This window comes from Streptomyces sp. NPDC057253, from assembly GCF_042669125.1.
In the GTDB taxonomy this organism is placed as follows: Bacteria; Actinomycetota; Actinomycetes; order Streptomycetales; family Streptomycetaceae; genus Streptomyces.
In genome coordinates this window covers 1-95,292 of record NZ_JBHUXV010000030.1, presented here as the reverse complement: position 1 = coordinate 95,292, position 95,292 = coordinate 1, and the positions used below count along the sequence as shown (strand labels likewise).

Below are 95,292 nucleotides of genomic sequence, written 5' to 3'. Positions count from 1 at the left end.
GCCGTCGTCCCCAGTGCCTGTTGACACCGCGACGGGTGCGGTGGAGAGTCACCGCTGATGGAGATCAACAACCTGACCCCGGCCGAACTGCGGGTGTGGCGTGCCTTTTCCCGGGGTGAGGCCGTGGACTTCCGGGCGGGGGCCGACGAGGACGTGGCGGACGGTGCCGAGTGGGGTGCCGAACGCACCGTGCGGGCCTCCGTGTTGCGGGCGCTGATGCTCAACGGCCCCGTGGAGGACGGTGAGATACCCGCCCTGAAGCTGGCGGGTGCCCGGATCACCGGTGTGCTCTCGCTCCAGTACGGGACCGTCGACCACGCCGTGCGCCTCAGTCATTGCCACTTCGAGGACGTACCGCTGCTGTACGGCTGCCGGCTGCGCCAGTTGAACCTCAGCAACTCCGTGCTGCCCGGCCTCACCGCCGCCACCATGCACATCGAGGCGGTGCTGCGGCTGACGGACTGCCGGGTGAACGGCCCGGTGCGGCTCGGCGGGGCGCAGATCGCCGGGGCGCTGTTCATGGACCGTGCCGAGATCGTCGCGGACGGCGCCGGGGAACCCGCGCTCCAGCTCAACCACATGAGCATCGGCGACGACCTGTGGGCACCGGGACTGCGGGCCCACGGCGAGGTGCGGCTCAACGGCGCTTCCGTGGCCGGTTCCGTCAACCTCAACGACGCCCGGCTCAGTCACCCCGGCGACCTCGTGCTCGACGCCCAGACCCTCGGCGTGGAGGGCGACCTCCACCTGCGGCGCGTGCAGACCTTCGGCTGGATCGGGCTGCGCGGCGCCCGGGTCGCGGGCCGCCTCGACCTGTCGTACGCCCATCTGTCGAACCCCGGCGACGCGGCACTGCGGGCGAGCAGCAGCACCATCGGGGAGCTGTGGATCCGCAAGGGCCCGGCCATGGAGGGCAGCCTCACCCTGCGCCGCGCCCAGATCGACGAGCTGTTCCTGGAGCCGGAGTCGGTGCCGGACGAGGTGCAGTTCAACGGGCTCGTCTACACCTCGCTCACCCCGCAGGAACCGCCCGCCCGCCGGCTGCCGATGCTGGAGCGGGACCGGGAGGGCTATGTCCCGCAGGCCTACGAGCAGTTGACGGCCGCGTACCGCAGGATCGGGGACGACTACGCGGCCCGGCAGGTCCAGCTCGCCAAGCAGCGCCGGCGCCGCGCCACGCTCCCCTGGTACGGACGGCTGTGGGGGCACGTCCAGGACGCGGCCGTCGGCTACGGCTTCCACCCGCTGCGCGCCTGCGTCTGGCTGATCTCCCTGCTCGCCGTCGGCACCCTCGCCTACGGCCTGCACCATCCGCCGCCCCTCAAGGCCGACGAGGCCCCGCGCTTCAACGCGCTGTTCTACACCCTCGACCTGCTGCTGCCGGTGATCTCCTTCGGCCAGGAGAGCGCCTTCGCGCCACGCGGGTGGTACCAGTCGCTGTCGTACGCCCTGGTCATCGCGGGCTGGATCCTGGCGACGACGGTCTTCGCGGGCGTCACGCGGACCATCAACCGGCAGTGATCCGGGGGGACTTGCGGGTACCGCCCGGGTCTGAGGGACAGGTCTACCCGGGCGCCCCGACCACGTCCGCCAGCTCCGCGATGTCCGCCAGCATCCGCGCCGCGTCCGGCTCCCGGCCCGTGAACAGCCGGAAGGCGTCCGCCGCCTGGAAGACCGCCATGCCGCCGCCGTCGAGGGTGGCGCAGCCCAACGCGCGGGCGGTGCACAGCAGTTCGGTCTCCAGCGGGCGGTAGACCACCTCGGCGACCCAGAGCTCGGGGCGGAGCAGCTCGGCCGGGAAGGGCAGGCCGGGGTGGGCGGCCATGCCGGTGGGGGTGGCGTGCACGACGCCGTCGGCCTCGGCGAGCAGCCCGGGCAGCCGGTCCGGTCCGGCCGCGGCCGCCCGCCCCTCGCCGAAGTGCCGGTTCAGCGCGGCCGCGAGAGCGGCGGCCCGGTCGGCGAGCGCGTCCACGACCGTGACCCGCTCGGCCCCCAGGGTGAGCGTGGCGTGCGCGACGGCCGCACCCGCGCCGCCCGCGCCCAGCTGCACGACCCGTTCCAGGGGGACGTCGGGCAGCCCGCGCGCGAAGGACGCGGCGAAGCCGGTGACATCGGTGTTGTGGCCGGTCGCGCGGCCGTTCTCGAAGACCACGGTGTTGACCGCGCCGAGCGCCTCGGCCTGCGGGGCGAGCGCGTCCAGGTGTCCGAGGACCAGCTGCTTGCAGGGGTGCGTGATGTTCAGGCCGTCGAAGCCCAGGTCACGAGCGGCCCGCAGCAGGTCGCCGACCGCCTCGGGACGCACCCCGAGGACGTCGATGTCGATGCGCCGGTACAGATAGCGCAGGCCCTGCCGGTCCGCCTCCCGCTCGTGCAGCGCCGGGCTCAGCGAGGGCCCGATGCCCGCGCCGATCAGTCCGACGAGAAACGAGTCCTTGGCCACGCGGACCTCCTGAGCCGGTCGATGAAGGATCACTAATGTACGAACCAGTACGTTAGCTATATCAGCCGGACCGCCGCCGGGGAAGGGCCCGGCCGCGCCTTCTAGAATCTGCGGCACCGGCCGTACTCCCGAAGGAACCCGATGACCAGCGTCGACGAACCGGCACGACCCAACGGGCGGATCCGCGACGCGGCCCGCACCAGGACCGAGATCCTGGACGTGGCCACCCAGGAGTTCGCGCGGGCCGGCTACGACGGCGCCCGGGTCGACGAGATCGCCGCCCGCACCCGCACCACCAAGCGGATGATCTACTACTACTTCGGCGGCAAGGAACAGCTGTTCACGGCCGTCCTGGAGCGGGCGTACACCGTGATCCGCGAGGCCGAGCAGGAGCTGGACGTCGAGCACCTGGACCCGGTCGCGGCGATCCGGCGCCTGGCCGAGGTGACCTTCGACCACCACGAGCAGCACCCCGACTTCATCCGCCTGGTCAGCATCGAGAACATCCACGGGGCCGAGCACATCGCCGCCTCCGCAAAGCTCGGCAGGATCGGCTCGCCCGCGCTCGACGTGATCCGCCGCATCCTGGCCTCGGGGCAGGAGTCCGGCCTGTTCACGGCCGACGTGGACGCGGTCGACCTGCACGCGATGATCAGCTCGTTCTGCTTCTTCCGGGTGGCCAACCGGCACACCTTCGGGGCGCTGTTCGGCCGCGACCTGGTCGCCCCGGAACAGCGCGAGCACTACCGGGCGATGCTCGGGGACATGGTGATCGCGTACCTGACCGCGGACCGCGCCGGGGACTGACTCCCCCGCCGCGAACTCCGCCGCGAACCCTTGACAGGCGGGAAAGGCGGGCGCACCATCCTCGGCAACCGCTACTAACTACCCAGTGGGTTAATTAGCTGGGTAGCTCCCGGAGCCCCCGAAGGAGCACCGCCGTGTCCGTCCCCGCCGAAGCCGTCGGGCAACCGAAAAAGGCCGCCACCGCCGCCTGGATCGGCAGCGCCCTGGAGTACTACGACTTCTTCATCTACGGCAGCGCCGCAGCCCTGATCTTCCCGAAGGTGTTCTTCGACGAGTCCGACCCGGCCACCGCGACCCTGCTGTCGCTGGCCACCTTCGGTGTCGCCTACGCGGCCCGGCCGGTCGGGGCGCTCTTCATGGGGCACTTCGGCGACCGGGTGGGCCGTAAGAGGATCATGGTCTTCACGCTGATCCTGATGGGCCTGTCGACCTTCCTCATCGGCTGTCTGCCCACCCGTCACCAGGTGGGCACCCTCGCCCCGGTCCTGCTGGTGCTGTGCCGGGTCCTCCAGGGCATCTCCGCGGCCGGCGAACAGGCCAGCGCCAACTCCATGAGCCTGGAGCACGCGCCCCCGCACCGGCGGGGCTTCTTCACCAGCTTCACGCTCAGCGGCACCCAGGGCGGGCAGCTGCTCGCCACGCTTGTCTTCCTGCCGGTCGCCTCGCTGCCCGAGGACCAACTGCTGTCCTGGGGCTGGCGGGTGCCGTTCTGGCTGAGCGTCGCGGTCGCCGTGGTCGGCTTCGTGATCCGCCGCAAGCTGGACGAGACACCGGCGTTCGAGCGGCAGGCCGCCTCCGCGGGGGTCGTGAAGCTGCCGCTGGCGGTGCTGCTGCGGGAGCACTGGGCGGACGTGCTGCGGGTGATCGGCGGCGCGGTCATCGCCTCGGTCTCCACGATCTTCACGGTGTGGGCGCTGGCGTACGCGACGAGCGACGCGGTCGGGATGAGCCGTTCCTCGATGCTGTGGGTGGGCGCGCTCGCCAACCTCGTGGCGCTCGGCGCGATCCCGCTGTGGGCCACCCTGTCGGACCGCGTCGGCCGGCGACCGGTGTTCCTGATCGGCGCGGTGGGCAGCGCGGTGACGATGTTCCTGTACCTGTGGGCGATCTCCACGGGCAACTACCCGCTGACGCTGCTGCTCGGCATCGTCGCCTTCGGCGTCGTCTACAGCGCGGCGAACGGGGTGTGGCCGTCCTTCTACGGCGAGATGTTCTCCACCCGGGTCCGCTTGTCCGGCATGGCGATCGGCACGCAGATCGGTTTCGCCGTGGCCGGCTTCGCGGTGACCTTCGCGGCGCGGATCGCGGGGCCCGACGGTACGGACTGGTCTTCGGTGGCCCTGTTCACGGCGGCCCTGTGTGTCCCGCCGGTGATCGCCGCGCTGACGGCCCGCGAGACCCACAAGGTCGCCACGGAGGACCTGGGCGCACGCCCCCGCGCGGAGGCCGCCCGCAAGGAGACGGTGACGGCCTGACCCTGCCCCGGCCCACCGGCCGCCGTCCCCCGAGTCCCCGGACGCCCTCGCGGCTCCGGGGACTCGGGCGTACGGGAGGGGCTCATGGAAGGGGGCTCACGGGAGGGGCTCGAGGCGGCCGGCCGCCTCAGAAACCGTGTCCGGCCTCAGAAGCCGCGGCGACCTCAAAACCCGCGCCCGACCTCAGAACCCGCGCCCGATACCGCTCGTCGCGGCCTCCGACCGCTCCGCGGCCTGCGCCCGGTACCGCCCCGGCGTGGTGCCGAACTCCCGCTCGAAGGCGTGCGAGAGGGCGTACGGGCTGCCGTAGCCGACCCGGCCCGCGACGGTGGCCAGGGTGTCCGGGGTGTCACGGAGCAGGGTGGCGGCGAGGATCAGGCGCCACCAGGTGAGGTACGACATCGGCGGGCGGCCGACCAGGGCGGTGAACCGGCGCGCCAGGGTGGGCCGGGAGACACCGGCCTCGGCGGCCAGGCGGTCGTTGCTCCACGGGGCGGCCGGGTCGGCGTGCAGCGCGCGCAGGGCGGTGGCCGTCACCGGGTCGCCCAGGGCGCCGGGCCAGACGCCGCCGGTGGTCTCGGCCATCCAGGACCGGATCATGTAGACGAGCAACAGGTCCAGCAGGTTCGGCAGCGCGAGGGAGGAACCCGGCCGCCGCTCGTCCAGTTCACCGGCGAGCAGGTCGATGGCGGCGCGGAGTTCGGGATGGGCGCCCACCCGGTTGACGAGGTGGACGACCTCGGGGAGCTCCGCCATCAGCGGATGGATCCGGCTGCAGTCCAGCCAGTACTTGCCGCACAGCAGCTCCGCGCCGTCCGGCTCGGGCCGGGTGCGCGGGGCCGGCTCCTCGCGCCAGTGCCCGAACGGCACCGCGGTCCGCCGCGCGAGCGCCGCGTCGAGCGGGGAGTCGGCGATCACATGACCCGCACCGTGCGGCAGCAGGACCGCGTCGCCCACGCCGAGCGCCACCGGGTCGCCGCCGTCGGGGAGCAGCCAGCAACCGCCCTTCAGGACGACGTGGAAGCCGGCACCTTCGTACGCCTCCAGCCGCGCGCACCAGCTCCCGCTCGTCCGCACCCGGCGGGACAGGGGGTGGCCCAGGCGCATGACCGAGATCGCGTCGCTGACGACATCCATGCGCCCAGGATATCGATCGTCTGGGGGATGAGACGATCACGTATCTTCCTGAGCGCGCAGCGCATTGAGAGGATCGTCCGGGCTTTCTAGCGTCGAGGCATGACGAATGAACACGAGAGTGCGCGGTCGATGGTGCTGGGCGAGGTCGAGGTGATCCGGGTCGTCGAGTGGCACCAGCCGTTCATGGCCACCGACGAGATGTTCCCGGACGTCACCGCCGACGTCTGGAAGGCCAACGAGGACTGGCTGGCCCCCGACCACTGGGAGCCGGACAGCGGCCGGGCGGTGCTGGCGCTCCAGACCTGGGTGCTGCGCAGCACGGGCCGGACGGTGCTGGTCGACACCGGAGTGGGCAACGACCGGGACCGCCCGGGCATGCCCCCCTTCCATCGCCGCCAGGGCGACTTCCTCGGCCGGCTGGAGCGGGCCGGGGTCCGCCCGGAGGACGTCGACGTCGTCGTCAACACCCATCTGCACGCCGACCACGTGGGCTGGAACACCAGGGACGCGGACGGGGCGTGGGTGCCGACGTTCCCGCACGCCCAGTACCTGATCCCGGCCGCCGACGACGCCCACTTCGGCCCGGACAACGCCTCCGGGAAGGGCCTCCAGGAGGTCGACCGGCTGATCTACGAGGACAGCGTCGCTCCCGTCCACCGGGCCGGTCAGGCCGTGGTGTGGGACGGCACGCACCGCATCGACGCACACCTCACGCTGGAGTCCGCGCCCGGCCACACCCCGGGGTCCTCCGTGCTGCGGCTCGCGTCGGGCGGCGACCGGGCGGTCTTCGTCGGAGACCTGCTGCACAGCCCGGTGCAGATCCTGCACCCCGACTGCAACAGCCGCGCCTGCGCGGACCCCCGGCAGGCGGCGGCCAGCCGCACCCGGATCCTGCACCGGGCGGCGGACGAACGGGAACTGGTGGTCCCCGCGCACCTGGGCGGTACGGGCGCCGTGGAAGTCCGGCGGGAGGGCGGCGAGTTCACCCTCGGCCGGTGGGCGGGCACCAGCCGGTAGCCGTCCGGGTCCCCCACTCGACGTGGGATCTCTCTCGGCGCCGCAGCCCCCGGCCGGATTCAGGGCCGGTCGGGGTGCGCGGACTCGGCGACGCCGTCGCCCCGCGGCCCGCCGGCCTCAGCCCCGCTCGCCCCTGGCCGGGATCCCGTACGCCCGCTCCACCCGCAGGCGCAGCACCAGTCGCCGGTCGCGGACCATCGCCGCCCGGTAGTCGTCCCAGTCCGGATGCTCGCCCTGGACGTCGCGGTACAGGCGGATCAGCTCCTCGACCGTGTCGTCGTGCGGGTCCTTCGCCACCGGGGTGAGGTCGGCGGTGCCCTCGGCGACCGTGTAGGCCCAGCGGTCCGCGGTGGTGACGTGGTACGACGCCCGGGGGTCGCGGCGCAGGTTGCGGGTCTTGGCCCGGTCGTCCGTGAGGGAGACCCGGATGATCCGCTCCTCCGGGTAGTAGGCGTGGGTGACGTTCGAGAGCTGGGGCCGGCCGTCGCGCTTGAGGGTGGTCAGCACCCCGCCGTGGCCTTCCGAGAGCAGTCGGAGCAGTGCGTCCTGCGTCGCGTCCTGAGTCATACCCGGTCAACCGGCCCGTCCGGGCCCCGCATTCCCCCGGGCGGAAACCGGCAGCCCCGCAGCCCGCGGCGATTTCCTGAGCGACGATGATGTCTGAGGTGGTTCCGGACGGGTAAGACGGTTCGCACCTCGACGGACGCGACGGAGGAGAACGATGGCACGGCTGCGGCAAGAGGTCGACCCCTGTGAGGTCGGGCTGGACATGAAGGCGCTCGACCGCCTCGACCAGCATTTCGCCCACTACGTCGACGAGGGCCGGATGCCCGGCTTCCTGGTCTCCGTCTCCCGCGGCGGACGCGTCGCCCACCTCACCGCGCACGGACACCGCGACCTCGCGGCCGGGCTGCCCGTCGAGGCCGACACCCTGTGGCGGATCTACTCGATGACCAAACCGGTCACCGCGGTCGCCGCCCTTCTGCTGGTGGAGGAGGGACGGCTGTCCCTGGACGACCCGGTCGCCGACTACATCCCGGCGTTCGCCGAGCCGCGCGTGTACGTGGACGGCTCCGGTGACACCCTCACCACCCGCCCCGCCGACGGCCCCGTACTGGTCCGGCACCTCATGACCCACACCGCCGGCCTGACCTTCGCCTTCTACCACTCCCACCCGGTCGACGCGCTCTACCGCGAGGCGGGCCTGGAGTCCTCCGTGCTGCCGGGCACGACCCTCGCCGAGACGGTCGCCGTCTACGCGAGCCTGCCCCTCCAGTTCGAGCCGGGCACCCAGTGGAACTACTCGGTCGCCTCCAACGTCCTGGGCCACGTCGTCGAGATCGCCTCGGGGCAGACCCTCGACGCCTTCTGCGCCGAGCGGATCTTCGAGCCCCTCGGGATGCCCGACGCCGGCTTCTGGGTCACGGACCGGCAGGCGGAGCGACTCTCCGAGCTGTACGGCGAGAAGGACGACGGCACGATCGAGCCGGTCCCAGGGCTGCCGCTCAGGGGCCGTCCCCGCCTGCTGTCCGGAAGCGGCGGCATGGTGGCCTCCGCCTACGACGTCCACCGCTTCGCCGAGCTGCTGCGCCGCCGCGGCGAACTCGACGGCACCCGCCTGCTGTCGCCCGAGACGGTCGACCTGATGACCTCCAACCACCTTCCGGGCGGCGCCGACCTGCGCGCCTTCGGCACCAGACCGGCCCATGACGAGCCCGGCAACGACGGCCTCGGCTTCGGCCTCGGCGTCTCCGTGGTGATCGACCCCGACCGCACCCTGGCCCCTTCGGGCCTCGGCGCCTTCGGCTGGAGCGGGGCCGCCTCCACGACCTTCTGGGTGGACCCGGGCCGCGATCTGACCGTGCAGTTCTTCACGCAGGTACGGCCGAAGACGCTGAAGCTGTTCCCGGACCTCAAGCGGCTGGTGAGCGAGGCGCTCACGGACTAGTCGGGCTGGTCCACCCGCAGCGTGAAGTGCACGCCGTCCCGGGCGAGTTCACCCAGCCACTGCTGCGAGCGCGCGTCGGTCCCGGCGGCCCGGCTCAGGCCCGCCGGGAGGGAGCCGTCCAGGATGTGGCCGACGCCCAGGGCGAGCGTGCGGGAGACGCAGCGGGCCATGGCGCTCTCCTCCTCGTCGCCGACCAGGTCGAGGAGGTAGCCGCCGGACCAGGTGCGGCCGTCCTCGGCCCGCACGTCGAGAGAGACGGCGAGGACGACCCGGTCACGGTCGGCGTCCGTCGTCGGGTACCGGGCCGCCAACTCCTTGGCCAGGGCGGCGATCCGGGTGTCGTCGCCGGTCCGCAGCTCCTCGAAGACCGGTTCCCAGGCGCGCAGCCAGCCGTCCAGCCGCAGGGTGCCGCGCACGAAGGTCCGCGGGGTCCAGGCGGCCGGGAGGCCGTACTGCTCCACGAAGGGCAGGCTGTCCCGGTTGGGGTAGACCTCGAAGGTCTCGCCGTCCACGACATGGCGCCGGGTCGCCTCCCAGGGGCGTTCGGCGGTGGTGGGGGTGCCGTTGTCCACGTAACGGGCGGGCGAGCGCAGGGCGTTGAGCACGCCGAGCGGGGCCCAGCTGAAGCGGTACCGGAAGTCGTTCGGGACGGCGGGGACACCGCCGCAGTAGGAGGTCAGGGTGTACGACGCCGGTGTCGTGCCGCCGATCGCCGCGCGGGCCCGGGCGACGAGGCCGTGCGCGAAGAGATGGTCGATCCCGGGGTCGAGGCCGGCCTCGGTGAGGACGACGATCCCGGCCTTCTCCGCCTGCGGCACCTGTTCGAGGAAGGCGTCGGAGACATAGCTGGAGCAGGCGAAGTGGGCCCCCTCGCGCACGCAGGCGGCGAGGACACCGGGGTGCTCGGGTGCGGGGAGCATCGACACGACGACGTCCCCGGGGGCCAGTTCGGCGGCGAGGGCGGGCAGCGTGTAGGCGCGCGGCACGGCCCGTCCGTTGAGCCGCAGTGCTTCGAGGGCCTCTTCGGCCCGTTCCTCGGTGCGGTGCCACAGCAGCACGCGGTCGGCGGTGTCGCACAGTTCCGTCAGTCCGCTGCCGGTGGAGAGGCCTGCGCCGATCCAGTGCACGGTGCCAGTCGCGGGAACCAGGTCAGTCACCGAGGGATCCCCCTTCTGTGATGCCGAGTTCACGGCACGCCTGATGGAACCGCTCCAGACAGCGCCCCCACGGCCCACCGGTCCCGAACTCCAGCAGCAGGGGCAGCAGCGCGGCGGAGAAGTCGGTGCTGGACTCCTCCGGGAGCAGGGACGGCAGGTTGTCGATGGCGATGAGGTCGAGCGGGGGCTCCTTGTGCAGCCGGCGGACCGGGTCGTCCCACTCGGTGACGCGGTCGTAGACCGGCAGGACGTTCAGCGGTGAGCCGACGTCGCAGGTGACGTCGGAGAGGGTGCGCAGCCGGCGGGAGGGGACGTCCAGGTCCTCCTCGCGGACGAAGGGCGGGACGGGGCTGGTGGCGAGGACGCAGTTGACCAGCACGTCGTGGGCGAGCAGGGCGGGGCGGTCCAGGTTCCGCGTCTCGTCGAGGTCCCAGCAGGTCGGCTCCACCCCGGCGACCCCCAGCGCGACCCGCGCTCCCCGTCCGCTGCGGCCGAGGGCCCCGACCACCAGCGCCGTGAACTCCTCGTCCCCGGCGACCGGCCGCAGCACCTCCTCCAGTTCCTCCTGCGAGGTGGGGACGAGCGGCGCGACCAGCCTGCCGCGGTGCTGGAGCACGGCCAGGGCGGCGCCCAGATAGCCGGCCCAGTACCCGAAGGCGGCGAGCCTGCGGCCCTGGTCGTCGACCAGGTACTCCAGGTCGAGGAGCGCCCCTCCCCCGGCGGCGAACCGGCGCAGCAGTTCCGCGGCGCCGGGCTGCCGCTTGTAGGCGTGCCCGAAGAAGAGGTGACGGTGGATCAGGGCGCCCGGCTCGTCCGGGAGTTCCTTGAGACCCACGACCACCGCGTCCGGCGGCGCCCCGGTCGCCCAGGAGCCCGCCGGGGCGACCGCGCAGCCGACCGCCTCGTACTGCTCGATCGGGAAGATCCGCTGCGGGGACTCCTCGACGGTCAGCGTCACCCCGGCGTCGACCAGGCGCCGGGCGTCGGACGGCACGAGGGGCGTGCGTCGCTCGGTGGAACGGACCTCGTGGCGCAGCCACAGATGGAGCTCGGTCATACGCGGTTGGCCTCCGGGCGCGGGGCGTCGGCCGCGAACCGGCCGGCGCTGAGCGGGCTGATGTCCACGAAGGGTACGCGGCCCAGGTACAGGTCGCGGACGACCTCGCCGACGGCCGGTCCCTGGAGGAAGCCGTGGCCGGAGAAGCCGGTCGCGTACAGGAAGCGGGAGACCGAAGTCGCCTCGCCGATCAGGGCGTTGTGGTCGGGGGTGAGCTCGTAGAGGCCGGCCCAGCCGCCGGTGCGGCGCAGGTCGAGGAGGGCGGGGGCGCGGTGGGCCATCGCCTCGGCCAGACGGGGGATCCAGCGGTCGTGGGTGGCGGTGTCGAAACCGGGTCGCTCGTCGGGGTCGGACATGCCGAGGAGGAGGCCGGGGCCCTCGCCGTGGAAGTAGAGGCTGCTGGTGAAGTCGATGGTCATGGGCAGGTCGGGCGGCAGCCCCTCGACCGGTTCGGTGACCGCGATCTGCCGGCGCAGCGGCTGCACCGGCAGGTCGACACCGACCATCGCGCCGATCGCCCGCGACCAGGCGCCGGCCGCGCAGATCACCGTGTCGGTGGCGATCCGGCCCTTCGTGGTGACCACGGCGGTGATGGCGTCGCCGTGCCGTTCGATGCCGGTGACCTCGGTGTGCCGCAGGATCGTCGCGCCGTGGCGGCTGGCGTCGGCCGCGTAGCCGTGCACCACCGACTCGGGGGTGCAGTGGCCGTCCTCGGGTGAGAAGGCGGCGGCGAGCAGTCCGTCCGTGGTGATGAGCGGGGAGAGCCGCTGTGCCTCGGCCGGGTCGATCATGCGGCTGGGGACGCCGAGGGAGTTCTGGAGCTCGACGCTCGCCTCGAAGGACGCGACCTCCTCCGGCGTCGACAGCAGGAAGAGGTAGCCGACCCGGTGCAGTCCGATGTCCTGCCCGGTGTCCTGCTCGAACCGGGCGAACGCTTCCAGGCTGCGGGCCCCGAGCCGGATGTTGAGCTCGTCGGAGAACTGCGCCCGCACCCCGCCCGCCGCCTTCGAGGTGGAGCCGGAGGCGAGTTCGTCCCGCTCGATCAGGACCACGTCCGGTACGCCGGCCAGGGCCAGGTGGCGGGCGATGCTCGTGCCCATGACCCCGCCGCCGACGACGACCACGCTCATGCGTGCTCCTCCCGGGCGGCCCGCACCACGGCCCAGGCGGCGGCCGCGTCCTGGATGCCGAGGCCGACGCTGTTGTAGTACACAATGTCGCCAGGCCCCGTTCGTGCCGTGGCACGTCCCGTCAGGACGTCTCCGAGCGCCACGAGACGGATCGGCTCCCCCGCTTCGAGCGCGGCCACGACCGGTCCGGCGTGCTCCGCCGCGGTCACCGGGTCGTCGACGACGACGGCCCCCGATCGCACCGCTCGCCGCAGGACCTCCGCGTCGGCCTCCCGGCGGGTGGGTTCGAAGGAGCCCACGCTCACCACCGTGCAGCCGGGCGCGAGCCATGCCCCGTGCACGACCGGTGTGCTGCTCAGTGTGCAGGCGGCGACCAGTGAGGCCCCGCTCACGGCCTCCTCGGCGCTGCCGACCGCCTCGACGGGGAAGCCGAGGTCCGTGAGCGTGCGGGCGGCGCGGGTGCGGTGGTGCGGGGTCGGGCTCCACAGCCGTACGGACTTCAGGTCCCGTACCCGGGAGATCGCCCGTACGTGGGCCAGGGCCTGGGTGCCGGAGCCCAGGACGGCCAGGTCGGTGCTGTCCGGGCCGGCCAGGGCGTCGACGGCGACGGCGCTCGCGGCGGCCGTGCGCAGGGTGGTCACCGCGGTGCCGTCCATGACGGCGGCGAGGCGGCCGGTCTCCGGGTCGAGGACCGTCACCACGGCGTGGATCGTGGGCAGCCCGGCCGCCGCGTTGCCCGGATTGACGCTGCCGAACTTCGCGACGGCCCCGGAGTCGGCGGAGAGCCGGGAGACGTAGGCGAAGACCACGCTGTCGTCGAAGCGGCTCGGATGCATGATCTTCGCCGGCAGGTCGGCCGTCCCGGAGCCGAGCGCGGTGAAGGCCGCGCGCTGCGAGGCGATGGCCGCATCCACGTCGAGCAGGCGGGTGACCTGCTCTCCGGAGAGGAAGAGGACGTCGTCGGTCATTCCCTCTTCCTGTCCGGATTTCCCGTGCCGGAATCCGTCCGGCGGTCAGGACAGGTGGGCCACCGCGTCCAGATGGGGCAGGACGTGGTCCAGCCGCTCCCGCTTGGTGCGCAGATAGGTGATGTTGCTCTCGCACGGGGTGATCAGCAGCGGGACCGTCTCGGTGACCTTGATGCCGTGCCGCTGGAGGGCCTCGCGCTTGCGCGGGTTGTTGGACATCAGCCGCACCGAGTTCACGCCCAGGTCGTGGAAGATCCCGGCGGCGACGCCGTAGTCCCGGGAGTCCACGGGCAGGCCGAGCGCGAGGTTGGCCTCGACGGTGTCCAGGCCCTCCGCCTGGAGCGCCATGGCGCGCAGCTTGGCGAGCAGGCCTATCCCCCGGCCCTCGTGGCCGCGCAGGTAGACGACGATGCCGCTGCCCGCCTTGACCACGGCCCTGAGCGCGGCGTCGAGCTGGTCGCCGCACTCGCAGTGCTGGGAGCCGAACGCGTCACCGGTCAGGCACTCGGAATGCAGCCGGACGAGCACGTCGTCCGAGCCGATGTCACCGTGCACCAGGGCGACTTGTTCGTCACCGCGGTCGTGATCGAGGTAGCCGACCGCCTGGAATTTCCCGTACACGGTGGGCAACGGGGCATTCACCACGCGCTCCACACCCGTACGCTGTGGTGCCTTCTTGCCGAGTACGCCAACTTTGTCTGTCATGATCTGGTTCCTAAGCAGAGACGAAAGGCCGAGAAAAGATGAGTGGTTCGGAAATACGGTCGGCGGCGTACGGTCTGTTGCCGACGGACACTACGGAAGACGTACGGACGCGGGGGGCGGGCGTCTCAACACAGGTCGCGGTCCTTCCGGTGGGAAGCTTCGAACAGCACGGTGCGTATCTTCCGCTGGCGACCGACACGCTCGTCGCCTGTGCCGTCGCGCGAGAGATCGCCGCGGCGTACCCGGTGCACCTCCTCCCCCCGGTGACGATCTCCTGCTCGCACGAGCACGCGGCCTGGCCGGGCACCGTCAGCATCTCCTCCGTCACCCTTCACGCGGTGGTACGGGACATCGCGGACTCGCTGCGCCGCTCGGGCGTCGAGGCCCTGGTCGTGGTCAACGGACACGGCGGCAACTACGTGCTGGGCAACGTCGTCCAGGAGGCGTCCGCCCGCGGGGAGCGGACGGCGCTGTTCCCGGCCGCGGAGGACTGGGAGGCGGCCCGGCTGGATGCGGGAGTGGTCACCTCGCTGCTCACCGACATGCACGCGGGAGAAATCGAGACCTCCATTCTTCTGCACGCGCACCCGGAATCTCTCCGCCCCGGTTACGAGACCTCCGATTTCGTCGCAGACGACCGTCGTCATCTCCTCACCCTCGGTATGTCCGGTTACACCGATTCCGGTGTCATCGGGCGCCCTTCGCTGGGCTCTGCGGAAAAAGGGAAAGCGTTGCTGGAGAGCCTCGCGGCTTCCTTCGGACCGTATTTCTCGATGCTGACCGAATCCGGCACCGGGACCGAATCCGGCACCGAAACCGAATCCGACGCCGAGTCCGACTCCGCGTAGGACCGCGCCGGGCGCCGCAGTCCCTGGTACCAGCGGGCGACCAGGACGGCCGCGCCCGGCAGGCTCGCCACGAAGCTGAGGACGCCGTAGACGATCGCGGTCGCGAGGCCGGCCTCGGCGCCGAGGCCCGTCGCGGCGAACGCCCAGGCGGTGACGCCCTCCCGGGGGCCGAACCCGCCGATGTTGAGCGGCAGTCCCATGGCGAGCAGGGCGAGCACGGCCAGCGGCAGCAGTACGGCGACGGAGGCGCCGGAGCCCGCGATGCGGGCGGCGAGCACGAACATGCCGAGGTGACCGGCGAGGACGGCGGCCGAGGAGAGCGTGACGCCGGGCCAGTTGCGGCGGGACAGCAGGGCCTCGCGCGCCTCGGCGAGGGTCGCGCGCAGCGCCCGGCCCCGGCGCGAGGAGGGGGCCCGGTTCATGCGCAGGGCCATGACGACGGCGAGGGCGCCGAGGGCGGCGAGGCCGGCGGCAGGGGCGAGGTGGCGGGCGTCGTCCAGCACCGGGGACGGCATCGTGAGCAGGACCGCGCCGCCGACGAGGGCCAACGCGATCTGTCCGGCGGCCCGTTCGAGGACGACCGCGCGCACTCCGCGGCCCATGTCCCCGGCGCTCTGTCCGTGCCGCACCGCGCGGTGCACGTCGCCGAGGACACCGCCGGGCAGGGCCGCGTTCAGGAACAGGGCGCGGTAGTAGTCGGCGACGGCGGGGCCGAGCGGCAGCCTGATGCGCAGCCCGCGGGCCACCAACTGCCAGCGCCAGGCGCTGAACACGGTGGTCAGGACGCCGATCGCGAGCGCCGCGAGCAGGGCGACGGTGTCGATGCGGCGCAGTCCGTCCAGGAAGACGCCGGTGCCCAGACGCCACAGCAGGACGGCGAGGATGGTGACACCGGCGACCGTGCCGAAGTGGGTGCGCAGAGCGCGGGAGTCGAGGGCGGAACGCAGGGCGGTGCGCCACCGCTGGGTACCGGCGGGGCGGGGCCGCGCCTGGGTCACGATCACCCCGATGCGGTCACCGGAGACCGCTGCGGCGGCACGCAGGTCCGCCGCGGACACTCCGGCCGCTTCGAGCAGTTCGGCGCGGGCCACCAGGGCGTCGGCGCGGGCCGCGAGCACGTCGTTGCCCGTCTGGAGCACCTCGGTGCGCAGCGTGAGGGCGCGGTGGGAGACCGTGCCGCAGTCCTGGGCACCCGCCCCGGCGCGGTCGGTGCTCCGCACCGGCAGGCTCGGCCGCTCGGCCTTCGTCGCGTGCCGCTCGCCGGCCGGCCGCACCGTCTCCACGCTCATGACGCTCCGCCCGTCGGCCGGGACAGCGCCAGCAGGTCGCTGTGGTGGACGACGACCTTCAACTCGCCCGCGCGGCAGGCCTCGAGACGCTCCTGGAGGTAGCGCTCGGCGCGCTCCTTCAGCTCGGGCCGCTCCTCGACCGCCGCGCCGACCCAGCCCCGCAGCCACTGCACGGTGAGCGCGGAGTCGGCGGGGCCGAGGCGCCAGGCGCTGGGGTGCAGCCGTACCGTGGCGCCCCGTTCGGAGAACGCCTCGCAGGCGACGGTGATGGCGTCCGGGCCGAGCAGTCCGCCGCGCCGCTGGTGGGCGTTGAACGCGTCGGCGATCTCCTGGTCCAGCGGGTGGGACGGGGTGAGTTCGACCCGGCCGGCCACGGAGAGCGTGAGCAGCGCCGGGCAGCCGGCGCCGGTGCAGGCCGCGGCGAGGGTGTCGATCTCCTCGCGGGTGAGGACGTCCAGCAGCGCGGAGGCGGTCACCAGGGAGGCGCCGGCGAGGGCGTCCGGGGTGAGCAGGCCGACGTCGCCGCGGCGGGTCTCGACGGTGACCCGGCTGCCGTCGGCGGCGGAGCGCGGGGAGGCGACCGCCGCGAAGTGCAGGAGGTAGGGGTCGCGGTCGTGCAGGATCCAGTGCTGGGGGCCGTCCAGGCGGGGCGCGAGCCAGCGGCCCATCGAGCCGGTGCCGCAGCCGAGGTCGTGGATGACGAGACCGGCCTTGCCGGGCAGGTTGGCCAGCCGGATCCGCAGCGGGTCGATCAGGTCGCCGGCCCGCGCGGCCGCGTCGGGTCCTTCCCGCAGCTCCAGCCACTCGGGCGCGTAGCGGGGGGCGTCGTCGGGACCGGCGTCCCGAAGCCGTACGGTGGGCCGCTCACCGGGGCGGGCGCTGGGCCCGGCACCGGGAATGACCGATTCTGCGTCGGCAGGGACAGCGGACTTCACGGACGTCACCTCTCGGGGCCCCGGCTGGGCCGGGATCTTGCCGCTCTGCTTGGTCGCCGTCTTCCTCATGCCGCCCTCCTGGGTTCGCTCGGCAGTCGGCCGAGAACTCCGGCCAGGCTGCGGGCCGTGGTCGCCCAGCCGTCCAGGGCGGCCCGCCGGCCCCGGGCAGCCGCCTTGAGCCTGCGTCGTACGTCCGCCTCGCCGAACCAGCCGCGCAGTTCGGCGGCGAGGGCGGCGGGGTCCTCCGGCGGGACGAGGATGCCGGGCACGCCGCCGTCGGGGGCGCGACCGACCGCCTCGGCGACTCCGCCGACGTCGGTGGCCAGCACCGGGATGCCGCGCGCGAGGGCCTCGGTGACCGCCATGCCGTAGGTCTCGGCGTAGGAGGTGAGGACCATCAGGTCGGCGGCCGCGTAGCTGGCGTCGAGCTCGGCGCCGGCCTTCGGTCCCGCGAGGTGCAGGCGGTCCTGGAGGCCGTACTTCTTGATGAGCATCCGCAGGTGCGCGACGTACTCGGGATCCTGGGTGATCCCGCCGACGCACACGCAGCTCCACGGCAGGTCCTGGGCGCCGGCCAGGGCCTCGATCAGCCGGTGCTGGCCCTTGCGGGGGGTCACCGCGGCCACGCACAGCAGCCGGGAGAGCCCGTCGGTGCCGGAGGCGAGCGGGGCGATGTCGGCACCGGGGGTGGCGACGTGGACCCGCTCGGGCGCGAGGCCGTGGTGCGAGACGAGTCGCCGTACGGCCCAGTCGCTGGTCGCGATGACGGCGGGCACGGCCCGCAGCACCGCGCGCTCCTTGGCGTCGAGTTCGAGGGCGAGGCCGGGTTCGAGGCCGGTCTCGTCGCCGAGCGGCAGGTGGACGAGGACGGCGATGCTCAGCCGCTCCGCCTCCGGGACGACGATCTCCGGGACCCCGCAGGCGACCAGGCCGTCGATGAGGACGACGGTGCCGTCGGGCAGGTCCCGCAGGGTCTGGGCCAGTTCGGTGCGGGCCGCGGCTCCCGGGCGGGGCCAGCTGCCGGCCACCGCGTGCCGCTCGACCTGCCAGCCGAAGCCGGGCAGGTCCAGGCAGACCCGCCGGTCGTAGGCGTTGCCGCCGCTCGGCGCGGTGGGGTCGTCCACGCCGCCCGGCATCACGAAGTGCACGGAGCGCAGGGACATCGGGATGATCTCGGCCTTCTTGAGGGCGGAGTGCTGCACGGGGACGTAGTCCAGCGTGGCCGCCCGCCCGGTGGTCAGGTCGGTCACAGGGCACGCTCGTAACTCGCCCAGGCGACATGCGACTCGTGCAGGGTGACGGTCAGGCCCGCGAGGCCCTTGGCCCCCTCGCCGAGGGCGCCCTTCTCGATGCGCTCGGCGAGCCGGTCCGCGATGACCTTCGCCAGGAACTCCGTGGAGGTGTTGATCCCCGCGAAGTCGGGTTCGTTGTCGAGGTTTCTGTAGTTCAGCTCGCTGACGACGGCACCGAGTTCCTGGGTGGCCAGTCCGATGTCGACGACGATGTTGTCGTCGTCCAGCTGTTCGCGCCGGAACGTGGCGTCCACCAGGAACGTCGCGCCGTGCAGTCGCTGCGCGGGGCCGAAGACCTCGCCGCGGAAGCTGTGGGCGATCATGATGTGATCGCGGACGGTGATGCTGAACAACGGACGACCCTCCAGGTGCGGCGCGTCTGGTCCCCCGGCTGATCCCTGCCGGGGGATGCCGTGTAGTACGGCTCTCCGCTTCCCCGTGTTCAGCCGGATCTCACTCTTTTCTCAGGTCAGGCGCTCTTGCCGTACCTCACGAGGTGACAGAGGGCCGGAATTTCCCCACTGGCCAGCGCGGGCATCACCTCCGGCAGTTCTTCGAACGCGCTTTCCCCCGTGATGAGGGCGTCAAGCCTCGGATCGGCGAGCAGTTGCAGCGCGAGGGCCAGCCGGCCGTCGTAACCGCGATGTGCGCGGGCCGGGGAGACGGTGCCGACCTGGCTGCTGCGGACGGTCAGCCGCCGGGAGTGGAAGGCCTCGCCGAGCGGGAGGCTGACGCGGCGGTCGCCGTACCAGCTCAGCTCGACGACCGTGCCTTCGGCGGCGAGGAGTTCCAGCGCGCGGGCGAGGCCCTGTTCGGTGGCGCTGGCGTGGACGACGAGGTCGCAGTCGCCGAGGGCGTCCGCGGGGGACGCGAAGCCGACGCCGAGGGCCTCGGCGGTCGCGGCACGGGCCGGATCGGAGTCGACCAGCTGGACGCGGACGCCGGGGAAGCGGGCGAGGAGGGCGGCGACCGAGCTGCCGACCATGCCGCCGCCGACCACCGCGATCCGGTCGCCGATCAGGGGGGCCGCGTCCCACAGGGCGTTCACGGCGGTCTCGACCGTGCCGGCGAGGACGGCCCGGCGGGCGGGCACGTCGTCCGGTACGACCGTCACCGCGCTCGCGGGGACCACGTACCGCGTCTGATGCGGGTGGAGGCAGAAGACGGTCCTGCCCTTCAGCGCGGCCGGGCCCTCCTCCACCACTCCGACGCTGAGGTAGCCGTACTTCACCGGTCCCGGGAAGTCGCCCTCCTGGAACGGTGCCCGCATGGCAGCGTGCTGGCTCTCGGGCACCTGGCCGCGGAACACGAGGGTCTCCGTGCCTCTGCTGACTCCCGAGTACAGCGAGCGGACCAGCACCTCGTCCTCGCCGGGGGCCGCAAGGGTCACCTCCCGCACCTCGCCCTCACCCGGAGAGCGGAGCCAGAACGCGCGTGCGGCGGCCTTCATCGAGAACCTCCTGAACGATCGGCAACTCGGGCACGTACCTCGTCACGTAACCGAGGTGTGCACAGGCCGCGCACAGTACGCGGCCTTGATCGACTCTGTCATCTGGCCGGAGGAATCTGCGGTGGCCCTGAACAACACTTACGAAGCAAGGCTGGTCCAGCAGGAGACCGCTGTCGGAGCGGGCGTTCAGATCCTGTTGCTGGCTCTGCTCGGCACGGCGATCGGCATGGGGCCGGCGGGCTGGCTGACCGGCCTCGCCTTCGCCGTCGCCACCTGGGCCGTGCTCTCCAGGGCGCTGCACCGCACCCGGCCGCGGTCCTTCGGTCCGGCCAACCGGGTGACGCTCGGCCGGGCCACCCTGGTCGGTGGAGTGACGGCCCTGGTCGCCGACTCCTTCCAGGACTCGCCGCCGGTCACCCTCTTCGTCGGCCTGACCGCGGTGGCCCTGATCCTCGACGGCGTCGACGGCAAGGTGGCCCGTGCGACGGGCACCTCGACGCCGCTGGGTGCGCGGTTCGACATGGAGGTCGACGCGTTCCTGATCCTGGTGCTCAGCGTGTACGTGTCGATGTCGCAGGGCCCGTGGGTGCTGCTGATCGGCGCCATGCGCTACGGCTTCGTCGGCGCCGCCCGCGTCTGGAACTGGCTCAACGCCCCGCTGCCGCCGAGCATGGCCCGCAAGACGGTGGCCGCGCTCCAGGGGATCCTGCTGCTGGTGGCCGCATCCGGGTACCTGCCGTTCACGGCGACCTTCGGGGTGGTGGCCCTGGCCCTCGGGACGCTGGTCTGGTCGTTCGGCCGGGACATCCTGTGGCTGTGGCGCACGCACCGGGCGGACCAGGCGGCGGTGGAGGAGCTGCTGGAGCTGGTGCCGGCCCGGCAGGCCGTGGCCTCCTGAGCGACCCTGCCTGGGGACTCTCGGGAGGTCTGAGGGGGGCTCAGCCCTTCAGCGGAACCCGGTACACGGTCGACTCACGCTGCCGGAACCCCTGTCGTTCGTACAGCCGGTTGGCGGCCGCCCGGTCCGGGCGCGAGGTGAGGTCGACGGTCCGGGCCCCGGCCTCCCGGGCGAGCCGGATCGCCTCCCGGATCAGCAGCCCCGCGACACCCTGACCGCGGGCCGCGTGATCGACGATCACGTCCTCGATCCGGGCCCGCAGGCCCGCGGGGGCGGGGAACATGACCAGCGTGAGGGTGCCGAGGATCGATCCGGCCGACGACCTGGCGAGCAGCATGGTGTTGGCGTCGCAGGCCAGGATGCGGTCGAGCGCGGCGAGGTCGAGCGCCTCGGCGGTCGAGGACAGCTGCGGCAGCATCCGCGCGAAGGCGTCGACGAGTTCCTGGTCGGCCTCCCGGGCGACGACCACCCGGATGTCCTGAGTCTCCATGGGGTGGACCTTATCGCCGGTGAGGCGGTCGCCTCCGGCGGATCGGGGGGTGGGGGCGCCGGAGGGTGCCGGGTGAGGTTGTGGGGCGGGTGCGGGTGCGTCGGGGCTGGTCGCGCAGTTCCCCGCGCCCCTGGGGGGTTGCAGTCGACGTGTGCTGCAACAGGCCGATCGCCGCGAGCGGTACGGCGGCCAGCAGCAGCCACGGCACCGCGGACGGCAGTCCGGCGTCCAGGAGGGAGCCGGTGAGGGAGCTGCCGAGGAGGACGATCAGGCCGGAGACCGAGGACAGTGCCCCGGTGTACAGACCGAGCCGTCCCTCCTCCGCGAGGTCGGGGACCCAGGACCGGGCCACCGGCGCGACGAGCATCTGCCCGAGGGTGAGCAGGACGACGAAGCCCGCCGACGGCAGCAGTCCCCCGGCGCCGGTCCACGCGGCGGGCCGTGCCAGCGCGACGACCGCGAACCCGGCGCCGATCAGCAGCAGTCCGACCGTCATCGAACGCCGTAGCGACAGCCTGGCACCGGCCCAGCGGGTGACGGGCAGCTGCGCGGTCACCACCAGCAGCGAGGACACCGCGAACAGCCAGGCCAGCGCCGACTGCGAACCGGTCGCACGCTCCACCTCCCCGGGCAGGGCGAGGTAGAGCTGGTTGTAGGCGAGCAGGTAGGCGCCGTACGCGCAGCACAGCGCGAGGAATCCCCGGTTGCGCACCAACGTCCCGAGACCGCCCCGAAGTTGCACGCGCCGCCGCCCCGGCACGCGCTGCGGCAGCAGCCACACGTGCCCGGTGAGGACGAGCACGAAGATCCCGGCGCCCGCGAGGCACACCGCGCGGAAGTCCACCGACAGCAGCAGCGCACCGAGCAACGGCCCCACGAACGCGCCCGCCTGCCCGGCGACGGTGAACAACGCCAGCACACGCGTACGTTGGCCACCCGCCTCCTCGTGGAGAACGGCCTGCCGCGCCACCTCCGACTCGACGGCCGGCGAGAAGAGCGCGGCCGCGAACCCGATGAGCAGGACGGCCCCGATCACCGCCCCCGTCCGCTCGGCGTACCCCAGCCACCCGAACCCGGCGATCCGCAGCACGCACCCGGCGAGCACGACCGGCCGGATCCCGTACCGGTCGGCGAGTGCCCCGCCCACCACGAACAGCCCCTGCTGGCTGAAGGTCCTGAGCCCGAGCACGAAGCCGATCAGCCAGCCCGCCATCCCGACGGCCCGCCCCAGATGCTCGGCCAGGAAGGGCAGCACGGCGAAGAAGCCGACGTTGAAGGCGAGTTGGGTGAGGATGAGCAGCCGCAGCAGCGGTGTGAGCCCCACCGGCTTCCCGGTCCCGAGGGACGTGGAGGTCATCCGCTCCTCACCAACTCCCCTGCGGACAACGGCAGTTCGGACCGGATCACGGCAGCACGAGGTCGCGCGCGCCGTCGCGGCCACCGCACCCCGCCCGCCGAACTCACCGCGAGCGCGCCCAGCAGGGCCAGTACGGCGGCGGGCGCCAGGACGGCCCAGGGGGCGCGCTCGGCGTAGGGCTGGTTCTCGGCGAGGAGCAACCCCCACTCCGGGGAGGGCGGTTGGGAGCCCAGGCCGAGGAAGCCGAGGGAGGCCAGGGCCAGGGCGACACCGGGCAGGCGCAGCAGGGCGTGCCGGGTGACCGGCGGCAGGATCGCGGGCAACACCTCGCGCCGCAGGAGGTACCAGCGGCTCGCGCCCAGGCCCCGGGTGGCCGCCAGGTGCAGGGTGGCGCGTTCCTGGCGGAGCAGTGAGGAGGTGTGCGCGGCGAGCGCCGCCCAGGAGACGGTGGCGACGGCGATCGCGGGCGTGGCGGCCCCGCTTCCGGCGACGGCGGTCACCAGCAGCGCGGCGAGCACCGGCGGTACGGCGTTGACGGTGTCGACGAGTGGCCCCGACAGCCGGGGCAGCAGCCCGAGCAGGACACCGACGACCAGCGCGCCGACGCTGACGGCGAGGGCGGCCGACAGGGTGTCGAGGGCCCCGTGTCCGACCCGGGCGAGCAGGTCCCGGCCGAGCGCGTCGGTGCCGAACGGGTGTTCCGTGGACGGGAGTTGGAGGCGGGCGCCGGTGTCCAGGGCGAGCGGGTCGCGGAACAGGCCGAGCGTGACGACGGCGGTCAGGAGGCCGCCGTACACGAAGGGCAGGACGCTGCGGGCGGGCCGGCGCGGCCGGTGCAGGGAGTCCAGGGCGCCGTCGCGCAGGGCCGGGCCCGCGAGGCGGCGGACGGCGAGTGCCGCGAGGCCGGTGGCGCCGGCCGCGAGGAGCAGGAGGGCGAGGGTGCCCGCCTGGAGGACGGGCAGGTCCTGGGCGAGGGCGGCCTGGAGGGTGGTGCGGCCGAGGCCGGGGATGTCGTAGATCTGCTCGACGGCGACGGATCCCGCGGTGAGGCCCACGACGAACAGGCCGAGGTTGGGCAGCAGCGCGGGGACGCAGCGGCGCACGGCCTGGGCGGCGACGGTACGGCCCCGCAGTCCGCGTGCCTCCGCGGCCGACGCCCAGGGTTCGGCGAAGGCGCCGGGGAGCAGGTCGTCGAGGAGGCGTCCGAGCACGGCCCCGGCGGGCAGACCGAGGGCGAGGGCGGGCAGGATCGTCCACCGGGGGCCGTACCAGCCGAGGGCGGGCAGCCAGCCGAGCTGGACGCCGACGACGGTGGCGAGCACGGAGGCGGTGAGGAACTCGGGCAGCGCGGCGAGCATCGCCGAGGCGCCGCCGCCCCTCCGTCGCCCGTCGAGGCGCCGGTGCGCTCCGAGCCACAGGGTGCGGGCGCAGACCAGGGCGGCGGTGCCGGCGGCGGCCACCAGCGCCACCGTCACCAGCAGCAGGGACACCCCGAGGGCCTGTGCGACGGCGGGGGCGACCTGTGTACCGTTCAGCCACGACCGGCCGGCGTCGCCGCGGGGCAGCCCGCCGAGCCACTGACCGAGCAGGTGCAAGGGGCCCTGGTCCAGCCCGAGTTGAGCCCGGATGTCGGCCAGGACCCGGGGGTCGGGGTCCCGGTCCGCCGAGCGGGCCTTGAGCACGGTGAGCGCCGGGTCGGTGCGGGACAGCCACGGCAGCAGGCCGATCCCGCACACCAGGGCCGCCGCGAGCAGGACCCGCCACAGCAGGGTGGCGACGCGTTCGCGCATGGATCAGCGCCGCGTTCCGGTGCCGACCAGGGTCCGCTCGTACGGGTCGAGGAGGACCCCTCGGACGTCGGTGCCGACGCCGACGATGATCCCCTGGTGGGCCAGTGGGACCACGGCGTCGGTACCGAGGATCGCCGCCTCGGCGCGCATGGCCGCGTCCTGCCGCCGGGCGGTGTCGGCGACTTGGTCGGCCTCGGTGACCGCCTTGTCGACCTTCTCGTCGCACAGCCGGGCGAGGTTGTAGCCGCCGTCGCAGGTGTAGTCGCCGGCGAGGACGCCGACGGGGTCACCGGTGTCGACGAGGCTGTTGCGGGCGACGACGAACGCGTCGAACTTCCCTGCGAGGGCGTCGCTTTCGAGTCGCGCGTACTCCCGCACGACCAGGTTCACCTTGAACCCGGCCTTCTGGAGCTGCTGTTGGAGGACCTGGGCGACCTCGGGGAGTTCGGGCCGGTTGTCGTAGGTGGCGAGGGTGACGGCGGTGCCGTTCGGCCGCGCGGCGGCGGCCCGTCCGGTGGGCCGCAGCCGCTTGCCCTCGGCCCAGGCCACGGCTGGTCCGTAGATGCCGGCGCCGGGATCGGCGTACCCCTCGAAGACACCCTTGACGAGGGCCGGGACGTCGATGGCCTCGCGGGCGGCGGCGCGCAGCCCGGGATCCTTGAACGGGCCTGACTCCGTGTTGAGTTGGAGGCTGGTGGTGCGGGTGGTGGCGGTCTCCTCGATGCCGGCCGCGTCGAGGGTGGCTGCCTGGGAGACGGGTATCGCCTCGGCGATGTCGACCTGGCCGGTGCGCAGGGCGTTGGCGCGGGCGGTGCCGTCGGCGACGAAGCGGGCGTCGATGCCGGAGGCCTGGGCGCGGCCGCCCCAGTAGTCGTCGAAGCGGTCGAGGGCGGCGGCGGTGGAGCCGGTGAGCTCGGTGAGTTCGAAGGGCCCGGTGGCGGTGCCGACCGGATCCACTGTCCCCCCGGTGTAGGCCTTGGCGGCGAACACGGCCAGGTTCGGGCTGGAGAGCCGGAGCGGCAGCACGGGGTCGGCCGCCTTCGTGGTGATGCGTACGGCGTCCCCGGCCGCCTTCGCCGCCAGGGTGACGCCGGAGAGGGCGGCCGGGGCGGGCTTGGCATCGCCGGCGTGGGTGAGAGCGGCGGCGACCGCGGCCGGGGTGACCTGCGAGCCGTCCTGGAAGGTGGCCTCGCGCAGGGTGAACAGCCAACTGCGGTCGTCCTCGCGGCGCCAGGACTCGGCGAGCGCGGGGGCGGCGGCGCCGTTGGCGTCGAGCGCGGTGAGGCCCTCGGTGACGCCGAGGCGGCTGAGGAGGGTGGCGTCGGCGCCGTAGGGCGAGAGGTTCTCGGTGGGCGGGAAGGCGAGGGCGACCCGGAGGCGGGCGCCATCGCTCCCCCGGTCGGCGGAGTCGCCGCCCGTGGAGGCGAAGCAGGCGGTGAGGACGGGGGCGAGCAGCAGGGAGCCCAGCAGGTGTCGGCGTCGCATGGTGGTTCTATCGGCCCATCGGTATCTCGAAGTGGACGACGTTGCTCACGCCGCCCGTGGTCTCGCGCTCGTCGTGCACGACCTTGCCGAGCGAACGCCAGAAGGGTTCGGCGCCGGGGACGGCCGGGTCGGTGTGCAGATAGACGGAGCGGTAGCCGCCGTCGGCAGCGGCGAAGGCGAGCAGTTCGTCGACCAGACGGCGGGCGAGGCCGCGCCTGCGGTGCTCGGGGCGGACGTAGATCCGGCGCAACTGCGCGGTCTCGCCCGAGGGGTAGCGCTCGGCCAGTTCACGCGGGTTCGGCGGGTGGGCCGGGCCGCGGGAGTCCAGGGCGCCGGTGGCCACGACGGCCCGGTCGTCCGGGTCGAGGGCGACGAGGAGGGTGTGGCGGGCCGGGACCAGATAGGCGGCGGCCGGGTCGATGATGTCGCCGTGCCAGCGGGGCACGTACCCGGTCCTGAAGTCGCGGTAGACGGTGTCGAGCATCACGGCTCGCGCACCGTCGAGGTCGTCCGGGCTCGCCACCCTGATGCTGTAGTCATGCACTTGCACATCATATGCATTAAGCCTTCCTGCTTGATCACAGAGGTTCGGAGGGATTTGACAGTGATCGAATCCACGCCATAGAACCTACCGACATGACATCCATTTTCAAAAAGAGGACGCGGTAGTGCGTATCGCGTTCGTCGGCAAGGGCGGCAGCGGCAAGACCACCCTGTCGGCGCTCTTCTCCCGTCATCTGGCTCGTTCCGGCGCACCGGTGCTGGCCGTGGACGGCGACATCAACCAGCACCTGGCCGAGGCGCTGGGCCACGACGGACCCGCCGCTGTGGACGCCCCTCCCCTGGGCGCGCACGTGGCCGACATCAAGGACTTCCTGCGGGGCGGCAACCCGCGCATCGCCTCCCGCGAGGCGATGATCAAGACGACGCCGCCGGGCCGCGGTTCACGTCTGCTGCGCCTGCTGGGCGACGACGAACTCCACGCGCGCCACGTCCGGCGGGTGGGTGACGTGCCGCTGATGGTGACGGGCGAGTTCGACGAGAGCGACCTGGGGGTGGCCTGCTACCACTCCAAGCTCGGTGGTGTGGAGCTGTACCTCAACCATCTGGTGGACGGCCCCGGCGAGTACGTCGTCGTCGACATGACGGCGGGCGCGGACGCCTTCGCCTCCGGCCTGTTCACCCGCTTCGACCTGACCTTCCTGGTGGCCGAACCCACCCGCAAGGGCGTCTCGGTCTACCGCCAGTACCGGGACCACGCACGGGAGTTCGGGATCCGGATCGCCGTGGTCGGCAACAAGGTGACCGGCGAGGACGACCTGCTCTTCCTCAAGGAGCACGTCGGCGAGGACCTGTTGACCCACCTGGTCCAGTCGCCCTGGGTGCGCGCGGCCGAACAGGGCCGTGCGGAGGGCGACCTGGAGTCCCTGGAGCCCCACAACCGGCACGCCCTGACGACCCTGCGCGACACGGTCGACGCCCACCCCCGCGACTGGGCCGCCCTCCACCGCCACACGGTCGAGTTCCACCTCCGCAACGCCCGCTCCTGGGCGAACGAGGCGACCGGCCTCGACCTGACCGCCCAGGTGGACCCGGACTTCGTACCGGGCCCGGCCTCCCTCGGCTGACTCCCCCTCCGTTACACGACAACAGGACAGGAACCCCCCGCACATGTCTCTCGACGTCTCCCCGAAGCTCCTCGCCGAAGCCGAACAGGGCGCCATCCGCGAGGAGGACTTCGTGGACACCGTCCGCACGTCCCTCCCCTACGCCTACGACCTGATCGCCTCCCTCGCCGGTGAACTCAAGGGCGGCACCGCCGAGTTCACCGACAACCAGACCCCTCCCCCCTCGGAGAAGGAGCGCGGCCAACTCCTGCGCGCCCTCGCCAGCGACGCCATCCGCGGCAGCCTGGAACGCCACTTCGGCGTGGCACTCGCCTTCCAGAACTGCCACCGGGTGGCCGCGTTCCGCTCGGAGTCGACCACGGGCGAGACGTACGCCCGCTTCACCTCGGTGCGCTCGCAGGTACTGAACCAGTCGCCGGAGTTCAGGGACTGCTGAGCCCGTCCCGGTATGTGGTGTGGCCCTCCCTGCTGCGGGAGGGCCACACCGTCGCTACCGCCGGACCGCCGCCTCGGCCGGCGCCGGCGCGTACCCCGTGGGCCGGGCCGTGAAGGTGCCGCGGCCCTGGGTGCGGCTGCGCAACCTGGTCGCGTAGCCGAAGAGTTCGGCCAGCGGCACGGTTGCCGTCAGCACCGCCGAGCCGCCGCGCGCGACCGAGCCCGAGACCCGGCCGCGGCGCGCGGCGAGGTCGCCGAGCACCGCTCCGACCGCGTCCTCGGGCACGGTGACCGTGACCTCGACGACCGGCTCCAGGAGCACCATCGCGCAGGCGCGCAGGGCTTCCCTCAGGCCGAGCCGGCCCGCCGTGCGGAAGGCCGTGTCCGAGGAGTCCTTCACATGGGTCGCCCCGTCGGTGAGGGTGACGCGCAGCCCGGTCACCGGGTGCCCGCCGAGGGGTCCCTCGGCCAGGGCGTCCCGGCAGCCGGCCTCGACCGCGCGGACGTACTCCTGCGGGACGCGCCCGCCGACGACCGCCGAACGGAACGCGAAGCCCTCCTCGGCCGGTTCGACGTCGAGCACGACGTGCGCGAACTGCCCGGCCCCGCCGTCCTGTTTGACGTGCCGGAAGACCAGCCCGGACACCCCGCGCCCGACCGTCTCGCGGTGACTGACCCGCGGGCGGCCGACGGTGAGGGCGAGGCCCTGCTCACGCCTTACCTTCTCCACCGCCACCTCCAGATGCAGTTCCCCCATGCCGGACAGCAGGGTCTGGCCGGTCTCGGCGTCGGTGCGGACGACCAGCGAGGGGTCCTCCTCGGCCAGCCGGGCGAGCGCCGACGCCAACCGGTCGGTGTCGACGGACCGTTGGGGCTCGACCGCCACGGACACGACCGGTTCGGCCGCGCTCGGCGGTTCCAGTACGAGTGGGGCGTCCGGCGCGCACAGGGTCGAGCCCGCGCGGGCCGACTTCAGCCCGACGAGGGCGACGATGTCGCCGGCGACCGCCCGTTCCAGCGGGGCGTGCCGGTCGGCCCGGACCCGCAGGATCCGTCCGACGCGCTCGGTGCGCCGCGCGCCCGCGTCCCACACGGTGGCTCCCTTCTCGATCGTTCCCGAGTACACCCGGACGTACGTCAGCCGTCCCGTCGGGGTGGCGTTCACCTTGAACGCCAGTGCCGCAAGCGGTGCCGCCGGGTCGCAGGGCCGTTCCTCGCCCTGCTCACCCCGTACGGCGGGCACGTCCAGCGGGGACGGCAGGTACGCCACCACGGCGTCCAGCAGCGGCTCGATCCCGCGGTTGCGGTAGGCCGAGCCGCACAGCACGACCACGCCGTCGCCGCTGCGGGTGAGGTCCCGCAGCGCCGCCGTGAGGGTGTCGGCGGAGAGGGTCTCGCGGTCGCAGAACTCCTCCAGGGCGGCGGGGTGCCGTTCGGCGACGGCCTCCTCCAGCGTGCGGCGGCGCCTGAACGCCTCCTCGCGCAGGTCGTCGGGGACCGGGCCCTCCGTCATGGTGTCGTCGGGCCAGGTCAGCGCTCGCATCCGCAGCAGGTCGACGACTCCGGTGAAGCCGTCCTCGCGGCCGATGGGCAGCTGCACGACCAGCGGGGCCGTATGCAGTCGCCGTCGGATCGACTCCACGGCCGTGTCGAGGTCGGCGCCCGCGCGGTCCAGCTTGTTGACGAACGCGATCCTCGGCACACCGTGCCGGTCGGCCTGCCGCCACACCGACTCGCTCTGCGGCTCCACGCCGGCGACCGCGTCGAACACCGCGACCGCCCCGTCGAGCACCCTGAGCGAACGCTCCACCTCGTCGGCGAAGTCGACGTGTCCCGGGGTGTCGATCAGGTTGATCCGGTGCCCGTCCCACGCGCAGCTGACGGCGGCCGCGAAGATGGTGATCCCGCGGTCCCGCTCCTGCGGGTCGAAGTCGGTGACGGTCGTGCCGTCATGGACCTCGCCGCGCTTGTGCGTGGTCCCGGTGGCGAACAGGATCCGCTCGGTGACCGTGGTCTTGCCGGCGTCGACGTGGGCGAGGATGCCGAGATTGCGGACGGCGGCGAGCGGGTTGAGGTGGTTGGTGCGCACGGCCCGTGGCCTTTCGGTGCGGTGATGACAGGGCTGCGCGATGACCCGTACGGCATGACGGCACGTCAGAAGTGCGTGCCACGGCGGTGTTCCTGGAGCCGCTCAGACAGGCGTGACGGGTGTCCGGTGCCGGCCGCGCAGCGGGCACCGGAGAGGCGAGGACACGAGGATCACGTCGTACGACGTCCGGGGGACGGCGACAGCGGTGCGCACGCACATGGCCGTACTCCCCTCACTCGTCGTCCCTGGTGATCGTCCTGGTGATGCGAGTGTAGGGAGCGGGCCACGTCGGCGCACGGGGTTTTCTGCGGTCAGCGGAGCAGGCCCTGGAGGCCGTCGTAGGCGGCCATGACGAGGTCCAACCCCCTTGTGTCCTCGGCCGGTTCCCGCATCTGGCCGGTCGCGTACGCCACTACCATGCGGGCGTCGGGGTCGATCATGACGAGCGAGCCGCCCCAGCCGCCCCAGCCGAGGCTGCTGCCGAACAGTCCGTAGCCCAGGCCGTACCGCTGGGGCATGCCGATCACACGGTCCTCGCCGCTGAACTGCTCCTCACGGGCCCGCTCGGCGCCCGCCGCCGACAGCAGCCGTACGCCGCCGACGGTTCCTCCGCAGGCGAGCGCGGACTGGACGAGGGCGATGGAGCGGGCGTTGCCGAACCCGCTCGCGGCGGGGATCTGGGCGCGCCGCCAGGCCACGCTGTTGCCGTCCCGGACGCGCAGGGCGGTCCCGGAGGAGGGCGTCGCGTCGGGGCCGGGGGTGGCGGCACCGGCCGTGTAGTCCTCGTCCCGGCCGGGCGGCGGGACCGTGAGGGCGACCCGGTGGTCGTGCTCGGCGGGGAGCCCGATGTGGAAGTCGGCGCCGAGCGGGCCCGTCACCTCCTCGGCGAGGAACGCACCGACCGTCCGTCCGGTGATCCGGCGCAGCACCTCGCCGACCAGGAAGCCCTGGGTGGCCGAGTGGTATCCGGCGGCGGTGCCGGGCTCCCACAGGAGCGGCTGGGCGGCGAGCCGGGCGGTGGCGGCCTGCCAGTCGTAGAGCTCCTCGACCGGGCCCTCCCAGTGGGGCAGTCCCGCGGTGTGCGAGAGCAGGTGCCGTACGAGCACCTTCTCCTTGCCCGCGGCGGCGAACTCCGGCCAGTAGCGGGCGACCTGGGCGTCCAGGTCGAGCTCGCCGCGGTCGGCGACGATCAGCGCGCACAGGGCTGTCATCGTCTTGGTCGTGGAGAACACGTTGGTGATCGTGTCGCGCGTCCACGGGACGGTCCGGCCGGCGTCGGCGAAGCCGCCCCAGACGTCGACCACCGGCTCACCGTCGACGAAGACGGCCACCGAGCCGCCGGTGTCGCCTTCCTCCAGCAGCGCGGCCAGCTTGTTGGGGACCGCGGAGAAGAGATCGTCGTACGTGCCCTGGATGTCGGCCATGCCGGGTATTCAGCGCCTCACGGGCGGGCCGGGTCAAACGAATTAACCGACTCAGCGTGTGGTGCAGGTCACATGGATCTCGCCTCACGTTCCGACGGCCAGCTTGCGTCAGGTGGTCGTCCGCACGGCGGGAACGACCTACACGAAAGCGATGGCAGACCATGAAGACGACGCACTCGGCAGCGGCCCGGCAGCACGAGGTCCTGGTCCTGGGGGCCGGATACGCCGGGCTCTCCGCCGCGACACAACTCGCCGCACGGACCCGGAAGCGGGGCGATCTGCGGGTGACGCTGGTCAATCCGTACGACACGTTCACCGAGCGGCTCCGGCTGCACATGACCGCCACCGGCCAGGAGACGGCCGAGATGAGGATCCCGGAGCTGCTGGACGGCACCGGTGCCGTCTTCGTCCGCGGCTGGGTCACCGCCGTGGACGCGGCGGCGAGGACCGTGCGGATCGACGACGACCGGGTCCTGCGCTACGACACCCTGGTCTACGGCCTGGGCAGCGTCGCGGACACCGTCACCGTCCCCGGTGCGGACGAGCACGCCCACACCCTCGACGGCCCGGAGTCCGCCGCCCTCCTCGCCGACCGGCTGGAACGGCTCGACGGCGGCACGGTCCTGATCGGCGGCAGCGGACTCACCGGTGTCGAGGCCGCCGCGGAGATCGCCGAACGGCACCCCCGGCTCCGGGTGGTCCTGCTGGGCCGGCAGGAGCCCGGGGCCACGCTGCACCCGAGGGCCAAGGCCCACGTGGACGCGGCACTCGCCCGGCTCGGGGTGCGGGTGCGCGCCGGTGCCGAGGTGACCAAGGTGCTGCCGGACGGCGTCGAACTCGCGGACGGCTCCGGCGTTCCGGCGGATCTGGTGCTGTGGACCAGCGGCACCCGTGTCCCACCGCTGGCCGCCGCCGCGGGCCTGACCGTCGACGACCGCGGCCGCGTGATCACCGACGACGCGCTGCGCTCGGTCTCCCACCCGGACGTCTACGCCGTGGGCGACGCGGCGGCGGTCCGTCAGGGCTACGGCGTGCTGCACGGGACCTGCCAGAGCGGGATGCCCACGGGAGTGCACGCCGCCCTGTCGATCCTGCGGGTCCTGGCCGGGAAGCAGCCCCGGCCGTTCCGGTTCGGCCACTACCACACCCCCGTCAGCCTGGGCCGGGGCGACGCCGTCGTACAGTTCACCCGTCCCGACGACAGCCCGCGCCGGATCGTGCTGACCGGCAAGGGGGCCGTCAGGTACAAGGAGATCGTCGGCTCGGCACCGTGGGCCACCTTCGGCCGCATGAAGAAGATGCCCGCCTCGGGCGCGTTCTGGCCGCGCGGCGGCCGCCACACCCGGATCCGGAGTGTCAAGTGACCCAGGCCCACCAGACCGGCCCCGACCAGCTCGCCTTCCAGCAGTACCGCACGCTGCTCTTCTCGGTCGCCTACCGCGTCCTCGGCACGGCGGCGGACGCCGAGGACGCGGTCCAGGAGACCTGGCTGAAGTGGTCGTCGGCGGATCGCTCCCAGGTCGCCGACCCCAAGGCGTACCTGACCCGGATCGTCACCAACGTGGCCATGGAACAGCTGCGTTCGACCCGCCGCCAGCGCGAGACGTACGTCGGGCCATGGCTCCCCGAGCCGATCCTCACCGGTCCGGACACCGCCGACGACGTGGCCACGGCGGACTCGGTGTCCATGGCCCTGCTCGTCGTCCTGGAGACGCTGACCCCGCTGGAGCGTGCGGTGTTCGTGCTGAAGGAGGTCTTCGCCTTCAGCTACGTCGAGATCGCGGAGGCGGTGGAACGCTCCGAGGCGGCGGTACGGCAGGCCGCACACCGCGCCCGCGCCCACGTACGGGCGCGCCGGCCCCGGTTCGCCGCGGACCGGGCCCGTCAACGGGACGTCACCGAGCGCTTCTTCGCGGCGACGACCGGCGGTGACATCAACACCCTCATGGAGCTGCTCTCCCCGGACGTGACGCTGTGGACCGACGGCGGCGGGAAGGTCCGTCAGGCCCTCAAGCCGGTCGTCGGCGTGGAGACGGTGGCCCGTTGGTTCGCCGCGCTCGCCACAGCGACCTACCAGGGCATCGAGCCCGGACAGATGCGGGCGGAGCTGACCTCGGTCAACGGCGGCCCGGGGGTGGTCTTCCGCGGCCCGGACCGGGTGATCGCCACGCTCACCTTCGACTTCGACGCGCAGGGCCGCATCTCGGCGCTCCACAACGTGGCCAACCCGGACAAGCTGCACGCGGTCGCGGAGGGGACCCGGCACGAGCTGTGCTGAGCCGGCCGGTCCCAGGGACAAGAAAAGCGCCGCCCCTTGCCGGGGTCGGCGCTTCTTGTCTGTGGTGTCCGAGGGGGGAGTCGACCACTGACGATACGGTCGTTGTCGCCCAAGGACGACTCAAGCTGCAAGGTTCACCCGGGGCCCACCGTCTCCTCGGGAAACCGGCCGCCACCCTGATTCCCTAGTGGGCGCCAAGGAGGACAGCGCCACTGGCAGCCAACGGAAGAACCCTGTCGTGCCGCCCGTCGTTCGCAAGGACCGCAGGCGGTGGACCATGCGCTGGAAGGCGCACCTGAATCAACAGGGCCCACCACCCGGGCCCGGGTGACGGCGTGCAGCCCGGTGGCGAGTCCTTTGGGCAGAGGTAACTTGCCGCCGCCAGGCACATGTTGCTGACCTTCATGCGGCACAGGGCGCCGCCATGCGCGCCAAGAACTCCGGGGCGGACCACTGCGGCCGTTCGGCGGCGGGTCGCATCGCCGCCGACACCACAGCGGCGAGTTCCCGGCCGACCCCATGCTCGGCCAGCACCGGTCCGACCCGTTCATGGGCCCCGCTGTAGGGCGGGTCTTCGCCCGTCAGCAGCCAGTGCGCCACACCCGCCAGGGAGTAGAGGTCGGCCGCCGGCAGACGATGGGCGTTGCCGGTCCGGATCTCCGGGGCCACGTAGGGAGAGAAGCCGCACCGAAGGCACCGCAACGACGAACACCCGCCCCGGCCGGGAGCCTGAGCGGGTGCCAATGTCCCCTCTCTGGAAACCGGGCTCCGTGGGGCAAATCAGTGTCCGAAGAGCGAGTTGACCGCTGACGATACGGCTGTGGTGGCGCAAGGAAAGCAACAGGGGCTCTATCTGCTCCCACGCCGCATCCGTCAACTCGCCTCGACCTGCCACAAGATCAATTATCAGACACGCGCCAATCCGCCGGGCCGGTGCTCCACGATCGTTGCCGGAAATGACCCATCAGCTCTCAGCTGCCGCCCCGTCTCCTTCCTCCGGCGTGCCGTCCTCAGGAGTCGCTCCGATCGACGCCGTGCCGGGTTCAGCTTGCTCGGACTCCTCGTACGGCAGGGCGTACTCGACGGTTAGCGAAGCGAGGTGCAGGGCGAGCGGAAGTCCGAGGGCGTCGGTGTAGTCGTCGGCAAACCGTTGCTGATGGACGTACATGGCCCACGGTTCGGGACTGTCGCCGGACTGCAGGCCGACAACGCCGATCTCGAGCAGTTCCGGGTTCCAGGCCGCCGTGTCCGGCTTCAGCAGAGATCGTCCGCCGGCATTCCGGTGCTCCGTGAACTTGCTGATGTCGCGGGCGTGCTTGTGCTGGCTCGCCTTGTCCGAGGTGCTGTAGAAGATGCGGTTGCTGTCGTCCGCATCGCTCGGCCGCCACAAACCCTTGGCAATGCCGGCCGCCTCGTCGCCGTCCGGAGCCCACCACTGGGCGGTCTCGTCCCGGACGTTACCGGCGACCCGTACGACTCGCAGGTGGCGGCCGTGGGCGGCCAGCCTCTGAAGTGGCCCGCTGCCCAGTCGAATCCCGTCTGCCACCAGTCCTTTGTTCTGCAACCAGGGCCAGCGCTCCCGGGTGTTCTGGGCGTATGTGAGAACCAGTGTGGGTTCTCCGCGCAGCTTGTAGAGCGTCTGCTTGATGAAGAGGGCGGTGGCATCCTCCTGTTGCTGCCGGAATTTAAGGTCGTCACCACGGACCTGCCCCGTGAGGTTCTTGAGAAGTTCCGGGTACGGAACCCAGTCCTGCGTTTCCGGCGAGCGCCCCATCACACAGCCTTGTCCCGGGCGGATGAGCACAGCGATGGGGGTGAACTGTGGGTACTGGTTGTCACCGCTGACCCGCCGCTTCACGAGCCAGAAGGCGACCTGGTTGAGCCTCTCGGGAATCCGCTCCCCCACAGAGTGTTCGGGAACGATCCGCATGCCGAGCTGCCTGAGGCCGTCGCTCCACGCGGCGGCGGCACGATGAGGCCCCGAATCCTTTTCGGGTGCGGTTCCCGTGGGATCGGGCAAGTCGAAGAATTGACTGACGAGTCCCGCGTCGGCGCAGCCGATGCGGATGGCGAACTTGGGGTCGCTCCTGCGCTTCTTGAAACCGTCCCGTCCCTCCAGTTCGACGAACGCGAGCTGCGCGGGGCCGGTCGTATCCCGCATCCAGCCCTGAAGCACTTTCTTGACCTGGGTGCGACGACTGTCGATGGCTGCGTCCCATTCGGCGCCCATCCTTGGTGCCCGGTCCCCGCCGAGCCGGTCCGCCAGCTCGCCGACCTGCCGGGTGTGGATGCGCACGGTCAGCTCCGGATGCTCCCATGTCCAGAGCTCCGGCCCAGAGGAAACTCGATGCCCGGCCAGTCCCAGGTTCTCCTCGGCCGCTGCGACCAGCAGATCCCTCATGGCATCGGTCTGGTAGAGCAGTACGGCCGTGAGCCCGGCGGGGCCGACGGCCTGAGCGACCTTCGGACGACGTTTGGCCGCATTCCGCGTCAGGATCTCGGCGTTCTCCCTTCCGATCTCCGCCCTCTCCTCCTCGGTGGCGGTCTTCTTCACCGAAAGTGTGTCCTGCAGGACGTTGAACGGCATCTGGCGGCGGATCCCACTCTTCTCGAAGGCCCCGATGCGGACGAACTCCGGCTCCAGGGCCGCGGACGCCCATTCCGTCAGTCGGCGCCGCTCCATCGGCATGATCCCGGCCTTGACTCCGTGCGCACCCATCATGGTGTGGTGCAGCACGGCCGCAGTGACCCCTTCGCGGCCTGCGAGCCAGCTCTCGGGCTCCTTCGCCATCAGATCCGCTGAAGGAAAGTTGGCGACGGCGGACACCTGGCTGAGCATGCCCTCCGGACCGCCCTGGAGCCACTCATGCCCTCCGGACTTGGGTACCCAGCGCATCGCGCCGACGGCGAACCGCTCGGGCGAGGGGCCGTCGGGCACCAGGCTGTCGTCGGTGAGCATATACACGGACACACTGCCCCTCTGCGGCATCCACACCGGGCCACGCGCCCAGCGGCGCACTCCGGTCGTCACATGAATGCGAGGGGTGGGGTCGAAGGGCACCGTACGGAGCGAGACCCGGATGTACGCGGAGTAGTACCACACTCGCGCTTTGGCTCCCCGTCCTGTGCTGTGCTCCAGTGGCGGCCATGAGACGAGTTCTGCGCCGGAAGCGCCCGCGGGTTGGGCTACCTGACGGAAGTGGAGCTTCTGGCCGAAGTGTTCGTACAACGGCTCGTGTCGTGAGATGCGGGAGGCCAGCATCTCGGGCAGCAACCGCCACAAGTGGTCGGCTGGCTTGGCCGTGCCGCCCTCCGTCAGGGTCTGTTCCAGCATGTCGACGCCGACGAGCCCCCAGTCCAAGCCGTCGATGTCCAGCCGCCCCGCGGTCTCCTTGACTTTCGCGTGCCCCTCGACCCCGGGCTGCAGGTCGCGCAACCACGCGTGGATGAAGCTGCTCATCACAGCTTTCGGGTAGGGGGTGTTCGCGTAGAGCCACGGCTTGGCGTCGTCCAGTGGGGCCTTGGTCGCCACGGACACCAGGTCGGGGGCGACCGCCGCGATAAGACGGTTGAGCCGGCCGATGGGGACCTGCACCCGGTGACGGGAGACCCTCTCGGGTTTTCCGTGCAGATAGTGCTCCTTGAGAGGGTCGCGCCACGCGCGGGGAAAGGAAAGGGCGTAGTGCGTGACGAGGAAGGGGCCTGCTGTCGGCGACGGGATGAAGGCCGCGGGTTGAATGCTGTCGTAGGCCATGGTGAGGGCTGACTCCGTTCATGACGTGACGCTGGCTGTGATGAGGTGCGGGGCAGGGCGATGCTCGGTTCAGTCCATGTCGGCCAGCGCCTGGTACAGAGGTTCGTACAGGGCGGCGACCAGAGACTTGTCCAAGCCGAAAACGGGCGAGTGCGAGGAGAAGTACGGGGCGAGGAGCTCGCGCATGCTGGCAAGAAGGCTGGTCACCGGAGTGTCCGTGGACTGCAGACCCGCCTCCCGCGGGGAGAAGGCCGCGTCGACGAACACGACTCGCGCCGGTACCCCTCCACGCACGAGGCGGCCGATCACCTGCCACATCACGACCAGTTGGTCCCAGGTGAACGCCTCCTTCTCCTGTATCGGCAGGCTCGTCCACGACAACCTCCGGGTCAGGAAGCGGTTCCACTTCTGACGGGCGGCCCGCCGGAAGGCAAGCCCAGCCCGATCGGGGGTACCAGCTGCCAGAGCCGCCTGGTGGAAGGCCCGCTCCGGGCCGCGGACCTGCCGTACGGCCCAGTCGTTGACGGCCTGTACCGCGAGCGCGATGTCGTCGGGGCGCGGGTGCGGACGTGCCAAGAAGTACACGGTTCCTATGGCAGCCTTCCCACCAGGGAGAACGATGTTGTGACCACGTTCGACGGCGAGCAGCGGCGCCACCAGGATCTCGCCGTCCGCCTGCCCGGCCCTGGCGTACTCCGCGACGTCGCCACGCCTCAAGGGCCTTGCCTCCGCGCTGCGGGGCATCGCCGTCCACGCGGTGTCCAGGTCGGCGTCGTCGGAGACAAGGCGGCTCACCCTTCCTGTCCATTCGGGAATCGAGTTGAGGTATTCAGCAGCCTTCCTGGCCTCCTCGTAGCTTCCGACGAGCAGGAGGATGCGCCTCCGCTCGGGGTCCTCGATGTCGTTCAATTCCTGCTGCAGCGAGCTGATCGCGTCCGTAAGGCTGCGATCGGGTTCGGCCAACTGGTGCAGCATCTGGACCAGTGCCTGGGGGCGCTCTTCCGGGTCACAGCCGGACAACCGGATCGGTGTCGTTCCGCCCGGCCAGTACAGGAACTCCTTCCGGAACTCGGTACGCAGGATCGCCTCGACCTCGTCGGGGTGCGGCCGCAGAACCGCGTCCACGTCGGCGTGCACGTGGTAGCGACTGGAGGTGCCCGCCCAGCTGGTGGCCGACATCAGCAGCACGTGCGGACCGGGCCGACCGTCAACCACCGTCAAATCAGGCAACGCCAGGAGGAGTTCACGCCCAACGCCGTTGCAGCGGAAGAACCGCAGTTCGCCGCTCTGCTCACCCTCCTTGCGCCGCTCGTCGATCTGGAACTGGAAGCCCAGCACGTTGCCCATGGGCGATTCGGGGATCAGCGGCTCGTAGTCACGTGGCGGACGCCGTGACAGCACGTTGGACGCGGCATCCAGGTTGAGCGCTGCTTCGACACGCTGCCACAGGCCGGTCATGAAGTTGAGACGGTGGTGCAGGGCCGCGAGCACCAGGGTGAACTCGAAGCGGGACACGTGAGGATGGGCGTCCTCGTCGAGGTCGACGGCTCCGTTCACGAGCCGCTTGAGCACCGCGCGTACGCGCGAGCGCGTCACCGACCCGTGCGGGGCATGCAGCAGGCCCAGCGTGAGGTGGACGAGTTCGTTGACGACCTCGGTCTCCTCCCGGGTGTTCTCGTTGCCCTCCTCGGTCCCTCCCGTCGCGGGTTGCGGCTGGAGCGGGTCATCGCGGAACCGGTCGAGGATGCGGTCGATCCGTGCACGCTGCCGCTCCCTGTCGGCCCGCTCCGCTCTCCCCGTCTCCGAAGCCGTACCGGGGTCGATATCCTTGAGGTCGGGGAACCACGTGTTGATCAGCCACTGGTGGAGCGTGAGCGCGCTGAAGTAGTCCTGGGTGATCCAGCGCCGCAGCGGCCGGTTCTGAATGAGGCGTGCGTACAGCCGATCGGTCGCCACACGCACCGTGTTCACGGCGTTCGTCCAGTCGTCTACATCCCGGGCCGACAGCTGGAGCCGAGCCTGGCGTGCGAGTTCGGTCAGTGCGTGGCCGGCGACCTCATCGATCCACGAGTTCGGCGCCCGCCCCGCCAGGGTGGTTGCCGGGGCGAAGGCCGTGTCAAGCTGCATCTGGACCCGGTCGGCCTCGTCGATCACCACCAGGTCGCTCATGCGGCAGGCGAGCTCCAGATATCGCAGCCGCTCTTCCTGGAGCTGTTCCGGCACTGAGCTGTGCACCAGGCTCGCCGGAGTCGCCACCCACACGCTGGCTCGGACGAGTTCCCGGGCTGCCCGGTGACGGGGGCATCGCGCCCACAGGGGGCAGCCGTGCCGTTTGGGCCGCTCAGCCAATTCCGGTTCGGGGTCCGATATGTTCGCCGGCTCGCCCGTTTCGTCCTCGCCACCGAAGATGGTCGTCGTGCTGCTCGCGGCCGGTTCCCGGCGTACTGAGTAGAGGTTGCCGCAAGGAGCTTCACCGACCCGCAGGGGCCGCTCAGCCTCCAGGCCGCGCAGCGCGTCGAGCGGGCAGGCGCTGTTGACGTACGCGAAGCCGTCGTGCTGGTGGGTGAGCAGGTTGGGGGCGCCCGTAGAGGCAATGCGCCGGTGCAGACGCTGGATGTGCCGCTCTCTCGTGGACTGCCCGAGTACAGGCGCCGCGTGGACACCCAGTCTGGTCAGAAGTCCGGTGACAGCCAGGGTCTCGGCGACGTCACCGACGACCACAGTGATCCGCAGCCCCCGCTCCTTCACCGCCCAGAAGGTGAGGATGTCCCGCAGGGTGCTCTTGCCCGCTCCCACCATGCCGACGAGGTTCAGCAGCCCGTCGATGCGGAGCGTGCCGCTCGTGGTGAACGCCCCCTCGGCCTCGTTGCGCACGAGCAACTCGACCCGCGCGAGCCGGGCGGCCCAGTGGCTGGGCGGCATCCCTTCCTGGCCTGCCTCGATCTCGTCCATACGGTGTGCGGCCCGCTCCAGATCCACCCAGGTGACATCAAGAGCCTCACCTTTCCCCGCTGGGAGGGCGTCGATGTCGTGCGCCGGCGTCTTCACGGTTGGCAGCAGGTCCTCGGTGAAGGTGATCGCGTAGCGTCGATCACGAACCGGGAACACGTACTCACCGGCCTGGGCGAGAGGCAGCCGCCGCCGTGCGTACGGGGGCGGGGTGGCGAGCACCTCCTCGTAGCGCTCGAAACGGCGCGGAGCGCGAGTCGGCGCCCGGCGCACGGGCACACAGTCCGCCGAGGCCAGGTCGAATCCGCGCAGTTCCTGGGGGACGCAGACGTACGCCTCCAAGGCGAGCAGCCACTCCCTGCGTCGGCGAAGGTTGAGCAGATAGTGGCGGGCGCGCAGGATGCGCAGCCGCTGTTCCGGGGTGCGTACGTCGCCGAACGCCTCACCGAAGGGGTAGCCGCTGAACAACGTCCACGCATCCGCGGCCGCACGCGCGGGCATCACCGACAGCAGCAGATGGAGACCGAGCTCCACGTCGAGGAGTTCGCCGGGCCGGAACGACGCCGATTCCGCCGGCCACACCTCACGGAGAGGACCGGTCAGTCCGCGGTGCCAGTCACTGCGGTCACGCATTCCGGGCTCCCTTCTTCATCCAGCCCAAGGCGGTCTTCACCTGGCGCAGCAGCTCCTTGTCCGTCAGCAGCTCGACACGTCCGCCGACGTCCTCCGGCAGGTGGTGCAGAAACACCTCGCGGTAGCCGTCCCTCTCCTGGAAGCGGTAGGCGGGGATCACCAACAGCCCCCGGTCGTAAGGCGGATCCGTGCGCAGCGGCGTGGTCCCCCGCGCGAGCAGAGCGGGGTTGGCCCGGTCCTTGACGTCGATGGCCCACACCCGCCCGTCGGGGAGGGTGATGCGAAGGTCGTACGTGTCGAAGCGTGGCCACATCTCCACAGGCAGGCCGAGGCCGGCGAGCTCTGCCTCGAGTCCCGTCTCGGCCAGACCCGGCCCGGTGATGAACGTGCGGAGCGGGCGGGTGAGGTGGTACAGCCCACCGGAGGCCCCCGGGGCGACCCTGCGCCCCACTCTGACCACTTCCCGTCGGCAGCGGTCGAGTTGGCACGCGTACCCACCGTCGCGCAGCGGCACCAACAGACAGCCGCATCCGGCGCAGGTCACACACTGTCCATCGCGCACATGGGCCGCGGTGACCGGCTCGTAGCAGCGTTTGACCGTGCTGTGGAGCAGAGCGAGATCCAGGTCCGATCCCAGCAGGGCGATCTCGGCGCCGGTGAGGACGGGGCGCTCGATGAGCAATCTGCGGAAGGCCGTGTAGGCGTCCGGGTCCTTCGCCGCACGGCACAACTTCAGAGCCTCCCCCAGCAACTCGTTCTCCACCTGTTCCGCTGCCGGATCGGGGGCGGATACCGCCCATTCCAGGCACTCTTGTACGGGCACGCCTGTGTCCAGGTCGACCAGCCGCAGTCCGCCTGTCTCCTCGTCCGGAAGGCCGAAGGGCCACCACTCGGCGAGCGGTTTCTCGCCGGCCCACCGGGCCAGCTCCGGGACACTTCCCGGAGCCGGCTCTCCCTGCCGAAGACAGCCCAGCACCAACTGGTTGTAAGCGGCTTGTACGACGTCGGGGTAGACGGGATCCCCCGGTCCGCGCAGCTGTGACAGCCGTACCAGGCCGGTGGCGACCAGGCGCAGCAGCCGCTCGCCGTCTCCCGCTTCCTCCTGCTCCTGTTCAGCAGTCACCGGTGCCCGCCTCCTTCAGCGCGCTCCCGCACCATTCGGACACCGGACACGTACGGCAGTGCAGTCCGGGCTGGGGTGTAAACACCTCGTCGCTGCGCCAGGGTTCGGCGTACGTGTAGAGCAGCCTGCGGGCTTTCTCGACCCGTTCGGGCTCGTGGAACGGCTCGATGACCAGGGGATCGCCGCTGTCGGGCCTCAGCACCTCCAGCTCGACCCGCGCCCCCCTCGGGTCGCCGTCCAAAGCGCCTTCGGCCAGCAGGACCACGGCGAGGGCAAGCTGCGGGTCGTACGTGAAGGGGTCGCCGCGGTAGGCGTCGGCGCGCTGTGTGGTCTTGATCTCGCGCCAGACGGGAGATCCGCTGTCCCAGTACAGCATGTCCGGCCGGGCGAGGACGATGACGTTGGCGGCGGTGTCGTGGAAGGCGAGCCCGGGCTCGATCTGCACGTCGCTGACGTCCTCGTTGTTGAAGGGACACATATCGAGGTGTTGCGCCAGCATCCGGGATCCGATCCGGGCCCACTCGCCCGTCATGCGCAGCGGGCCCTCACCCCACTCGCTGTCGGCCCACGGCATGTCGTGGGCCGCGCAGGGGGCGATCACACCGCCGTGGTTCGTCTCCAGATGGGCGTGCACGGCTTTGCCGAGCAGGTTCTCCGGGCTGTACTCACCCGTGCGCGGCAAGTTCTGGCTGTACGCGAGGTACTGGGTGGGGCATCTGTTGTAGTAGCGCAGATCACTCGCCGAGATGTGCCGAAGCGAGCGCGGCGTCCGCCCGCCCGGAATGCCGAGCAGTCCGGGAAGCTTGCGCGGCGCATCGCAAGTGGTGAGCCGCCTGCAGTCGGTGCAGTTCTTCCCGGGCGTCGCCGGTCCGCCTCGAATCAGCTCGGCGACCCTGTCCCGGCCGTGTTCGTCGTAGTACGCGCGCACCTGCTCGGGCGTGCCCTCGAAGAGCAACCGGTACGAGCCGTCGTGGAGACCGGTCAGTGCGATCCGTACATGATCCACCTGCTCCGCCCCGCACAGCTGGTACGCGTGGTAGGGCTTCTCGCCCTGCTCGGCCGGTTCACCGAAGGCGGCGGCGTAGGCGGCGATCGCCACTCGGGCGGCTTCGACGTCCCGGTCATTCGCACTGCCGTAGGCAAGGAAGGAGAATTCCCGAAGCCTCTGTCCGGGGTTGTGGTCCTGCATTCCCCAGGCGGTCAGCTCCCACTGCCGACCGTCCTGCTTCCTCGCGGCCACCCAGGGCAGCGGCTGCGGGATGACGGGCGGCGCATCCTTCGGCCGGTCGCGCAGCCGCCAGGAGCGCACCGCGTGACGTACGTACCGCTGCTGCGCCCGGTGCAGAGGCCGCTCGGCCTGGTCCAGTACGCGACGGAGCGCCGCGTCGGTCGAGATTCCGTCGCACTCCACCAGTCGCACCGCGGCCACGACGAGCCCGAGCACGAAGTCCTCCAACCGTCCTTTGGGGTACTTCGGCGACACAGGCGGCCAGGCGGCGGGCCGCGCCTTGGCCTCGGTCCGATGCAAGCACGTGTACGGCTCGGCGCCCGCAAGCGACGCCTGAACGCGCACCAGCGAGCCACTTCCCCTCAACCCGGCAGGCGGGGGCCAGTCGCCCGCGTATGCCCCATCCCCCACTGCTCGTCTCCTTCGCTCGCTCCGTACGGCGCCCATGGCGCACCCCGCCCTTGGCACGGCCGCCGAGGCGAGCCGACACGAAGAACGTACCACGCGAGTCTGTGAATACAGCCAACCAAATCCGTGATCCGTAAATCAATACGCTGTGATCCTGGTCGACGCTGGCTGATTCGCGTAGGGTCTCTGCTGGAGGGCGCCGACGTACGGAGGCCCGCCCAGACGACTACGAGGAGCCGAAAACATGACGACAGGGCGAGTGGAGGTGACCGCCGCGGACATCGCACGGATCGCCGACGTCAAACCGACCGCCGTCAGCAATTGGCGCAAGCGCCACGACGACTTCCCCCGCCCCGTCGGCGGCACCGACCGCAGCCCGCGCTTCGACCTCGGTGAGGTCGAGGCCTGGCTGAAACAGCAGGGCAAAGCCCGGCGCATCCCGGTGGCCGAGCGTCTGTGGCAGACCTTCGAGTCGGTACGGGGCAGCAGCGCCGCCGAGGACGCCCTTGCGCTCACGGGAGTCCTCCTCCTGCACCTCCACGTCCACCCAGGGGAGCCGATCCCCCAGGACAAGGGGGGCTTCGGACGCCTCATGGAGCGCGCCGAGCACACCTTCGCGCACGCCCCTGGAGGCGCGGTCGGGAGTCTGGGGCAGCTGGTCACTCCCCTCCAGTACGACCTCGGCACACGCCAGCTGTCCCTGCTCGCCGCCGCCGCGGAGGCCGCCGCCGCCGAGGGAGCGGAGGAAACGTTCGACCAGCTGTGTGAACGGTTCCTCGCTCAGGGCCCGCGCTCGGGCTTCGCCTCGACCCCGCGCGAGCTCGCCGACCTCATGGTGGCGCTCGTCGGGACGCCCGCCACGGGCGCCGTCCTGGACGCCTCATGCGGTAGCGGCACCTTCCTCCTCTCCGCCGCCGAAGCGGGCAGTCACCGGGTGCAGGGCCAGGAGCTCAACCACTCACTGGCGGTCCTCGCCGCCCTGCGCATGGCCTTCCGGGACGCCGGGGCGGGAGGCACGGGTGACAGTGCACCCGTCTCCTTCGACATTCAGACAGGAGACTTCCTCCGCCGTCCCGCCTTCCCTCGCGGGCGTGCGGGCGCGGCCGTCGGCCACCCTCCGTTCGCCGACCGCGGCTGGGGGTACGAGGACCTGACCGCGGACCCCAGCTGGGAGTACGGCATCCCGCCGCGGGGCGAGTCAGAGCTCGCCTGGGTCCAGCACTCCCTGGCCCACACGGTTCCTGGCGCCCCGGTTGCCCTACTCCTCCCACCCGCTGTCGCCGCACGCCCGTCCGGTCGTCGTATCCGCGTGGAGCTGCTGCGGCGGGGAGCGCTGCGGGCGGTCATCTCCCTTCCGTCCGGGTACGCGGCCCACTACGCGCTATCGCTCCAGATCTGGGTCCTACGCCACCCCTGCGCGAACGACCCGGCCCCCGAGGGGCTGCTGGTCGTCGACGCGAGCGCCGAGGCTGACCCGCGGGAGCTGGTCGCCAAGATCTGGTCGGAGTACGCCGCGGCATCTTCTGGCGACTTCACGCCCAGACCTGGCGTGGCGCGTGTCGTCCCGCTCATCGACCTGCTTGATGACGCCGACGTCACCCCGCGCCGCCACCTCCCGCAGCCGTCCGCACCCGGCGTGTCCCTGGAGGCGCTGACCGCTACCCGGTCCGCCTTCGAGGACGCGTTGAAGGCGCTGCGGTCGCGGCTGCCGTCGGTACCCGAGCTCCCCGACCTCACCGAGATCGAACAAGCCGGTATCCGGACCGCATCCCTCGGGGAGCTCGCCAAGAGCGGGGCGGTGGTGTTGCGGCGCCCGGCTCCGCCGGAAGGCTCGCGTACGTCCGAGGGCTCGCCCGGTCCCGGCGAGGCTCGCTTCCTCACCGCTCGGGACATCGTCGAGGGCCGCCCGGCTTCCGAGTCCGGCCCGGCCCCCGAGGATCCGCTGCAGCACCAGCCGGTACGGACCGGGGACATCTTGCTCCCGGTGGTCACCCGAACCATCGTGGCCCGTGTCGCGACCGACGAGGACGCGGGCGCGTACCCCGTGTCCACACTGCACCACATCCGGGTGACGGACACCGAACTTCTGGACCCGTGGTTCCTGGCCGGCTACCTGTCCAGCAGCGAGGGCGGCCACCAGGCCGCCTCCGCCACCAGCTCCCTACATACGCGGGTGGATCCCCGCCGCGTGCGCGTACCGCTGCTGCCGATCGAGCGGCAGCGAGCGTACGGGGAGGCCTTCCGCACCATCGCCGAGTTCACGAGAGCGCTGCGGGCCGCACACGATCTCGGGCAGGATCTGGCCCGTAACTCGACCGACGCCGTCGCGGCGGCGTTGCGGGGCGCCGACGCGGATGCGGACGCCGCCGTGCCGCTCTCGCTCTGACTGACCGAAGAACCTTGGATATTAAGGACGTACGTGGAGACCAAGTCCAACGCCCAGGCTGCCGCCGACCATGCGGCCGCGACGAAGCTGGCGAACCGTATCTGGCAGGTCGCTGATCTCCTCCGCGGCGACTTCAGGCGCTCTGACTACGGCAAGGTGATCCTTCCGTTCACGGTGCTTCGCCGGTTGGAGTGCGTGCTGGAGCCGACGCGGAAGCAGGTCCTGGAGACGCATGAGCGGTGGGCGGCAAAGGGGGTGAAGTCGGACCCGTTCCTGCCAGCCGCATCGGGCTATGCCTTCTACAACCGGACCGCGCATACGCTGGCGGACATCGCCGGAGCGCCGGAGGACGAGAAGGACAACCTGCCGAGGTACGTTCGTGGGTTCTCGGACAATGTCCGCGAGGTGTTGGCCCAGTTCCGCTTTGAGGAGCAGATCAAGCGCCTCCAGGGCAGCGGGTTCCTGCACAAGGTCGTGTCACAGTTCGCGGACTACGACCTGCACCCCAATACCGTCTCCAACCATGTGATGGGGTACGCCTTCGAGGAGCTCATCCGGAAGTTCTCCGAGGAGTCCAACGAGACGGCCGGTGAGCACTTCACTCCACGCGAGATCATCAAGTTGATGGCGGGACTCCTCATCGCTCCGGACATGGAGGAGATCAAGGTCCCGAAGATGACCCGGACCGTGTACGACCCGACATGCGGCACCGGTGGGATGCTCAGCGCTGCCCAGGAGTTCATCCTCCAGCACAACGCCCATGGCAACGTCTACGTGTTCGGCCAGGAGCTCAACCCCGAATCATGGGCTATCTGCCGCTCCGACATGATGATCAAGAACCAGGATGCGGAGCACATCCAGCTCGGCAACACCCTGAGCGAGCCGTACTTCCGGAACAAGACCTTCGATTACGTCCTCTCCAACCCCCCGTTCGGAGTTGACTGGAAGAAGGTGAAGGAGGCCGTCGAGGACGAACAGGAAGACCTCGGCTACCGGGGGCGATTCGGGGCGGGTACACCGCGCATCAACGACGGCTCGCTGCTGTTCCTCCAAGAGCTGATCTCCAAGATGAAGCCGGTCGAGGACGGCGGCAGCCGAGTCGCGATCGTCTTCAACGGCTCGCCTCTGTTCACAGGCCCGGCAGGCTCCGGCGAATCGGAGATCCGCCGCTGGATCCTGGAGAAGGACTGGCTGGAGGCAATCGTCGCCCTCCCGGACCAACTCTTCTACAACACCGGCATCTCCACGTACTTTTGGATCCTGACGAACCGCAAGAAGCCCGAACACAAGGGCAAGGTCATGCTCATCGACGCGCGGGACTACTGGGTCAAGATGCGCAAGTCCCTGGGCGACAAGCGGAAGATGATCAGCGATGAGCAGATCGACGCCATCATGCGCTTGTACGGCGACGCGCTGTCGATTGCGGACAACGAGACGCACGAGCTGCACGGCAAGGTGAAGGTCTTCCGCAACCGCGACTTCGGCTACCAGCGCATCACGGTCGAGCGCCCGCTGAAGCTGCGCTTCGAGGTGTCCGAGGAGACGCTGGAGGAGGCGCGCGAGTCGAAGGCGGTGCAGAAGCACTTCGGCGAGGGTGAGGGCGTCGAGGCGTTCGTGGACGCGTTGAAGCCACTCGTGGGGCAGAGCTGGGCCACGAAGAAGGAGGCGTGGGCCGACGTGAATGCTGCGCTGGCCGAGGCCGGCGTCGCCTGGTCGAAGGCTACGGCCTTCCAGAAGGCCCTGCGGGAGCTGATCGGCGTACGCGACCCCGAGGGTGAGGTCCAGCTGAAGAAGGGCGAGCCCGAGCCCGACCCTGAGCTGAGGAACTACGAGAACGTCCCGCTGGACGAGGACATTGAAGAGTACTTCGGGCGTGAGGTTCTCGAGTACGTTCCGGACGCCTGGATCGACCACGAAAAGACGAAGATCGGCTACGAGATTCCGTTCACACGACACTTCTATGTGTACACGCCGCCGAGGCCGTTGGCCAAGATTGATGCGGAGCTGAAGGAGTTGGAAGCAGAGATTCAGAAGCTGCTCGGCGAGGTGACGTCTTGACGAACACCGCAGCAACTCCCTGGGCAACCTGTCGCGTGAAATTTCTTGCAACAAAGATTGGTAGCGGAAAGACACCTTCTGGCGGCGCCGAGACCTACCAGGAGCAGGGGATCCTCTTCCTCCGCAGCCAAAACATCCACTTCGACGGCTTGCGCCTCGATGACGTCGCATACATCGACACACGCGTTCATCGTGAAATGCGATCGACACGTGTGATGCCCGGTGATGTTCTCTTGAACATCACCGGAGCTTCGCTGGGACGCGTCTCTAGATTTCGGACAGGTCTCGGAGATGCCAACGTCAATCAGCACGTATGCATCATTCGGCCGAGCCAGTCGATTGAATCGCGATACCTCAACTACACCCTGCTGGCGCAGCCCACTCAGGAGAAGATCCTCGCCCTTCAGGTGGGCGGAAACCGAGACGGCCTGAACTTTGAACAGGTCGGTAATTTGGAGATTCCGCTTCCTGACATCGAAGATCAGCATCGCATCGCAGACTTCCTCGACACAGAAACAGCTCGCATTGACCGCATGGTACGAGCGCGGGAGGCTCAAATTGCCTGCTTGGAAGAGAGGTGCTTCGCAGCTGTCACAGAAGCCCTGATCCCTGCGGCACTAGAAAGGCCCCTTGGAACTTTCCCGCACCCCTGGCTCCCTGAACTGACAGTTGACGCACCGATGACGCGACTGGGGTACGTATGCCGCCTGCAGAACGGAATCACTGTCGACGAAAATCGCGCACCCACCGCGAATGATGTGACGCGTCCGTACCTGCGCGTCGCCAATGTACAAGCTGGTCACGTAGCGCTTGACTCAGTCACAGAGATCACCGTACCGCGTCATATGGCAAGGCGCAGCACGCTCCGTATCGGGGACGTCCTGATGACCGAGGGTGGAGACCTGGACAAGCTCGGCCGGGGAACCGTATGGCGTGGCGAACTTGCTGACTGTCTGCACCAAAACCACGTCTTCGCTCTGCGCCCCGACCCTCAGAAACTCGATTCCGATTATCTGGCGCTCATGACACAGACTCTGCACGGGCGTTGCTACTTCGAAAGCACAGGAACCAAGACGACCAACCTTGCGTCCACGAACAGCAGCAAGATCCTGAGCTTTGCGATCCCCCTACCGAGCATTGAACGCCAGCGTGAGCTCGTCCAGGACGTCCATGCTCAGCAAGCCGCAAACCAACGCATGAAACGCTCCCTGACTCGCCAGGTGGCCCTGCTCGCAGAGCGTCGCCAAGCGCTGATCACCGCCGCCGTAACCGGCCAACTCGACGTCACCACCGCCCGAGGAGTGGATGCCGCATGACCAGCACCACCCCTACACCAGGCACACGAGTCCGCGCCGCGACCGAGGAGGCCTTCGAGGTCACCATCATCAAGGCACTGACCACCTCTGGGCGGCATCGGTGGCAACGGTGGCATGAGGGCCAGCGCGGCGACTACAACGCCGAGCTCGGAATCGACACCGCGCAAGTGTGGGACTTCATCGGGGCCACGCAGCCCGAAGTCCTCGAAAAGCTCAAGGAGTTCGCCGGGGCCGACGCCGGTAACGACGCCGCGAACATCGCCATGCGAGACTTCGTGCGCCTCCTCGCCAAGGAGATCGACCAGCGCGGCGCGCTCGATGTCCTCCGCAACGGCGTCAAGGATCGCGGCCTCCACATCGATCTCGCGTATTTCCGGCCGGCGCATGCCGTCGCCGAGGACGCCTTCGACAACTACCGTCGCAACCGCCTATCCGTGACCCGGCAGTTGCGCTACTCCCCGGACCACAACAACGAACTGGACCTCGTCCTTTTCCTCAACGGCATCCCGGTGGCGACGGCCGAGCTGAAGAGCTCCGCGTCCACCCACCCCAAGACCGTCGAGGACGCCAAGCGGCAGTACCGCTTCGACCGCGATCCGAAAGACCTGATCTTCGCCAAGCGGGCCCTCGTCCATTTCGCCGTGGACGAGCAGCTGGTGTTCCTCACCACCCGCCTCAAGGGCCCTAAGACCCGCTTCCTCCCCTTCAACCAGGGCTCCGAGGGTCCCGGCAACCCCGGCGGCGCCGGTAACCCGTCCCTCTCACCCAACGGCCCTGCCTACCGCAGCGCCTACCTCTGGGAGGAGGTCTGGCAGAGGGACAACTGGCTCGACCTCATCAAGCGGTTCCTGCACGTCGAGGACCCCAAGCGTAAGAAGGGCCAGGCGAGCACCACCCGCCGCGTCTCGGTTCACGACCGGACATTGATCTTCCCCCGCTACCACCAGTGGGACGCCGTCCGGAAGCTCACCGCTCACGCGGCCAAGCACGGCTCCGGCCAGAACTACCTCGTCGAGCACTCCGCTGGCTCCGGCAAGTCCAACACCATCGGCTGGCTTGCCCACCACCTGTCGGTGCTGCACGGCTCAGCAGAGCCCGACGCTATGGACCCGAAGGCTGTCGACGAAAGCCGTATCGAGGCGAACAAGCCCGTCTTCCACAAGATCGTCGTCATCACGGACCGCACGGTCCTCGACGAGCAGCTCCAGGACACGATCTATCAGTTCGACCACACCCCTGGCGTCGTCCAGCGCATCAAGGCAACTGACGGAGCCAAGTCCAAGCAGGTCGCCGAGGCCCTCGCCAACACCGCCACGAAGATCATCATCGTGACGGCGCAGACTTTCCCGTACATCCTGGAGGGCGTCTCCACCCTCAAGGAGAAGCGGATCGCGATCATCGTCGACGAGGCGCACTCCGGCCAGTCCGGCGACTCCGTCACCAAGCTGCGCAAGGTACTGCGCGGCCTCGGTGCCGAGGAAAAGGCGGGAGCGGACGAGGAGGACTTCCTCACCTCCTCCGCCGCCGACCGCAAGATGCACCCGAAGCTGTCGTACTTCGCCTTCACCGCCACCCCGAAGCGCAAGACGCTGAACCTCTTCGGCGTGAAGGACCCCGCCACGGGCCTGATGCGGGGGTTCCACATCTACTCGATGAAGCAGGCCATCGAGGAAGGCTTCATCCTCGACCCTCTCCGCAATTACTGGCGCTACACGACCAGTTGGAAGGTCGACAAGGAAGGCGCCGACGAGCTCGAGGTGCCCGAGGACAAGGCGAAGGGCGAGCTCGCCAAGTTCGTCTACCTCAGTCCAGCGACCCTCTCGCAGCACGCCGAGATCATCATCGATCACTTCGCCACCCACGGCCGCCGACGTCTCGGCGGACGGGCGAAGGCAATGGTCGTCACCCGGTCCCGCAAGGCCGCGTACGAGATGCGCCAGCACCTCATCCAGTCCGCCAAGGACCTGGACTGCGAGGACCTGGGCATCCTGGTCGCCTTCTCCGGCGAGTTGGAGGTGGAACGGGAAGTCGACGGCGAGATCAAAAAGGTCAAGGTCACCGAGGCCGAACTCAACGGTATGTCCGAGAAAGAGCTCCCCGAAGCCTTCGCGTACACCCGTGCCGACGACCGCCACGCAGCCCTTCGCACGGGCAAGCCGGGCGGCGCCCCGGAGCGCACCGAGTACCGCATCCTCGTCGTCGCCGAGAAGTACCAGACCGGCTTCGACCAGCCTCTGCTCACCCATATGTACGTGGAGAAGCCGTTGACGGACGTCGCGGCCGTACAGACCCTCTCTCGTCTGAACCGGACCCACCCGCTCAAGAGCCAGGACGACCTGTTCGTCCTCGACTTCGTCAACGACCCCGATGACATCAAGAAGGAGTACGCCCCCTACTTCAAGGAGGCCCGCACCGAGCCCGCCGATCCGAATCTCCTCTACGCCGCCCAGCGCGCAGTCATGGACCACCAGCTGCTGCGCGAGGAGGAGATGAGCGCCTTCATAACCGCCCTCGCCGCAGCCCAGCCCGCCGCCGGGACTGCCACGGCCGGCCGACCCACCGAACGCAAGTGGGAGAAGGCCCACGCCGCCCTGTATCGTCACACGGACGCTGCAAGGGCCCGTTTCGTCGAGCTCCAGACACAAGACCAGGACGCGGCCGAGGAGTTCCGCTCGGACCTGCGTGACTTCCTGCGCCAGTACGGTTTCTTGTCCCAGCTCATGCCTTACCCAGACACCGACCTGGAACGGCTGTACCTGTACGGCAGGCACCTCGCCAACATCCTGCCGCCGCCCCCGCACGACCCCTCCCTCGACATCGGGGAGATGGACCTCACGCACATGCGCGTGACCAAGGTCGGCGAGTACGACATAAGCCTCACCGACGAAGACGTCGAGGATCTGCCTCCGTACAGCGCGGACGGTGTCGGCATGTACAAGGACCCGGCGAAGGCTCTGCTCTCCGAGATCATCGAGGATTTCAACGAGCGCTACGGCCTCGGCCTGAGCGAAGCCGACCGCGTGATGTACGAGGAACGCATCGTCGCCGCCGCCGAAGACCCGGACCTCGAAGAGGCCGCCGTCGCAGCGCGCAACGAAGGGGACTTCGAGCACCCCTTCAACAAGCGCTTCCGCGACATCATGATCGAACGGGCCGAGGCGGACACCAAGTTCACCGAGAAGTACTTCTCCGACGAGGAGTTCCAGGGCAAGCTCCTCCAGGAGGCCCGCCGGGCGGCATACCGCCTGATCCGGCGCCGCCACAACCTCCCGGACACACGCTGATATACGTGGGAGGGGGCGGCCCCCGCCCTCGCCCACGTCTTACGCCGTGACTCAGCTCTCCGACGCGTGCGCGACGAACACCATCCAGGCGGCGGGGTCCACAGCCAGCTGCGAGCCCTGCTTGTCCTTCGAGTCCCGGACATGGACCGTGGTGGGGGCTACCGCCACCTCAACACAGTTGTCGCCCTCAGTACCGCTGTAGCTACTCTTGAACCAGGCCAGCTCGGTGGTGCTCATCGCGCTCCTCGCATCTGCTCCAGCAGGCTGATGGTGGCCTCCCGGCCGAGGGCCTGCGAGCGCATTTTCCCATAACGCTGGAGCAGTGCACTCACTGCGTTCGGAGCAGTGATCAGCTCGCTGTGCTTCTGCCCTTCCGCGTATCCGACCCATTGGTGATCCGTTGTCTCCGCGAGGTACATCGGCCCGTCGAGACCGGCGTGATCGGGACGTTCGGTTGGCATGATCTGCACCTCAACGTTCCGTAATCCGCCCACCTCCAGCAGATGGTCGATGAGGATGCGCGTCACCTCCTTGCCGCCGGTCTGCCGCTCCATCAAGGCCTGCTCGACGATGAAGCTGAAGGCAGTGTTACGCCGCTCGATGAGCAGCTTCTGCCGTTCCAGCCTGGCCGTCACCTGCCGTTCGATCTGCTCCTCCGTAAGCGGTGGCAAGCTGGCGTCGAAGACGGCCCTGACGTACGCCTCCGGCTGCAGCATCCCCGGCACCACCCGGCACTCATACGCGTACAGGCTGATCGCATCTTCCTCAATGGCCGCCCACTGCCGAAACCAAGAAGCCAGCCCCACCCTCCGCGTCAGATGCCGGGCCGCCGCCCTCAACACCCCACCAGCGTCGAGGACTTCCTCGCCCCGCTCCACCAGATCCTTCGGGGGAAAGCGGCGCCCCTGCTCAATCGACGCGACGTAGTGCGTCGAGTACTGGACCCTCGGAGCGAACTCCTCCTGCGTCAGACCCGCCTTGTCCCTCAGGGCCTTCAGCACTGCACCAAAGGTCTTCAGTGCCTCCGACGTCTCCGGCTCACCGCTGCCGCCACCGTTGTTGCCCGCCATAACAGGCACCTCCACACACGCGCCGTGCCCCGCCCAACTCGTATATGGTCACGGCCTGTTACGCGTACTGTCCACCCCGCGAACCCGTACAGACCCCGCAGTACGAGTGTCGCGGCTGGTCACCCACCCTCCAGCAGCGGGACCGTGGAGTTATGCCACCCCACACCTCCGTCACCGTACGTGTGTTCACTCAGCGCTTCAGTTCTACCCCCAAGGGCGCGCGCCTTGCCCGTCTCCTCGCCCTGCAGCAACTCGATGCCTGGGGACTGCCCTACGGCTCGACCCCCTCCGACACCGCGGCCGCCCTCGTCGCCGAGCTCGCCGCAAACGCGGTGACCCATGGTCGCGTCCGCGGCCGGGACTTCGAGCTCGCCCTGACCCACTCCGGCCATGTCCTCCGCATCGCGGTGTCGGACGCCCGAGGCGACCACCTTCCGTGTACCACCGTCGTGTCCTGGCCCCCGGACAGTGAGGCCGGCCGAGGCCTCCTCCTGGTCGACGCGCTCGCCACCCGCTGGGGCGTGGAGCCCCGCCGCTGCGTCGGCAAGACGGTCTGGGCGGAGTGCGCCCTGGAAGCGGAGACCTCCTGACGAAACGACTCTCGTCAGACCTCTTCCTCCTGGGCGTCCAGCCACTGCTTGGCCAGCTGCCACAGACTGTGCTTGCCGTCGAGTACCCAGCGCGCCGGCCCCTGCACCGCGACAGGAGCCTCCTCCCAGCCAGCGAGCTCCCAGATACGGGTGACAAGTCCGCTGGCCGAGTAGGCAACACCGTCGTAGGACCAGAGGAGCGGCTTGGTGCGATCGTTCTGCCACCGGACCTGCGAGCGGCGCTCGTCCGCGGCAAGCCAGTCCTTCGTCGCTCTCTTCTCCGGGTCGTTGTACGGGACATACGTCAGCGGCGTCCCATCCTTGATGATTCCGGCGTTCACGAGAGTGGGGACGACATTGGGCCGACGGCGCCGGCGCTTCTGCTGGGCGGGCGGCTGGTAGTTGTCCGGCAGCATCGGCACCGGCGCCCCGCCCCGCACGTCTTGGGGCACGATCCTGGCGAGCTCCCGGCACCGCGTCTCGTTGGTGAAGGTGCTCCCGAGGAACGACGTGGTGCCGTAGGTCGCGTCCACCCGGTAGATCAGCCACGACAGAACGGATTCGGTCACATCCGGGACGGACTTCAGTACGGAATCCAGCGGGTAACCCGGCTCGTCGATGTCTGCCAGGTCAAGCAGCTGGAAGACCAGGTGGGTGATCAGAAGATCACCGCGCTGCGCGGCGTCCTGGGCGCGTCCCCGCAGCCGCTTGCGTCGCAGGGCATCGAGTGCCTTGCCGACCTCCCGTTGGATCTGGACACAGCGCCAGATGCGGAAGGCACTCGGAACCTCGCCGAAGAGACGCGGGTACGCTCCCCCGTCGCCCCTCTCCCAGAGCAGGTCGGTGTCCCGCTTGGCTCGTACGGCCAGCTCGGGCGTGCGGCGGGCGCAGGCGAGAGCTATGGCCGCGTGCACGACCGAGCAACCGGAGTCCGGTGCGGGATCGGCTTCGCCGCGCTTGTACACGTAGGTCTTGCCCAGGGTGAGGTCGAAGTCCTCGCGGATGAGGGCCTGCGTCTCGTCGAGGGCGATGAAGTCCCGCCGGGAGACGTCGTTCTGGGTGTTCGTCGTCTCGGTGATCTTGGAGGCGTAGTCGACGCGCTCGTCGCCCAGGGAGATGACGCGGACCATCACGTCGGCGTCCTCAACGTTGTCCGGCGTCACCTGCATCGCCTTGTGGATGGAGGTGACGGTCTGGGCCCCGTTGACCACGCTGACATGGGTGAGCCGGAGCTCCACCGGATAGGCGGGGTGCCGCCTGTCCGGGTAATAGGGCTCGATCCTGTCGCACAGGATCGTGATGCCGTTGTTGAAGTACCAGAAGTTTTCCGGCTCCTCGGTAAGAGTCTTCTCGATGCCGGAATTGATACGCGTCAGCCCCAGTGACTGCCGGATGTTCTGCGAGAAGAGCCGAGCACCGTGGTCGTCGTACCACCCGGCGATGTCCCTGGCCGCTACGCTTCCCTGGTACGCCGGGAAAGGGATGTCTCGGTGGATCCACTTCGGCATCTTCACCGTAACGTTCACCGGATCCGGTGTGCGGTCCTCCCGGAGCTGCCGCAGCAGCTCCCCGGTTCCCATGCGCTGATAACTCAGCATCGGTCCATGACCGTGATGGTCCTCGACCGCGCGCTCGAGGATCGCGGTGGTGTGAGAACTGAGGGGATCATTCCCGACGACCGCGATGATCAGGTTGATCTTGAGGTTGGGGTCCCCCATCGCAGAGTCGAGAAGAGGCGTGAACGGCTGCAGCTTGTCGTTGAAGGCGTCGAACTGCCGCTGCTCCAGCAGCCTCAGTCCGTCCACGAAGGCGCGGGCAGCGTCCGTGTGAAAACCTGCCGTCCCCTTGTCGCTCCATTTGGCCTGAACCAGCCACACCTGGGCGCCGTCCTTGACGGCGACCGCGTCGATGCCGTTGTCGTCGCTGCCGTCGATCACCGCCTCGGCGCATGCCTTGGGCTCCCAGCCCGTCACCCGGCGTATCGCCGTGGCCGCCACGGCCCGGGACAGGAAGGCCCGTTCCCGCTCCGGCTCAGAGTTCCGCTGCAGATCGCTCTCGTCGATGAGCCCTCGGTACGCCTGGGCCAGAGCTACACGCATCTGATGCAGCTCCAGTGTCGTCGTCCTCACAGGTCCCTGCCCCGCCCCGCTCATCGCTCTCCCCGGTGACGCTCATTCAGCTGTGCCGTTCCGCGCATGTCAAGCCTAGCCCGACCATCACAGGGCGCACCCGGCAATGGCCGACGGCCAGCCCATCGGCTGGACCTGACGCCGCCTCACCCTCCACACTGATCGGCAAACGACCACGGGGAGGCCATCCGGCATGACGGCGCAGCATCCGAGACGTATCGCGGACCGGTACGAACTGAAGGCGCTGCCCATGCCCGGCGGGATGGGGCTGGTGTGGGAGGGGTACGACACCGTCCTCGACCGGCCCGTTGCCATCAAGCAGATCCGTGCCGAGAAGACTCATACGGCGGCCCAACGGGCCGAGCTGATCAGCCGGTTCCGGCGCGAGGCGAAGGTCACGGCGAAGATCGAGCATCCGGGTGTGCCAGCCGTGTACGACGCGGCGATCGACAAGCCCGCCGACTCCCCCGGCGCCGTGGCCGAGCTCTACCTCGTCATGCAGCTGGTGCGCGGCCAGGATCTGCGCGACATCCTCGCCGAGCATGGCGCGCTGCCCGTCGACTGGGCGGTGTCCGTCGCCGCCCAGATCTGCTCCGTCCTGTCGTACGCGCACGCCGTGCCCGTGGTGCACCGGGACCTCAAGCCCAGCAACATCATGATCGATGCCGAGGGGCGGGTGAAGGTACTCGACTTCGGGGTCGCCGCGGTGCTCGGGACGGACGTCACGCAGATCACCGAGACCGGCCGCATGGTCGGTACCCGCGAGTACATGGCGCCGGAGCAGTTCCTCGGTGTCGGTGTGAGCCCCCGCAGCGATCTGTACGCCCTCGGGTGCGTCCTGCATGAGATGGTCGCCGGGGAGAAGGTCTTCGACGGCAACAGCGATCCCGCACTGCAGCATGTCCACGACGAGCCGGTGCCGCTGCGCGCGCTGCGGCCCGAGGTGCCGGCGGGGCTGGAGCAGCTCGTACTGGACCTTCTGGCGAAGGCTCCTGAGGACCGGCCGGACGCTGCGCAGGACGTCTATGAGCGCCTCGTGCCGTATCTCCCGGCGAGTGGCGGTGCCGACGCGCCCGTACCGGCAGGTGTCGCGGATCCGACTCGCCCGTACCGCACCCCGCTCGCCCCGAAGGCGAAGCCGGGGTCGGCCGCCGGGCCCCTTGCACCCCATCCGCCGACCGTCCTGGACTGGTCCGCCGCTCCTCCGCCCGCCCCGGCCACCGTGTCCACGCCCGCGTTCGCCGCGCCGCACGTCAGCGGGGAAGAGATCCAGGAAGCCGAAGAGCACGCCGTGCGGCTCTTCGAGGAGGAGCGGTACTCGCAGGCCGCAGGAGTGCTCGAGGAGATCCTCGACCAAGCTCGCCCGGACGACCCGCGGCTGGTGGAGACTCGACGCGTGCACGCCGCCGTACTGCTCGCGGGCGGCGACTACCGTCGAGCGCTCAGCGCCCTCCGGCTGCTCGCGTCGGTTGTGTCCGGGGTGGAAGGGCCGGAGAGCGAGGACATGCGCGAGTATCGGCAGCAGATCGCGCTGTGTCACGCCGTGCTCGGTGAGCATGAGCAGGCGCTCGACGCGTACCGCGCGTTGCTGCCAGGTGCGGGTCACGAGGAGACCCTCGCTCTCCAGCAGAAGATCGCCGATCTGCTGCTTGCGCTGCACCGCGTGCGCGAGGCCGCCGAGGTGCTGCGCGGCCTGCTGCACCACCTGGACCCGGTGAGCCCGGAGGCCCAGCGCGTCCGCGAGCTTCTGACCCGTATCGAACTCACCGGCGGCACTGGCCACTGATCCGGCCCTTCCTCCCATCCCCCAACAAACCGACAGGAGCCGACGGTGCCGCACCTCGCCTTCGACATCGGCTTCTGCGCAGAGCTCCACAAGCTGCAGCCTCCTGTGAAGAAGGGGGTCTTCGAAGCCTGGGAGAAGTTCGAACGGTTCTCGCTCCAGCAGTTGTTCAAGGATCCAGGGCTGAAACTGGAGTCGCTGAAGAACGCCCGCGACCCGCATATCCGCACCATCCGCATCACCGATTTCTGGCGTGGTGTCGTCCTCGCCCCCGACTCGGGGGAGATCTTCGTCCTCCTCAAGGTGATGCAGCACGACGCGGCGATCGTCTGGGCGAAGAAGCAGAAGTCCAGCATCAACGCGGTCACCCGGGCCGTGGAGATCCGCGACGCCGGCATGCTGGAGGAGCTCGCCCCGGCTGCCGAGCGGGTGGCCGCCGAGTCCCCGGACCGACGTCTGCTGGACCACATCAGCAACAAGGAGCTGAGGTCCCTCGGCGTCGACGACGACACCCTTCGCCGGGCGCGCAGTTTCGTCGACAAGGAGCAGCTGGAGCTGTTCGCCCCGTATCTGCCCGCGGACCAGCGCGAGGTACTGGAGTTCCTCGCGGAGGGCTTCTCCGTCCAGCAGGTCTGGCAGGAGGTCGTGGCATACCGGGCCCCGTCCGGTGCACGGCCCACCGACGCCCACGACTACGACACCGCTATCCGCAATGCGCGCTCCCGCATTGCGCTGGTCACGGCGTCGGAAGAGCTTCAGGACATCCTGGAGAAACCGTTCGCGGCGTGGCGGGTCTTCCTCCACCCCTCCCAGCACCGGGTCGCGTACCGGCCCAGTTACTCCGGTCCCGCCCAGGTCACCGGCGGACCCGGGACCGGCAAGACGGTCGTGGCGCTGCACCGGGTTCGGTATTTGCTGGGTCATCTGCGCGACGGTGAGCGGATCCTGCTCACCACGTACACGAATGCGCTCGTCCACGCGCTGCGTTCCGGCCTGCGGCAGTTGGTGGACGACCCGCAGTTGCTCGACCGCGTCGACGTGTGCACGGTCGACGCATTCGCACACCGGACAGCCACACGCGCAGATGCTCCCGCCCTCACTCCGCTGAACGGCGGCGAGGAAGAGCAGTACTGGAACCGTGTCATCGACGAGCAGGGGCTGCCGTGGACCGCCCAGTTTCTGGCACAGGAGTACCGGCACGTGGTGCTCGCCCAGGACCTGTCCAGCCAGGGCGCGTATCAGGCAGCACAGCGGCGCGGCCGTGGCAGCGCCCTGCCGTCCGACCGAAAGCCTCTGGTGTGGCAGGCAGTCGAGCGTTTCGAGGAGCTGCTCGCCAAGAACAAGCGCTGTACCTACCTCCAGCGCGCAGCCGAGGCAGCCCGTTCCCTGACGGCTGCAGGACCGCTGTACCGCCATATTGTCGTGGACGAGGCCCAGGACCTTCATCCAGCGCAGTGGCGACTGCTGCGCGCCGCCGTCCCCGAGTGCCCCGACGATCTGTTCATCGCGGGCGACCCGCACCAGCGGATCTACGACGCGAAGGTCTCGCTCAAGGCCCTCGGCATCAAGGTCTCCGGGCGGTCCACCAAGATGCGCAAGAACTACCGGAGCACGCAGGAGATCCTTGGCTGGGCGGTCTCCTTGCTGGCCCGGCGACCGATCGGTGAACTCGCCGACGACGCGAAGGAGGAGACCTTCCTCGGCTACCGGTCTGCGCTCCACGGCGGTACGCCACTGACCCACGACACCGAGCGGCAGGACGAGGAACTGGAGGCGCTGGCGGAACAGGTTCGCGAGTGGATCGCCTCTGGGGTGAGACCGGGAGAGATCGGCGTCGCCACCCGCTTCAACCGGGGTCTCGGGGTGGTCGTGAGCCGGCTGTCTAAGGCCGGCATCCCTGCGCGCAGGCTGCGCGCCGACTCCATAGACGACGCCGACGAGGTGGCAGTGGGCACCATGCACGCCTTCAAGGGCCTCGAGTTCCGCTGCATCGCCGTCTTCGGCGTGAACGAGGGCGCCGTTCCCTACCCGAGGGCGGTTACACCGCGTGATGTCGATGCAATCCAGCACGGAACGGATCTGCTCAGCGAACGCTGCCTGCTGTTCGTCGCCTGCACACGGGCCCGCGAGCAGTTGTATGTGTCCTGGTCCGGCAGACCGAGCCCGTTCCTGCAAGAGGCGGGGCTCACTCCGTGATCCCCCAGCAAGGTGGAACTCCTCGACGCCGGAGCCGATCCGGCCGTCGTCACCCAGTGGATCAACGAGGCTCAACGGGACAAGGACGCGGCGCACAAGAAGCTCGACGCGCTGCCCGCCGTCAACCAGAAGAAGGAATCACCCCTCACCGCCGACCAGATCAAGGCGATCACCGAGAGACTCGGTAACATCGCACAGCGTATCCAAGCCGCCGACGCCGACAAGAAAGGGCCGCTCTACGAGGCCCTGGGGATCACCATCGCTTAGGACAACGCGACGAGGACCGCGACCGTTAGGTCGAGGCCCTCGATTGCGTATCGTTATAGCGAGTGTCCGAGGGGGGACTTGAACCCCCACGCCCGATAAAGGGCACTAGCACCTCAAGCTAGCGCGTCTGCCATTCCGCCACCCGGACCAGGTGTCTGCCGCCTTGACGGAGGTGTTCCCCGGGGCGACATGGACAACAATACCAAGCTTTCGGAGCGCCCTTCACCTGCATATCCGTCCGACCTGGGGCTGTGACGACAGTATTCTGTATACTATTGCCCACCCAAACGGCCCCGGCTCGGAGGCGACATGGAAGATCTGGATTCCGCGGTGGTGCTGGGCATGGCAGCTCAGGCGCCCGACGGCATAGTGATCATCGACAGCGAAGGTCTGATCCGTTACTGGAACCGGGGCGCGGAGCGCATCTTCGGGTTCCCCGCGGCCGACGTGGCGGGGCGAAGCCTGGACATCATCATCCCCGAGCGGCACCGCAAGCGGCACCAGGACGGCTTCGAGGCGGCCATGGAGCGCGGGTACAGCAAGTACGGGGACGCGGATCTGCTGAACGTTCCGGCGCTGGCGGCGGACGGCCGCAAGCTGTCCATCGAGTTCAGCGTGGTGCTGTTGTCGGGGCCCGACGGCAGCAGCTACTGCGGTGCGGTGATCCGGGACGTCACCGCGCGGCGCGAGCGGGAGCGGGAGCTGATGCGGCGGCGGGCCGAGGCGTCCGTCTGAGCTCCGGACCATGCCGAAGGGGCCGTGACCCGCCCAGGTCACGGCCCCTTCGGCGTGTCGCTCAGACGATGACGCCGCTCTCCTTGAGGCGACCGATCGTCTCCTCGTCGTACCCCAGCTCGACCAGCACCTCGGAGCTGTGCTCACCCAGCAGCGGGGCGCCCACGATCTCCGGCGTGAACCCGGAGAACTTCACCGGGCTGCCGACGGTCAGATACGTGCCGCGGCCCTTCTGCTCGACCTCGACGACCGTGCCGCTCCTGCGCAGGTCCTCGTCGTAGGCGATCTCCTTCATGCTCATCACCGGGGCGCAGGGCACCTCCCACTCCCGCAGGATGTTCACCGCCTCGTACTTCGTCTTGTCCGCGAGCCACTTCTCGATCTCCTCGAAGATCTCGAAGATGTGCGACTGGCGGGCGCGGGCGGTCGCGTACTCCGGGTCCTCGGCCCACTCGGGGTGGCCGATCACCTCGGCGGTGCGCTTCCAGTTCTGCTCCTGGACGGTGAAGTAGATGTACGCGTTCGGGTCGGTCTCCCAGCCCTTGCACTTGAGCACCCAGCCGGGCTGGCCGCCGCCGCCCGCGTTGCCGCCGCGCGGGACGACGTCGGTGAACTCGCCGTTGGGGTACTGCGGGTACTCCTCCAGGTAGCCGACCCGCTCCAGGCGCTGCTGGTCGCGGAGCTTGACGCGGCAGAGGTTGAGGACGGCGTCCTGCATGGAGACGGAGACCTTCTGGCCCCGGCCGGTCTTGTTCCGGTCGATGATCGCGGTGAGGATGCCGATCGCCAGGTGCATCCCGGTGTTGGTGTCGCCGAGGGCGGCGCCGGAGATGGTGGGCGGGCCGTCCCAGAAACCGGTGGTGGAGGCGGCGCCGCCCGCGCACTGGGCGACGTTCTCGTAGACCTTGAGGTCGTTCCAGGACGACTGGTCGTTGAAGCCCTTCACCGAGCCGAAGATGAGGCGCGGGTTGAGCTCCTGGATGCGCTCCCAGGTGAAGCCCATGCGGTCCAGGGCGCCCGGGGCGAAGTTCTCCACCAGGACGTCGGCGTCCTGGATGAGCTTCTCCAGGACCTCCTTGCCCTCGGCGGTCTTGGTGTTGATGGCCAGGGAGCGCTTGTTGCTGTTGAGCATCGTGAAGTAGAGCGCGTCCAGGTCCTCGATGTCCCTGAGCTGACGGCGCGTCACATCGCCGCCGTTGGGGCGCTCCACCTTGAGGACGTCGGCGCCGAACCAGGCGAGCATCTGCGTGCAGGCGGGACCGGCCTGGACCCCGGTGAAGTCGATCACCTTGATTCCGGCGAGCGGCTTTTCACTCATGTGTGCTTCCTTTTCGTGAAGTTACGTGGTCACTTGGCGGCCGGCGTGATGTTGCCGACGGTGATGCCCTTGGGGTTGAGGTGCGAGATGTGGCCGCTCTCGGTGCCGGCCGAGGGGTCGATCACGCAGTCGATGAGCGCCGGGCCGCCCAGGGCGAGGGCCTCGGTGAGGGCCGCGGTGACCTCGGCGGGGGTGGTGGCGCGGTAGCCCTTGCCGCCGAACGACTCGATGAGCAGGTCGTGCCGGGCCGCCGACATGAGGGTGGTGGGCGAGGGTTCGTCGTCGTACGGGTTGGTGTCGTCGCCCCGGTAGACCCCTCCGTTGTTCATGATCACGGTGACGACGGGCAGCTTGTAGCGGCAGATCGTCTCGATCTCGATACCGCTGAACCCGAAGGCGCTGTCCCCCTCGATGGCCACGACCGGGGCGCCGCTCTCGACGGCCGCGGCGATCGCGTAGCCCATGCCGATGCCCATGACGCCCCAGGTGCCGCTGTCGAGGCGGTGGCGCGGCACGTGCATGTCGATGACGTTTCGCGCGATGTCCAGGGCGTTGGCGCCCTCGTTGACGATGTACGTCTCCGGGTGCTGACGCACGACGTCCCGTACGGCCTTCAGCGCGCCCATGAACTGCATGGGGTGCGGGTCGGCCTCCAGCCGCTTGGCCATCTTGGCGACGTTCCGCGCCGAGCGCGCCCCGAGCTCCTCGCGCCAGGCCGAAGGGGCCGTGATCTGGCCGGGTTTGGTGCGTTCGGCGAGCGCGTCGAGCACCGACTCGATGTCGCCGACGAGCGGCGCGGAGATGGGCTGGTTGCTGTCCATCTCCTTGGGGTCGATGTCGATCTGGACGAACTTGGCGTCCGGGTTCCAGCCCGTCTGGCCGTGGCCCAGCAGCCAGTTGAGGCGGGCGCCGATCAGCATCACCACGTCGGCCTTCTTCAGCGCGAGCGAACGCGCGGTGGCCGCCGACTGCGGGTGGTCGTCGGGCAGCAGGCCCTTCGCCATCGACATCGGTACGTAGGGGATGCCGGTGGACTCGATGAACTGCCGCACCTTCGCGTCGGCTTGGGCGTACGCGGCGCCCTTGCCCAGCACCACCAGCGGGCGTTCGGCGGAGGCGAGGAGCTCGATCGCGCGGTCCACGGCCTCCGGCGCCGGGAGCTGGCGCGGGGCGGGGTCGACGAGACGGCTCAGCGTCCGGTCGCCCTCCGCCTTGGGCATGATGGAACCGAGCACCGCGGCGGGGATGTCGAGGTAGACCCCGCCGGGGCGCCCGGAGATCGCGGTGCGCAGGGCGCGGGCGATGCCGCGGCCGATGTCCTCCACCCGGCTGACCCGGTAGGCGGCCTTCACGAAGGGCTGGGCGGCTGCGAGTTGGTCCATCTCCTCGTAGTCGCCCTGCTTGAGGTCGACGAGGTGGCGCTCGCTGGAGCCGGAGATCTGCACCATCGGGAAGCAGTTGGTGGTCGCGTTCGCGAGGGCGACCAGGCCGTTGAGGAAGCCGGGGGCCGAGACCGTGAGGGCCACGCCGGGCCTCTTGTTGAGGTAGCCGGCGATGGCCGCCGCGTGTCCGGCGTTGCTCTCGTGGCGGAAGCCGATGTAGCGGATGCCCTGCGCCTGGGCGAGACGGGCCAGGTCGGTGATCGGGATGCCGACGACGCCGTAGATGGTGTCGACGTCGTTCAGCTTCAGTGCGTCGACGACCAGGTGGTACCCGTCGGTCAGCTCGGTCGGAACGTCGGCTGCTGCCGCGGTCTCCAGGGTCGAGGGAGCGGTCATGGTCCGAGGTCCTCCTTGGGCAGGTCCTGCCGGAGCGGCTACTTCTCTCACCATCCGCAGCGCGCTCGTCCGCGTCCAAGACCCATCGGCGACCAGCCGATAAACGGCGTCTATCGACAGCAGGTGGGAGGCCCCGCAACTGTCTTGATAGACAGCTGCTATCGGGTGTTCGCCAGCGGGTATTGGACGCGCACCGGGGGCCACCGCACGCTCGCAGAGGATGTTTCGTCGAAGCTGTGCGAGGGGGTGGGGTCATGGCCGTTCCGGCCGCGGCATCCGTGCGCGACGCGAACCTGTACCGGCCTGTGCAGGTCTCGGGCCTCGCCGATCTCCTCGACCGGCAGGTGCGTGAACGCCCTTCCGCCGGGGCCCTCGTGGTGACCGGCGCACGCGTGCAGCTGTCGTACCGGGTGCTCGCCGCCCTGGCCGACGACGTGGCCGCGCGGCTGGGTGGGGCGGGGCTGCGGCCCGGGGACGCCGTCGGGCTGATCTGCGCCAACACCGCGGAGTTCGTCGTGGCGCTGCTCGGCGCGGCGCGGGCCGGGCTGGTCGCGGCTCCCCTGGATCCGGCGCTGCCGGAACCTCAACTCGCGGCGCGAGTGGCGGGGTTGGGCGCACGGGCCGTCCTCCTCGATGCGGCCGTGTCCGGCACCGTCGCGCTGCCGGTGCCCGCGTGGCCGTTGCGGGTGGACGTCTCCGGTGCGGGTACGGCGACGGTGGTGCTGGAGACCACGGCGTGCCGGAACCCCCAAGGAACCGCTGCTTCTGGCGAGTTGTCGGAGCGGGACGCCCTTGTGCTGTTCACCGCCGGGACCACCGCCCGGGCGAAGATGGTTCCGCTGACCCACGCCAATGTGGCCGCCTCCGTCCAGAACATCTGCGCCACCTACGAGTTGGGCCCCGGGGACGCGACGGTCGCGGTGATGCCGCTCTTCCACGGCCACGGGCTGTTCGCGGCGCTGCTGGCCTCGCTGGCGAGCGGGGGCTGTGTGCTGCTGCCGGAGCGGGGACGGTTCTCGGCGGGCACGTTCTGGGACGACATGCGGGCCGCGGGCGCCACCTGGTTCACCGCGGTGCCCGCGATCCACGAGATCCTTCTCGAACGGTCGGAGCGGGACCACCCGGGGCCGCAGGCCACGCCGCTGAAGTTCGTACGGAGTTGCAGCGCGCCCCTGAACACCGCGACGCAGCGGGCGCTGGAGCGGACCTTCGGGGCGCCCCTGCTGTCCGCTTACGGCATGACCGAGTCCACGCACCAGGCGACCAGCGAACCGCTGCCGCAGCGGGGAGCGCTCCGGCAGGGGTCGGTGGGCCGGCCGACCGGCGTCGAGGTGCGGATCACGGACGGGAACGGGCGACCGTGCCCGCCCGGCGTCGAGGGCGAGGTGTGGGTGCAGGGGCCCACGGTCGCGCGGGGCTATCTGGCCGATCCCGAGGAGTCGGCCCGGACCTTCGTCGGCGGCCGGCTGCGCACCGGTGACCTGGGAACCCTGGACGAGGACGGGTATCTGTCGCTGACCGGGCGGCTCAAGAACCTCATCAACCGGGGCGGCGAGAAGATCTCGCCCGAACATGTCGAGGACATCCTCACCGGCTGCCCGGGGGTCGCGCAGGCGGCGGTGTTCGCGGTGCCGGACGCCGTGTACGGGCAGCGGGTCGGGGCGGCCGTGGTGGTGCGGGAGGGGGACGGCGCCGGACGCGCGGAGATCCTGCGGTACTGCCGGGAGCACCTGGCGCCGTTCGAGGTGCCGGACCACCTGGAGGTGGTCGCCGCGCTGCCGTACACGGCCAAGGGAGGGCTGGACCGGAAAGCCGTACAGGCGCGGTATGCGCGGTGAGGACAGCGGCATGACAGCGGTAGGACAGCGGTGGTCAGTGCACGCGGTGCTCGGCGGCCGGCAGGGGGCGGGCGAAGAAGTCGTCCAGGGACAGGCCCGTCGCCGCGTTGACGAAGGCGCGGGCGGCGACCGAGCCGGGGGTGGCCGCGTGGATCGCCACCGAGACCTGGGCGCCGGCCTCCGGGTCGACCAGGGGCAGGGCTCTGGTCCGGCCCACCACCGGCATCGCGCGCAGCCAGGTGTGCGGCACGATGCTCGCCCAGCCGCCGCCGCCCACGTGCGCGTAGAGCGAGGCGATCGAGTCCGTCTCGACCTGCGGGGTCACCACGAACCCCTTCTCCGCGAACACGGTGTCCACGATCTGCCGGATGCGCATGTCGGGGGTCAGCAGCGCGAGCGGCAGTTGGGCCGCGTCGGCCCAGGTCACGGTGGTGGACTGGGCGACCAGCTGCTCGTCCGAGACCAGGAGCATGTAGCGCTCCTGGTAGAGGGGGACGATCTGGAGGCCCTCGCGGTCGTCCGGGTCGAAGTGGGCGATGGCGACGTCCAGTTCGTAGTCGCGCAACTGCCGGTGCAGTTCCTTCGTCGACAGCCGTGAGCGGACCTGGACCTTGGCGAGCGGGTGCGCCGCGCAGAACGCGGCCACGGGCAGGGCGAGGGTCGTGGACGCGGTGGGGTCGGTGCCGAGTCGCAGCGTCCCCGTGATGCCGGACTGCACGGCGGCCACCTCGGCCTTGAACGCGTCCTGTTCGGCGAGGATCCGCTTGGCCCACACCACGAGCCGCTCGCCCTCGGGGGTGAGGCCCTGGTAGTTGTGGCCGCGGTTGATCAGCGTGACGTTCAGCTCCCGCTCCAGCTTGGCGATGGCCGCCGAGAGCGCGGGCTGGGAGACGTAACAGGTCTCCGCCGCCCGGGCGAAGTGCCGTTCCCTCGCCACCGCCACGAAGTATTCGAGCTGCCGGAACAGCATGAGCGTCTCCTCCCTGCCCATGAGATCACTGGGCCCGCGGGATCACCGGGCCCCTGAGATCACTGACTCCATACTGTATGCAGTGTGGGGTGATGTACAGGGAGGAGACAGCACACGTCAGCCCAGAAGCTTCACGGCGGCCACCACCAGCGGGTCGAGCCCCTCAGCGCCGGCGTCGACGAACGCGTGGAGCCGAGTGCGCATCCGCGGGTCCCAGAACCTTCCGATGTGGCCCGCGATGGCCTCGGCGGCCTCCTCCCCGGGCAGATGGCCGAGGTTCCGGGCGATGTCGTTGGCCATCCGGCACTCCGACGGCACGGTCGCTGTCATCTCAGTCCACCACCGTCACCAGGTCGTTGCCGGCGGCCGCGGTGTCGCTCGACCGGTCCGGACGGGCCAGGGCCACCTGTACGGCGGTCACCTTGTACTCCGGGCAGTTGGTCGCCCAGTCGGAGTTCTCGGTGGTGACCACGTTGGCGCCGGTGACGGGGTGGTGGAACGTGGTGTACACGACCCCGGTCGGCATGCGGTCGGAGATCTCCGCGCGCAGGGTGGTCTGCCCGACGCGGCTGGCCAGGGTGACCATGTCGCCGTCGTTGATGCCGCGGACCTCGGCGTCGTGCGGGTGCAGCTCCAGGATGTCCTCGGGGTGCCAGGCGACATTGCCGGTACGGCGGGTCTGGGCGCCGACGTTGTACTGGCTGAGGATGCGCCCGGTGGTGAGGACCAGCGGGAAGCGCCGGGTGCTGCGCTCGTTGGTCGGCACGTACGAGGTGACCACGAACTTCCCCTTGCCGCGCACGAATTCGTCCACGTGCATGATGGGCGTGCCCTCGGGTGCCTCCTCGTTGCACGGCCACTGGACGCTGCCGAGCTTGTCGAGCAGCTCGAAGGAGACCCCCGTGAACGTCGGGGTGACCGAGGCGATCTCGTCCATGATCTGGCCGGGATGGTCGTAGGACATCGGATAGCCCATGGCGGTGGCGATCTCGCTGACGATCTGCCACTCGTGCTTGCCCGTCTTCGGTTTCATCACCGAGCGCACCCGGTTGATGCGGCGCTCGGCGTTGGTGAAGGTGCCGTCCTTCTCCAGGAAGGAGGCGCCGGGCAGGAAGACGTGGGCGAACTTGGCGGTCTCGTTGAGGAACAGGTCCTGGACGACGACGAGTTCCATCGCTTCGAGGGCGGCGGTGACGTGCCCCAGGTTGGGGTCGGACTGGGCGATGTCCTCACCGTGCACGAACAGACCGCGGAAGGTGCCGTCGATGGCCGCGTCGAACATGTTGGGGATGCGAAGTCCCGGCTCCGCGAGGAGGGTTCCGCCCCACAGGTTCTCGAAGACGGTACGGACCGCGTCGTCGGAGACGTGCCGGTAGCCGGGGAGTTCGTGCGGGAAGGATCCCATGTCGCAGGAGCCCTGCACGTTGTTCTGGCCGCGCAGGGGGTTCACGCCGACGCCGTCACGGCCGATGTTGCCGCACGCCATCGCGAGGTTGGCCATTCCCATGACCATGGTGGAGCCCTGGCTGTGTTCGGTGACGCCGAGGCCGTAGTAGATGGCGCCGTTGGGCGCTTCGGCGTACAGCCGTGCGGCAGCGCGCAGGTCGGCGGCCGGCACTCCGGTGATCTCCTCGACCGCCTCCGGGCTGTTCTCCGGGCGGGCGATGAACTCGGCCCACTCGTCGAAGCCTTCGCACCGCTGGTCCACGAAGGACCGGTCGACGAGGCCCTCGGTGACGACCACGTGGGCCATCGCGTTGACGACGGCCACGTTGGTGCTCGGCCGCAGCTGGAGGTGGTGCTGGGCCTCGATGTGCGGGGAGCGGACGAGGTCGATGCGGCGCGGGTCCACGACGATCAGCTTCGCGCCCTCGCGCAGCCGTCGCTTCATCCGGGAGGCGAACACCGGGTGCCCGTCGGTGGGGTTGGCGCCGATCACCACGATGACGTCGGCCTCGGCGACCGAGCGGAAGTCCTGGGTGCCGGCCGACTCGCCGAAGGTCTGCTTGAGTCCGTAGCCCGTCGGGGAGTGGCAGACGCGGGCGCAGGTGTCGACGTTGTTGTTGCCGAAGGCCGCGCGCACCATCTTCTGCACGACGTAGACCTCTTCGTTGGTGCACCGCGAGGAGGTGATGGCGCCGATCGCGCCGGCGCCGTGCCGGTCCTGGATCTCGCGCATGCGGCGGGCGACCGTGCCGATCGCCTCGTCCCACTCGACCTCCCGCCAGGGGTCGGTGATGCGGTCGCGCACCATGGGCTTGAGCATGCGGTCGGGGTGGGTGGCGTAGCCGAAGGCGAACCGGCCCTTCACGCAGGAGTGGCCCTCGTTGGCGCCGCCGTCCTTGTAGGGCACCATGCGCACGAGTTCGTCGCCGCGCAGCTCGGCCTTGAAGGAGCAGCCGACGCCGCAGTACGCGCACGTGGTGACAACTGACCTGGTGGGCATGCCGAGTTCGACGACCGAGCGTTCCTGGAGGGTGGAGGTCGGGCAGGCCTGGACACAGGCTCCGCAGGAGACGCACTCGGAGTCCATGAAGGACTCCCCCGCGCCCGGTGAAACCTTGGAGTCGAAGCCGCGGCCCTCGATGGTGAGCGCGAAGGTGCCCTGGACCTCGCCGCAGGCGCGGACGCAGCGGGAGCAGGCGATGCACTTGGACGGGTCGAAGTCGAAGTAGGGGTTGGAGGTGTCCTTCTCGGCGTCGAGGTGGTTCTCGCCCTCGTAGCCGTAGCGGACCTGCCGAAGGCCCACCACCCCCGCCATGTCCTGGAGTTCGCAGTCGCCGTTGGCGGGGCAGGTCAGACAGTCCAGGGGGTGGTCGGAGATGTAGAGCTCCATGACGCCCTGGCGGAGCTTCTCCACCTTCGGGGTCTGGGTGCTGACCTTCATTCCGTCGGCGCAGGGAGTCGTGCAGGAGGCCGGGGTGCCGCGCCGGCCGTCGATCTCGACCACGCACAACCGGCAGGAGCCGAACGCCTCCAGGCTGTCGGTGGCGCACAGCTTCGGTATGTCGACGCCCGCTTGGGCGGCCGCGCGCATCACCGAGGTGCCCTCGGGGACGGTCACCGGGAAGCCGTCCACCTCCACGCTCACCGTCGCCGGTCCCGGCCTTTCCGGTGTGCCGAAGTCGGGTTCCTTGAGGAGTGTCATGCCGTGCCCTCCGCCCTGCGGCCGTTCGCCTGTACGGGTTGGATGTCCAGGAGTCGACGGCCGCCGAGGAAGTCGTCGGGGAAGTGGGTGAGGGCGCTGCGCACGGGCAGCGGGGTCAGCCCGCCCATCGCGCACAGCGAGCCCTCGGTCATCAGGTCGCAGAGGTCCTCCAGCAGGGCGAGGTTCTCGTCCCGGTGGGTGCCCGCGACGATCTTGTCGATCACCTCGACGCCGCGCACCGCGCCGACCCGGCAGGGTGTGCACTTGCCGCAGGACTCCTCGGCGCAGAACTCCATCGCGAAGCGGGCCTGCGCGGCCATGTCGACGGTCTCGTCGAAGACGACCACCCCGCCGTGCCCGACCATCGCACCGGCGGCCGCGAACGCCTCGTAGTCCATGGGGAGATCGAACATCGACTCCGGCAGATAGGCCCCGAGGGGACCACCCACCTGCGCGGTGCGGATCGGGCGTCCGGAGTGGGTGCCGCCGCCGTACTCCTCGATGAGCTCGCGCAGGGTGATGCCGAAGGCGGTCTCCACGATGCCGCCGTGCGCGATGTTGCCGCCGAGCTGGAACACCTGGGTGCCGCGGGAGCGTTCGACGCCGAGGCGCTCGTACGCCTGCGCTCCCTCGGCCATGACGACGGGCACGGTGGCGAGGGTGAGGACGTTGTTGACCACGGTCGGTCTGCCGAACAGGCCCTCGATCGCCGGGATCGGCGGTTTCGCGCGGACCATGCCGCGCTTGCCCTCCAGGCTCTCCAGCATGGAGGTCTCCTCGCCGCAGATGTACGCGCCGGCGCCGACGCGGACGCGCAGGTCGAAGTCGAGGGCGGAGCCGAGGATGTTCCTGCCGAGCCAGCCGTGCTCGCGTGCGATCCCGATGGCCTGGCGCATCGTGGCGATCGCGTCGGGGTACTCGGAGCGGATGTAGAGGTAGCCCTCGCTCGCTCCGACCGCGTGCGCGGCGATCGTCATGCCCTCGATCAGCATGAAGGGGTCGCCCTCCATGACCATGCGGTCGGCGAAGGTGCCGCTGTCGCCCTCGTCGGCGTTGCAGCAGACGAACTTCAGCTCGTCCGGGCAGTCGAGGACCGTCTTCCACTTGATGCCGGCCGGGAAGCCGGCGCCGCCGCGGCCGCGCAGTCCGGACGCGGTGACCTCGGCGACCACGTCCGCGGGGGCCGACTCCAGGGCGGCGCGCAGTCCGGCGAGGCCGCCGTGCGCCTCGTAGTCCTCGGTCGACAGGGGGTCGGTGACGCCGACGCGGGCGAAGGTGACCCGGTTCTGGCGCGCCAGCCAGGGGAGTTCGTCGACGACGCCGAGCCGCAGGGGGTGGTCGGCCCCGTCGAGCATGCCCCCGGCGAGGAGTCCGTCGACGTCCTCGGGGGCCACGGGGCCGTAGCCGATACGCCCTTGGGGCGTCACCACCTCGACCAGGGGCTCCAGCCAGAGCATGCCGCGCGATCCATTGCGTACGACGTCCAGGGTGAAGTCTCCCCGGGACGCGGCGAGTTGGAGCGCCTGGGCGACCTCGTCGGCGCCGACGGACCTGGCGGCGGAGTCGCGGGGGACGTACACCGTGGCCGTGGAGGCCGTGGAGGCGGTGGAGGGGGTGGCGTGCGGGGGGTTGTTCATGAGGAGACCGTCCCGTTGAGGATCGCGCCCAGTCGGGCGGGGCCGACGCGGCCGTACAGACGTCCGTTGGCCTCCACGGACGGGCCGAGCGCGCAGTTGCCGAGGCAGAAGACCTGCTCGACGGTGACCGAACCGTCGGGGGTCGTCTCGCCCAGCGTCAGCCCCGACTCGCGTGCGTAGTGGACGAGTTGGTCGGCGCCGAGCGCCTGGCAGGCCTCGGCGCGACAGATGCGCACGGTGGTGCGGCCCGCGGGCTCGCGACGGAAGTCGTGGTAGAAGGTCACCACTCCGTGGACGTCCGCCCGGGAGAGGTTGAGCTCCTCGGCGAGCACCGGCACCGCCTCCTGCGGCACATGGCCCAACTCGGCCTGGAGGGCGTGCAGTACGGGCAGCAGCGGTCCGCGCTCGCCGCGGTGACGGGCCACCACCCTCCGGACCACGCTCTCGACCGTCACATCGCTCCCGCTGGTCGTCATGATCGCTTCGCCTTCCGTCACGCGGGTCCCCGGCGAGTGGTGCAGGAGACGTAGCCAATACTCCATACAGACTTCTGTATACACAACCCTGCCGTGGCGACGGACTCGGCCGTGGCGACGGACCCGAGTGGGCGGCCGCCATGGGGCGCCTGGGATCGGCATGGACGGGACGCCATGTTGCATACGAAAACCTGTATGCTGACGCGGCCGTCGGCAACCCTCCGGTCGGCCTCCACTCGCCACAGCCGCCGCCCGCGACCCCGGCGGCAGAACGGGACCACCATGCGCGAGGCACTCACGGCCGCCGCGTCCCGGCGCGTCACCCGCCCGGCACCGCTGCGTCAGGCCGTGTACGACGCCCTGACCGAGCTCATCGTCAACGGCTCCCTCAAGCCCGGTCAGCATCTGGTCGAGGCCGAGCTCGCCGAGCACCTCGGTGTCAGCCGTCAGCCGGTGCGGGAGGCGTTGCAGCGGCTCCAGACCGCCGGCTGGGTCGATCTGCGTCCCGCCCAGGGGGCCTTCGTGCACTCCCCCACCGAGGAGGAGGCCGCCCAGCTGCTCGGTGTGCGGTCGGTCCTGGAAACCTACTCGGCGCAGCTCGCCGCCAAGAACGCGAAGCCCGAGGACATCACCCGTCTTGATGAACTTCAGCTGGACGGCGTCGCCGCTCTCGCCGACGGCGATGTCGAGCGGCTGGTCGCGGCCAACACCGCGTTGCACGACTTCATCACGGTCCTGGCCGACAACGCCGTGCTGGCCGAACTGATCGCCCAGGTCGGCCAGAAGGTCCGCTGGTACTACACCCCCATCGCCAGGCCTCGCGGCAGGGAAGCCTGGAACGAGCACTCGCAGCTCATCAAGGCCATCGCCAAGGGTGACGCCGACCGCGCGGGCGAGGTCATGCGCGCGCACACCGAGCGCACGACCGACTTCTACCGCAGGCAGATCGCGGCGACGGAGAAGGGGGCTTAGCCCCTGCCGGGGTTGGCGCCCAGGCCGGGGGCGACGCCGATGCGGATGCGGGTGCCGAGCCCTATGCGGGTGCCGAGCTCTATGCAGGTGCCGAGCCCTATGCGGGTGCGGATCCCGATGCCGTAGATCTTGGCGCTGCAGGTGACGTTGTTCCCCTCGCATGGTTCAGGACGCTGCGAGGGAGTCGGCCCGGTGGCGGGGGCGCTCCGGGGCGAGGGTCGGTGGGGGGAACGTCTGCGCGGCGGCCCGGAGTTCGAGGAGCCACGGCAGGACCGTGCGCAGCACCAGGTCGAGGCCGGCGCCGTCGGTGCCGAGCATCGCCTCGGCCGGTACCAGCACCGGGTCGGCGAAGACGGTGGACGTCCCGCTGCCGCGCGGCCCTGCGGCGCCGGGGCGGGCCGGGACGAACAGGTCGGGGGCGTGCGCCGGTACCGCCCAGAGCGTCAGCCCGTCCGCGGCGGTGAGGGGGCGGGAGGACCAGACGTAGGTGTCGGCCTCCCCCGCCGCGAGCACCCCGTGCTTGCGGCCACGCAGGGCGACCACGCCACCGGAGTGGGTGGCGACGGAGCGCGGCGCCAGGAGCTGGGCCTCCGCTCCCGGTCCGGCGTCGCCGGCCCCTGCTTCCGACTCGGCCAGCGCGAGACTGGCGAGGTGACGTCCGGCGGCGATCTCGCGGCGCACCCAGGGGCCGCCGTACGTCTCGAGGACGGCGACGGCCGTGTAGTGGGACTGGAGCACGGCCGCGGTGGCCGGGCAGACGCGCGCGGTCCGCGTCACGACGTCGGCGGCCTCGCTCAACCCCAGTCCGCCACCGCCGAATTCGGCCGAGACGGTGAGGCCGAGGAGCCCCGCGTGTCCGAGGGCCGTGACGGCGCCGCGGGGGAACCTGCCCTGGACGCGGGTCGCCTCGGCGGCGGGTCCGACGACGCCGGTCAGGGCTTCGGAGAGAGCGGTGCGGTACGACACGGGGCGACCCCCTTGGGAGTGGCTGGTGGTCCACTGTCGAACGATAATTGCATACAGTATTCTGCATGCGTTGATGCTGCGCCAGAGGGCCGGCCGAGCAATTTCCGGATGTCAGCAGATCGCCCCATAGGTCGGCCGGGGCGACTAGCCCCGGCCGACCTACCCCACGCCCGCCAACGGGCGTTGAATTGCTAGGAGTTCGGGGCGATCTCCCGCAACAACCCCGTGGTCACGTCGAAGACGAAGCCGCGTACGTCGTCGGTGTGCGGCAGGAAGGGCGACGTGCGCACGCGCTGCATGGACTGCCGTACGTCCTGGTCGACGTCCCGGAAGGCCTCCACCGCCCAGGCGGGGCGCTGGCCGACCTCCAACTCCAGCTCGTGCCGGAAGTCCTCGGTCAGGGTCTGGAGTCCGCAGCCGGTGTGGTGGATCAGCACCACGCTGCGGGTGCCGAGCGCCCGCTGACTGATCGTCAGGGAGCGGATGGTGTCATCGGTGACCACTCCCCCGGCGTTGCGGATGGTGTGGCAGTCACCGAGTTCCAGGCCCAGCGCGGCGTGCAGGTCGAGTCGGGCGTCCATGCAGGCGACGACGGCGACGCGCAGGACGGGGCGGGCGTCCGTACCGGGGTCGGTGAATCCGGCGGCGTAGGCACGGTTGGCTGCCACGAGCCGGTCGGTGACGGTCGCGGTCCGGGGCGCTGTCGCGGTCCGGGGCGCTGTCGCGGTTCGGGGTGCTGAAGTCGACATGGGGGGCTACCTCGTTCCGGTCGTGTCGGTCAGATGACGCCCTGCGCCTTGAGCTGCGGCAACTCGTCCTGGGCCAGGCCGAGTTCGCCGATGTAGATGTCGTGGTTGTGCTGGCCGAGGAGGGGTGGGGTGGTGATGGTGGTGGGGGAGTCGGAGAGTTTGAGGGGGTTGCCGACGGTGGTGAAGGTGCCGCGTTCGGGATGCTCGACCTCGACGATCATGTCGTTGTCGGCGAGGGAGGTGTCCTGGATGATCTCCCGGGTGGACAGGATCGGCCCGCACGGGATGTCGTACCGGTTGAGTTCTTCCAGGACCTGCCATTTGGGCAGGGTCGCGGTCCATTCCTCGATCAGCTGGAACATCTTCGCCAGCTTCGGCAGCCGGGCCTGCGGGGTGGCCCACTCGGGGTCCTCGGCCAGCTCCGGGCGGCCGATCAGGGCGGCGAGGGGGGCCCAGCCGACGGGCTGGACGATGACGTAGACGTAGTCGTTGGGCCCGCCGGGCGCGCAGCGCACCGCCCAGCCCGGCTGCCCGCCCCCCGAAGCGTTCCCGGAACGGGGGACTTCGTCGGTGAAGTCCTCGTTCGGATACTCGGCCAGCGGGCCGTGCGCGAGGCGCTGCTGGTCGCGGAGTTTGACCCGGCACAGGTTCAGCACCGCGTGCTGCATGGCGACGTTGACCCGCTGGCCGCGGCCGGTCCTCTCGCGCTGGAAGAGCGCGGCCAGGATCCCGGCGACCGCATGCACCCCGGTGCCGGAGTCACCGATCTGCGCCCCGGTCGCCAGCGGCGGCCCGTCCTGGAACCCGGTCGTCGCCATCGAGCCGCCCATCGCCTGCGCCACCACCTCGTACGCCTTGAAACCGGTGTACGGGCCCGGCCCGAACCCCTTGATCGAGGCATACACCATCCTCGGGTTGATCTCCCGGATCCGCTCCCACGCAAACCCCATACGATCCACCGCACCCGGAGCGAAGTTCTCCACCAGCACATCCGCACCCCGGATCAGCGCCGTCAGGATCTCCCGGCCCCGCTCCGTCTTCACATTCAGCGTGATGCTGCGCTTGTTGCAGTTCAGCATCGTGAAATACAGCGAGTCCGCACCCGCCACATCCCGCAACTGCCCCCGCGTAACATCCCCGCCCGGCGCCTCCACCTTCACCACATCCGCCCCCAGCCACGCCAGCAACTGCGTCGCCGACGGACCCGACTGCACATGCGTCATGTCCAACACCCGCACACCATCAAGAGCCAACGTCATGGTCGCCACCTCGTCCCTGCGTCGTCGTGTGTCCGTCGTTGCCTCACGGCATCAGCTGGTACTCGGGGAAGTTGCCGGGCAGCCGTTCGCCGGCGGGTCCCTGGGTGACCGCGCGGACCAGGAGTTCGCCGCCGACGAAGGCGCCGCGCCAGGAGGCGCCGAACCCGCCGAACAGTTCGTCGCGGTCGCCGCGGGAGCGCGGGGTGCCGTGTCCGACCTTGAACGCGCGGATCTGCGGGGCGAGTCGGTCGAAGGTCGCCCTGTCGTCGGTGGACAGGGTGGCGACCAGTGCGCCGTTGGAGGCGTTCATGGCGGCCAGCAGTTCCGCTTCCGTGTCGACCAGGACGATGGTGTCGACCGGGCCGAAGGGCTCCGCGTGGTGCAGGGGTGAGGACGGGGGCGGGTTGAGGAGGGTGACCGGCTGGACGTACGCGGAGGTGTCCTGGCCGGGCAGGAAGCGCGCGTCCGCCTCGCTGCCGCGGTGCACGGGGACGGCTCCGCGGTCGATGGCCTCGGCGACCTGGTCGCGCAGTTCCTTCGCCTTGGCCGCGTTGATCACCGGGCCGAAGTCGAGGGAGGGGTAGGGGTCGTCGGGGTGCTCGACGGCGAGCGGGTGTCCGAGGCGCAGGGTGCGCACGGCCGGGAGGTAGGCCGCCAGGAACTCGTCGAACAGCTCACGCTGGACGACGAAGCGCGGGTAGGCGGTGCAGCGCTGCTTGCCGTAGTCGAAGAGCTTGGGGATGACGGCGGTGAGGGCGTCCCAGTCGGAGTGGTTCCAGATGCCCCAGGTGTTGAGGCCTTCCTGTTCGAGGATGTGGCGCTTGCCCAGGTCGGCGACGGCGGTGGCGACGGCGGCACCGGTGTCGCGGCCGCCGACGAAGGAGACGCAGCCGATCTCGGGCGCCCGCACCAGCGCCTCGGACAGCTCTCCCCCGCTGCCGCTGACGAGGGTGACGGGGATGCCCTCGCGGGCGGCGAGCGCGCAGGCCAGGGTGAGGCAGGCGACGCCGCCGTCGGTGGGGGTCTTGGCGATGACCGCGTTGCCCGCCAGGGCCTGGACCAGCAGGGCGTGGACGAGCACGCTCATCGGGTAGTTCCAGCTGGCGATGTTGGAGACCGGGCCGTCCAGCGGGGCCCGGCCCTCGACCATCGGCTCGATGCCGTCGACGTACCAGCGCACGCCGTCGATGGCCCGGTCGACGTCGGCCTGCGCGAGCCGCCACGGCTTGCCGATCTCCCAGACGAGGAGGAGGGCGAGGAGTTCGCGGTGCTGGGTGAGAGCGTCGAGGGTGGCCGCGACACGGGCCCGGCGTTCTTCGAGGCGGACGTGCCGCCAGGCACGGTGCTGGTCGAGGGAGGCGCGGACGGCCTGGTGGGCGGCTTCCCGGTCCAGGCGCGGCGGGCCGGCGATGGGGCTGCCGTCGACGGGGCTGGTGGCGGGCAGTGCCCGGCCGTCGGCCCGCCAGGCGGAGTCCCAGAGGTTGAGGACGCGGTCGTCGCGGAAGGCCTCGGGGGCGACGGCGAGGCAGCGTTGCCAGGCGTCGTTCCAGGAGGTACCGGACTTCACCACGAGGTGGGTGGAGTTGAGGGTGGTGGTCATGCGATGTCTCCGCTCTCGGTGCACAGTCGGGGGCGGGGTGGTGAGGGAGGGAACGCGTGGTTCCCCGTACGCGGCGCACGGTTCTCCGAACGGGACGCACGGTTCCCGTACGCGACGCGTGTTTTCGGGCGCGTGACGTGGTGCGGACGCGCCACGTGGTTCCGGTTCCGGCTCAGGCCTGAGCGGCCTCGTGAACCGTGTCCAGCAGGGAGAGCACCAGGCGGGCCGTCGCGGTCGGGGTGTCCCCGACCTTGACGCCGACCGCCTCCAGCGCCTCCTTCTTCGCCTGGGCCGTGCCCGCGGAACCGGACACGATGGCGCCGGCGTGGCCCATGGTCCGGCCCTCGGGCGCCGTGAAGCCGGCGATGTAGCCGACGACGGGTTTGGTGACGTGATCGCGGATGTAGGCGGCGGCCCGTTCCTCCGCGTCACCGCCGATCTCCCCGATGAGGACGATCAGTTCGGTGTCGGGGTCGTCCTGGAAGGCGGCCAGGCAGTCGATGTGGCTGGTGCCGACGACGGGGTCGCCGCCGATGCCGACACAGGTGGAGAAGCCGATGTCCCGCAGCTCGTACATGAGTTGGTAGGTGAGCGTGCCGGACTTGGACACCAAGCCGACCCGGCCGGACCGGGTGATGTCCGCCGGGATGATGCCCGCGTTGGACTGGCCGGGGGTGATCAGGCCCGGGCAGTTGGGGCCGATGATCCGTGTCCCCTTCTTCTTCGCGTACGAGGTGAAGGCGACGGAGTCGTGGACGGGGATGCCCTCGGTGATGACGACGGCGAGGCCGATCCCGGCGTCCGCGGCCTCCACAACGGCCGCTTCGGCGAAGGCGGGTGGCACGAAGACGACGGTGACGTCGGCCCCGGTGGCCCGTATGCCGTCGGCGACCGATCCGAAGACGGGTACGACCCGGTCGTCGAAGTCGACGGCCCGGCCGGCCTTGCGCGGGTTCACGCCGCCGACGACGTTGGTGCCGGCGGCGAGCATGCGCCGGGTGTGCTTCATGCCCTCGCCGCCGGTCATGCCCTGGACGAGGACCCTGGACTCCTTGGTCAGGAAGATGGCCATGTCCCGCTCCTTCACCCGGTGTTGGCGAGTTCGGCGGCGCGCCGGGCGGCGCCGTCCATGGTGGTGGCCTGCTGCACGAGGGGATGGGCGTGCTCGTCGAGGACGGTTCGCCCGCGGGCCGCGTTGTTGCCGTCGAGCCGCACGACCAGCGGCTTGGTCAGCCGGACCTCGTCGAGGGCCCTGACGATGCCCTCGGCCACCGCGTCGCATGCGGTGATCCCGCCGAAGACGTTGACGAACACGGACTTGACGGCCGGGTCGGACAGGATGACCGACAGCCCGTCGGCCATGACCTGGGCCGAGGCGCCGCCGCCGATGTCGAGGAAGTTGGCGGGCCGGGCGCCGCAGCCGGCGACCACGTCGAGGGTCGACATGACCAGGCCCGCGCCGTTGCCGATGATGCCGACCTCGCCGTCGAGCTTGACGTAGTTGAGGCCCTTCGCGGCGGCGGCCGCCTCCAGCGGATCGTCGTAGGACATGGACTCGTTGCCCCAACGGGCCTGTCGGAAGCGGGCGTTGTCGTCGAGGGTGACCTTGCCGTCGAGGGCGAGGAGCTGTCCCTGGCGGGTGCGCACGAGCGGGTTGACCTCGACGAGGACCGCGTCCTCGCGGACCAGTACCTCCCACAGCCGTACGAGGACGTCGACGGTCTGCGGCGGCAGCCCGGCCGCCTGGGCGATCGCGCCCGCCTTCGCCGAGGTGACGCCCTCGGCGGGGTCGATGGGAACGCGGACCACGGCCTCGGGGCGACTGGCGGCGACCTCCTCTATGTCCATGCCGCCCGCCGCCGAGGCGATGGCGAGGAAACGGCCCGCCGCGCGGTCGAGGACGTAGGCGACGTAGAACTCGCGCTCGATGTCCACGGGTTGGGCCAGCATCACCTTGCCGACCGGGTGCCCCTTGATGTCCATGCCGAGGATCGCGCGGGTCGTCCGCTCGGCCTCGGCGGGGTCGGCGGCGAATCGCACACCGCCCGCCTTGCCCCGGCCTCCTGTCTTGACCTGCGCCTTGACGACGACGCTGCCGCCCAGTCCGCGGGCGATGGCGCGGGCCTCCTTGGGTGAGTCGGTGACCTCCGCCCTCGGCACCGGGATCCCGTGTTCCTCGAAAAGGGCCCGGGCTTCGTGCTCATACAGGTCCATGGTTCGGCTCCCGTCTCAAAAGTGCACGACTTAAAAGTGCTGCACGCCCCCTGGACATCACCCACGGGATGCGGGATAACAATCTTCATACAGTATTCGTCGACTGTATGCAATGTGCCAAACCTGCTGACGGTGAGGTGATCCGTGACGACGTTGGCTCTTGATGGTGTGCGGGTGTTGGACATGACGCATGTGCAGTCGGGTCCGTCGGCGACGCAGTTGCTGGCGTGGCTGGGGGCGGATGTGGTGAAGGTGGAGGCGCCGGGCGGGGATGTCACGCGGGGGCAGTTGCGGGATGTGGCGGGTGCGGACTCGCTGTATTTCACGATGCTGAACTGCAACAAGCGCAGCATCACGCTGAATGTGAAGACGGAGCGGGGCCGGGAGATCCTGACGGCGTTGATCCGGGGTGCGGATGTGCTGGTGGAGAACTTCGCTCCGGGTGCGGTGGATCGTATGGGGTTTGCGTGGGAGCGGATCCGGGAGATCAACCCCAGGATCGTGTATGCCTCGATCAAGGGGTTCGGGCCGGGCCCGTACACCGGTTTCAAGGCGTACGAGGTGGTGGCGCAGGCGATGGGCGGCTCGATGGCGACGACCGGGTTCCAGGACGGGCCGCCGCTGGCGACCGGGGCGCAGATCGGTGACTCCGGCACCGGGGTGCATGCGGTCGCCGGGATCCTGGCCGCGCTCTTCCAGCGCGAGAGGACCGGACGCGGCCAGCGGGTCAACGTCGCCATGCAGCACGCGGTGCTGAACCTGTGCCGGGTCAAACTCCGCGACCAGCAACGCCTCGCGCACGGCCCCCTGGCCGAGTATCCGAACGAGGACTTCACCGACGAAGTCCCCCGTTCCGGGAACGCCTCGGGGGGCGGGCAGCCGGGCTGGGCGGTGCGCTGCGCACCCGGCGGCCCCAACGACTACGTCTACGTCATCGTCCAGCCCGTCGGCTGGGCCCCCCTCGCCGCCCTGATCGGCCGCCCGGAACTGGCCGAGGACCCCGAGTGGGCCACCCCCCAGGCCCGGCTGCCGAAGCTGGCGAAGATGTTCCAGCTGATCGAGGAATGGACCGCGACCCTGCCCAAATGGCAGGTCCTGGAAGAACTCAACCGGTACGACATCCCGTGCGGGCCGATCCTGTCCACCCGGGAGATCATCCAGGACACCTCCCTCGCCGCCAACGACATGATCGTCGAGGTCGAGCATCCCGAACGCGGCACCTTCACCACCGTCGGCAACCCCCTCAAACTCTCCGACTCCCCCACCACCATCACCACCCCACCCCTCCTCGGCCAGCACAACCACGACATCTACATCGGCGAACTGGGTCTCGGTGACGAGGAGTTGCGGCTGCTGAAGTCGGGCGGGGTGATCTGACGTGGTGAACCGGGGCCGCACCGCCTGGTCGTTGGGCGGTGATCCATGACGTGATCGAGCACGGGGTCCGGCGACGGTGCGCGTCGACCGGCCCCGGGAGCCGTGCGCGCACGAAAGGAATTTGGACAGGGGGCGCTGGCCAGATCTTTCGACGCAAGGAGTGCTTGAAGACTATGACAACACTCGACTACTCGTCGTCCGCCGCCTTCAGGGAGGTGACGGACCGCAACGGCCGCGTGTACCGGATCGGTGAGACCGACCGGAACATCATGGGACGGCCACGCTGGACCATGGTGCTCTTCCCCTGGATGGGCATGCTGGGCATCAGTTCCTCGGAGTACGCGTTCACGTCGGCCGAGGACACCCTGCACGAGGCGCATCTGTGGAGCAGTGGGCACATCTTCTGGCTGATGGGCGTCTGGGTGTTCTTCCAGGCGGCCGTGGCCTTCCCGGCCGGGCAGCTGCGGGAGAGCGGAAAGCTTCCCGCCCGCTACGCGATGATGCTGGGCGCGCTGGGAACCGTCCTCGGCTATCTGTCGCTCGCGTTCGCGCCGAACGTGATCGTCGCCTATCTGGGCTTCGGTGTGTGCAGCGGTATCGGTGCCGGTCTTGTGTACGCGACCTGCGTGAACATGGTCGGCAAGTGGTATCCGGAGCGCAAGGGCGGCAAGACCGGCATGGTCAACGGCGGTTTCGCCTACGGCTCGGTGCCCTTCGTCTTCCTGTTCACGTCGTACATGGACCTGAGCAACTACAAGGGCGTCCTGGTGACGGTGGGCCTGGTCTGCTGCTCCGTGGTGGCGTTCGCAGGCTGGTTCTTCAAGGACCCGCCGAAGAACTGGTGGCCGCCGCACGTCGACCCGCTGAGGATGACCGACGACCCGAAGATCCGGCGGGCGCTGGAGAAGAACCCGCCGGCGGTCAAGCAGTACACCCCGAAGGAGGCCGCGCGTACGCCCGTCCTGTGGATGATGTGGTTCTGCCTGCTGTGCACGGCCGGCATCAACATCTTCGGCATCGCCTTCCAGGTGCCGTTCGGCAAGGACATGGGCTTCGCGGGCGGGATCGTGGCCACGGCGATGTCGCTGAAGGCGATCGTCAACGGCACCGGACGCGGCGTGATCGGCTGGATCTCCGACAAGTTCGGGCGCCGCAACACGCTGATCATCGTGTGCCTGGTGCTGGGCACCGCCCAGTTCGGTGTGCTGATCTCGGGCCAGATGGGCAGCATGCCGTTCTTCCTGTTCTGCTCCATGGTCTCCGGCTTCGGCGGCGGCGCGATCTTCCCGCTGTTCGCCGCGATGACCGCGGACTACTTCGGTGAGAACAACAACGCCTCCAACTACGGCATGGTCTACAGCTCCAAGCTCATCTCGGGGCTGGTGGGCTCCGGCGTCGGCTCGATCGTCGTCGGCGCCTGGGACTACGAGGGCGCGTTCGTCCTGGCCGGCTGCATCGGTCTGAGCTCCGCGGTGCTGGCGCTCTTCCTGAAGTCGCCCGGCAGGCCCCGGACCAGCCGTCGGACCGTCCCCAACCCGCAACCGCTCGGCGAGGAAATGGCCTGACATGACGGCAGATCCGTACGCAGCACGCAGCGAGACCGACAAGAGCGCAGCCTCCACCGCCGCATCACGTCCCTACCGAGAAGTGACCGACGCGAACGGCCGTGTCTACCGCATCGGTGAGACCGACCGGGACATCCTCGGCCACTCACGCAAGCTCATGGTGTATCTGCCGTGGATCACCATGATGGCCATCAGCGTCTTCGAGTACGCGTACGGCTCGGCCGAGGACACCCTGTCCCACGCCCATGGCTGGACGCAGAGCAACACCTTCTGGATCCTCAGCGTCTGGGTCTTCTTCCAGGCCGGCATCGCCTTCCCGGCGGGCTGGCTGCGGGAGAAGGGCATCCTGACCGCCCGCAAGGCCATGTACGCCGGCTCGGGCATGTGTCTGGTCGGGTTCCTGGCCCTGTCGCACCTGGACAACGTCTGGCTGGCGATCCTGGGATTCGGCGTCGTCGGAGGAGTCGGCGCCGGACTGGTCTACGCGACCTGCATCAACATGGTCGGCAAGTGGTTCCCCGAACGCCGGGGAGCCAGGACCGGGTTCGTCAACGGCGGCTTCGCGTACGGGTCACTGCCCTTCATCTTCATCTTCAACTACGGCTTCGACACGGCGAACTACCACCGGGTGCTGGACCTCATCGGCTGCTACATCCTGATCGTGGTCGTGGGCTGCGCGTTCTTCTTCAAGGACCCGCCGAAGAACTGGTGGCCCGCGGACATCGACCCGCTGACCTACGGCGGCGACGGGAAGGGTGCCGTCGCGCTCGCCAAGAACCCTCCCGCGGTACGGCAGTTCACGCCGAAGGAGGCCGTCAGGACCGGCATGCTTCCCCTCATGTGGGTCGCTCTCGTGATGACCGCGGGGGTGTCGATCTTCGGGATCTCCTTCCAGGTCGACTACGCGAAGGAGGTGGGCTTCGGCCCACTGGTGGCGGCCTCCTCGATGGGTGTCATGGCGGTCATCAACGGCGTCGGGCGGGGGGTGGTGGGCTGGCTGTCGGACAAGTGGGGCCGCAAGTCCACTCTGGTGTTCGTGATCGTCGTCCTGGGGCTCGCGCAGTTCGGCGTGATCTGGGCGGGTGACGTGAGGAGCGAGTCGCTGTTCCTGTTCTTCGCGTTCCTGTCCGGGTTCGGCGGCGGCGCGTTCTACCCGCTGTTCGCGGCGCTCACCCCGGACTACTTCGGGGAGAACTTCAACGCCTCCAACTACGGGCTGGTGTACAGCGGCAAGCTGATCAGCGGTCTGTTCGGCGGCGGGCTCGGTTCCATGGTCGTCGCGGCCTGGGGTTACGACGGGGCGTACGCGCTGGCCGGCGCCACCTCGATGGTGGCGGCCGCGATCGCGCTGCTGCTGCGGCAGCCGGGGCGGCCCCGGAGCGGTGTCTCGGCCGCCCAGCCACAAGCCGCGGCCTGAGCAGGGCCGTTCGGACATCAGGCGGCCCTTCCCGTGCCGTTGGCCGGGGAAGGGCCGCCTGATCCGGCCTGTGGTGCCGGTGGTGAACCAGCCTGTCCTGCGGGCTACTTCTCGCGTTCGTGGTACATCTTCCGGGTGTGTTCGGTGTGTTGCCGCATGGCGGCGGTGGCGCGCTGTTCGTCCCGGTCGGCGATCGCGGCGATGAGCTCCCGGTGCTCGATCCAGGACTGCCGGCCGCGCTGCCGGGCGATCGGCGTGTAGTACCACCGCACCCGGCGATCCACCTGGCCCGCCAGCTCGGCGAGGACCGTGTTGCCCGCCAACTCCATGACCTTCGCGTGGAGTCGGGCGTTCAGGGCTACCGCGGCATCCACGTCGTCGGCGGCGACGGCCTTCTCGCCCTCGGCGCACAGTGCTTCCAGGGCGGCGACACCGGCGCTGCCCGCGTTGGCGGCGGCCAACCTGGCGGCCTCGGCCTCCAACAAGGTGCGGACGGTGAGGAGTTGGTCCGCCTCCTCGTCCGTCGGCTCATGCACGAACGCCCCCTGGGCAGGCCGTAGATCCACCCACCCCTCGGTGTTCAGCCGCTGCAACGCCTCGCGCACCGGCTGCCGAGACACCCCGAGATGACCCGCCAGCTCACTCTCCACAAGATGCTGACCGGGCTGAAGCGCACGCGTGGTGATCAGTTCCAGCAAGGCCCCGTAGACACGGTCGCGCAGGGGACCGGGACGCTCGAGCCTGGGCACGGTGCCGTACGGCAGTCCTGTGGTCGGCAACATCGCGGTCCCTCCTGTACAGCGTCGTCACTGCAGCTGAGCGCCGATCGTGAATTGGCTTTCGCCTACAGTCTACGGCGCACAACCGCCGCGAAGCCCGGCTCGTACCGGCGCTTCGCAGCAGCTCACCGGGGGTTGGTGACGTCACGACTCTTGCTGAGCACTCGCTCCATCCTGTAGACAATATCCAGTCGACAAAGTCGACAGTTCCTCGGTCACCCTCACCGAACGGAGCTTCCTCATCATGAAAGTCGCAGTTCTCGGCGCCGGTGCGATCGGTGCCTACGTAGGTGCGGCCCTGCACCGTGGCGGCGCGGATGTGCACCTCGTCGCCCGCGGGCCCCACCTGGCGGCGATGCGCGGGCAGGGCGTCCAGGTCCTCAGCCCCCGCGGTGACTTCACCGCCCATGTCCATGCCACCGACGACCCGGCCGAGATCGGCCCGGTCGACTATGTCTTCCTCGGACTGAAGGCCAACTCGTACGCGGCGTGCGGGCCGCTCATCGAGCCCCTTCTCCATGCCACCACGGCCGTCATCGCGGCCCAGAACGGCATCCCCTGGTGGTACTTCCACCGGCACGGCGGCCCCTACGACGGCCACCGCATCGAGAGCGTCGACCCAGGCGGCGCGGTCAGCAAGGTGCTCGCTCCGGAGCGGGCCATCGGGTGTGTCGTCTACGCGGCCACCGAACTCGAAGGCCCGGGTGTCGTACGGCACTTGGAAGGCACCCGGTTCTCCATCGGCGAGCCCGACCGGAGTCTGTCCGAGCGGTGTCTGGCGTTCAGTGAGGCCATGCGGGTGGGTGGTCTGAAGGCTCCGGTCGAGGCGAACCTGCGCGACGACATCTGGCTCAAGCTGCTCGGGAACATCTCCTTCAACCCGATCAGCGCACTGGCCCGCGCCACCATGCGGCAGATGTGTCTGCACGGCGGCACCCGCAAGGTCATCGAGACCATGATGGCCGAGACGCTCGCGGTCGCCGAGGCCCTGGGCTGCACGGTCGGCGTCTCCATCGAGCGGCGCCTGGCCGGCGCCGAACGCGTCGGCGACCACCGCACCTCGACCCTCCAGGACCTGGAGCGCGGCAAGCCTCTCGAACTCGACGTCCTGCTGACCGCCGTGATCGAGCTGGCGGAGATCACCGGCGTGGACGTGCCCACCCTGCGCACGGTCCACGCGCTGTCCGACCTCCTCGCCCTCCGGTCCGCCGCATGACAGAACTGAGCGCCCACGCCATCGGGTCCGGCGGTCGCCTCCGGCCGAACGCCGGCACCGCCGTGCCGATGGCTCACGCGGTCGGCCGGGAGATCATCCACACCGGCCTGGCCGACGGGGAGTTCATCGGGCGTGCGACCTCCGGGTTCGAGGAGTACCGGGAGCTGGTCGAGCCGTGGACGGTGTCGCTCACGGTGAAGGTGACGGGCGTATCAGCCGCTGTCGTAGGCCAGTTGGCGCTCGCTTGGGCGCGCGGGGAGCAGTGCCGGCCACAGGGTGTCGTCGAGGACGGCACCGGTGAAGGCACGGACGCTGTCCGCGCGTGGCGCGATCTGGCACTGCTGACCGGGCGCGGGCCGGGCGATCGTGACGGCCGTACGCCCTTCCAGCTCGTCCCCCACGCCCCTCCGGTCGATCTGACGGACGAGCGGTATCCGGTCCGGCTGACGAGGGGGCGCCGTCTCGACTCGTCCAACACCCGCCTGCACAAGGGGGGTTCGGCGTCGTCGCTGCGGCGCGCGGAGTGTGTCGAGCTGAGCCCTGAGGACGCCGAGCGCTACGGCGTGGTGGTCGGCGAGGAGGTGCGGGTCGTGACCCGGTTCGGAGCGACGACGGCACCGGTGTGGGTGGATCCGGCGCTGCGGCCGGGCCTGGCGTTCATGGCCGGCCGCCCGTCGGGCGCAGTCGACGGGGCGAACGGGTGGGCGGCCGGGGCCCGTTGTCCGATCGCGGGGGCCGTGGAGTTCGAGGCCGCTGCGATCCGCATCGAGAAGTCGCCGGTCGTCGTGGCGATGCGGAGCTGAGGCCGGCCCATGGGACGAGTGACGCAGCGCCGGGGGGTGATCCGCGGACGTCGGCCACGACACGTCGGAGACGGGGTGGCCCTGTCGGCGAGGGCACGTGGCGTCCCCGGCGGAGCGGCCTCGTCCGCGAGGGTGCGCGGTGTCCCCGGCGGGGCGGCCCCGTCCGCGAGGGTGCGCGGTGTCCCCGGCCGGGCGGCCTCGTCCCACTCGGACCCGCTGATGGCCGGGGGCCGGCCGGAGGGCGGTCGTACGACATCCTCCTGCGGCCCGTCCGGCAGGGCGAGCCTCGGCGCGGTCTTCACGGCGCCTCGGTGGCTCGTCCGCGACACTCCCCCGGTCCGTGTCGAACCCGGTCCTCTCGCGGGCCTCCCCGACCGGCTCTGCGCGGCCGAACGGGTCTTCGACCGGACCGGGGGCCTGCGGGTCACCGCCCTCGCCGGGGGGCGGACCGGGCCTCCTCCCCCGGTTGGGCTGTGTGCGCGGACACCCCATGAACGTGTACGCGGGCGTACGCCGGCTCGTCCTGACGGCTGCCGCGGCGGCCGGGGCGGACCGGCCGGCCCGTTTACACGACGGCGGGACCCCGACCGGCGGGGAGCGCCCCCTGCGCCCTCGGGGTCCCGCCTCAGCCGTGTGCGGTCAGCACTTCTCCCGCAGTGAGTGCAGGTGGGCGCTGGAGCGTCGGGCGAACGTGAAGGACTCGGTGGGCTGGTCGTGCTCGGCCTGCCAGTGGTGGGCCAGGCGCTCGCCCTTCAGCCGGGTCACGGCGGAGATGAACTTCTGGTAGTCGATGTCTCCGTCGCCGACGTCGGTCATCCGGTAGCCGTAGGTGTTCGACGGGTCGCTCACGCCGTCCTTGACGTGGAAGAGCGGGTAGCGGTGGGGCTGCCTGAGGACGTAGTTGAGGGGTTCGAAGGGTGCGGGGCTGCCGTCGGGCCGCTGGGAGAAGCGGAACTGGCCCGAGTACGCCCAGAAGATGTCCATCTCCAGGAACACCAGGTCGGGGTCGGTCTCCCTGAGGAGCACGTCGTAGAGGCGGACCTTGGGGTTGTCGGTGGCGAAGGAGAACTCCTCGGAGTGGTTGTGCTGGTAGAACTTCATGCCGCGCGCCTTCGCCGCCGCCCCGTAGGTGTTGAACTCCTCGGCGGCACGCTTCCACGCGTCGACGGTCGAGCCGTAGCGGAAGGGGCCCGACGCGGTGCCGATGTGCTTGAGACCGAGGGCCTGGGCGTCGTCGAGGACCTGGGTGAGGTTCTGGGCGAAGGTGTAGGCGTTCGGGTCGTCGGAGTAGTAGCCGACGTGGCTGCCGATCGGGTTCAGGCCGTGGTCGCGGGCCAGTCGCCTGAGCTGGGCGAGGGTGATCGGTCCGGCCGAGCCCTGGGTGTATCCGGCGAATTCGACCTCGTCGTAGCCGTACTTCTCCAGTTCGGCGAAGACGGGCCCGAAGCCGAGGGTGGAGACCTTGTCGCGGAGGCTGTAGAGCTGGATGCCGAGGCGGCCGGGGGGCAGTACGGGACGGCCGCGGCCGTGGCCGGTGGTGCCGGTCGCGGCGTCGGTGGCGGCGCCGGCCGGGGTGGCCGCGGCGCCCAGCAGCGCGGCGGCGGTGGCGCCCGCGGCCACGCCGAGCATGCCTCGTCTGGTGAGGCGGTGGGTGAGTTCGGGGTCGGGCTGGAACATGCGGCTCATGTCCGGGACTCCTCGGGGTCTGGGGGCGTTGTCAGTGGTGGGTGCTTCACTGGTGACCAGTCAGGAAAGGCCGGCCAGTCGGAGCAGGAGTGACTTCACGTCGGTGGCCGCGATGCGGTCGCCGACGGCACGGGGGGTGGAGCAGATGAGGAGCGGACCGTCGTCGTCGCTCTCGGGAAGGCGGCCGTGGCTGCCGCGAATAGGTGACGGGTCGAGGGGCACGACCGCCATGCGATAGCGCAGTCCGAGCTTCTTGCGGGCCAGCGCGGTGGCCGCCTTGACCTTGACGTAGGGGTCGAGCGGGTCCATGAAGAGTTCGACCGGGTCGTAGCCGGGTTTGCGGTGGATCTCGACCAGCTGCGCGAAGTCGGGCGCGCGGTCGTCGTCGAGCCAGTAGTAGTACGTGAACCAGGCGTCCGGTTCCGCGACGGCGACGAGTTCGCCGGAGCGCGGATGGTCGAGGTGGTGGGCCTTCTTGCCCTCGTCGTCGAGCAGTTGGCCGATGCCGGGCAGTCCGTCGAGGGCGGCGCGGGTGGCGTCGAGGTCCTCGGGGCGGCGCACGTAGACATGGGCGATCTGGTGGTCGGCGACCGCGAAGGCACGCGAGGCCATCGGGTCGAGGTACTCCATGCCGTCCTGGGTGTGCACTTCTAGGAGTCCGGCGCGGCGCAGGGCGCGGTTGATGTCGACGGGTCGGTCCGCGCGGGTGATGCCGTACTCGGACAGCGCCACGACGGTACGGCCTTCCGCGTGGGCGTCGTCCAGGAGCGGGGCCAGTGCCCGGTCCAGGTCGGCGGCGGCCTTGAGGGAGCGTGGGTCGTCGGGGCCGAAGCGTTGCAGGTCGTAGTCGAGGTGGGGGAGGTAGCAGAGCGTCAGGTCGGGGTGGCGGGTGCCCATGATGTGGCGGGTGGCGTCGATGATCCACTGGCTGGAGACCAGGTCCGCGCCGGGGCCCCAGAAGTGGAAGAGGGGGAAGGTGCCGAGTTTGTCGGTGAGTTCGTCGTGCAGGGCCGGGGGCCGGGTGTAGCAGTCGGGTTCCTTGCGGCCGTCGGCGTAGTAGACGGGGCGGGGGGTGACGGTGAAGTCGGTGTCGGCGCCCATGGCGTACCACCAGCAGATGTTGGCGACTGTGTAGCCGGGGTGGGCGCGGCGGGCGGCGTCCCAGAGCTTGTCGCCGGCGACGAGACCGTTGTGCTGCCGCCACAGCAGTACGTCGCCGAGCTCGCGGAAGTACCAGCCGTTGCCGACGATGCCGTGCTCGCTGGGGTGGGTGCCGGTGAGGAAGGTGGACTGGGCGGCGCAGGTCACGGCGGGCAGGACGGTGCCGAGCGGGGCGTGGGAGCCGGACTGGGCGAGGGACTTGAGGTGGGGCATGTGGTGCAGGAGCCGGGGGGTGAGGCCGACGACGTCGAGGACGAGGAGGGGGGTCGGTGCCGCGTCGGCGGACTGTCGGCCCGGGGCGGCTTCCGTCTCGCCCGCGGTGGCTTGTGTCCGGCCCGCTTCCGGGTGCTGGGGGCTCATGGCAGCTCCTTGAGGCCGAGGTCGGTCAGCAGGTCGCGCGCGAGGGTGAGTTCGGCGGCTATGCCGTCGGCGAGCTGGGTGCGGGCGCGGGGGCGCAGTGCGGGTGGGAGGGCCTGCCAGGTGTAGGTCTCCACCTCCAGGTGGCGGGTGAGGGGGTGCGGGCCGCCGACGAGCCGGCTCAGGGCGGCCTTGAGGACGGGGAGCGTGGAGGTGAGGGGTGCGGCGGGGGCCGCGTGCAGGGGGACGTGGAAGTGGGCGCGCCAGGGTGCGCCGTCGGGCAGGGCGTCCGCGGCGAGGGCTTCGCCGAGGTCGTCGGTGCCGCGCAGGCCGGCGGCGGTGGCCGTGCGGGTCTGGTGCAGGAAGCGGGGTTCGTCGAAGGCGGCGAGTGCCTCGCGGACCTCGGGGAGGTGGGGCTGTTCGGCGTGCAGGGCGGCGGAGAGCTGGGACTTGACCACGGGGACGCGGGCGGTGGTGAGCGCGTCCAGGGCGGTGTGCGGGTCTTCGAAGGAGGTGGCGAGGTGGCAGGTGTCGACACAGATGCCGATGCGGTCGTGGGCGATCGCGGTCAGCGGGGCGATGGCGTCGCCGGTGGTCTCGACGACGCAGCCGGGTTCGGGTTCCAGGCCGACGCGGATGGAGCGGCCGGTCAGTTCCTGGAGGGCGTCGAGGCGTTCGGCGAGGGTGAGCAGGGCGGTGCGGGCCTTGTCGGCGTCGGCGTCGTCGTAGCCGGTGCGCCAGGCGAGCGGGAGGGTGGAGATGCTGCCCTCGGTGACGTCGTCGGGCAGGAGGCCGGTGAGGACGCGGGCCAGGGCGGTGGTGTGTTCGAGGCGTTCGGGGTCGGTCCAGTCCGGTTTGTAGACGCGGTACTTGACCTCCTCGGCGCCGAAGCCCTCGTAGGGGAAGCCGTTGAGGGTGACGACCTCCAGGCCGCGGCGGTCGAGTTCGGTGCGCAGGTCGCGCAGTGCGGAGGGGTCGGTGACCAGGGCGTGGGCGGCGTCGCGGGCGAGCCACAGGCCGATGCCGAGGCGGTCGCGGCCGAGGCGGCGGCGGACGGGTTCGCAGTGGTCGCGGAGCTGGGCGAGGACGCCGTCGAGGGTCTCGGCGGGGTGGACGTTGGTGCAGTAGGCGAGGTGGACGGTGGTGCCGTCGGGGTGGCGGAAGCGCATGGCTCACGCCTCCGTCTTCTGCGGGCCGCGGAGGATGGAGTTGCCCTCGTGGGTGACGTCCGTGGCCGGGACGTCGAGGTTCAGGCGGCCGCTGAGCCCGTAGAAGGCGACGGGGTTGCGCCACAGCACCCGGTCGACCTCGTCCTCGCTGAAGCCCTCGGCGAGCATGAGGTCGCCGACCCTGCGGGTCTTGAGGGGGTCGCTGCGGCCCCAGTCGGCGGCGGAGTTCACCAGGACCTGCTCGGGGCCGTAGGTGCGCAGGATCGCGACCATCCGCTCCTCGTCCATCTTGGTGTCCGGGTAGACGGAGAAGCCGAGCCAGCAGCCGCTGTCCTTGGCCTCCTTGACGGTGGTCTCGTTGAGATGGTCGACCAGGACCCGCTCGGTCGGCAGGGCGGACTCGCGCACCACGTCCAGGGTGCGGCGCAGGCCGGCGAGCTTGTCGCGGTGCGGGGTGTGGACGAGCGCGGGCAGTTCGTGGTCGGCGGCGAGCTGGAGCTGGGCGGCGAGGGCGGTGTCCTCGGCGGGGGTCATGGAGTCGTAGCCGATCTCGCCGACGGCCACGACCTGGTCCTTGACGAGATACCGGGGCAGCTCGTCGAGGACCGGTGTGCAGCGGGGGTCGTTCGCCTCCTTGGGGTTCAGGGCGAGCGTGCAGTGGTGGGCGATGCCGTACTGCGCAGCGCGGAAGGGTTCCCAGCCCAGCAGGGAGTCGAAGTAGTCGAGGAAGGAGGCGGGCGAGGTACGGGGCTGGCCCAGCCAGAAGGACGGCTCGACCACGGCACGCACGCCGGCGGTGTGCATGGCCTGGTAGTCGTCGGTGGTCCGTGACGTCATGTGGATGTGGGGGTCGAAGATGCGCATCAGGACTCCTTGCCGTGGGTGCCGTCGACGCCAGGGGCGGCGTGGGCGGCGTGGGGGCCTTGGGAGCCGCTCGGGCCGTGGTCGGCGGCCGGTGCGGGTGGGGCGGCCTCGGGGTCGGTCAGGGTCAGGACGCGGTGCAGGTCCTGGGGGACGGGACGGCCGGCGGCGGTGCGTTCGGCGGCGTAGTCGCCGAGCATGCGGGCGAGTTCGGTGTCCGCGCGGGCGCGCCGGTCCAGTTCGGCCACCTCGGCGACGGGCACGCCGGTGAACAGGCACTTCAGCACGGCGTGGCGCCAGTGGTGGGCGGCGAGGTGGCGGGCGGCGTAGGGGCCGACGGCGGCGGCCACGAGCCGGGTGTCGTTGGTGCGCAGGGCGTCCTCGACGAGGGGGAGCGCCTGCGGGCCGGGCACCAGGTGGGGCAGGGCGTGCAGAACGGCCCGGCGTTCGGCGGCGGTGCCCTGGGCGTAGACCCGGGTGAGGGCGGCGGTGTCGGCGCGGGCGGCGTGCAGGATCAGGACGCGGACGGCGTCGGCGTGTTCGGGCCCGCAACGGCGTCCTGCCTCGGCGAGGCGCAACTCCCATGCGGAGATGGGTCCGTGGGCGCCGGGGTGGGCGGCGGCCTCGTCCAGGGCCCGGTCGAGCCAGGCGCGGGCGGCTTCGCCGAGGCGGGGGGTGAGGTGGCGGCGCAGGGTGGTGGGCGGGGTGCGGGCGAGGGGGGTGGCGGGGGTGTTGGGGGCCGAGGTGTCCAGGGCTGGGGTGTTGGGGTCAGGGGTGTTCGGGTCAGAGGTCGCCGGGGTGATCGACGCCGGGGCGTCCGGGTCCGGGGTCGCCGGGGTGATCGACGCCGGGGCGTCCGGGTCCGGGGTCGCCGGGGTGATCGACGCCGGGGCGTCCGGGTCCGGGGTCGCCGGGGTGTCCGGGGGGGCCGGCATGGAGGTTGCCTGGTGGGCTTGGGGGTGGGTCATGGAGTGCTTCCTTGTGAGAGCGCCACTGCCTGACGGAGGAACGGGAGGGAGAGTTCGGCGAAGTGGGGGCCCGCATGGGAGTGACGGGGCAGTTCGACGACGGTCAGGCCCTGGTAGCCGGTGTCGGCCAGGGCGGCGAGGACCGGCGGGAAGTCGATGTCGCCGTCACCGAAGGGGAGGTGTTCGTGCACGCCTCGTCGCATGTCCTCGATCTGGACGTGGCGCAGCCAGGGGCCCGCGGCGCGTACGCAGTCGGCGGGTGACTGGGGTTCAAGGCACTGGCAGTGACCGATGTCGAGGGTGAGGCCGAGGGCAGCGGGGTCGCCGAGGGTGGTGCGGAGGTGGTGGAAGTCGGCGAGGGTGGCGAGGAGATGACCGGGTTCGGGTTCGACGGCGAGAGGGACGCCGGCGGCGGTGGCGGCTTCCAGGACCGGTGCGAGGGTCTCGGCCAGGCGTTTCCACGCCGTGTCCTGGTCCGTGCCGGCCGGTGTGATGCCGCTGAAGCAGTGCACGGCGTGGGCACCCAGGTCGGCGGCGACCTGGACGGCCCGGACGAGCAGGTCGACGCGGCGGGCGCGGTCGTCCGGGTCGGGGTCCAGCAGGGACGGGCCGTGCTTGCGACGCGGGTCGAGCACATAGCGGGCACCTGTCTCGACGGTGACCGTCAGGCCGAGCGCGTCCAGCCGGTGCGCGAGACGGCGGGTGCGGGCGGCGAGGTCGGGGGCGAGGGGGTCCAGGTGCATGTGGTCGAGCGTCAGGCCGAGGCCGTCGTAACCGAGGTCGGCGAGAAGGGCGAGGGCGTCGTCGAGACGGAGGTCCGCGAGGCCGTTGGTGCCGTAGCCGAAGCGGAGTCCGTTGGGGGGCGAGGCGGGGCCGGCGCCGTGGTGGGGAGTGGAGAGGGGGCTGGTCATGTGACGCTCACCTTTCTCGCGAAGCGGGCTGCCAGGGGGGCGAGGGTGGTGGTGAGGAGGGCGGTGAGCGTCGCCGCCTTCGTGCCCGAGCGGGCGGTGAGGGCGGCCTGGAGGGGGATCGTGGCGCGGATGCCGCCGGTGACGGCGCGTTGGGTGAGTGGGGGTGACGGGTTGAGCGCGGCGTGGAAGTAGGGGCGGGCGGCGGTGACCGCGTAGGCGGTGGCGAGGGCGAGGCGTAGAGCGGCGGGTGGGTCCGGGAGCTTGGGGCGGGAGCCGGGCTGCGGGGGGTGATCGCCGGTGGGTGTGCGGGGGCCTGGCGGGCGGGACAGGGCCGCGGTCGTCCTGTGGAGGACGGAGAGCGGTCCGGTGTGGCTGCGGGCTTCGTCGAGCCGGTCCGTCGGGAGGGGCCGGGGCCGGGCCACGCGGCGGGTCAGGGCGGCTGTCGCGACCAGCGCCGCCAAGGGGGCGAGGGGTGAACCGCCCTGGGCTTCCCTGCGGGACACGGTCGTGAGCGCGAGGGTGTGGGCACCGAGCAGGGCGGCGGAGGGGAGGGCGGCACGGATGCCGTGCAAGGCGGTCGGCTTGAGCCCCGCTACCAGGGCCTTCTGAACCTCGTCGGCGACAGCTGCGGCGTGGGTGCCGACCGGGCCGGCCTGCCG

Annotated in this window: 73 protein-coding genes, 1 tRNA gene and 4 pseudogenes; 27 read left to right on the top strand and 51 right to left on the bottom strand. The window is 70.5% G+C overall.

What is annotated here, in order from left to right; translation table 11 throughout:
- The first annotated feature begins 57 nt into the window (after positions 1-57).
- Positions 58-1,521 carry a membrane-associated oxidoreductase gene (locus tag ACFULQ_RS18860; RefSeq protein ID WP_383545102.1) on the top strand — a complete coding sequence of 488 codons (1,464 nt, stop codon included), beginning with the start codon at positions 58-60 and terminating at the stop codon, positions 1,519-1,521.
- A gap of 43 nt (positions 1,522-1,564) precedes the next feature.
- Here ACFULQ_RS18860 and ACFULQ_RS18855 read toward each other — a convergent pair whose 3' ends face one another.
- Positions 1,565-2,440, bottom strand: a complete 876-nt coding sequence (locus tag ACFULQ_RS18855) for a shikimate dehydrogenase (protein ID WP_383545099.1) — start codon at positions 2,438-2,440, stop codon at positions 1,565-1,567.
- A 141-nt stretch (positions 2,441-2,581) separates the two neighbouring features.
- On the opposite strand from ACFULQ_RS18855, the gene ACFULQ_RS18850 reads away from it, so the two are divergent.
- A complete protein-coding gene (locus ACFULQ_RS18850) occupies positions 2,582-3,247 on the top strand; it encodes a TetR/AcrR family transcriptional regulator (protein WP_383545096.1) in 666 nt (221 codons plus the stop codon).
- Positions 3,248-3,381: 134 nt separating this feature from the next.
- Positions 3,382-4,722, top strand: a complete 1,341-nt coding sequence (locus tag ACFULQ_RS18845) for an MFS transporter (protein ID WP_383545093.1) — start codon at positions 3,382-3,384, stop codon at positions 4,720-4,722.
- A 183-nt stretch (positions 4,723-4,905) separates the two neighbouring features.
- Here the strand turns inward: ACFULQ_RS18845 and ACFULQ_RS18840 are convergent, their stop codons facing one another.
- On the bottom strand, positions 4,906-5,859 hold the full coding sequence (locus ACFULQ_RS18840; RefSeq protein WP_383545090.1) for a cupin domain-containing protein: 954 nt from the start codon (positions 5,857-5,859) through the stop codon (positions 4,906-4,908).
- Positions 5,860-5,958: 99 nt separating this feature from the next.
- Between ACFULQ_RS18840 and ACFULQ_RS18835 the strand changes: the two genes are divergently transcribed.
- Positions 5,959-6,876, top strand: a complete 918-nt coding sequence (locus ACFULQ_RS18835; RefSeq protein WP_383545087.1) for an MBL fold metallo-hydrolase — start codon at positions 5,959-5,961, stop codon at positions 6,874-6,876.
- Between the two features lie 117 nt (positions 6,877-6,993).
- Here ACFULQ_RS18835 and ACFULQ_RS18830 read toward each other — a convergent pair whose 3' ends face one another.
- Positions 6,994-7,443: a PPOX class F420-dependent oxidoreductase gene (locus tag ACFULQ_RS18830; RefSeq protein WP_383545084.1), complete on the bottom strand. Its 450-nt coding sequence runs from the start codon at positions 7,441-7,443 to the stop codon at positions 6,994-6,996.
- A 154-nt stretch (positions 7,444-7,597) separates the two neighbouring features.
- Between ACFULQ_RS18830 and ACFULQ_RS18825 the strand changes: the two genes are divergently transcribed.
- Positions 7,598-8,824 (top strand): serine hydrolase domain-containing protein, encoded by a 1,227-nt coding sequence (locus ACFULQ_RS18825; protein ID WP_383545081.1) that lies wholly within the window; start codon positions 7,598-7,600, stop codon positions 8,822-8,824.
- Here ACFULQ_RS18825 and ACFULQ_RS18820 read toward each other — a convergent pair.
- From ACFULQ_RS18820 to ribA, 5 genes are read right to left on the bottom strand one after another with little or no spacing between them, the layout of a single operon-like run.
- Positions 8,821-9,981, bottom strand: coding sequence for a saccharopine dehydrogenase family protein (locus tag ACFULQ_RS18820; RefSeq protein WP_383545079.1), 1,161 nt, complete (start codon positions 9,979-9,981; stop codon positions 8,821-8,823). The genes ACFULQ_RS18825 and ACFULQ_RS18820 overlap by 4 nt on opposite strands.
- Positions 9,974-11,038 carry a saccharopine dehydrogenase gene (locus ACFULQ_RS18815; RefSeq protein ID WP_383545076.1) on the bottom strand — a complete coding sequence of 355 codons (1,065 nt, stop codon included), beginning with the start codon at positions 11,036-11,038 and terminating at the stop codon, positions 9,974-9,976. The genes ACFULQ_RS18820 and ACFULQ_RS18815 overlap by 8 nt, the downstream gene beginning before the upstream one ends.
- On the bottom strand, positions 11,035-12,168 hold the full coding sequence (locus ACFULQ_RS18810; RefSeq protein ID WP_383545074.1) for an NAD(P)/FAD-dependent oxidoreductase: 1,134 nt from the start codon (positions 12,166-12,168) through the stop codon (positions 11,035-11,037). Before ACFULQ_RS18810 ends, ACFULQ_RS18815 begins: the two co-directional genes overlap by 4 nt.
- Positions 12,165-13,136 carry an ornithine cyclodeaminase family protein gene (locus tag ACFULQ_RS18805; protein WP_383545071.1) on the bottom strand — a complete coding sequence of 324 codons (972 nt, stop codon included), beginning with the start codon at positions 13,134-13,136 and terminating at the stop codon, positions 12,165-12,167. The genes ACFULQ_RS18810 and ACFULQ_RS18805 overlap by 4 nt, the downstream gene beginning before the upstream one ends.
- Before the next feature lie 45 nt (positions 13,137-13,181).
- Entirely contained in the window at positions 13,182-13,841 is a 660-nt protein-coding gene (gene ribA, locus ACFULQ_RS18800) for a GTP cyclohydrolase II (RefSeq protein ID WP_383545069.1), read from the bottom strand.
- A gap of 38 nt (positions 13,842-13,879) precedes the next feature.
- On the opposite strand from ribA, the gene ACFULQ_RS18795 reads away from it, so the two are divergent.
- Complete coding sequence (locus ACFULQ_RS18795) at positions 13,880-14,689, top strand: creatininase family protein (protein ID WP_383545066.1); 810 nt, start codon at positions 13,880-13,882, stop codon at positions 14,687-14,689.
- A 113-nt stretch (positions 14,690-14,802) separates the two neighbouring features.
- On the opposite strand, the pseudogene ACFULQ_RS18790 reads toward ACFULQ_RS18795, so the two are convergent.
- From ACFULQ_RS18790 to ACFULQ_RS18770, 5 genes and pseudogenes are all read right to left on the bottom strand, one after another.
- Positions 14,803-15,978 (bottom strand): annotated as a pseudogene (locus ACFULQ_RS18790) (YbhN family protein); the annotation flags it as partial.
- Positions 15,975-16,982: a class I SAM-dependent methyltransferase gene (locus ACFULQ_RS18785; RefSeq protein WP_383545063.1), complete on the bottom strand. Its 1,008-nt coding sequence runs from the start codon at positions 16,980-16,982 to the stop codon at positions 15,975-15,977. The pseudogene ACFULQ_RS18790 and the gene ACFULQ_RS18785, both read right to left, overlap by 4 nt.
- Positions 16,979-18,163 (bottom strand): glycosyltransferase family 4 protein, encoded by a 1,185-nt coding sequence (locus ACFULQ_RS18780; protein ID WP_383545060.1) that lies wholly within the window; start codon positions 18,161-18,163, stop codon positions 16,979-16,981. Before ACFULQ_RS18780 ends, ACFULQ_RS18785 begins: the two co-directional genes overlap by 4 nt.
- Positions 18,160-18,558 (bottom strand): 6-carboxytetrahydropterin synthase, encoded by a 399-nt coding sequence (locus ACFULQ_RS18775; RefSeq protein WP_046728401.1) that lies wholly within the window; start codon positions 18,556-18,558, stop codon positions 18,160-18,162. The genes ACFULQ_RS18780 and ACFULQ_RS18775 overlap by 4 nt, the downstream gene beginning before the upstream one ends.
- Before the next feature lie 116 nt (positions 18,559-18,674).
- Positions 18,675-19,655: a zinc-binding alcohol dehydrogenase gene (locus tag ACFULQ_RS18770; RefSeq protein WP_383545057.1), complete on the bottom strand. Its 981-nt coding sequence runs from the start codon at positions 19,653-19,655 to the stop codon at positions 18,675-18,677.
- Positions 19,656-19,776: 121 nt separating this feature from the next.
- Here ACFULQ_RS18770 and ACFULQ_RS18765 point away from each other — a divergent pair, with 121 nt between their 5' ends.
- Positions 19,777-20,553: a CDP-alcohol phosphatidyltransferase family protein gene (locus tag ACFULQ_RS18765; protein WP_383545112.1), complete on the top strand. Its 777-nt coding sequence runs from the start codon at positions 19,777-19,779 to the stop codon at positions 20,551-20,553.
- Between the two features lie 40 nt (positions 20,554-20,593).
- On the opposite strand, the gene ACFULQ_RS18760 is transcribed toward ACFULQ_RS18765, so the two are convergent.
- The 5 genes from ACFULQ_RS18760 to ACFULQ_RS18740 are packed head-to-tail and all read right to left on the bottom strand — an operon-like array spanning position 20,594 to position 26,219.
- Positions 20,594-21,043, bottom strand: coding sequence for a GNAT family N-acetyltransferase (locus ACFULQ_RS18760; protein WP_383545055.1), 450 nt, complete (start codon positions 21,041-21,043; stop codon positions 20,594-20,596).
- A gap of 10 nt (positions 21,044-21,053) precedes the next feature.
- Positions 21,054-22,400 carry an MDR family MFS transporter gene (locus tag ACFULQ_RS18755; RefSeq protein WP_383545052.1) on the bottom strand — a complete coding sequence of 449 codons (1,347 nt, stop codon included), beginning with the start codon at positions 22,398-22,400 and terminating at the stop codon, positions 21,054-21,056.
- A complete protein-coding gene (locus ACFULQ_RS18750) occupies positions 22,397-24,190 on the bottom strand; it encodes an ABC transporter permease subunit (protein WP_383545049.1) in 1,794 nt (597 codons plus the stop codon). The genes ACFULQ_RS18755 and ACFULQ_RS18750 overlap by 4 nt, the downstream gene beginning before the upstream one ends.
- A gap of 3 nt (positions 24,191-24,193) precedes the next feature.
- A complete protein-coding gene (locus ACFULQ_RS18745; protein ID WP_383545047.1) occupies positions 24,194-25,675 on the bottom strand; it encodes an ABC transporter substrate-binding protein in 1,482 nt (493 codons plus the stop codon).
- 7 nt (positions 25,676-25,682) lie between these two features.
- Positions 25,683-26,219 carry a GNAT family N-acetyltransferase gene (locus tag ACFULQ_RS18740; protein ID WP_383545044.1) on the bottom strand — a complete coding sequence of 179 codons (537 nt, stop codon included), beginning with the start codon at positions 26,217-26,219 and terminating at the stop codon, positions 25,683-25,685.
- A gap of 124 nt (positions 26,220-26,343) precedes the next feature.
- Here ACFULQ_RS18740 and ACFULQ_RS18735 point away from each other — a divergent pair, with 124 nt between their 5' ends.
- On the top strand, positions 26,344-27,303 hold the full coding sequence (locus ACFULQ_RS18735) for an ATP-binding protein (RefSeq protein WP_383545041.1): 960 nt from the start codon (positions 26,344-26,346) through the stop codon (positions 27,301-27,303).
- A 43-nt stretch (positions 27,304-27,346) separates the two neighbouring features.
- A complete protein-coding gene (locus ACFULQ_RS18730; protein WP_383545039.1) occupies positions 27,347-27,739 on the top strand; it encodes an SCO5389 family protein in 393 nt (130 codons plus the stop codon).
- Positions 27,740-27,793: 54 nt separating this feature from the next.
- Here ACFULQ_RS18730 and fusA read toward each other — a convergent pair whose 3' ends face one another.
- Together fusA and ACFULQ_RS18720 are read right to left on the bottom strand one after the other, a co-directional pair.
- Positions 27,794-29,827, bottom strand: coding sequence for an elongation factor G (gene fusA / locus ACFULQ_RS18725; protein WP_383545037.1), 2,034 nt, complete (start codon positions 29,825-29,827; stop codon positions 27,794-27,796).
- A gap of 311 nt (positions 29,828-30,138) precedes the next feature.
- Positions 30,139-31,251, bottom strand: a complete 1,113-nt coding sequence (locus ACFULQ_RS18720; protein ID WP_383545034.1) for a serine hydrolase domain-containing protein — start codon at positions 31,249-31,251, stop codon at positions 30,139-30,141.
- Between the two features lie 161 nt (positions 31,252-31,412).
- Here ACFULQ_RS18720 and ACFULQ_RS18715 point away from each other — a divergent pair, with 161 nt between their 5' ends.
- Together ACFULQ_RS18715 and ACFULQ_RS18710 are read left to right on the top strand one after the other, a co-directional pair.
- Positions 31,413-32,615, top strand: coding sequence for an NAD(P)/FAD-dependent oxidoreductase (locus ACFULQ_RS18715; RefSeq protein ID WP_383545031.1), 1,203 nt, complete (start codon positions 31,413-31,415; stop codon positions 32,613-32,615).
- Complete coding sequence (locus ACFULQ_RS18710; RefSeq protein WP_383545028.1) at positions 32,612-33,529, top strand: RNA polymerase sigma-70 factor; 918 nt, start codon at positions 32,612-32,614, stop codon at positions 33,527-33,529. The genes ACFULQ_RS18715 and ACFULQ_RS18710 overlap by 4 nt, the downstream gene beginning before the upstream one ends.
- A gap of 402 nt (positions 33,530-33,931) precedes the next feature.
- On the opposite strand, the gene ACFULQ_RS18705 is transcribed toward ACFULQ_RS18710, so the two are convergent.
- The 6 genes and pseudogenes from ACFULQ_RS18705 to ACFULQ_RS18680 all read right to left on the bottom strand — a co-directional run bounded on the left by ACFULQ_RS18705 (position 33,932) and on the right by ACFULQ_RS18680 (position 43,444).
- Complete coding sequence (locus ACFULQ_RS18705; protein ID WP_383545115.1) at positions 33,932-34,198, bottom strand: hypothetical protein; 267 nt, start codon at positions 34,196-34,198, stop codon at positions 33,932-33,934.
- Positions 34,199-34,313: 115 nt separating this feature from the next.
- A pseudogene (locus tag ACFULQ_RS18700) lies at positions 34,314-34,424 on the bottom strand (IS5/IS1182 family transposase); the annotation flags it as partial.
- A gap of 69 nt (positions 34,425-34,493) precedes the next feature.
- On the bottom strand, positions 34,494-37,283 hold the full coding sequence (locus ACFULQ_RS18695; protein ID WP_383545025.1) for a pPIWI_RE module domain-containing protein: 2,790 nt from the start codon (positions 37,281-37,283) through the stop codon (positions 34,494-34,496).
- Positions 37,284-37,352: 69 nt separating this feature from the next.
- Positions 37,353-40,865, bottom strand: coding sequence for a signal recognition particle (locus tag ACFULQ_RS18690; RefSeq protein WP_383545023.1), 3,513 nt, complete (start codon positions 40,863-40,865; stop codon positions 37,353-37,355).
- The gene (locus tag ACFULQ_RS18685; RefSeq protein ID WP_383545021.1) at positions 40,858-41,988 is read right to left on the bottom strand and encodes a hypothetical protein; all 1,131 of its coding nucleotides are present in this window, start codon (positions 41,986-41,988) and stop codon (positions 40,858-40,860) included. Before ACFULQ_RS18685 ends, ACFULQ_RS18690 begins: the two co-directional genes overlap by 8 nt.
- The gene (locus ACFULQ_RS18680) at positions 41,978-43,444 is read right to left on the bottom strand and encodes a PD-(D/E)XK nuclease family protein (protein WP_383545018.1); all 1,467 of its coding nucleotides are present in this window, start codon (positions 43,442-43,444) and stop codon (positions 41,978-41,980) included. Before ACFULQ_RS18680 ends, ACFULQ_RS18685 begins: the two co-directional genes overlap by 11 nt.
- A 424-nt stretch (positions 43,445-43,868) precedes the next feature.
- Here ACFULQ_RS18680 and ACFULQ_RS18675 point away from each other — a divergent pair, with 424 nt between their 5' ends.
- The 4 genes from ACFULQ_RS18675 to ACFULQ_RS18660 are packed head-to-tail and all read left to right on the top strand — an operon-like array spanning position 43,869 to position 52,668.
- Positions 43,869-46,010, top strand: coding sequence for an N-6 DNA methylase (locus ACFULQ_RS18675; protein WP_383545015.1), 2,142 nt, complete (start codon positions 43,869-43,871; stop codon positions 46,008-46,010).
- 33 nt (positions 46,011-46,043) lie between these two features.
- Positions 46,044-48,068: an N-6 DNA methylase gene (locus tag ACFULQ_RS18670; RefSeq protein ID WP_383545012.1), complete on the top strand. Its 2,025-nt coding sequence runs from the start codon at positions 46,044-46,046 to the stop codon at positions 48,066-48,068.
- Complete coding sequence (locus ACFULQ_RS18665; protein WP_383545009.1) at positions 48,065-49,384, top strand: restriction endonuclease subunit S; 1,320 nt, start codon at positions 48,065-48,067, stop codon at positions 49,382-49,384. The genes ACFULQ_RS18670 and ACFULQ_RS18665 overlap by 4 nt, the downstream gene beginning before the upstream one ends.
- On the top strand, positions 49,381-52,668 hold the full coding sequence (locus tag ACFULQ_RS18660; protein WP_383545006.1) for a type I restriction endonuclease subunit R: 3,288 nt from the start codon (positions 49,381-49,383) through the stop codon (positions 52,666-52,668). The genes ACFULQ_RS18665 and ACFULQ_RS18660 overlap by 4 nt, the downstream gene beginning before the upstream one ends.
- A 51-nt stretch (positions 52,669-52,719) precedes the next feature.
- On the opposite strand, the gene ACFULQ_RS18655 is transcribed toward ACFULQ_RS18660, so the two are convergent.
- Both ACFULQ_RS18655 and ACFULQ_RS18650 read right to left on the bottom strand, forming a co-directional pair.
- Positions 52,720-52,905 (bottom strand): DUF397 domain-containing protein, encoded by a 186-nt coding sequence (locus ACFULQ_RS18655; protein ID WP_383545003.1) that lies wholly within the window; start codon positions 52,903-52,905, stop codon positions 52,720-52,722.
- Positions 52,902-53,738: a helix-turn-helix domain-containing protein gene (locus tag ACFULQ_RS18650; protein ID WP_383545002.1), complete on the bottom strand. Its 837-nt coding sequence runs from the start codon at positions 53,736-53,738 to the stop codon at positions 52,902-52,904. The genes ACFULQ_RS18655 and ACFULQ_RS18650 overlap by 4 nt, the downstream gene beginning before the upstream one ends.
- A 152-nt stretch (positions 53,739-53,890) precedes the next feature.
- On the opposite strand from ACFULQ_RS18650, the gene ACFULQ_RS18645 reads away from it, so the two are divergent.
- Positions 53,891-54,328, top strand: a complete 438-nt coding sequence (locus ACFULQ_RS18645; RefSeq protein ID WP_383544999.1) for an ATP-binding protein — start codon at positions 53,891-53,893, stop codon at positions 54,326-54,328.
- Positions 54,329-54,342: 14 nt separating this feature from the next.
- On the opposite strand, the gene ACFULQ_RS18640 is transcribed toward ACFULQ_RS18645, so the two are convergent.
- The gene (locus tag ACFULQ_RS18640) at positions 54,343-56,427 is read right to left on the bottom strand and encodes an AIPR family protein (RefSeq protein ID WP_383544996.1); all 2,085 of its coding nucleotides are present in this window, start codon (positions 56,425-56,427) and stop codon (positions 54,343-54,345) included.
- Positions 56,428-56,650: 223 nt separating this feature from the next.
- Between ACFULQ_RS18640 and ACFULQ_RS18635 the strand changes: the two genes are divergently transcribed.
- Genes ACFULQ_RS18635 through ACFULQ_RS18625 form a run of 3 tightly spaced genes read left to right on the top strand, consistent with a single transcriptional unit; the run spans position 56,651 to position 60,703 of the window.
- The gene (locus ACFULQ_RS18635) at positions 56,651-58,243 is read left to right on the top strand and encodes a protein kinase (RefSeq protein ID WP_383544993.1); all 1,593 of its coding nucleotides are present in this window, start codon (positions 56,651-56,653) and stop codon (positions 58,241-58,243) included.
- Positions 58,244-58,288: 45 nt separating this feature from the next.
- Positions 58,289-60,436: a UvrD-helicase domain-containing protein gene (locus ACFULQ_RS18630; protein WP_383544990.1), complete on the top strand. Its 2,148-nt coding sequence runs from the start codon at positions 58,289-58,291 to the stop codon at positions 60,434-60,436.
- A 12-nt stretch (positions 60,437-60,448) separates the two neighbouring features.
- Positions 60,449-60,703, top strand: a complete 255-nt coding sequence (locus tag ACFULQ_RS18625) for a hypothetical protein (RefSeq protein WP_383544987.1) — start codon at positions 60,449-60,451, stop codon at positions 60,701-60,703.
- A 63-nt stretch (positions 60,704-60,766) separates the two neighbouring features.
- Here ACFULQ_RS18625 and ACFULQ_RS18620 read toward each other — a convergent pair.
- Positions 60,767-60,851: transfer RNA gene (locus ACFULQ_RS18620), tRNA-Leu, on the bottom strand.
- 161 nt (positions 60,852-61,012) lie between these two features.
- Here ACFULQ_RS18620 and ACFULQ_RS18615 point away from each other — a divergent pair.
- Positions 61,013-61,438 carry a PAS domain S-box protein gene (locus ACFULQ_RS18615; RefSeq protein WP_383544985.1) on the top strand — a complete coding sequence of 142 codons (426 nt, stop codon included), beginning with the start codon at positions 61,013-61,015 and terminating at the stop codon, positions 61,436-61,438.
- A 61-nt stretch (positions 61,439-61,499) separates the two neighbouring features.
- Here the strand turns inward: ACFULQ_RS18615 and frc (ACFULQ_RS18610) are convergent, their stop codons facing one another.
- Entirely contained in the window at positions 61,500-62,756 is a 1,257-nt protein-coding gene (frc, locus tag ACFULQ_RS18610; protein WP_383544982.1) for a formyl-CoA transferase, read from the bottom strand.
- 29 nt (positions 62,757-62,785) lie between these two features.
- Complete coding sequence (gene oxc, locus ACFULQ_RS18605) at positions 62,786-64,534, bottom strand: oxalyl-CoA decarboxylase (protein WP_383544980.1); 1,749 nt, start codon at positions 64,532-64,534, stop codon at positions 62,786-62,788.
- Between the two features lie 254 nt (positions 64,535-64,788).
- Between oxc and ACFULQ_RS18600 the strand changes: the two genes are divergently transcribed.
- Positions 64,789-66,372: a FadD7 family fatty acid--CoA ligase gene (locus tag ACFULQ_RS18600; RefSeq protein WP_383544978.1), complete on the top strand. Its 1,584-nt coding sequence runs from the start codon at positions 64,789-64,791 to the stop codon at positions 66,370-66,372.
- A 34-nt stretch (positions 66,373-66,406) separates the two neighbouring features.
- Here ACFULQ_RS18600 and ACFULQ_RS18595 read toward each other — a convergent pair whose 3' ends face one another.
- The 5 genes from ACFULQ_RS18595 to ACFULQ_RS18575 form a co-directional block, all read right to left on the bottom strand.
- Complete coding sequence (locus ACFULQ_RS18595; RefSeq protein WP_383544976.1) at positions 66,407-67,342, bottom strand: LysR family transcriptional regulator; 936 nt, start codon at positions 67,340-67,342, stop codon at positions 66,407-66,409.
- A 117-nt stretch (positions 67,343-67,459) separates the two neighbouring features.
- Positions 67,460-67,672, bottom strand: coding sequence for a formate dehydrogenase subunit delta (locus tag ACFULQ_RS18590; RefSeq protein WP_383544973.1), 213 nt, complete (start codon positions 67,670-67,672; stop codon positions 67,460-67,462).
- A gap of 1 nt (position 67,673) precedes the next feature.
- Complete coding sequence (gene fdhF / locus ACFULQ_RS18585; protein ID WP_383544971.1) at positions 67,674-70,490, bottom strand: formate dehydrogenase subunit alpha; 2,817 nt, start codon at positions 70,488-70,490, stop codon at positions 67,674-67,676.
- On the bottom strand, positions 70,487-72,127 hold the full coding sequence (locus ACFULQ_RS18580; RefSeq protein ID WP_383544968.1) for a formate dehydrogenase beta subunit: 1,641 nt from the start codon (positions 72,125-72,127) through the stop codon (positions 70,487-70,489). The genes fdhF and ACFULQ_RS18580 overlap by 4 nt, the downstream gene beginning before the upstream one ends.
- Entirely contained in the window at positions 72,124-72,603 is a 480-nt protein-coding gene (locus tag ACFULQ_RS18575) for an NAD(P)H-dependent oxidoreductase subunit E (RefSeq protein WP_383544965.1), read from the bottom strand. The genes ACFULQ_RS18580 and ACFULQ_RS18575 overlap by 4 nt, the downstream gene beginning before the upstream one ends.
- A gap of 282 nt (positions 72,604-72,885) precedes the next feature.
- Between ACFULQ_RS18575 and ACFULQ_RS18570 the strand changes: the two genes are divergently transcribed.
- Positions 72,886-73,575 carry a GntR family transcriptional regulator gene (locus ACFULQ_RS18570; RefSeq protein ID WP_383544963.1) on the top strand — a complete coding sequence of 230 codons (690 nt, stop codon included), beginning with the start codon at positions 72,886-72,888 and terminating at the stop codon, positions 73,573-73,575.
- Positions 73,576-73,740: 165 nt separating this feature from the next.
- Here the strand turns inward: ACFULQ_RS18570 and ACFULQ_RS18565 are convergent, their stop codons facing one another.
- The 6 genes from ACFULQ_RS18565 to sucC all read right to left on the bottom strand — a co-directional run bounded on the left by ACFULQ_RS18565 (position 73,741) and on the right by sucC (position 80,363).
- Positions 73,741-74,541, bottom strand: a complete 801-nt coding sequence (locus tag ACFULQ_RS18565) for an acyl-CoA dehydrogenase family protein (RefSeq protein ID WP_383544960.1) — start codon at positions 74,539-74,541, stop codon at positions 73,741-73,743.
- Positions 74,542-74,732: 191 nt separating this feature from the next.
- The gene (locus ACFULQ_RS18560) at positions 74,733-75,290 is read right to left on the bottom strand and encodes a beta-class carbonic anhydrase (RefSeq protein WP_383544959.1); all 558 of its coding nucleotides are present in this window, start codon (positions 75,288-75,290) and stop codon (positions 74,733-74,735) included.
- A gap of 29 nt (positions 75,291-75,319) precedes the next feature.
- A complete protein-coding gene (gene frc, locus ACFULQ_RS18555; protein ID WP_383544956.1) occupies positions 75,320-76,549 on the bottom strand; it encodes a formyl-CoA transferase in 1,230 nt (409 codons plus the stop codon).
- Between the two features lie 43 nt (positions 76,550-76,592).
- Positions 76,593-78,149: an aldehyde dehydrogenase family protein gene (locus ACFULQ_RS18550; RefSeq protein WP_383544954.1), complete on the bottom strand. Its 1,557-nt coding sequence runs from the start codon at positions 78,147-78,149 to the stop codon at positions 76,593-76,595.
- Between the two features lie 172 nt (positions 78,150-78,321).
- Positions 78,322-79,221, bottom strand: a complete 900-nt coding sequence (sucD, locus tag ACFULQ_RS18545) for a succinate--CoA ligase subunit alpha (RefSeq protein ID WP_383544951.1) — start codon at positions 79,219-79,221, stop codon at positions 78,322-78,324.
- Between the two features lie 11 nt (positions 79,222-79,232).
- Positions 79,233-80,363 (bottom strand): ADP-forming succinate--CoA ligase subunit beta, encoded by a 1,131-nt coding sequence (gene sucC, locus ACFULQ_RS18540; protein ID WP_383544948.1) that lies wholly within the window; start codon positions 80,361-80,363, stop codon positions 79,233-79,235.
- A 144-nt stretch (positions 80,364-80,507) separates the two neighbouring features.
- Between sucC and frc (ACFULQ_RS18535) the strand changes: the two genes are divergently transcribed.
- The 3 genes from frc (ACFULQ_RS18535) to ACFULQ_RS18525 all read left to right on the top strand — a co-directional run bounded on the left by frc (ACFULQ_RS18535) (position 80,508) and on the right by ACFULQ_RS18525 (position 84,722).
- Positions 80,508-81,740, top strand: a complete 1,233-nt coding sequence (gene frc, locus ACFULQ_RS18535; RefSeq protein ID WP_383544945.1) for a formyl-CoA transferase — start codon at positions 80,508-80,510, stop codon at positions 81,738-81,740.
- Between the two features lie 173 nt (positions 81,741-81,913).
- Positions 81,914-83,305, top strand: a complete 1,392-nt coding sequence (locus ACFULQ_RS18530) for an OFA family MFS transporter (protein WP_383544943.1) — start codon at positions 81,914-81,916, stop codon at positions 83,303-83,305.
- Position 83,306: 1 nt separating this feature from the next.
- The gene (locus ACFULQ_RS18525) at positions 83,307-84,722 is read left to right on the top strand and encodes an OFA family MFS transporter (RefSeq protein WP_383544940.1); all 1,416 of its coding nucleotides are present in this window, start codon (positions 83,307-83,309) and stop codon (positions 84,720-84,722) included.
- Positions 84,723-84,826: 104 nt separating this feature from the next.
- Here ACFULQ_RS18525 and ACFULQ_RS18520 read toward each other — a convergent pair whose 3' ends face one another.
- Positions 84,827-85,501, bottom strand: coding sequence for a GntR family transcriptional regulator (locus ACFULQ_RS18520; protein ID WP_383545109.1), 675 nt, complete (start codon positions 85,499-85,501; stop codon positions 84,827-84,829).
- Positions 85,502-85,745: 244 nt separating this feature from the next.
- Between ACFULQ_RS18520 and ACFULQ_RS18515 the strand changes: the two genes are divergently transcribed.
- Entirely contained in the window at positions 85,746-86,717 is a 972-nt protein-coding gene (locus ACFULQ_RS18515; protein ID WP_383544937.1) for a 2-dehydropantoate 2-reductase, read from the top strand.
- A 47-nt stretch (positions 86,718-86,764) separates the two neighbouring features.
- Positions 86,765-87,520: pseudogene (locus ACFULQ_RS18510) on the top strand (molybdopterin dinucleotide binding domain-containing protein); the annotation flags it as partial.
- A gap of 639 nt (positions 87,521-88,159) precedes the next feature.
- Here the strand turns inward: ACFULQ_RS18510 and ACFULQ_RS18505 are convergent.
- From ACFULQ_RS18505 to ACFULQ_RS18475, 7 genes and pseudogenes are all read right to left on the bottom strand, one after another.
- A complete protein-coding gene (locus ACFULQ_RS18505; RefSeq protein ID WP_383544934.1) occupies positions 88,160-89,206 on the bottom strand; it encodes a sugar phosphate isomerase/epimerase family protein in 1,047 nt (348 codons plus the stop codon).
- A gap of 60 nt (positions 89,207-89,266) precedes the next feature.
- The gene (locus tag ACFULQ_RS18500) at positions 89,267-90,727 is read right to left on the bottom strand and encodes an alkaline phosphatase family protein (protein WP_383544932.1); all 1,461 of its coding nucleotides are present in this window, start codon (positions 90,725-90,727) and stop codon (positions 89,267-89,269) included.
- On the bottom strand, positions 90,724-91,893 hold the full coding sequence (eboE, locus tag ACFULQ_RS18495) for a metabolite traffic protein EboE (RefSeq protein ID WP_383544929.1): 1,170 nt from the start codon (positions 91,891-91,893) through the stop codon (positions 90,724-90,726). Before eboE ends, ACFULQ_RS18500 begins: the two co-directional genes overlap by 4 nt.
- A 3-nt stretch (positions 91,894-91,896) precedes the next feature.
- Entirely contained in the window at positions 91,897-92,757 is an 861-nt protein-coding gene (locus tag ACFULQ_RS18490; protein ID WP_383544926.1) for a TatD family hydrolase, read from the bottom strand.
- Positions 92,757-93,557 (bottom strand): EboA domain-containing protein, encoded by an 801-nt coding sequence (locus tag ACFULQ_RS18485; protein ID WP_383545105.1) that lies wholly within the window; start codon positions 93,555-93,557, stop codon positions 92,757-92,759. The genes ACFULQ_RS18490 and ACFULQ_RS18485 overlap by 1 nt, the downstream gene beginning before the upstream one ends.
- A gap of 161 nt (positions 93,558-93,718) precedes the next feature.
- A complete protein-coding gene (locus tag ACFULQ_RS18480; RefSeq protein ID WP_383544923.1) occupies positions 93,719-94,633 on the bottom strand; it encodes a sugar phosphate isomerase/epimerase family protein in 915 nt (304 codons plus the stop codon).
- A pseudogene (locus ACFULQ_RS18475) lies at positions 94,630-95,292 on the bottom strand (hypothetical protein); the annotation flags it as partial. The pseudogene ACFULQ_RS18475 and the gene ACFULQ_RS18480, both read right to left, overlap by 4 nt.

Bases quoted from the DNA above. Each gene is read 5' to 3' on its own strand.
- ACFULQ_RS18860 (WP_383545102.1), top strand. From the start codon at position 58: ATGGAGATCAACAACCTGACCCCGGCCGAACTGCGGGTGTGGCGTGCC.
- ACFULQ_RS18850 (WP_383545096.1), top strand. From the start codon at position 2,582: ATGACCAGCGTCGACGAACCGGCACGACCCAACGGGCGGATCCGCGAC.
- ACFULQ_RS18840 (WP_383545090.1), bottom strand. From the start codon at position 5,859: ATGGATGTCGTCAGCGACGCGATCTCGGTCATGCGCCTGGGCCACCCC.
- ACFULQ_RS18835 (WP_383545087.1), top strand. From the start codon at position 5,959: ATGACGAATGAACACGAGAGTGCGCGGTCGATGGTGCTGGGCGAGGTC.
- ACFULQ_RS18830 (WP_383545084.1), bottom strand. From the start codon at position 7,443: ATGACTCAGGACGCGACGCAGGACGCACTGCTCCGACTGCTCTCGGAA.
- ACFULQ_RS18825 (WP_383545081.1), top strand. From the start codon at position 7,598: ATGGCACGGCTGCGGCAAGAGGTCGACCCCTGTGAGGTCGGGCTGGAC.
- ACFULQ_RS18815 (WP_383545076.1), bottom strand. From the start codon at position 11,038: ATGACCGAGCTCCATCTGTGGCTGCGCCACGAGGTCCGTTCCACCGAG.
- ACFULQ_RS18810 (WP_383545074.1), bottom strand. From the start codon at position 12,168: ATGAGCGTGGTCGTCGTCGGCGGCGGGGTCATGGGCACGAGCATCGCC.
- ACFULQ_RS18805 (WP_383545071.1), bottom strand. From the start codon at position 13,136: ATGACCGACGACGTCCTCTTCCTCTCCGGAGAGCAGGTCACCCGCCTG.
- ribA (WP_383545069.1), bottom strand. From the start codon at position 13,841: ATGACAGACAAAGTTGGCGTACTCGGCAAGAAGGCACCACAGCGTACG.
- ACFULQ_RS18795 (WP_383545066.1), top strand. From the start codon at position 13,880: ATGAGTGGTTCGGAAATACGGTCGGCGGCGTACGGTCTGTTGCCGACG.
- ACFULQ_RS18785 (WP_383545063.1), bottom strand. From the start codon at position 16,982: ATGAGGAAGACGGCGACCAAGCAGAGCGGCAAGATCCCGGCCCAGCCG.
- ACFULQ_RS18770 (WP_383545057.1), bottom strand. From the start codon at position 19,655: ATGAAGGCCGCCGCACGCGCGTTCTGGCTCCGCTCTCCGGGTGAGGGC.
- ACFULQ_RS18760 (WP_383545055.1), bottom strand. From the start codon at position 21,043: ATGGAGACTCAGGACATCCGGGTGGTCGTCGCCCGGGAGGCCGACCAG.
- ACFULQ_RS18755 (WP_383545052.1), bottom strand. From the start codon at position 22,400: ATGACCTCCACGTCCCTCGGGACCGGGAAGCCGGTGGGGCTCACACCG.
- ACFULQ_RS18750 (WP_383545049.1), bottom strand. From the start codon at position 24,190: ATGCGCGAACGCGTCGCCACCCTGCTGTGGCGGGTCCTGCTCGCGGCG.
- ACFULQ_RS18745 (WP_383545047.1), bottom strand. From the start codon at position 25,675: ATGCGACGCCGACACCTGCTGGGCTCCCTGCTGCTCGCCCCCGTCCTC.
- ACFULQ_RS18730 (WP_383545039.1), top strand. From the start codon at position 27,347: ATGTCTCTCGACGTCTCCCCGAAGCTCCTCGCCGAAGCCGAACAGGGC.
- ACFULQ_RS18720 (WP_383545034.1), bottom strand. From the start codon at position 31,251: ATGGCCGACATCCAGGGCACGTACGACGATCTCTTCTCCGCGGTCCCC.
- ACFULQ_RS18715 (WP_383545031.1), top strand. From the start codon at position 31,413: ATGAAGACGACGCACTCGGCAGCGGCCCGGCAGCACGAGGTCCTGGTC.
- ACFULQ_RS18695 (WP_383545025.1), bottom strand. From the start codon at position 37,283: ATGGCCTACGACAGCATTCAACCCGCGGCCTTCATCCCGTCGCCGACA.
- ACFULQ_RS18690 (WP_383545023.1), bottom strand. From the start codon at position 40,865: ATGCGTGACCGCAGTGACTGGCACCGCGGACTGACCGGTCCTCTCCGT.
- ACFULQ_RS18675 (WP_383545015.1), top strand. From the start codon at position 43,869: ATGACGACAGGGCGAGTGGAGGTGACCGCCGCGGACATCGCACGGATC.
- ACFULQ_RS18660 (WP_383545006.1), top strand. From the start codon at position 49,381: ATGACCAGCACCACCCCTACACCAGGCACACGAGTCCGCGCCGCGACC.
- ACFULQ_RS18655 (WP_383545003.1), bottom strand. From the start codon at position 52,905: ATGAGCACCACCGAGCTGGCCTGGTTCAAGAGTAGCTACAGCGGTACT.
- ACFULQ_RS18650 (WP_383545002.1), bottom strand. From the start codon at position 53,738: ATGGCGGGCAACAACGGTGGCGGCAGCGGTGAGCCGGAGACGTCGGAG.
- ACFULQ_RS18645 (WP_383544999.1), top strand. From the start codon at position 53,891: ATGCCACCCCACACCTCCGTCACCGTACGTGTGTTCACTCAGCGCTTC.
- ACFULQ_RS18640 (WP_383544996.1), bottom strand. From the start codon at position 56,427: ATGCGTGTAGCTCTGGCCCAGGCGTACCGAGGGCTCATCGACGAGAGC.
- ACFULQ_RS18635 (WP_383544993.1), top strand. From the start codon at position 56,651: ATGACGGCGCAGCATCCGAGACGTATCGCGGACCGGTACGAACTGAAG.
- ACFULQ_RS18615 (WP_383544985.1), top strand. From the start codon at position 61,013: ATGGAAGATCTGGATTCCGCGGTGGTGCTGGGCATGGCAGCTCAGGCG.
- frc (WP_383544982.1), bottom strand. From the start codon at position 62,756: ATGAGTGAAAAGCCGCTCGCCGGAATCAAGGTGATCGACTTCACCGGG.
- oxc (WP_383544980.1), bottom strand. From the start codon at position 64,534: ATGACCGCTCCCTCGACCCTGGAGACCGCGGCAGCAGCCGACGTTCCG.
- ACFULQ_RS18600 (WP_383544978.1), top strand. From the start codon at position 64,789: ATGGCCGTTCCGGCCGCGGCATCCGTGCGCGACGCGAACCTGTACCGG.
- ACFULQ_RS18595 (WP_383544976.1), bottom strand. From the start codon at position 67,342: ATGCTGTTCCGGCAGCTCGAATACTTCGTGGCGGTGGCGAGGGAACGG.
- ACFULQ_RS18590 (WP_383544973.1), bottom strand. From the start codon at position 67,672: ATGACAGCGACCGTGCCGTCGGAGTGCCGGATGGCCAACGACATCGCC.
- fdhF (WP_383544971.1), bottom strand. From the start codon at position 70,490: ATGACACTCCTCAAGGAACCCGACTTCGGCACACCGGAAAGGCCGGGA.
- ACFULQ_RS18580 (WP_383544968.1), bottom strand. From the start codon at position 72,127: ATGAACAACCCCCCGCACGCCACCCCCTCCACCGCCTCCACGGCCTCC.
- ACFULQ_RS18575 (WP_383544965.1), bottom strand. From the start codon at position 72,603: ATGACGACCAGCGGGAGCGATGTGACGGTCGAGAGCGTGGTCCGGAGG.
- ACFULQ_RS18570 (WP_383544963.1), top strand. From the start codon at position 72,886: ATGCGCGAGGCACTCACGGCCGCCGCGTCCCGGCGCGTCACCCGCCCG.
- ACFULQ_RS18560 (WP_383544959.1), bottom strand. From the start codon at position 75,290: ATGTCGACTTCAGCACCCCGAACCGCGACAGCGCCCCGGACCGCGACA.
- frc (WP_383544956.1), bottom strand. From the start codon at position 76,549: ATGACGTTGGCTCTTGATGGTGTGCGGGTGTTGGACATGACGCATGTG.
- ACFULQ_RS18550 (WP_383544954.1), bottom strand. From the start codon at position 78,149: ATGACCACCACCCTCAACTCCACCCACCTCGTGGTGAAGTCCGGTACC.
- sucD (WP_383544951.1), bottom strand. From the start codon at position 79,221: ATGGCCATCTTCCTGACCAAGGAGTCCAGGGTCCTCGTCCAGGGCATG.
- sucC (WP_383544948.1), bottom strand. From the start codon at position 80,363: ATGGACCTGTATGAGCACGAAGCCCGGGCCCTTTTCGAGGAACACGGG.
- ACFULQ_RS18530 (WP_383544943.1), top strand. From the start codon at position 81,914: ATGACAACACTCGACTACTCGTCGTCCGCCGCCTTCAGGGAGGTGACG.
- ACFULQ_RS18525 (WP_383544940.1), top strand. From the start codon at position 83,307: ATGACGGCAGATCCGTACGCAGCACGCAGCGAGACCGACAAGAGCGCA.
- ACFULQ_RS18515 (WP_383544937.1), top strand. From the start codon at position 85,746: ATGAAAGTCGCAGTTCTCGGCGCCGGTGCGATCGGTGCCTACGTAGGT.
- ACFULQ_RS18505 (WP_383544934.1), bottom strand. From the start codon at position 89,206: ATGAGCCGCATGTTCCAGCCCGACCCCGAACTCACCCACCGCCTCACC.
- ACFULQ_RS18500 (WP_383544932.1), bottom strand. From the start codon at position 90,727: ATGAGCCCCCAGCACCCGGAAGCGGGCCGGACACAAGCCACCGCGGGC.
- eboE (WP_383544929.1), bottom strand. From the start codon at position 91,893: ATGCGCTTCCGCCACCCCGACGGCACCACCGTCCACCTCGCCTACTGC.
- ACFULQ_RS18490 (WP_383544926.1), bottom strand. From the start codon at position 92,757: ATGCGCATCTTCGACCCCCACATCCACATGACGTCACGGACCACCGAC.
- ACFULQ_RS18480 (WP_383544923.1), bottom strand. From the start codon at position 94,633: ATGACCAGCCCCCTCTCCACTCCCCACCACGGCGCCGGCCCCGCCTCG.